Origin of the sequence: Shewanella indica (assembly GCF_033842865.1) — a bacterium.
GTDB classification, from domain to species: Bacteria; Pseudomonadota; Gammaproteobacteria; order Enterobacterales; family Shewanellaceae; genus Shewanella; species Shewanella indica.
Map to the genome: position 1 here is coordinate 3469614 of NZ_JAWXXR010000001.1, position 115343 is coordinate 3584956.

The 115343-nt window shown below is 51.1% G+C and carries 105 protein-coding genes, 5 tRNA genes and 5 pseudogenes (2 of these 115 cut by a window edge); 54 read left to right on the forward strand and 61 right to left on the reverse strand.

The window, feature by feature from the left end; genetic code table 11:
• Both SIL79_RS15485 and SIL79_RS15490 read left to right on the forward strand, forming a co-directional pair.
• Positions 1-319, forward strand: the 3' end of a protein-coding gene (locus SIL79_RS15485; RefSeq protein ID WP_039035905.1) for a response regulator. 341 nt of this gene lie to the left of the window's left edge; 319 of the gene's 660 nt are visible here — the last part of the coding sequence; its start codon lies off the left edge, out of view; it ends in the stop codon at positions 317-319.
• Positions 316-1707, forward strand: a complete 1392-nt coding sequence (locus SIL79_RS15490; protein WP_039035904.1) for an ATP-binding protein — start codon at positions 316-318, stop codon at positions 1705-1707. The genes SIL79_RS15485 and SIL79_RS15490 overlap by 4 nt, the downstream gene beginning before the upstream one ends.
• A gap of 87 nt (positions 1708-1794) precedes the next feature.
• On the opposite strand, the gene SIL79_RS15495 is transcribed toward SIL79_RS15490, so the two are convergent.
• Entirely contained in the window at positions 1795-3744 is a 1950-nt protein-coding gene (locus SIL79_RS15495; protein WP_319619451.1) for a TonB-dependent receptor plug domain-containing protein, read from the reverse strand.
• A gap of 383 nt (positions 3745-4127) precedes the next feature.
• On the opposite strand from SIL79_RS15495, the gene SIL79_RS15500 reads away from it, so the two are divergent.
• Positions 4128-4215 (forward strand) — tRNA-Ser (locus SIL79_RS15500).
• Between the two features lie 621 nt (positions 4216-4836).
• A tRNA-Ser gene (locus SIL79_RS15505) sits at positions 4837-4927 on the forward strand.
• Positions 4928-6305: 1378 nt separating this feature from the next.
• Here SIL79_RS15505 and SIL79_RS15510 read toward each other — a convergent pair.
• The 4 genes and pseudogenes from SIL79_RS15510 to SIL79_RS15525 form a co-directional block, all read right to left on the reverse strand.
• A complete protein-coding gene (locus tag SIL79_RS15510) occupies positions 6306-6809 on the reverse strand; it encodes an ankyrin repeat domain-containing protein (RefSeq protein WP_319619452.1) in 504 nt (167 codons plus the stop codon).
• 223 nt (positions 6810-7032) lie between these two features.
• The gene (locus tag SIL79_RS15515; protein WP_101095064.1) at positions 7033-7461 is read right to left on the reverse strand and encodes a hypothetical protein; all 429 of its coding nucleotides are present in this window, start codon (positions 7459-7461) and stop codon (positions 7033-7035) included.
• Between the two features lie 242 nt (positions 7462-7703).
• A complete protein-coding gene (locus SIL79_RS15520) occupies positions 7704-8024 on the reverse strand; it encodes a hypothetical protein (protein WP_319619453.1) in 321 nt (106 codons plus the stop codon).
• 126 nt (positions 8025-8150) lie between these two features.
• A pseudogene (locus SIL79_RS15525) lies at positions 8151-8393 on the reverse strand (transposase); the annotation flags it as partial.
• Between the two features lie 85 nt (positions 8394-8478).
• Here SIL79_RS15525 and SIL79_RS15530 point away from each other — a divergent pair.
• Positions 8479-8721, forward strand: a pseudogene (locus SIL79_RS15530) (IS5/IS1182 family transposase); the annotation flags it as partial.
• On the opposite strand, the gene SIL79_RS15535 reads toward SIL79_RS15530, so the two are convergent.
• A complete protein-coding gene (locus tag SIL79_RS15535; RefSeq protein ID WP_319619455.1) occupies positions 8671-8844 on the reverse strand; it encodes a hypothetical protein in 174 nt (57 codons plus the stop codon). The pseudogene SIL79_RS15530 and the gene SIL79_RS15535 overlap by 51 nt on opposite strands.
• 90 nt (positions 8845-8934) lie before the next feature.
• Between SIL79_RS15535 and SIL79_RS15540 the strand changes: the two genes are divergently transcribed.
• Positions 8935-9201, forward strand: a complete 267-nt coding sequence (locus SIL79_RS15540) for an AAA family ATPase (protein ID WP_319619456.1) — start codon at positions 8935-8937, stop codon at positions 9199-9201.
• Between the two features lie 40 nt (positions 9202-9241).
• Here the strand turns inward: SIL79_RS15540 and SIL79_RS15545 are convergent, their stop codons facing one another.
• The 5 genes and pseudogenes from SIL79_RS15545 to SIL79_RS15565 all read right to left on the reverse strand — a co-directional run bounded on the left by SIL79_RS15545 (position 9242) and on the right by SIL79_RS15565 (position 13141).
• The gene (locus SIL79_RS15545; protein ID WP_144168744.1) at positions 9242-9580 is read right to left on the reverse strand and encodes a hypothetical protein; all 339 of its coding nucleotides are present in this window, start codon (positions 9578-9580) and stop codon (positions 9242-9244) included.
• 413 nt (positions 9581-9993) lie between these two features.
• A pseudogene (locus SIL79_RS15550) lies at positions 9994-11043 on the reverse strand (transposase).
• A 91-nt stretch (positions 11044-11134) separates the two neighbouring features.
• Entirely contained in the window at positions 11135-11605 is a 471-nt protein-coding gene (locus tag SIL79_RS15555) for a hypothetical protein (protein WP_162206305.1), read from the reverse strand.
• A complete protein-coding gene (locus SIL79_RS15560) occupies positions 11605-12498 on the reverse strand; it encodes a hypothetical protein (RefSeq protein WP_202932783.1) in 894 nt (297 codons plus the stop codon). Before SIL79_RS15560 ends, SIL79_RS15555 begins: the two co-directional genes overlap by 1 nt.
• Positions 12499-12589: 91 nt before the next feature.
• Positions 12590-13141 carry a hypothetical protein gene (locus SIL79_RS15565; RefSeq protein ID WP_162206306.1) on the reverse strand — a complete coding sequence of 184 codons (552 nt, stop codon included), beginning with the start codon at positions 13139-13141 and terminating at the stop codon, positions 12590-12592.
• Between the two features lie 657 nt (positions 13142-13798).
• On the opposite strand from SIL79_RS15565, the gene SIL79_RS15570 reads away from it, so the two are divergent.
• The 6 genes from SIL79_RS15570 (at position 13799) to SIL79_RS15595 (ending at position 16353) form a co-directional block, all read left to right on the forward strand.
• Complete coding sequence (locus SIL79_RS15570) at positions 13799-14077, forward strand: hypothetical protein (RefSeq protein ID WP_319619458.1); 279 nt, start codon at positions 13799-13801, stop codon at positions 14075-14077.
• A gap of 3 nt (positions 14078-14080) precedes the next feature.
• A complete protein-coding gene (locus SIL79_RS15575; RefSeq protein WP_319619459.1) occupies positions 14081-14497 on the forward strand; it encodes a GNAT family N-acetyltransferase in 417 nt (138 codons plus the stop codon).
• Positions 14498-14624: 127 nt separating this feature from the next.
• Positions 14625-15293, forward strand: a complete 669-nt coding sequence (locus SIL79_RS15580; RefSeq protein ID WP_215774437.1) for a DUF445 domain-containing protein — start codon at positions 14625-14627, stop codon at positions 15291-15293.
• Between the two features lie 88 nt (positions 15294-15381).
• Positions 15382-15732 carry a VOC family protein gene (locus SIL79_RS15585; RefSeq protein WP_039035489.1) on the forward strand — a complete coding sequence of 117 codons (351 nt, stop codon included), beginning with the start codon at positions 15382-15384 and terminating at the stop codon, positions 15730-15732.
• 33 nt (positions 15733-15765) lie between these two features.
• Complete coding sequence (locus SIL79_RS15590; RefSeq protein WP_319619460.1) at positions 15766-16110, forward strand: 5-carboxymethyl-2-hydroxymuconate Delta-isomerase; 345 nt, start codon at positions 15766-15768, stop codon at positions 16108-16110.
• Between the two features lie 9 nt (positions 16111-16119).
• The gene (locus SIL79_RS15595; protein ID WP_039035487.1) at positions 16120-16353 is read left to right on the forward strand and encodes a DUF1289 domain-containing protein; all 234 of its coding nucleotides are present in this window, start codon (positions 16120-16122) and stop codon (positions 16351-16353) included.
• Positions 16354-16455: 102 nt separating this feature from the next.
• Here SIL79_RS15595 and asnB read toward each other — a convergent pair whose 3' ends face one another.
• From asnB to purM, 5 genes are all read right to left on the reverse strand, one after another.
• Positions 16456-18120 carry an asparagine synthase B gene (gene asnB, locus SIL79_RS15600; protein WP_319619463.1) on the reverse strand — a complete coding sequence of 555 codons (1665 nt, stop codon included), beginning with the start codon at positions 18118-18120 and terminating at the stop codon, positions 16456-16458.
• A 322-nt stretch (positions 18121-18442) separates the two neighbouring features.
• Positions 18443-20089 carry a M28 family metallopeptidase gene (locus SIL79_RS15605; RefSeq protein WP_319619465.1) on the reverse strand — a complete coding sequence of 549 codons (1647 nt, stop codon included), beginning with the start codon at positions 20087-20089 and terminating at the stop codon, positions 18443-18445.
• Between the two features lie 131 nt (positions 20090-20220).
• Positions 20221-20967 (reverse strand): HAD-IIA family hydrolase, encoded by a 747-nt coding sequence (locus SIL79_RS15610; RefSeq protein ID WP_039035484.1) that lies wholly within the window; start codon positions 20965-20967, stop codon positions 20221-20223.
• A 311-nt stretch (positions 20968-21278) separates the two neighbouring features.
• A complete protein-coding gene (purN, locus tag SIL79_RS15615; protein WP_039035483.1) occupies positions 21279-21923 on the reverse strand; it encodes a phosphoribosylglycinamide formyltransferase in 645 nt (214 codons plus the stop codon).
• The gene (gene purM / locus SIL79_RS15620) at positions 21923-22960 is read right to left on the reverse strand and encodes a phosphoribosylformylglycinamidine cyclo-ligase (RefSeq protein WP_039035482.1); all 1038 of its coding nucleotides are present in this window, start codon (positions 22958-22960) and stop codon (positions 21923-21925) included. The genes purN and purM overlap by 1 nt, the downstream gene beginning before the upstream one ends.
• Before the next feature lie 260 nt (positions 22961-23220).
• Here purM and upp point away from each other — a divergent pair, with 260 nt between their 5' ends.
• Entirely contained in the window at positions 23221-23847 is a 627-nt protein-coding gene (gene upp / locus SIL79_RS15625) for a uracil phosphoribosyltransferase (protein WP_039035481.1), read from the forward strand.
• A gap of 92 nt (positions 23848-23939) precedes the next feature.
• Here the strand turns inward: upp and SIL79_RS15630 are convergent, their stop codons facing one another.
• From SIL79_RS15630 to SIL79_RS15645, 4 genes are all read right to left on the reverse strand, one after another.
• Entirely contained in the window at positions 23940-24269 is a 330-nt protein-coding gene (locus tag SIL79_RS15630) for a multidrug/spermidine efflux SMR transporter subunit MdtI (RefSeq protein WP_039035480.1), read from the reverse strand.
• Between the two features lie 11 nt (positions 24270-24280).
• Positions 24281-24670 (reverse strand): SMR family transporter, encoded by a 390-nt coding sequence (locus tag SIL79_RS15635; RefSeq protein WP_039035479.1) that lies wholly within the window; start codon positions 24668-24670, stop codon positions 24281-24283.
• A gap of 199 nt (positions 24671-24869) precedes the next feature.
• Complete coding sequence (locus SIL79_RS15640) at positions 24870-25799, reverse strand: LysR family transcriptional regulator (protein ID WP_162206344.1); 930 nt, start codon at positions 25797-25799, stop codon at positions 24870-24872.
• 299 nt (positions 25800-26098) lie between these two features.
• Positions 26099-27448, reverse strand: a complete 1350-nt coding sequence (locus SIL79_RS15645) for a dihydroorotase (RefSeq protein WP_071476872.1) — start codon at positions 27446-27448, stop codon at positions 26099-26101.
• Between the two features lie 213 nt (positions 27449-27661).
• Between SIL79_RS15645 and SIL79_RS15650 the strand changes: the two genes are divergently transcribed.
• From SIL79_RS15650 to SIL79_RS15660, 3 genes are all read left to right on the forward strand, one after another.
• Positions 27662-28546 (forward strand): 6-carboxytetrahydropterin synthase, encoded by an 885-nt coding sequence (locus tag SIL79_RS15650; protein WP_025889416.1) that lies wholly within the window; start codon positions 27662-27664, stop codon positions 28544-28546.
• 140 nt (positions 28547-28686) lie between these two features.
• Positions 28687-29586, forward strand: a complete 900-nt coding sequence (locus SIL79_RS15655; protein ID WP_083399857.1) for a M23 family metallopeptidase — start codon at positions 28687-28689, stop codon at positions 29584-29586.
• 140 nt (positions 29587-29726) lie between these two features.
• Entirely contained in the window at positions 29727-31127 is a 1401-nt protein-coding gene (locus SIL79_RS15660; protein WP_083399852.1) for a GGDEF domain-containing protein, read from the forward strand.
• A gap of 17 nt (positions 31128-31144) precedes the next feature.
• Here the strand turns inward: SIL79_RS15660 and SIL79_RS15665 are convergent, their stop codons facing one another.
• Both SIL79_RS15665 and SIL79_RS15670 read right to left on the reverse strand, forming a co-directional pair.
• Positions 31145-31711 carry a VOC family protein gene (locus tag SIL79_RS15665; RefSeq protein ID WP_071476873.1) on the reverse strand — a complete coding sequence of 189 codons (567 nt, stop codon included), beginning with the start codon at positions 31709-31711 and terminating at the stop codon, positions 31145-31147.
• Between the two features lie 14 nt (positions 31712-31725).
• Positions 31726-32229 (reverse strand): L,D-transpeptidase family protein, encoded by a 504-nt coding sequence (locus SIL79_RS15670; RefSeq protein ID WP_071476874.1) that lies wholly within the window; start codon positions 32227-32229, stop codon positions 31726-31728.
• A gap of 252 nt (positions 32230-32481) precedes the next feature.
• Here SIL79_RS15670 and SIL79_RS15675 point away from each other — a divergent pair, with 252 nt between their 5' ends.
• A complete protein-coding gene (locus SIL79_RS15675) occupies positions 32482-33342 on the forward strand; it encodes an ion transporter (RefSeq protein WP_404830118.1) in 861 nt (286 codons plus the stop codon).
• Between the two features lie 94 nt (positions 33343-33436).
• Positions 33437-34873 (forward strand): MATE family efflux transporter, encoded by a 1437-nt coding sequence (locus SIL79_RS15680; protein ID WP_071476894.1) that lies wholly within the window; start codon positions 33437-33439, stop codon positions 34871-34873.
• A gap of 32 nt (positions 34874-34905) precedes the next feature.
• Here the strand turns inward: SIL79_RS15680 and SIL79_RS15685 are convergent, their stop codons facing one another.
• From SIL79_RS15685 to SIL79_RS15695, 3 genes are all read right to left on the reverse strand, one after another.
• Positions 34906-35139 carry a DUF2986 domain-containing protein gene (locus tag SIL79_RS15685; RefSeq protein ID WP_071476875.1) on the reverse strand — a complete coding sequence of 78 codons (234 nt, stop codon included), beginning with the start codon at positions 35137-35139 and terminating at the stop codon, positions 34906-34908.
• A gap of 126 nt (positions 35140-35265) precedes the next feature.
• The gene (locus SIL79_RS15690) at positions 35266-35622 is read right to left on the reverse strand and encodes a hypothetical protein (protein WP_071476876.1); all 357 of its coding nucleotides are present in this window, start codon (positions 35620-35622) and stop codon (positions 35266-35268) included.
• A gap of 66 nt (positions 35623-35688) precedes the next feature.
• Entirely contained in the window at positions 35689-36123 is a 435-nt protein-coding gene (locus SIL79_RS15695; RefSeq protein WP_071476877.1) for a hypothetical protein, read from the reverse strand.
• A gap of 147 nt (positions 36124-36270) precedes the next feature.
• On the opposite strand from SIL79_RS15695, the gene SIL79_RS15700 reads away from it, so the two are divergent.
• Positions 36271-36966, forward strand: a complete 696-nt coding sequence (locus SIL79_RS15700) for an energy-coupling factor ABC transporter permease (protein WP_039035470.1) — start codon at positions 36271-36273, stop codon at positions 36964-36966.
• 37 nt (positions 36967-37003) lie between these two features.
• Here SIL79_RS15700 and SIL79_RS15705 read toward each other — a convergent pair whose 3' ends face one another.
• The 4 genes from SIL79_RS15705 to sbcB form a co-directional block, all read right to left on the reverse strand.
• Positions 37004-37534: an RDD family protein gene (locus tag SIL79_RS15705; protein WP_083399854.1), complete on the reverse strand. Its 531-nt coding sequence runs from the start codon at positions 37532-37534 to the stop codon at positions 37004-37006.
• A 102-nt stretch (positions 37535-37636) separates the two neighbouring features.
• On the reverse strand, positions 37637-37993 hold the full coding sequence (locus tag SIL79_RS15710) for a glutaredoxin family protein (protein WP_039035469.1): 357 nt from the start codon (positions 37991-37993) through the stop codon (positions 37637-37639).
• 254 nt (positions 37994-38247) lie between these two features.
• Positions 38248-39144 (reverse strand): cytidine deaminase, encoded by an 897-nt coding sequence (gene cdd, locus SIL79_RS15715; RefSeq protein ID WP_071476878.1) that lies wholly within the window; start codon positions 39142-39144, stop codon positions 38248-38250.
• An 89-nt stretch (positions 39145-39233) separates the two neighbouring features.
• Positions 39234-40649: an exodeoxyribonuclease I gene (gene sbcB / locus SIL79_RS15720; protein ID WP_071476879.1), complete on the reverse strand. Its 1416-nt coding sequence runs from the start codon at positions 40647-40649 to the stop codon at positions 39234-39236.
• A 183-nt stretch (positions 40650-40832) separates the two neighbouring features.
• Here sbcB and SIL79_RS15725 point away from each other — a divergent pair, with 183 nt between their 5' ends.
• The 3 genes from SIL79_RS15725 to SIL79_RS15735 all read left to right on the forward strand — a co-directional run bounded on the left by SIL79_RS15725 (position 40833) and on the right by SIL79_RS15735 (position 42942).
• Complete coding sequence (locus SIL79_RS15725) at positions 40833-41633, forward strand: hypothetical protein (protein WP_071476880.1); 801 nt, start codon at positions 40833-40835, stop codon at positions 41631-41633.
• A gap of 42 nt (positions 41634-41675) precedes the next feature.
• Positions 41676-42479 carry a 23S rRNA (guanine(745)-N(1))-methyltransferase gene (gene rlmA, locus SIL79_RS15730; protein ID WP_071476881.1) on the forward strand — a complete coding sequence of 268 codons (804 nt, stop codon included), beginning with the start codon at positions 41676-41678 and terminating at the stop codon, positions 42477-42479.
• 253 nt (positions 42480-42732) lie between these two features.
• Entirely contained in the window at positions 42733-42942 is a 210-nt protein-coding gene (locus SIL79_RS15735; protein WP_025009607.1) for a cold-shock protein, read from the forward strand.
• Positions 42943-43328: 386 nt separating this feature from the next.
• Here the strand turns inward: SIL79_RS15735 and SIL79_RS15740 are convergent, their stop codons facing one another.
• Together SIL79_RS15740 and SIL79_RS15745 are read right to left on the reverse strand one after the other, a co-directional pair.
• Positions 43329-44006 carry a hypothetical protein gene (locus SIL79_RS15740; protein WP_143078431.1) on the reverse strand — a complete coding sequence of 226 codons (678 nt, stop codon included), beginning with the start codon at positions 44004-44006 and terminating at the stop codon, positions 43329-43331.
• A 129-nt stretch (positions 44007-44135) separates the two neighbouring features.
• Positions 44136-44738 carry a YybH family protein gene (locus tag SIL79_RS15745; RefSeq protein WP_071476883.1) on the reverse strand — a complete coding sequence of 201 codons (603 nt, stop codon included), beginning with the start codon at positions 44736-44738 and terminating at the stop codon, positions 44136-44138.
• A 115-nt stretch (positions 44739-44853) separates the two neighbouring features.
• Between SIL79_RS15745 and smrA the strand changes: the two genes are divergently transcribed.
• The 3 genes from smrA to SIL79_RS15760 all read left to right on the forward strand — a co-directional run bounded on the left by smrA (position 44854) and on the right by SIL79_RS15760 (position 48490).
• Positions 44854-45444 carry a DNA endonuclease SmrA gene (smrA, locus tag SIL79_RS15750; protein ID WP_039035462.1) on the forward strand — a complete coding sequence of 197 codons (591 nt, stop codon included), beginning with the start codon at positions 44854-44856 and terminating at the stop codon, positions 45442-45444.
• 111 nt (positions 45445-45555) lie between these two features.
• On the forward strand, positions 45556-46203 hold the full coding sequence (locus SIL79_RS15755) for a TetR/AcrR family transcriptional regulator (protein WP_039035461.1): 648 nt from the start codon (positions 45556-45558) through the stop codon (positions 46201-46203).
• Between the two features lie 10 nt (positions 46204-46213).
• Positions 46214-48490 carry an acyl-CoA dehydrogenase gene (locus tag SIL79_RS15760; protein ID WP_144362168.1) on the forward strand — a complete coding sequence of 759 codons (2277 nt, stop codon included), beginning with the start codon at positions 46214-46216 and terminating at the stop codon, positions 48488-48490.
• Between the two features lie 175 nt (positions 48491-48665).
• Here the strand turns inward: SIL79_RS15760 and pyk are convergent, their stop codons facing one another.
• Together pyk and SIL79_RS15770 are read right to left on the reverse strand one after the other, a co-directional pair.
• Entirely contained in the window at positions 48666-50105 is a 1440-nt protein-coding gene (pyk, locus tag SIL79_RS15765; RefSeq protein ID WP_039035459.1) for a pyruvate kinase, read from the reverse strand.
• 187 nt (positions 50106-50292) lie between these two features.
• Positions 50293-51147, reverse strand: coding sequence for a MurR/RpiR family transcriptional regulator (locus SIL79_RS15770; RefSeq protein WP_028781506.1), 855 nt, complete (start codon positions 51145-51147; stop codon positions 50293-50295).
• Between the two features lie 315 nt (positions 51148-51462).
• On the opposite strand from SIL79_RS15770, the gene zwf reads away from it, so the two are divergent.
• The 5 genes from zwf to SIL79_RS15795 all read left to right on the forward strand — a co-directional run bounded on the left by zwf (position 51463) and on the right by SIL79_RS15795 (position 57068).
• Entirely contained in the window at positions 51463-52935 is a 1473-nt protein-coding gene (gene zwf, locus SIL79_RS15775; RefSeq protein WP_071476884.1) for a glucose-6-phosphate dehydrogenase, read from the forward strand.
• Positions 52936-52944: 9 nt separating this feature from the next.
• Positions 52945-53649 carry a 6-phosphogluconolactonase gene (gene pgl / locus SIL79_RS15780; protein WP_162206351.1) on the forward strand — a complete coding sequence of 235 codons (705 nt, stop codon included), beginning with the start codon at positions 52945-52947 and terminating at the stop codon, positions 53647-53649.
• Between the two features lie 9 nt (positions 53650-53658).
• Entirely contained in the window at positions 53659-55485 is a 1827-nt protein-coding gene (gene edd, locus SIL79_RS15785) for a phosphogluconate dehydratase (protein WP_144362169.1), read from the forward strand.
• Positions 55486-55504: 19 nt separating this feature from the next.
• Positions 55505-56146, forward strand: coding sequence for a bifunctional 4-hydroxy-2-oxoglutarate aldolase/2-dehydro-3-deoxy-phosphogluconate aldolase (locus SIL79_RS15790; RefSeq protein ID WP_039035455.1), 642 nt, complete (start codon positions 55505-55507; stop codon positions 56144-56146).
• Between the two features lie 505 nt (positions 56147-56651).
• Positions 56652-57068, forward strand: coding sequence for a hypothetical protein (locus SIL79_RS15795; RefSeq protein ID WP_233962405.1), 417 nt, complete (start codon positions 56652-56654; stop codon positions 57066-57068).
• An 83-nt stretch (positions 57069-57151) separates the two neighbouring features.
• Here the strand turns inward: SIL79_RS15795 and SIL79_RS15800 are convergent, their stop codons facing one another.
• The 9 genes from SIL79_RS15800 to SIL79_RS15840 all read right to left on the reverse strand — a co-directional run bounded on the left by SIL79_RS15800 (position 57152) and on the right by SIL79_RS15840 (position 64516).
• A complete protein-coding gene (locus SIL79_RS15800) occupies positions 57152-57370 on the reverse strand; it encodes a DUF2897 family protein (protein ID WP_144362176.1) in 219 nt (72 codons plus the stop codon).
• Positions 57371-57391: 21 nt separating this feature from the next.
• Complete coding sequence (gene kdsB, locus SIL79_RS15805) at positions 57392-58129, reverse strand: 8-amino-3,8-dideoxy-manno-octulosonate cytidylyltransferase KdsB (protein ID WP_039035453.1); 738 nt, start codon at positions 58127-58129, stop codon at positions 57392-57394.
• Positions 58130-58197: 68 nt separating this feature from the next.
• Positions 58198-59268: a 3-deoxy-alpha-D-manno-octulosonate 8-oxidase KdnB gene (gene kdnB, locus SIL79_RS15810; RefSeq protein WP_039035452.1), complete on the reverse strand. Its 1071-nt coding sequence runs from the start codon at positions 59266-59268 to the stop codon at positions 58198-58200.
• Positions 59269-59288: 20 nt separating this feature from the next.
• Positions 59289-60476 carry an 8-amino-3,8-dideoxy-alpha-D-manno-octulosonate transaminase KdnA gene (gene kdnA, locus SIL79_RS15815; RefSeq protein WP_039035451.1) on the reverse strand — a complete coding sequence of 396 codons (1188 nt, stop codon included), beginning with the start codon at positions 60474-60476 and terminating at the stop codon, positions 59289-59291.
• 237 nt (positions 60477-60713) lie between these two features.
• Positions 60714-61325, reverse strand: coding sequence for a carbonate dehydratase (gene can / locus SIL79_RS15820; protein ID WP_039035450.1), 612 nt, complete (start codon positions 61323-61325; stop codon positions 60714-60716).
• Between the two features lie 101 nt (positions 61326-61426).
• Complete coding sequence (locus tag SIL79_RS15825) at positions 61427-62260, reverse strand: alpha/beta fold hydrolase (RefSeq protein WP_319619476.1); 834 nt, start codon at positions 62258-62260, stop codon at positions 61427-61429.
• Between the two features lie 127 nt (positions 62261-62387).
• Positions 62388-63113: a M15 family metallopeptidase gene (locus SIL79_RS15830; protein WP_319619478.1), complete on the reverse strand. Its 726-nt coding sequence runs from the start codon at positions 63111-63113 to the stop codon at positions 62388-62390.
• 3 nt (positions 63114-63116) lie between these two features.
• Entirely contained in the window at positions 63117-64250 is a 1134-nt protein-coding gene (dapE, locus tag SIL79_RS15835) for a succinyl-diaminopimelate desuccinylase (protein ID WP_319619479.1), read from the reverse strand.
• The gene (locus SIL79_RS15840) at positions 64247-64516 is read right to left on the reverse strand and encodes an ArsC/Spx/MgsR family protein (RefSeq protein WP_313906233.1); all 270 of its coding nucleotides are present in this window, start codon (positions 64514-64516) and stop codon (positions 64247-64249) included. The genes dapE and SIL79_RS15840 overlap by 4 nt, the downstream gene beginning before the upstream one ends.
• Positions 64517-64673: 157 nt before the next feature.
• On the opposite strand from SIL79_RS15840, the gene SIL79_RS15845 reads away from it, so the two are divergent.
• Complete coding sequence (locus SIL79_RS15845) at positions 64674-65705, forward strand: recombinase family protein (protein ID WP_162206355.1); 1032 nt, start codon at positions 64674-64676, stop codon at positions 65703-65705.
• On the opposite strand, the pseudogene SIL79_RS15850 reads toward SIL79_RS15845, so the two are convergent.
• Together SIL79_RS15850 and emrD are read right to left on the reverse strand one after the other, a co-directional pair.
• Positions 65655-66089 (reverse strand): annotated as a pseudogene (locus tag SIL79_RS15850) (IS5 family transposase); the annotation flags it as partial. The gene SIL79_RS15845 and the pseudogene SIL79_RS15850 overlap by 51 nt on opposite strands.
• 14 nt (positions 66090-66103) lie before the next feature.
• Positions 66104-67324, reverse strand: coding sequence for a multidrug efflux MFS transporter EmrD (emrD, locus tag SIL79_RS15855; protein WP_267959610.1), 1221 nt, complete (start codon positions 67322-67324; stop codon positions 66104-66106).
• 565 nt (positions 67325-67889) lie between these two features.
• Here emrD and SIL79_RS15860 point away from each other — a divergent pair.
• From SIL79_RS15860 to SIL79_RS15875, 4 genes are all read left to right on the forward strand, one after another.
• Positions 67890-68684 (forward strand): tRNA-uridine aminocarboxypropyltransferase, encoded by a 795-nt coding sequence (locus SIL79_RS15860; protein WP_319619487.1) that lies wholly within the window; start codon positions 67890-67892, stop codon positions 68682-68684.
• 117 nt (positions 68685-68801) lie between these two features.
• On the forward strand, positions 68802-70064 hold the full coding sequence (locus SIL79_RS15865; RefSeq protein WP_083399774.1) for an efflux RND transporter periplasmic adaptor subunit: 1263 nt from the start codon (positions 68802-68804) through the stop codon (positions 70062-70064).
• Positions 70065-73205 carry an efflux RND transporter permease subunit gene (locus tag SIL79_RS15870; protein ID WP_144361472.1) on the forward strand — a complete coding sequence of 1047 codons (3141 nt, stop codon included), beginning with the start codon at positions 70065-70067 and terminating at the stop codon, positions 73203-73205. It abuts the gene before it with no gap.
• Positions 73202-74656 carry an efflux transporter outer membrane subunit gene (locus SIL79_RS15875; RefSeq protein ID WP_319619490.1) on the forward strand — a complete coding sequence of 485 codons (1455 nt, stop codon included), beginning with the start codon at positions 73202-73204 and terminating at the stop codon, positions 74654-74656. Before SIL79_RS15870 ends, SIL79_RS15875 begins: the two co-directional genes overlap by 4 nt.
• Positions 74657-74675: 19 nt before the next feature.
• Here the strand turns inward: SIL79_RS15875 and SIL79_RS15880 are convergent, their stop codons facing one another.
• The 3 genes from SIL79_RS15880 to SIL79_RS15890 all read right to left on the reverse strand — a co-directional run bounded on the left by SIL79_RS15880 (position 74676) and on the right by SIL79_RS15890 (position 78392).
• Positions 74676-75371 carry a tRNA/rRNA methyltransferase gene (locus SIL79_RS15880; RefSeq protein WP_144361473.1) on the reverse strand — a complete coding sequence of 232 codons (696 nt, stop codon included), beginning with the start codon at positions 75369-75371 and terminating at the stop codon, positions 74676-74678.
• Positions 75372-75507: 136 nt separating this feature from the next.
• Positions 75508-76053, reverse strand: coding sequence for a serine protease inhibitor ecotin (gene eco / locus SIL79_RS15885; RefSeq protein ID WP_144361474.1), 546 nt, complete (start codon positions 76051-76053; stop codon positions 75508-75510).
• Between the two features lie 275 nt (positions 76054-76328).
• Positions 76329-78392, reverse strand: a complete 2064-nt coding sequence (locus tag SIL79_RS15890; RefSeq protein WP_144361475.1) for a PhoX family protein — start codon at positions 78390-78392, stop codon at positions 76329-76331.
• Positions 78393-78645: 253 nt separating this feature from the next.
• On the opposite strand from SIL79_RS15890, the gene dmeF reads away from it, so the two are divergent.
• From dmeF to SIL79_RS15905, 3 genes are all read left to right on the forward strand, one after another.
• Positions 78646-79740, forward strand: a complete 1095-nt coding sequence (gene dmeF, locus SIL79_RS15895; RefSeq protein WP_319619493.1) for a CDF family Co(II)/Ni(II) efflux transporter DmeF — start codon at positions 78646-78648, stop codon at positions 79738-79740.
• Positions 79741-79753: 13 nt separating this feature from the next.
• The gene (locus tag SIL79_RS15900) at positions 79754-80191 is read left to right on the forward strand and encodes a MarR family winged helix-turn-helix transcriptional regulator (RefSeq protein WP_039033021.1); all 438 of its coding nucleotides are present in this window, start codon (positions 79754-79756) and stop codon (positions 80189-80191) included.
• Between the two features lie 410 nt (positions 80192-80601).
• On the forward strand, positions 80602-82227 hold the full coding sequence (locus SIL79_RS15905; RefSeq protein WP_319619496.1) for a phosphoethanolamine transferase: 1626 nt from the start codon (positions 80602-80604) through the stop codon (positions 82225-82227).
• A 73-nt stretch (positions 82228-82300) separates the two neighbouring features.
• On the opposite strand, the gene SIL79_RS15910 is transcribed toward SIL79_RS15905, so the two are convergent.
• The 4 genes from SIL79_RS15910 to SIL79_RS15925 form a co-directional block, all read right to left on the reverse strand.
• Positions 82301-85003: a bifunctional acetate--CoA ligase family protein/GNAT family N-acetyltransferase gene (locus SIL79_RS15910; RefSeq protein WP_039033019.1), complete on the reverse strand. Its 2703-nt coding sequence runs from the start codon at positions 85001-85003 to the stop codon at positions 82301-82303.
• A 226-nt stretch (positions 85004-85229) separates the two neighbouring features.
• Positions 85230-85306: transfer RNA gene (locus tag SIL79_RS15915), tRNA-Val, on the reverse strand.
• A gap of 11 nt (positions 85307-85317) precedes the next feature.
• A tRNA-Val gene (locus SIL79_RS15920) sits at positions 85318-85394 on the reverse strand.
• Between the two features lie 138 nt (positions 85395-85532).
• The gene (locus tag SIL79_RS15925) at positions 85533-86909 is read right to left on the reverse strand and encodes an MATE family efflux transporter (protein WP_039033018.1); all 1377 of its coding nucleotides are present in this window, start codon (positions 86907-86909) and stop codon (positions 85533-85535) included.
• Between the two features lie 33 nt (positions 86910-86942).
• Here SIL79_RS15925 and SIL79_RS15930 point away from each other — a divergent pair, with 33 nt between their 5' ends.
• On the forward strand, positions 86943-87560 hold the full coding sequence (locus SIL79_RS15930; RefSeq protein ID WP_144361478.1) for a riboflavin synthase subunit alpha: 618 nt from the start codon (positions 86943-86945) through the stop codon (positions 87558-87560).
• Positions 87561-87642: 82 nt separating this feature from the next.
• On the opposite strand, the gene efp is transcribed toward SIL79_RS15930, so the two are convergent.
• The 6 genes from efp to SIL79_RS15960 all read right to left on the reverse strand — a co-directional run bounded on the left by efp (position 87643) and on the right by SIL79_RS15960 (position 91490).
• Positions 87643-88206: an elongation factor P gene (gene efp, locus SIL79_RS15935; RefSeq protein ID WP_039033016.1), complete on the reverse strand. Its 564-nt coding sequence runs from the start codon at positions 88204-88206 to the stop codon at positions 87643-87645.
• Positions 88207-88251: 45 nt separating this feature from the next.
• A complete protein-coding gene (earP, locus tag SIL79_RS15940) occupies positions 88252-89448 on the reverse strand; it encodes an elongation factor P maturation arginine rhamnosyltransferase EarP (RefSeq protein ID WP_071476051.1) in 1197 nt (398 codons plus the stop codon).
• 78 nt (positions 89449-89526) lie between these two features.
• Positions 89527-90054: a flavodoxin FldA gene (gene fldA / locus SIL79_RS15945; protein WP_039033015.1), complete on the reverse strand. Its 528-nt coding sequence runs from the start codon at positions 90052-90054 to the stop codon at positions 89527-89529.
• A 54-nt stretch (positions 90055-90108) separates the two neighbouring features.
• Positions 90109-90378: a LexA regulated protein gene (gene ybfE / locus SIL79_RS15950; protein WP_025010403.1), complete on the reverse strand. Its 270-nt coding sequence runs from the start codon at positions 90376-90378 to the stop codon at positions 90109-90111.
• 14 nt (positions 90379-90392) lie between these two features.
• Positions 90393-90614 (reverse strand): DUF2788 domain-containing protein, encoded by a 222-nt coding sequence (locus tag SIL79_RS15955; protein ID WP_039033014.1) that lies wholly within the window; start codon positions 90612-90614, stop codon positions 90393-90395.
• Positions 90615-90713: 99 nt separating this feature from the next.
• Positions 90714-91490 (reverse strand): alpha/beta fold hydrolase, encoded by a 777-nt coding sequence (locus SIL79_RS15960; protein ID WP_039033013.1) that lies wholly within the window; start codon positions 91488-91490, stop codon positions 90714-90716.
• A gap of 300 nt (positions 91491-91790) precedes the next feature.
• Between SIL79_RS15960 and seqA the strand changes: the two genes are divergently transcribed.
• On the forward strand, positions 91791-92345 hold the full coding sequence (seqA, locus tag SIL79_RS15965; RefSeq protein ID WP_039033012.1) for a replication initiation negative regulator SeqA: 555 nt from the start codon (positions 91791-91793) through the stop codon (positions 92343-92345).
• A gap of 37 nt (positions 92346-92382) precedes the next feature.
• Positions 92383-94032: a phosphoglucomutase (alpha-D-glucose-1,6-bisphosphate-dependent) gene (gene pgm, locus SIL79_RS15970; protein WP_162206362.1), complete on the forward strand. Its 1650-nt coding sequence runs from the start codon at positions 92383-92385 to the stop codon at positions 94030-94032.
• A gap of 70 nt (positions 94033-94102) precedes the next feature.
• Here the strand turns inward: pgm and msrA are convergent, their stop codons facing one another.
• Positions 94103-94582 carry a peptide-methionine (S)-S-oxide reductase MsrA gene (gene msrA / locus SIL79_RS15975; protein WP_039033010.1) on the reverse strand — a complete coding sequence of 160 codons (480 nt, stop codon included), beginning with the start codon at positions 94580-94582 and terminating at the stop codon, positions 94103-94105.
• 330 nt (positions 94583-94912) lie between these two features.
• Here msrA and astE point away from each other — a divergent pair, with 330 nt between their 5' ends.
• The 7 genes from astE to SIL79_RS16010 all read left to right on the forward strand — a co-directional run bounded on the left by astE (position 94913) and on the right by SIL79_RS16010 (position 103539).
• Positions 94913-95950, forward strand: coding sequence for a succinylglutamate desuccinylase (astE, locus tag SIL79_RS15980; RefSeq protein ID WP_071476040.1), 1038 nt, complete (start codon positions 94913-94915; stop codon positions 95948-95950).
• A 163-nt stretch (positions 95951-96113) separates the two neighbouring features.
• Positions 96114-97292, forward strand: a complete 1179-nt coding sequence (locus SIL79_RS15985; RefSeq protein ID WP_039033008.1) for a thiamine pyrophosphate-dependent dehydrogenase E1 component subunit alpha — start codon at positions 96114-96116, stop codon at positions 97290-97292.
• Between the two features lie 2 nt (positions 97293-97294).
• Positions 97295-98272 (forward strand): alpha-ketoacid dehydrogenase subunit beta, encoded by a 978-nt coding sequence (locus tag SIL79_RS15990; RefSeq protein WP_039033007.1) that lies wholly within the window; start codon positions 97295-97297, stop codon positions 98270-98272.
• Between the two features lie 10 nt (positions 98273-98282).
• Positions 98283-99887, forward strand: a complete 1605-nt coding sequence (locus SIL79_RS15995; protein ID WP_319619512.1) for a dihydrolipoyllysine-residue acetyltransferase — start codon at positions 98283-98285, stop codon at positions 99885-99887.
• A 167-nt stretch (positions 99888-100054) separates the two neighbouring features.
• On the forward strand, positions 100055-101122 hold the full coding sequence (gene nadA, locus SIL79_RS16000) for a quinolinate synthase NadA (RefSeq protein WP_039033005.1): 1068 nt from the start codon (positions 100055-100057) through the stop codon (positions 101120-101122).
• 162 nt (positions 101123-101284) lie between these two features.
• A complete protein-coding gene (locus SIL79_RS16005) occupies positions 101285-103285 on the forward strand; it encodes a methyl-accepting chemotaxis protein (protein WP_039033004.1) in 2001 nt (666 codons plus the stop codon).
• Between the two features lie 166 nt (positions 103286-103451).
• Positions 103452-103539 (forward strand) — tRNA-Ser (locus SIL79_RS16010).
• Positions 103540-103752: 213 nt separating this feature from the next.
• Here SIL79_RS16010 and SIL79_RS16015 read toward each other — a convergent pair.
• Positions 103753-104385, reverse strand: coding sequence for a YchE family NAAT transporter (locus SIL79_RS16015; protein WP_025010407.1), 633 nt, complete (start codon positions 104383-104385; stop codon positions 103753-103755).
• 342 nt (positions 104386-104727) lie between these two features.
• Between SIL79_RS16015 and adhE the strand changes: the two are divergent.
• The 6 genes and pseudogenes from adhE (at position 104728) to SIL79_RS16045 (ending at position 112364) form a co-directional block, all read left to right on the forward strand.
• Positions 104728-107330 (forward strand): annotated as a pseudogene (gene adhE, locus SIL79_RS16020) (bifunctional acetaldehyde-CoA/alcohol dehydrogenase).
• Positions 107331-107800: 470 nt separating this feature from the next.
• A complete protein-coding gene (locus SIL79_RS16025) occupies positions 107801-109588 on the forward strand; it encodes a DUF885 domain-containing protein (protein ID WP_162206364.1) in 1788 nt (595 codons plus the stop codon).
• 227 nt (positions 109589-109815) lie between these two features.
• On the forward strand, positions 109816-110496 hold the full coding sequence (locus SIL79_RS16030) for a response regulator transcription factor (protein ID WP_039033000.1): 681 nt from the start codon (positions 109816-109818) through the stop codon (positions 110494-110496).
• Positions 110497-110631: 135 nt separating this feature from the next.
• Complete coding sequence (locus SIL79_RS16035; RefSeq protein WP_039032999.1) at positions 110632-111759, forward strand: M14 family metallopeptidase; 1128 nt, start codon at positions 110632-110634, stop codon at positions 111757-111759.
• 9 nt (positions 111760-111768) lie between these two features.
• Positions 111769-112086 carry a hypothetical protein gene (locus SIL79_RS16040; protein ID WP_039032998.1) on the forward strand — a complete coding sequence of 106 codons (318 nt, stop codon included), beginning with the start codon at positions 111769-111771 and terminating at the stop codon, positions 112084-112086.
• Positions 112083-112364: a YeaC family protein gene (locus SIL79_RS16045; RefSeq protein WP_039032997.1), complete on the forward strand. Its 282-nt coding sequence runs from the start codon at positions 112083-112085 to the stop codon at positions 112362-112364. The genes SIL79_RS16040 and SIL79_RS16045 overlap by 4 nt, the downstream gene beginning before the upstream one ends.
• 66 nt (positions 112365-112430) lie before the next feature.
• Here SIL79_RS16045 and ansA read toward each other — a convergent pair whose 3' ends face one another.
• Positions 112431-113447 (reverse strand): asparaginase, encoded by a 1017-nt coding sequence (ansA, locus tag SIL79_RS16050; protein WP_039032996.1) that lies wholly within the window; start codon positions 113445-113447, stop codon positions 112431-112433.
• Positions 113448-113554: 107 nt separating this feature from the next.
• Positions 113555-115343, reverse strand: the 3' portion of a protein-coding gene (gene sppA / locus SIL79_RS16055) for a signal peptide peptidase SppA (protein WP_039032995.1). It continues 65 nt past the right edge of the window; only the last 1789 of its 1854 coding nucleotides appear in the window; its start codon lies off the right edge, out of view — the gene reads right to left on this strand; it ends in the stop codon at positions 113555-113557.

The window sequence follows — 115343 nt, forward strand, 5'->3', positions numbered from 1 at the left end:
GATCGTCAGGCGGCAACACGGTCTTAATCAAAACCGTTTGGAAGTGGGGGCTCTGGTTATTGATATGGATGCCCACCAGGTGCTGTTTCGCGGTCATCATATTCAGGTGTCGCGGCGCGAATATCAATTGCTGCTTGAACTGGCTCAGTCCAGTGGCCGGGTGCTCAGCCGTAATCAGCTTGAGCAGCTGACCTATGGCTGGGATGAGGTCGGTAGTAACTCCATCGAGGTGCATATTCACCATTTACGTAAAAAAACCGCCAATGAGCTTATCAAGACAGTACGTGGCATAGGCTATACCTTGGTGGCAGTAGAATGAGCCGGATATCTTTGCGGGTGGTGATGATGGCATTGATGCTGCTTGGCATCTGTTTGTCGGTTGGTGTCAGCAGTTACCTCAACACCCAGGACTCTCGCCGCCAGATAGAAGAGCTGTTCGATGCTCAGATGCTGCAAAGTGCCAAGATGCTGGAGATGTTCTATGGTGCTCAGGGGCAAGAGCATCGGCTGGATATGCTTGAAAAACCGCTGATTTTGAGCGTCAACCCGGGCAAGGCCAATACATTTACCGAGCAGGCCGATGCCACTGAGCTGAGTTATGAGTTAAAGCTTGCCTATCAGATGTGGACCCCGGCCAAACAGTTGATGGCGCGTTCTGATAACAGCGACTCTCAGCCCATGGCGCCGTTCGAGCGCGGTTATCACAGACACTATTATCAGGGCGAGTTGTGGCATCTGTTCAGTTATTTCTCCGATGATCTGGGCGTATGGATCATTACCGGCCAAAGGGACGATGTGCGTGGCGAGCTGGTGGAGCAGATCATGGGTAACAGCCTCATCGGTCCGGCGCTGGTGGTACCGGCAGTGGCGTTGCTGATGGTGTTTCTCTCCTATTGGTTGTTGCAACCTCTGGACAGTTTGGCCGTCAGGCTTAAGCACCGAAGCCCTGCGGATATGCGGCCGCTGGCGTTGCAACTACCCAAAGAGTTAGTGCCGGTGCAAGATGCGCTCAATACCTATATTACCCGCATTAGTGATAATTTAGCGCGAGAGCGGCGTTTCAGCGCCGATGCGGCGCATGAGCTAAAGACCCCGCTGGCGGTCATTAAACTGCACCGTCAGGGCTGGCAACAGGCCAAGACAGAGGCCGAGCAGCAGCTGCACCTTAATGCCATAGACACAGGTATTGGTCAGATGACCCATATGGTAGAGCAGCTGTTGTTACTGTCTCGGGTGGAATCCCTGTCCGAGCTGGAAGTGGCGCAAACGCCGGTGGCGGTAATGGTGCAGGAGGTGCTGGATCAATTGCTGCCGCTGATTGCCGATTACAGTTGGCAGCTGGAATTGCCGGAAGAGGTGTGTGTCAGGGTCGATCCCTTCTATATGAAACTGGTGCTGAAAAACCTGCTGGAAAATGCCTGCAAGTATTCGGGCAAAGATCAGCCAATCAAAGTCAGTTGCTGGCAAGAGGGTCGCCAAGACAGCAAACAAGTGGTTATTCAGGTATTGGATTCAGGGCCTGGGCTGCCATTGGAGCAGTGTCGGCAGTTGACTGAGCGCTTTTTCCGGTTCGCCGATGAGTCGGTATCCGGTGCAGGTCTGGGCTTGTCTATCAGTGCTCAAATCGTCGAGCTGCATAAAGGTAAGTTGAGTATTCAACCGGGCATTGAACGTGGCTTGGATGTAAGGATCATCTTGCCGGTTTGAGTTAGTCGGGCAAAGACAATTAAAAAGCCGAGCAGAAATAAAAGCCGCAGCCTCCAATGGGGTTGCGGCTTTTAAATAAGGCAACTCTCAGAACAGATAACGATAGATTACTTGCGCCGTTCGCGGAGCGCCCAGAGTGGCAATAGGGTACTCGGCCTTGTGGCCATGTTTGAAAATAGCGCTGGTGTTGTCCTCATCAAACAGATTATCTATCCGCAGCGTTAACTGCTGGTTTTGGCTGGCGGTCAACCACCAGTCGGCGCCTATGCCTGTCAGCAGATAGTCGCCGGCCTTGAGCCCATAATCGGTAAATTCACCCACATAACGTCCCTGAAGATAAACATTCAGTGAATCAGTGGCATCCCAACTGAGGCGGGCAAAGCCCATGTATTGCGGGATCCGCTCTATCTGCTGATCTTTGTCGCGCTCGCGGGCACGGTTATAACTGCCGGATAACTCAAGTTGCCAGCCCTGGGCGGGGTTCATGATGTATTGAATATCCAGCCCCTGAGCCCGAACCTTGCCATCCAGGTTGGCGTACTGCCAAACATTGGTAGCAATTTCCCGTTTGTCCACCAGGTTGTCGGTTTCACGCCAGTAGGCCTCGACACTGAAAGTAAAGTCGCCTTGATAAACCAGTGTCAAATTGGTGTTGATACTCTCTTCACTCTCAAGATCAGGGTTGCCCAGGGTGCCGACCTTGGCCCATAGCTCAGATGAAGTGGGTTGCCGAAAACCATTGCCCACGGCGGCTTTCAGTTGCCAGTTTTGCCCAAGCTCCTGCTCAAGTCCCAGTGACGCCACCCATTTGTCTTCATTGTTGGCCAGGCGGTTATACCTGAGCCCTAACGCCAGCACTGTGCCTGGCAGAGCGGAAAAATTCGGCTTGTATTGCAAAAAGGCGGCTTTGGTATCGTCGGTGGGCGCTTGCAGCTCCATCACTTCATCGGCGCCATAATAGCTTTGCCACTCTACGCCGCCGAGCCAGTTGTCACCCGAATCGGCCCGGTAACGACCGCTTACCTTGGCGCCCTTGTCGGTAAAGCCCCAGTAGGCATCCCGGTAAGGGATAGTCATGCTGCCATCCGGCTCCAGGGTGATTTCAGAGTAATAGGAGTCCCAGTTTTGATAGTGAAGCCGGGTTTCCAGGCTCAGCTTATCCGTTGCTTGATATTGCCAGCCGAGCCAGGCCAGAGTCTGTTTGCGCTCGTTTTCCGAGACGATGGCGCTGTAGGCCAAAGGCCTTTCCAGTACGCCATTATTGTATTGGCCGAACAGGGTGATTTTGTGCTCGGCAGCGGGTTGCCAATTGAGCTTACCGCCTATGTTCATCATGCGATAACCCCGGTCTTTATCTTCCGCGGCTACCGGCGAGTATTCGTCATCTTCCCAGAATGCGTAACCGTCAGATTGACTGGAGCTGCCGCTGAGGCTGTAGCTTAAGGTATCGCTGCCGCCACTGACATAAGCACCGAGATCATAACTGGTGAGAGTGTCGGCGCTTAAGTTAACTTCGCCGCCTTGCTCGCCATGACTGTCGCGGGTGATGATATTGACTACTCCGGCAATGGCATCCGAGCCGTAGATCAAACCTTGAGCGCCTTTGATCACCTCAATGCGCTCTATCATCATGGGGTTGATACTGTCGGTATAGGTGGAGCCATAGAGGCGGTTATTGAGGCGATTGCCGTCCAATAGCCAGAGTATATCCACAGGACGACTGCCCTGAAGCGAGTAGTCGGTATCCGTATGGCGGCCATTACGGCCGTTGGCAAATAGCCCGGGCACAAACTGGTTGAGGATTTCATTGATATCCACCGCACCAGCCGACACTATCATGTCGCGGCTGATAACCGTCAGACTCTGACCGGTATGGCTTAGAGCCAACACAGAATCATCCTGATAGCGGGTGCCGTTGACGGCGATGATCTCCATCGCTTCGTCGGCCTGGCCGGTAGGCACCAGCAGTATATAAGCGGCAATAGCGTAAAAGGGCAGCCAAGGCTGTGTCCGTTTTAAAGAGTAACTTCTACACATCTCAATCGTCCTTAAAAAGACTGTGTGATAATTCAGGCAACCGTTAATCGGGTTAACTTTGTGTTGCCGCGCATTCAAAAGGTGTGATTTGTATGAGTGCGCCGAGTTACATCGCTTATTAACACGGTGACGATTATAGAAACTCAACCAAGTGATTTGTTGATGGAGATCAAATTCCAGATAAAGAGTATGAAAAATATTATATTCGTAATACTGATGTGGACTTCGACGTATGCTGATGAGGAGGCTTTAAGGCGATGACACTGAAGCAACTTGTTGCGGCTAAAAACCAAGCGAACGAATGAGAATGCGCGATAAAAGATTGACCCGGTCTGCCTACTTCTCTATAGTAGCGCCCCGTTGAGACTCAAGAGTCCAACTATGGTGAGGTGTCCGAGTGGCTGAAGGAGCACGCCTGGAAAGTGTGTATACGGCAACGTATCGAGGGTTCGAATCCCTCCTTCACCGCCAGATTTAAAAAACCCGACCTTATGGTCGGGTTTTTGCTTTTCTAGGCACAATCTTTCGAATGATTGTGAGTGGTTCAGCCAGCACTGTCGGCTTTTGGCGCCTGGAGGGGATAAAGGCTGGTACAAACATAGGCGGTGTCTATGATTGAATCTAGGCCAGACGCCACGACAGACTTGTACAAGATTTGCACAAGGTCAGGCAGGTTATTCCCGTCGAACTCAGCCCCTTCCTTGAGGGTAAATTAGAGCCTCAAGATCAAGCCCCCCAGAAGTAAGACTCAAAGGTTCTCTAGCTATTAACGAGTTCGAGAATCTGATAGTTCAAGCGCTTAAGGCCATAGCCATGCCAATGATGTCGATGTAATGACTGGGTAAGTTTCGGATTAGCACAAGATACAGCCGAAACAGAAAGGTATTACGAGGCTTCGGAGGTAGGGGCATGAACTGAATTTCATCAGAGCGGCAAAACTGGGAACTCCATATCGTCAGTATATTTCCAAGGGCTTGCAAGGCTGGAATGTTCAACTAAAAGCCGCTTTGACTAACGAATAAGCAATTGGAACGAAATGATTTATTAAAGGTTTACACGCCTTTATGTTAGATATATTATTCGCCTCGTTCCGGAGGGGTGGCAGAGTGGTTGAATGCACCGGTCTTGAAAACCGGCATGGGTTTATAGCCCATCCAGGGTTCAAATCCCTGCTCCTCCGCCATATTCAGAGAGGCCCGCTTGTGCAAACAGGCGGGCTTTTTCGTATCTGAGTTTTGCTGATTGTTATTCGTTTGGTGTTGTTTGGGGGATTTCCGAGGGACTGCTGGGTTTATAGCGCTGTCATGCAGGGTTCAAACTTCTGCTCCTTTACCATATTCAGAGGGGCCCGCTTGTGCAAACAGGCGGGCTTTTTCGTGTCTGAGTTTTGATGATTGTTATTCGTTTGGTGTTGTTTGGGGGATTTCCGAGGGACTGCTGGGTTTATAGCGCTGTCATGCAGGGTTCAAACTTCTGCTCCTTTACCATATTCAGAGAGGCCCGCTTGTGCAAACAGGCGGGCTTTTTCGTATCTGAGTTTTGCTGATTGTTATTCGTTTGGTGTTGTTTGGGGGATTTCCGGGGGATTGCTGGGTTTATAGCGCCGTCATGCAGGGTTCAAACTTCTGCTCCTTTGCCATATTCAGAGAGGCCCGCTTGTGCAAACAGGCGGGCTTTTTCGTATCTGAGTTTTGCTGATTGTTATTTGTTTGGTGTTGTTTGGGGGATTTCCGGGGATTGCTGGGTTTATAGCGCCGTCATGCAGGGTTCAAACTTCTGCTCCTTTGCCATATTCAGAGAAGCCCGTTTGTGCAAACAGGCGGGCTTTTTCGTATCTGAGTTTTGCTGATTGTTATTCGTTTGGTGTTGTTTGGGGGATTTCCGAGGGACTGCTGGGTTTATAGCGCCGTCATGCAGGGTTCAAACTTCTGCTTCTTTGCCATATTCAGAGAGGCCCGCTTGTGCAAACAGGCGGGCTTTTTCGTATCTGAGTTTTGATGATTGTTATTCGTTTGGTGTTGTTTGGGGGATTTCCGAGGGACTGCTGGGTTTATAGCGCCGTCATGCAGGGTTCAAACTTCTGCTCCTTTACCATATTCAGAGAGGCCCGCTTGTGCAAACAGGCGGGCTTTTTCGTATCTGAGTTTTGATGATTGTTATTCGTTTGGTGTTGTTTGGGGGATTTCCGAGGATTGCTGGGTTTATAGCGCCGTCATGCAGGGTTCAAACTTCTGCTCCTTTACCATATTCAGAGAAGCCCGTTTGTGCAAACAGGCGGGCTTTTTCGTGTATGAGTTTTGCTGATTGTTATTCGTTTGGTGTTGTTTGGGGGATTTCCGGGGATTGCTGGGTTTATAGCGCCGTCATGCAGGGTTCAAACTTCTGCTCCTTTGCCATATTCAGAGAGGCCCGCTTGTGCAAACAGGCGGGCTTTTTCGTATCTGAGTTTTGATGATTTCCTTGGCTTGTGGCCTTGTTGAATTAACGCACTGATAAGGCCTGGAAAAATGACAGTTACTAATATGTAGTGCTTATTGACAATAAAATAGTGGGGGAGGGAGTTAGCTAATGGACTGGATATAGTCTGCAATATCAGTGCGCCCCCATTCATGGGCAAACTCAAGGGCTCCCATGTCCTTCATCGTCTGGCCGGTATATCGGACCCTTGTATCTATACCCGCCTCCACTAGCCGCTTCACAATATGGAGGTGACCATAATGTATTGCAGTAAAAAGGGGATTGCGGTCTGGCTCAGAAATATCGAGTCTTGCGCCAAGGCCGATGAAGTAGTTCACAATATCTTCGTTGCCATTCGAAGCAGCCCTATGGATTGGACTACTGCCACTGATACTATCTTTGCTATCGATATCGGCTCCCAGCTTGACCAAAGCCTGGCACAATGCCAAGTTGTTATTATCAGCCGCAATATGAAGCACGCTGCCCAGTGGCGTTTGTAATCGAACCAGCTCTGAATTCATCTGCAACAAGTCGATTGCATCAGCGGTTCTCTTCTCCCTGATGCATGTCATCAGAGCCCTTAATTTCAGTATTACTGCTTCGTTCACTTATTTATCCGTCCTGAGTTAGTGATTCCCTGTGGGTATCAAGCCTAGTGTTTTCTGGAGTATTAGATTAATTAACAGCCTCATGCTGGTTGAGTTTTACCGACAAAACATGGGCAAACATTCACCATTGGCCAGTAAACCTATGCTGTCGAATAAGGTTCATATGACGGCTTGTTTTATTAATACCTGTAGTGCCGCATTTGACAGAGGGTTACGGCATCCACTAGGTGCAGAAATTCTTACTATTAGGGTTATCTGGGTTCAGGACTTGTATCCTAAAGTCCGGCGCCAGATTGAACCGTTTTATAACGCTCGATATTCGGTCAGATGTTAATGCAGAACCGAAATCCGAGAAGAATGGGATTGGATCATTATTGATAGCCCACATGTCATTCATTGTCTTGGCTAATTCTCTGGCTTGCTCCCAATCACCTGCAAATATCTTGGAGTAATCAAAATGCGGCCATGCCGCAATATCATCCTCCTCTGCCGAATCTTCGCTGAAGAGAAAGGATACGCTGATCTCCGAGTGCCAAGGAAACACGCCTACATCAATGATCCTTAGCTCTTTTTCGCCAAAGTCAGCTAAAGCTTGCCGCAATTTCCCTTCTAGCAGTTGCTCAATGTTTTCTCTGCTGTACTCCATATCCATTCCCATTTCTTTTGATGTCTTAATTAAGCTGTATAGGTTTATATGAACTGTTAGACTTCGCGCCTACTGACCTTTCCCGAGATTAGTATCAAGGATGAAAAATGTCGCATGTAGTCTTGCAAGCCGATGTTCAGCCATTTAAATTAAAAATACAGTAAAAACTACTATGCCCATAACTCTTGTTGTAATTGTACGAATTTTCCAAGCGTTACCAAGTCCAGCAGTAATGTAACATGGTCTTGCTAGAATTTGATTGCACTTAAAAACTTAGAAATAGAGTTGTGTAACTTGAAAACACCAAACTCTATATCTACGTAGTACACATTGCCCGCATTTTTTGGACCACTACCGACAAAAATCATTTCATCGCCTAGGGTGACCGCAATGGGGTTTGCATCAATACCTTCAAGATAAGGGTTATACCTTTCACGGATAGCCGTTACCTCTTCTGGCTGGATTATTTCAACTATCTCCAACTTCTTGTCAGGTATAAAATCACTCAACTCCTTATACTGAGCTACATCTATGTATTTTCCGATAATTTCTTCTGTGATGCTTTCCATTACTTCCCCGAGAGGTATCACGCCTCAAGTAGCGCTTCAGTTAGTTGACTTGTTAATAAATGAAAACTGATGTAAAAAGAAAAAATCAAGCCATCCACTGTAAAACAATAACTTAATCTTCTTTCTGTCTATATCAATATGCAACACCAGATGCAGATGATTACTCATTATGGCGAATGCCGCCACATCAATGGCAAAAACGGCCTCCAGTTCAAACAGTAACGATTCCACCCAAACACGGCGGTGGTCATAATTTTTACCCGAGTAGGCATCATCACCACACAGAAAGGCACGCCGTACCACGCGGGTACAACAATGATAGTAAGGCGTATCTTCAAGGCTGATTTGAGTTCGGCGAGGGCGCGGAATAATAACCTCCTTGTTAAATGCTTAAACAAAGCATAGTCGGAGACTAATTAGTACGCCATTAACGCTGGGTGTCCATATTTTTCAAGGGCATCCTCGAAATGAAGCAGTGGATGCACTTAAGGCCGGAGAGTTGAAGCAATGGAAATTGATGAATCACTACCATCAGCGTTCCCTATCTGAGACCGCCATGTATCGCTACAAACAACTCATTAGCGCCAAATTAAGTTTGCGTGACTATAACGGGCAAGTGGGTGAGGCATTGGCTGGGGTTAAGGCATTAAACAAAGTCATAAGACTGGGTATGCCTGTTCGCCAGAAAATCTCGTAAAGCAGCTGAAAGCCTAGGGGCAGTTGCGTTCAAGCGAATGATTTGATCAACAACGCCGGTCAGGTCTTTACCTGCACGCAGAGCTTCAATGGCGGCTTCCATGTCGAATGTAGGTTTGGTCATTTGAATATCCTTTTGGGTGTATATTACTCAAATGACACAGATTTATGAACACTACCGAGTTTAGTGCTTAACAGGTTTTCAGGTAACAGCTTGTTTATTTTAGACGAACCTGAAGCTTCACTGTCACCAACTAGACAGATGACATTCATGGCAACCATTAATCAGCTGATTCAAAAAAAATCACAGTTTATCATAGCCACACATTCCCCAATTCTTCTCTCTTATCCCAATTCTACTATTTATCGAGTATCTGAAGATGGATTTAATCTCATAAACTATGAAGAAACAGATGCCTATCAAATAACACAAGCTTTTTTAAAGAATCCTAATCGTATGTTTAGAGAATTGTTTAAATAAAAAAATAAATTTATCGATGACTTAGCTAAATGTTATTGCATTACTTTGAACTAAGTCTTTCGATGTGTTGATGTAAATTTATGCCCTCATCTTTTTCACTTGGGAATGCGGTTTTGTATATTTCTCTAATCTTATTGTATTCAGATTCTCCGCCACTCATTATGTTAAAGCTCACATCTTTTTTACCTACATAATCATGAAGTTCTAAACTATTAAATAATAGAGATTTTGTAGCGTTCAAAAGCTCTTCTTTATACTTCTCTGAAATGCTGCCATCATTCTTTATTTCAGTAATTGCAATATGAAAAACTCTTTCTAATGGCACTGAAAGATTTGCTAATGATTCAAACAATGCACGAATATTAGTCGGATTATTCAAGATTACTACCTATTTGTTGTGTACTTGGGTGAGCTTAACCTAACATATATATTAAAAAGAATGAAGTAATAAAAGGCAAATATAAAAGATGGGACATTCAAATCTTTCATAAGCCCTGAAAAATCTATAAGTAGGTCTGTAAATTGTGGCCAGTTTTCTGCGGAACACTGGCCAATCTGTTTCGGAATCCAAAAAAATCAAGCCACCCACTGTAAAACAATAACTTAATCTTCTTTCAGTCTGCGTTCAAGCAGCGCTAGGTGATTTGAGTACGCTGAGGCCGAAAGATATCCATGAGTTGCAGAGGTTTGATGAAATCGAACCGATTTCACGCAAAAATGCGAGATTTGAGCCGTGCTAGCCCTACCCATGTTCAGGGGATTTTAATGACTGCGGTTGAGATAGAGTGGGGTTCAAGCCGTTTGAAAGTACTGGCAACTGGTTGCAAAATGCCGTCGTCGCTTCTCCAAGTGTTCGCAGTAACAGCTGAGCTCTTGCAAGGTGCCTACCGGCCCACGAAATAGTCTTCCAAATTCAGTGGTAAGCTTGAGCCAGTTCTCATGAGGGATATTCAACCGCATCAGTAGCTTGGCACTCTTTTCACCTATCGAACCACGTTTATCATCGCGAATACAGCGCCCGGTATCATCCACCAATTCAAGATAATCTTTGAGCTCAAACGCAATACCACTGGGCTGGTTATCGCATTCATTACCGATAAAGGGCAGTAGCTTGGCGGGTTGTTCGCATTTCAAAGCGGCCTGAATACGTAGCCGAATGCTGGTATGCTCTGACTGCTCAGGCGTATCGGCCATCTTGGCTCTGATGGGGTTGAGGTCAACGTAGGCCATGTAGGTTAACACCGCGGCTTCATCGAGTAAGGTTTGTGACTTAAATCTTCCCTCCCACAAATTTATCCGGAATAAATTTGAACAGCTTTAGCTGGCCCGCAGGGAGAGCGCCAGGGATGGCGGCGAATAGAATCGGCCGGTACAGTTATCCTCTTGATTGGCTTGACGCGCTATCGGTTCGTTGAGACAACGCATGAACCAACTGATGTCACATAACCTGCTGCGATAAATCGCAATAGTATGCTTCAGCCTGGGAACTTCATGCGCTTCAATCAGCTCACCCTGGGTGAATTTGCGGGTTAACTCATCACCTTTGAACAGCTTATGCCATTGCTCAAGCACTTCTCTGTCTGTCCATCGGTTTGCTGTCTCTATATCAATATGCAACACCAGATGCAAATGATTACTCATGATGGCGAATGCCGCCACATCAATGGCAAAAACAGCTTCCAGTTCAAACAATAACGATTCCACCCAACCACGGCGGTGGTCATAATTCTTACCCGAGTAGGCATCATCACCACACAGAAAGGCTCGCCGCACCACGCGGCTGCAACAATGATAGTAAGGCGTATCTTCAAGGCTGATTTGAGTTCGGCGAGGGCGCGGCATAATAACCTCCTTGTTAAATGCTTAAACAAAGCATAGTCGGAGGCTAACTAGTGCGCTATTAACGCTGGGTGTCCATATTTTTTTATATTTTTTATGTATATTGCTCTATGACTTGCCTGATTTTTTGAGCTGCTAAGATAATTTGGAACGTAGTTAATCCAGAGATGAGGATTGAACTCAATAATATTGAACCTAACATTAGTTCACTCAACTCTGACATGAAGAACCAAATTGTAAAACTAGCGGCGCAACATAGTATACAAATCAAATAAGACGCCATTATACGATCAGAAACCTTATTGAATGAGTTCCATTCGTAGAGTTGCTTGTTGGACGTATTCTCCAAAGGTGCATGAACTTTTTGAGCCACTTTAAAGGTCACGCCAGTGAAGATAACAGGCAATGAGGGGATAAACTTCCATAGTTCTGTATTGCCTTTAAGTTTTCCACCTATAAGTACAAATGCTTCCGGATAACTATATGTCATTGCAACCGTCAGAAGAATAACAACAAACTCCGGAGAAATAATAGTAAAGCGAAGAATATCTAGAATTCGATTCATCAGTGACCCAGGTGCCTTTTTTCTTTGATTTCGTCAAATATTCCAAGAGCTTTACGATAGAGAGCATCAGGCTCTGGATTTTTGTCGAAGGAAAAGTTCTTTACTGTCTCGGATGTTTTAATAGTTATAACTTCATTATCTCTTTTCCCTTTAACTGTTCCATGACCATAGCCATCTGCTGCCATAAGTATTGCAGCGTCCCCGATCGGAAGAGGTTCTTCTGACACATATTGCTCGTCTGCCGTCTGGTTTGCCGCTTTTTCTATGTGATATGGTAGATCTGTATTTAGCGGCTCACTTTCTGGAGCATCTTCGACGACGGTCATACGATCAGTGTTTCGTTTGATTAAGTAGTCCTTTAACTCTGCCCAAAGACAGCCGAACATTGGGTTAGGAGGAGATATTTTCGCGTTAACATGATAGATACCATCCAATGATGATATTTTCGCAGCAAAAGAGCGTAAGTCTGAGACTAACTCAATGTCGCAATCCACGAAAAAGCGTTGATAGGTTTCCTCGATAATAGAACAAAAGCGATTAACAAAAGCTTTTTGTTCGATGTGATTATACACATTAAGAAATGCAATACCCGAGTGGGACGGGATATATACAAAAGGGCTAGAGGCAACTTTCAAGTTAGGTTCAATTTGTGTTTCTTCTGTTCTCCGATGTGTATCTACGACAGTAACCTCACCTAACGGCTTGTATTTGCTTAGGCGACCGAAAATATAATGTTCCCCGTTGCCCTTAACTTCTTGGACGTCAATGAACGTCCAAGATGAACCTCTATAAGATAAGGAAACCGGCTCTTTGATTGCATTCATTAACTTTTCTTGATCGAGAGTACCAAGTTTCAATACTCGACCTAAATAATATGTTCCAGAGCTTGCCACTCATGACTCCTTTAAAAATTTATAACGCCCGCCATAAACGGCTGAGTGAAACGAGGTCCGGCGACCGAAGTGAGCGAATTTAATGGCTTTGTTATGCATTACAATTATCGCAAATTGAGTCAAATTTTCTGATCACTCCTGACCATGGTTTCCTGTGAAATCTCGATTTTTTCAATAGATCTGTAAATTCATTCAGCTCGTCATCGAGAGCATCTAAAAATTTTGTGGCATTCACAACCATATCAGTTTTTTTGAAAAGTGGGCCCTTCCTTCGGATCTTCCAACCGCCATAGGTTTCGCCCTGATGTAGTATCCCGCACCGGATGTTCTTATAGAAGGATTCACCATAACCGATGAAATCTTTTAGATGCGTAGATTTCTCAAAGAACTCCTCGAACACCTCAACACCAGCTTGACCAGTTTTCTTGCGTCCGCGCTGAAAGCAATATAATGACTCAATCATCAAGCACGAAGAAGCCATCATGCTAAACCCGTGTTTAAATTCGTGGTTTCTAAATGGCTCGATGTATCGCTCAGAGAATCGTTCGTAAAGCATGTCTGCGAGAGCATGGGTATCTCTCTGTTCCTTCAGCTGCCTATATTTTTTTACTGTTATGGTCGAAGTTAGCTTAGTTTTCTCCATTGGTGCTCCCCGCATAACAGCTGCATAGCACGCATGCGCGTTTTAGTCCTCGGAGGAGTGTAAACGCGCATCGCTATCTGTTTGTATTAGCTGGATATAAAAGAGTTTAGTCTTAATATCCCTTGCAGCTAAACGCGCATGCGCGGTTTCCAAACCTATTATCTACCCGCTGCACTTTTTAACTGTATGAATTTAATGCTATTTTTAAAATGTTACAGAAATAACGCGCAAGCTTAGCTACAAGTTGCCGGCATTTTGTCAGGAACGTCAATAATACTGTATAAAAAATCAGTTATTAGGCACTTACCATGAGCGCTTCAAGCCCTGCAACCAAGGGCCTTAAAACCAAGCACCTTAAACTCAAGCCCCTAAAACCCAGGCCCGACAAAAAGCGTTAAGTAAAGCCATAGCTACCGCACGGGTGCGACATGTTGTTCGTCCCTGAATACCGTTACAAACGGAAAAGTATCCTTGTTGCAGAGCGTTCGCTTAAGAAAAAGCTAAAGCTAACTGGTTGAATTGGCTATACAATACCCAGTACCTATTAGTAAAACAATTAGCTTAAGGTCAAGTTTTTTAACAAAGGCAATAAAACCCTGATTTTGTGGGGGTTGGCAACATAATTCGCCATGAAAACAACTGTGCCCGGCAAATCATATGAGCAATATTCCAATTGTTAAATCGCCTGTTTCAGTGCTTGATGGCTGGGGGCTATTTCAGTTGTTATCGCCGACCAATACGACTAAGTCCGCTTGGGTTTGTGTGCTCGTTGAAAACGGCTGCCAGGATGGGCATGAACGGGAACAGGCTTGGGGGGAGGGCAGCCTAAAGCTGCTGCCAGAGAAGCTTTTCTATGTTAGCCTTGCCTTGTTTATGAAGTTTATTGTCGTTTTGCCTCTGGCAAATAGTAAGATTTCAACTTGTATTCAGGGATGAAAAATGCAAATACGTTTGGCTACTGAAATGGATTTGGAGCAACTGATCCTGTTGTTTGATGAATATCGGCAGGAGATGGGGCAAGAGTCGGATCTCGGTCGTTGTCGCGAATTTTTACGCTGTCGCTTGCAGGAAAATGATTCGATGATCTTTATCGCCACCGAGGGTGATTATCCGGTGGCCTTCACTCAGCTCTTTCCTTCATTCTCTTCTTTGTTACTCCAGCCCTTGTGGTATCTCGATGATCTTTTTGTATTGCCCGATTACCGTGGTCAGGGAATTGCCAAAGAACTCACCCATAGAGCCCGTACTCTGGCACAGAATGCCAAGGTGTTGGCGGTGAAACGCAAATTCGGTGAGTCCTTCATGTCCGCAACCGGGGATGACACAGAGCAAGGTCTGTATCACGCACTACTTTAATCGACTGCCCCCTGTTTGCTACCATTAGCGGGTTTTAATTTCAGGGGATTTCAGATTGAAAACAGCAGTACAACAGACACCTGTGCTCGACAAGAGCGCGGTTACCAATCTCTTGGCGCTGGCCATTATGCTGACCGGCTATGGCATGCACTCAGATGTGTTATTTAACATAGGCCTATTTGCCGTATCCGGCGCCATTACCAACTGGCTGGCGGTGCATATGTTGTTTGAAAAGGTACCGGGTCTCTATGGTTCAGGGGTGATCCCGGCTCGTTTCGAGCAGTTCAAGCAAGCGATCAGCGAGTTGATGATGGAGCAGTTCTTCTCTGAGGCCAACATAGACCGTTTCCTGTCTACCCGCTCGGACAAGCAGAGCCTGGATCTCTCCGGTGTTATCACCAAGGTAGACTTGGCTCCGGCCTTTGATGCTCTGGTGGCCACGGTGGCCCAGTCATCATTGGGGGGGATGTTATCCATGTTTGGCGGCGAGGAAGCTCTCGCGCCGCTCAAGCAACCCTTTATTGAAAAGATGCAGCAGTCGCTGGCGGATATTGCCAAGAGTGATGATTTTTACGAGCTGCTCAAGGGCGAGCTGGAGCAGCCCGGAGTGATGGCCGATATGCGCAGCCAAATTCAGGATATTGTCGAGCAGCGGTTGGCCGAGTTAACGCCGCAGTTGGTCAAAGAGATGGTGCAGCAGATGATTAAAACTCACCTGGGCTGGCTGGTTGTCTGGGGCGGTGTCTTTGGCGGTTTGATAGGGCTGGTCAGCGTATACCTGCAACGCTTGCTATAACTATATACAGGTGAATTTTGGGCTGAACCTAGCCTGCAGCTCAGCTAAATAACCGCTATTAAGTCGCCCAAGCGGCGGGAGGAAAGCCATGGCGTTACATCATACGATTAACTATCTTGAACTTCCCGCCCGGGAACTGGAAGCCACCAAGGCGTTTTTTCAGGCGGTGTTTGGTTGGGGCTTTGTTGACTATGGCCCGGACTACAGTTGTTTTACCCAGGCCGGGATCGATGGCGGTTTTTTCCGTTCATCGGTGAACTTCGATACCCTCAATGGCTGCCCGCTGTTGGTGCTCTACTCAAACGATTTGAATGCCAGCCTGGAAGCCGTCAAGGCCCATGGCGGCGAGATCAGTAAAGATATTTTCAGTTTTCCCGGCGGTCGGCGCTTTCATTTTCGCTGCCCGAGCCAAAACGAGTATGCCGTCTGGTCTGAATAAACCCGGACGCTTCTCCCTTTACAAGGAAGGATTATGCCTCACTGTATTATTGAGTATTCGGCGCCCCTGGCGCAGCAGTTGCCGGTTGCCAAACTGGTTCAGGCGGTGCACCAAGGTGCCATAGACTCAGGCTTGTTCACACCATCTGCCATCAAGAGTAGGGCACATGCCTGTGAGCATTTCCTGGTAGGGGAGGACAGCGCGCAAACCTTTATCCATGTGCGTTTGGCCATTATGCCGGGGCGCACCGATGAGCAAAAGCAAGCCCTGACCCAAAGCGTGTTTGCCGCACTGGAGCCGATTGCGGCCAAAGCCGACAGTATATCGCTGGAGGTTACTGAGCTGCATCAGCCAAGCTACTTTAAGCGCGGTAGCTAAGAAGCTAATATGTCCAGGCAGCCAAAGCGCAGTAACAGGGTGGACTCTCCCTGTATTCGCCACTGCTGCCTGGACCTGCAAGATGTTTGCCTGGGGTGTTTCAGGACGCTGGAAGAAATTCTGGCCTGGCATCAGGCAACGGACAGCGAGCGGCAGGCTATTCTCGAGCGCTGCCGGCAGCGACAAGTTGAGCGTGACCAAGTAACGGCCGGGCTTAGAGTGCTGAGAACAAGGCGCAAGTGAACAAGCTCAAAGCAAATAAAGCGGCACAGAAGCGGATTTAAGTTTTGATGTCCGGTAATGAATAAAGGCGCCATTTGGCGCCTTTATGGTTTTTACTTAAGCTCAATAAGATGCGGTGTGCACAGAGCGTACTGCTCGGCCGGAAGGATCTATGATGCCGGACAGGCTCTCATCCCAGGCCAGCGCTTCCGGGGTAGAGCAGGCAACCGATTTACCACCCGGTACAGTCAGTGCTGCCGACTCCAGCGGGAAGTGCTCTTCAAAGAAACAGCGATAGAAGTAGGCCTCCTTGGTTTCCGGCGTGTTGTGCGGGAAGCGGAAACGGGCGTTGGCCAGCTCTTTATCTTCCACCTGGGCGGCGGCATGTTCTTTCAGGCCGTCAATCCAGGAGTAACCCACACCGTCACTGAACTGCTCTTTCTGGCGCCAGGCGACTTCGGCCGGGAGCTTATGCTCGAAGGCTTCACGCAGAATATGCTTTTCAATTCGGCCATCGCGCGACATCTTGGCTTCTGGATTCAGGCGCATGGCCACGTCCATAAACTCCTTGTCAAGGAAGGGTACCCGGGCTTCCAGGCCCCAGGCTGCCATGGCCTTGTTGGCCCGCAGGCAGTCGTACAGGTGCAGCTTGTCGAGTTTACGTACCAGTTCTTCGTGGAAGGCGCGGGCGTTGGGTGCCTTGTGAAAATAGAGGTAACCGCCGAACAGTTCATCGGCCCCTTCGCCTGAGAGCACCATCTTGATCCCCATTGCCTTGATCTTGCGCGCCATCAAATACATGGGGGTTGCAGCGCGTATGGTGGTGACATCATAGGTTTCCAGGTGATAAATCACCTCCTTGATGGCATCCAGGCCCTCCTGGAAGGTGAAGTGCAGCTCATGGTGTATGGTGCCTATGGCATCGGCGACCTTTTGCGCCGCTGCCAGATCCGGTGCCCCTTTCAGGCCCACGGCAAAGGAGTGCAGCTGTGGCCACCAGGCATCGGAGGCATCGTTGTCTTCAATACGGCGTTTGGCAAAAGTTTGGGTTATGGCGGAAATCACCGAGGAATCCAGCCCGCCAGACAGTAAAACGCCATAGGGCACATCTGACATCAGCTGGCGTTTTACCGCGGCTTCCAACGCTTCGCGCAACTCTTCGCTGGAGGCGCTGTTTTGGGCTACCGCTTCATAGTCGCGCCAGTCACGCTGATAGTATTGCACCGGCGCGTCATCTTCACTGAAGAGGTAATGCCCGGGGCTGAATACTTCCACAGTTTTACATACGGGGACCAGCGCTTTCATCTCGGAGGCGACATAGAAGTTGCCGCTGGTATCGCGGCCGGTGTAAAGCGGGATGATCCCCATGTGATCCCGGCCTACGAGGTAGCAGTCCTTGGCCTTGTCATAGAGTACGAAGGCAAAAATACCGTTGAGCTTATCGAGAAAGTCGCAGCCATATTCCTGATACAGCGCCAGGATCACTTCGCAATCCGAGTTGGTCTGGTAGCTGTACTTGTCGCCGAGCTCGGCCTTGAGTTCTTTGTGGTTGTAGATTTCACCGTTGACTGCTAGCACCAATTGGCCGTCTGCAGATAACAGCGGCTGGGCACCGTGTTCGATATCGACAATGGCCAGCCGCTCATGGGCGAGAATGGCTCTTGCAGTGGTATGAATACCCGACCAGTCAGGGCCGCGGTGACGCATCAGTTTGGACATCTCCAGCGCTGTGCTTCTCAGAGCGGCGGCATCAGACTGGATATCGAGAATGGCAAAAATTGAACACATGGTAAGACTCCAAACTTGGTGTTTCTTCAGCAATGGCTTCACTTTGCCTGTAGAATTCTCAAAAGCCAAGTGTTATTTTTAAATATAAATCATAAAAATGGCCTAATTTATAAGTTTTAACCTGTTTGTTTGGTGGCTTTTTTGCAGGTTGAATAATTTAATCGCTTAATTGGTGAAAGATCTGCATTTAAGCTCGCTGTAACAGCGTGCAAATTGGCGCTTTCCCAAAGCCGCTGTTTTTATCGGCGATCGATTTATCGGCCCGGAAAACAACGCAAAAAGGCGCCGGAGGCGCCTTGGGGGATGGGATAAATGTGTCTGGTTAAATCGTTGGAGTAACGCCGGTTTCCGGTCGCAAGCGATAAAACTCTGTGCCCTCGAAGTAACCCGGGCGATCGGCCGAATCCGCCAAGCGTTCGGCGGCCTTGTAGTACACGGCCAGATCTTCCAGCGCGCCGGAGAGATCCCAGTTGGCATGATACTCATCACAGAGGTTGTGATAGCAGCCTTTCATCTGCTGCTTCATTGCTGCTTTGTAGTTAGCGGTGGCCTGATCTACAGGTTCGCTGCCGCCACCGGCAAATACCGCAGGTACGCCATACTGGGCAAAACTGAAGTGATCCGAGCGGAAGAAACCACCGGACTCGGGGTGTTTCTCTGCCGTGGCATAGCGGCCCTGGGTCTTGAGCGCGGCTTCCAGATAACGCTCCAGCTCAGACTTGCCTTTGCCCACTATGGTAAAGTCTTTGGTGCGGCCATAGATATTGGTGCTGTCGAGATTAATCACTCCTATGGTGTTTTCCAGTGGGTAGGCGGGCTGGGCGGCATAGAAACGTGATCCCAGCAGACCTTGCTCTTCACCTGTGGTGGCGATAAAGGTCAGCGAACGCTTGAGGCGCTTGCCAGCCTTGGCGTCGGCGGCAAACTCACGGGCGATGGCCAGCATGCCGGCGATGCCGGAGGCGTTGTCCATTGCGCCATTGAACACCTTGTCGCCTTCGGCCGAGCTGCTTATGCCCAAATGATCCCAGTGGCCGGTAAACAGAATATGCTCATTGGCACGGCTGCTGCCCGGCAGAGTGGCAACCACATTGTAGCTGTCGCCATACTCGGCCTTGTTATCGAAACCTATGCTGGCGGTTTGCCCCAGCGTCAGTTGCAGTGGGCCGTGGGCAGCGCGGCTGATGGCGCTGTCCAGTTCAAGCCCGGCTTTGGCAAACACCTTTTGGGCGGCATCCTGGGTTATCCAGCCTTCCACTGCCACTCGCTCGTTGCCGGAGTCCGAGGCCAGATCCTGCTGTGGGCCGGTCCAGCTGTTCTCCACCACAGACCAGGGATAAGCGGCAGGAGCCGTGTCGTGAATGATGATGGCGCCCAATGCGCCCTGACGGCTGGCTTCTTCATACTTGTAGGTCCAGCGGCCGTAATAGGTCATCGCCTTGCCGTTGAATTTACCGAGATCCGGGCGGGCAAAGCCGGGGTCATTCACCAGAATAAGGGCGATTTTGCCCTTCATATCCAGGCCCTGGTAGTCGTTCCAGTCGTACTCGGGGGCGTTGATACCGTAACCGACAAACACCAGTGGTGCGTTGGTGATATCGACGCGTTTGACATCATGGCGACTGCCGAGCACCAGATCCTGGGGATATTGAAAATCGATACCGGCTAACTGTATTGCCTGGGTTTCACTGGCGGTATAGCTCACCATGGGCACTTTTTGCAAAAAGCTGCCGCTGGCGCCGGGCTCAAGCCCCATAGCGGCAAAGGCCTTGCTGAGATAGTCCAGGGTCAGCTGCTCGCCGCGGGTAGTCGGCGCCCGGCCTTCAAATTCATCCGAGGCCAAGGTTTGGATGTCCTGGCGAAACTCATGTTCATTGAAACTGACAACGCGGATGGGGTCGTCGGCAGTATTGTTTTGGCTGCAGGCACTCAAGAGTGCCAGGGTACACAGGGGGATCATCAAGCGCATAAGGGATCCTGTTGTTGCTTTTATTGTCAGGTATGAAGTGGCAACGGCTTTGCCTTTGCCTGTGCGCTATCATGGACGAAAAAACGCCCCCGGCACAAGCGGAGGCGGTAAAAGGAATGTTACCAATGGTTTCAGATCACGTCGATGTCGGCGGCGCAGGCAAACACATGGTTGGGACGGAAGGGCTCTTTCTCTATGTCTTCCAGCTTGCTGACTCCACTGGTGACCAGTATGGTTTCCAGCCCGGCCTGAAAACCGGCCAGAATATCGGTGCGCATGTTATCGCCGATAATCACGGTATTTTCGGAATGACCATCTATATGGTTCAGCGCCGAGCGGATGATCCAACTGCTGGGTTTACCCACGTAGAAGGGCCTGCGACCGCTTATTCTTTCTATAGGCGCACAGAGAGCGCCACAGGCGGGACTATAAGCCGGGCCATGGGTATCCGGGTTGGTGGCAATAAAACGGGCGCCATCGGCAACAAAACGGGCGGCCTTATGGATCATGTCCCAGTTGTAGGAGCGGGTTTCGCCGACGATAACAAAGTCGGGGTTGATATCGGTAATGGTAAAGCCGGCCTTGTAAAGTTCGTGGGTGAGGGCACCTTCACCTATGACAAAGGCCTTGCTGCCTTCCTGGTGCCTGAGAAAGTCGGCGGTCGCCATGGCCGAGGTATAGAAACACTCTTCGGGAATATGCAGCCCGGCGGCGCCGAGGCGGTTTTGCAGATCTTTACCCGTCTGTACCGGGTAGTTGGTCAAGATGACCAAGGGATTTCCCTGTTCCAGTACCCGGGCGATAAACTTGTCACTGCCGGGGATTAACTTGTTGTCGTGCATCAGCACGCCGTCTATATCGCAGATAATATTCTTCATGCGCGTCTCGTTCTGTCCTGATAACTGCCCCTATCTAACGCCATTGGTCATAAAATTACAATTGGCCGCGGTAAAAAGCCGGTAACGGAGCGTCATATCCAGGTAAATTAAGGGAAGAGGCAAGCTTGTGCCATAGCTGTAATAGCCATTGTTGTAATGAAAAAAGGAGCCGTATGGCTCCTTTTTGCTGAATTAATCAACCTAAGGAAGGTGCGAACAAGTCCCATGCGTGCTCTGCGTCGGCTTACGGGCATGGATGCAAGGCAAATGGCCTTAGTCCTTTGTAAGAATTCCCTAAGTTTACTCAGAGATCAGTCCGGGGCGTAGCCGTTGGGGCCGATGGCTTCATCGTCGAGCCAGGCCTTACCGTCAACCATCTTCAGTCGGCCCTGGCAGAACCAGCGCACCACTATCGGGTAGATGGCGTGTTCCTGCTCGTGCACCCTGGCCGCCAGAGTTGCCACTGTGTCATCGGCAAACACAGGTACTTTGGCCTGCAAAATCACCGGGCCACTGTCCAGTGCCGGGATAACGAAATGAACACTGGCGCCATGTTCGCTGTCACCGGCTTCGATGGCGCGCTTGTGGGTATCCAATCCAGGATACTTGGGCAGCAGTGACGGGTGGATATTGAGCATCTTGCCCTGGTAACGGCTGACCAGCTCATCACTGAGAATACGCATAAAGCCGGCCAATACGATGAGGTCGGGCTGATATCTGTCGATAGCCGCCTGCAGTCTGGCATCGTATTGGGCGCGGGACTCCTCTTTGCGGGCGATGACGCAACTGGTGTCTATTTCGGCATGATGGGCCCGGATCAGACCATAGGCATCGGCCTTGTTGCTGATCACTCCGACCACGCGCCCTGGCATCTTGCTATCACAGCTGTCGATAACAGCCTGCAAATTACTGCCATTGCCCGAAATCATTACCAATATGCGACAACTCTCCTGCATTAAAGGATCTCCACTTGCTCTTCTTGTTGAGTACGATTGGCGATAGTGCCTATCTGCCAGGCGTTTTCACCTTTGGCCTTGAGTAGCTCAATGGCGGCGGCGGCTTCAGCCTGAGGCAGGGCAACTATCATACCGACACCACAGTTAAAGGTGCGGTACATTTCATGTTCTGTGATATTACCGGCTTGCTTGAGCCAGTTGAATACGCTCGGCCACTGCCAGGACTCGCCCTGGATAACGGCCTTGGCGCCTTCGGGCAGTACCCTTGGAATGTTTTCCCAGAAACCGCCGCCTGTGATGTGTACCATGGCGTGAACCGGGTGTTTTTCCAGCAGTTCCAGCAAAGGTTTGACATAGATGCGGGTTGGTTCCAGCAGGTGATCGATAAGCGGCTTGCCGTCCAGATCTTGCTGTGGGTCGGCCTGGCTGACTTCCAGGACTTTACGGATCAGTGAGTAACCGTTGGAATGAGGACCACTGGAGCCCAGGGCTATCAGTGCATCACCGGCCTGTACCTTGCTGCCGTCGATGATGGCTTCTTTCTCCACCACACCGACACAAAAACCGGCCAGATCATAGTCAGCGCCTTCGTACATGCCGGGCATTTCGGCGGTTTCACCACCGATCAGGGCACAACCGGATTGGAAGCAGCCTTCGCCGATACCTGTAACCACGTCAGTCGCCACATTGACGTCCAGCTTGCCGGTAGCATAGTAGTCGAGGAAAAACAGCGGCTCGGCGCCTTGAACCAGCAGGTCGTTGACACACATGGCCACCAGGTCGATACCGACAGTGTCATGCTTTTTGAAGTCAATGGCCAGGCGCAGTTTGGTGCCCACACCATCGGTACCGGAAACCAGCACAGGGTGCTTGTATTTGGTTGGCAGTTCACACAGGGCGCCAAAACCACCCAGGTTGCCCATGACTTCAGGACGGTGAGTGCGTTTGACTACGGACTTGATGTTATTGACGAGTGCGTTGCCTGCATCGATATCGACACCGGCGTCTTTATAGCTCAGTGGGGTAGGGGTACTCACTTGATCCTCTCGGGTACATCGTTATGGATTTTATGCGGCGCTATTCTAGCAGTTTGCCGGGGGGCTCGAAAGCCAAGATTGCACTTTATTCATAGGGATATAAGTCACGATTTACCAGATTTATAAAACTTTCTGTTTTACCGCTGGAACAAATCAACTAAAATCTCACAAATTTGCCCAAATCCGGCTGGTTTGTGCTCTGCACGCCTGGAGCTGCCAGTCTGATTGCTCGTCCCGCCCGCAAGATCAGGAGAAAAAGAATGAAAGTTGTCGAGGTTAAACACCCGCTGGTACGCCACAAAATTGGTTTGATGCGTGAAGCTGAGATCAGCACCAAACGTTTTCGTGAGCTCGCCGCCGAGGTTGGCAGCCTGTTAACCTACGAGGCAACCGCAGGTTTGGAAACCGAAACAGTGACCATTGAGGGCTGGAACGGTCCGGTTGAAGTGGAACAGATCAAAGGCAAGAAGGTGACTGTAGTGCCTATCCTGCGTGCCGGTCTAGGCATGATGGATGGCGTGCTGGAGAACATTCCCAGTGCCCGTATTTCAGTCGTCGGTGTTTACCGTGACGAAGAAACCCTGGAGCCTGTGCCTTACTTCGAGAAGCTCGCCAGCGATATGGAAGAGCGTTTGGCACTGGTGGTTGACCCCATGCTGGCTACCGGCGGCTCCATGATTTGCACCATAGACTTGCTGAAAAAGCGCGGCTGTAAGCATATCAAGGCGCTGGTGTTGGTTGCGGCGCCTGAAGGCGTTAAAGCATTGGAAGAGGCGCATCCCGATATCGAACTTTACACGGCTTCTGTCGATGATTGCCTGAACGACAAGGGCTATATCCTGCCAGGTCTGGGTGATGCCGGTGACAAGATTTTCGGTACCAAATAAGTCTCTTTAGTGAGCATAAGAAAAGGCGCCCGAGGGCGCCTTTTTGCTTATTTCAGCTTTACTTGCTTAACCCTTACTTGTTGCTACTGACCTTAGGCGGTTTTCATCACGATAACAGCGGCGATAACCACGGCTATGCCGACCCAACCTATGGGCTTGAGTCTTTGTTTGAACAGCAAGGCGCCGCCGATAGCTGTGCCCAAAATGCCGATAGCGCCCCAGGAGGCATAGGCGATCGCCAGGTCTATCTCTTTCACTGCCTGTGCCAGCAGAGTAAAGGCGCTCAGCACCAGCAAGATTGCCAGCACGCCCCATAATTTACGTTTGAATCCGTTGGAGCGGGTGAGCGCCATATTGGCGGCAATATCAATCAAGGCGGCCAGCACCACATAGCCAAACGAGAGCGTCAGAAACTGGTTCATGTTAACCTCCGTTACAAGCTACTTGCGGCGCTGCTTGCTCTCAAACCAGTGTCCTGACCTTTGGGTTTATCACCTTGATGGCCCTCGCCCAGAGTCACCAGCACTATACCCAGGATGGCCAAGGCCAGTCCGGCAAGTTCCTGCGGGTTGAGCCTGGAGTCAAATAACAACATGGATACCAGAGTGATAAGGGCTATGCCCAAGCCTTCCCAAACCGCATAAGCCACGCCTATGGCAATTTTTTTCGCCGCCAGTGATAAAAAGAAGTAGGACACACCAATCAAGAGGTACATCAGCAGATAGCCCCAGATAGAACTTTCAGGTCCCAGTAGGTTCATGGTACTGGTACCTGCCACTTCGGCGGAAATTGCAAACAATAGAAATACCCGTGCAAGGATCATAATTCACCTTCTACATGAAATGAAAAATATGCATAACGGAGAATCGCACATTACACCCGAATCTATCTGGCCAGATAAGTCATAAAAAAGGAGTAACAATAACTTAAGCGGCAATTCCAAACTTACACCGCTAGGTTAACTGTTCGGGTTTTGACTTGATAGGTAATTGAGATATTCAAATATGAATATCTGTTACGCTCTAAACTGATGTTGGCGTTGGTTGAAATGTGTCTTGTACCACCTTGTGAAGATGCTGGTGCAGAGGGTGATTACGGTAGGTCTGTAAAAAGCCGCCGGAAACCACGAAGTGACTGAATTCGTGATTAACCTGGGGCATGGGGAAGGAGGCCAGTTCGGGCATCAACCTGGCAGTACCTTGACTGGCGTACATGATGGCGTCGGTTTCCAACAACATCTGACAGGCTACCCTCAGGTTGTATGATTTGAGTAATACATGAGGCTGATAGCCCATACGCTGATACTCAGATTCCACAGTGCATTGCGGATTGTAGGAGGCCGGTGCTGGCAGGGAGACTATCGGCAGCGTGGACACAGTCTGCCAATCATTTTCAGCGCCGAGCAGCGGATGATCTTTGCGTGCCAGGATCACCCGTTTTTCAGTGAATAGCGGCCGCATATAGATATCCTTCGACAGCTCGGTTTCCTGATCCAAAATACAATAATCGTGAATGCCTTCGAGCATCTCATCATGGCTGTAACCGTTCCAGCTGGAAAAGGTGAAGCTGGCATTGGGAAAGGCATGATGACAGCTTTGCAGCAATCTTTGTCCCTGTTCATCCATAAGGTAGGGATCTGTCACTATGGCTATTTGCCCAGTGTAGGTGTCGGCGCTGAAGTCTTCGAACTCCAGCAGAACTTTTTCGATAGGGGCCAGAATATTGTCAAACTCTTCTGCCAGGCGCAGCGCCATGGGTGAGGGTTCTACACCATGGGGTTTACGAACAAACAGGGGGTCCTGGAAGGTTTGCTTAAGGCGCATCACACCGCGGCTGGCACTGGGCTGAGAAATCCCAAGTTGCATGGCAGCCAGTTTGATACTGCGATTGTCGACAACCGCCTTAAGCAGGCGCATCAGATTAAGATCCAGGGTATCCAGTTCGTGAGCCATTTATCTACTAACCATTATGTTATCAGGTGCCGTCTTAATTTGAGCGAACGGCAGAAGATAAAGCATTCAACCTGCAGCGGCAATGACTACAGAGAGTTTCAGAATAACACAACCAGTTTTAAAAGCGTGAAGCTAGTATTGTTTCATGCCGGACTTTAAAAGAGCACTGACACTGTTGGCACGGGATTTAAATGGCTCCAGTTGAACCGCTTAATCTTGATTGTTTTTGTGAAGGGAAAGGGGCCATTCCAATAATAAGTTCAAGGGCTCCGCTAAAGGAGCCCTTGGTTTATCAGCGATTAAGTGCGATTAAATGTGAGGCGTTGGCCCAGGGTATTATCGATAAAGCGACTGCCGTCAAACAGTTGCTTACCATTGACCCAAGTACCACTGATAGAGGCGGCAAACTTATGGCCGGTGAAGGGTGACCAACCGCAGTGATAACGGGTGTTTTCCAGCGTGGCCTCGAAGGGCTTGTTGAGATCCACCAGTACCAGATCCGCCAGATAACCTTCGCGCAGATAGCCCCTGTCTTTGAGTTCAAAGCGCTCGGCCACCGCATGGCTGGTCTTTTGGACGATTTTTTCCAAACTGAAGTGCCCCTTGGCATGCAGATCCAGCAGGCTGAGCAGTGCATGTTGCACCAGCGGCAAACCGGACGGCGCCTTGAAGTAGCTGTCGGCTTGCTTCTCTTCCCAGGTGTGCGGCGCGTGATCTGTGGCGATAATGTCAATGATGTCGCGATTGACGGCATCTATCAGTGCCTGTTGGTCGGCAAGGGTCTTGATGGCCGGGTTACACTTTATCTGGCTGCCGAGGCGGGCGTAGTCACTGTCGTTGAACGAAAGATGGTGTACACAGACTTCGGCGGTAATGTTGGCACCCCTGAGCTGTGCCAGCTGCTTGGCCGGCTCAAACAGATAGAGTTCGTCGGCCGTGGTCAAATGCAGTACATGCAGACGCGCCTTGTGACGAATGGCCAGGTCGGTCGCCAGTTGAGATGACTTGAGGCAGGCTTCGCGGGAGCGGATTTCGCCGTGCAGCTCCATAGGTATGGCGTCACCGTATTTTTCACGCATGGCGGCTTCATTGGCGGCTATGGTGGGGCTGTCTTCACAGTGAGTGGCAATGACCACAGGAGAGTTGGCGAAGATGCCGTCCAGAGTGGCACTGTTATCCACCAACATATTACCGGTAGAGGCGCCCATAAAGATTTTCACCCCGCAGGCCTGGTTGGGATCGAGACGTTTAATCTCTTCCAGGTTATCGTTGGTGGCGCCGAGATAGAAAGCAAAGTTGGCCAATGAACTTTGAGACGCGCGGGTATACTTGTCTTCCAGCGCCTGCAGATTGGTGGTCTGCGGATTCACATTGGGCATTTCCATAAAGCTGGTGATACCCCCGGCCACGGCGGCGCGGGATTCACTGGCGATGGTGCCCTTATTGGGGAAACCCGGCTCGCGGAAATGCACCTGATCGTCGATCATCCCCGGCAGCAGGTGTTTACCCTGAGCATCTATGACTTGAGCCCCTGCCGGAGCCGTGATCTGGGAGGCAATCTGGCTGATGCGGCCGTTGTCGATCAGCAGATCCTGAGTACGGATTGTTCCTTCATTAACCAATTGGGCGTTGCAGATGAGGGTTTTCATAGGATACCTGATTAGCGTTATTAATATTGGCAGTGACTTGCGTATAATACCGGAAACTCAAGCAAAAAGCTGTGGAGCTTTTGGACAAGATCACAGACTTTTTGCGAAATATACGTCAAGTGTCGATACCCTGGCCGGTATTGACGTAATCGGCGGCCAATATCGGCCGGCCGATAACACATGGGTGGACTGTTTATCTGCCTGGGAGCGAGAATGCAATTATTTGTCAAAGATTTAACTGTGGTTGATTTTTCTTACCTGTGCCCGTTTCGCGGCATGGTAGGCGAAAGCTGGATAGTCGATGTGCTGCTCGACGGTGGCCTGGATGAGCAAAACATGTTGCTCGACTTTTCCAAGGTCAAGCGCACCATAAAGCAAACCATAGATGAGGTGGCCGATCACCGTTTATTGGTACCCACCGCCTGTAGCCAGGTGCGCTGGCAACAGCAGGGCGACAAGGTGTGGATGGACTTCCATAGTCTGCGCGGCAGCATTCACCTGGCTTGTCCGGCGCAGGCTTTCGCCCTTATCCCCAGCGAGATTATCGACTTTGACAGCGTGAACCAGTTTTTGCACAAGGCGCTGACAGATGCCTTGCCGGACAATGTTCAGGGCATCAGCCTGACACTTCGCAACGAGGTGCTGGAAACGCCCTATTACCATTACAGTCACGGCTTGCGTAAGCACGACGGTAACTGCCAGCGTATCGCTCACGGTCACCGCAGTCCTGTCAATGTGTTTGCCGATGGTATCGCCGCGCCCAAATGGGATGAATACTGGGCCAAACGTTGGAAAGATATCTACCTTGGCAGTGAAGAAGATGTGGTTGGTGTCAGTGAGCTTGAGTTGTCACCCCAAACCAAGATAGATGACAAGAGCCATATTGGCTTCAGATACCAAGCGCCGCAGGGTGATTTTCAGTTGGCGATGCCAAGAGACTGCTGTGATTTGATCCCCCACGACACCACGGTCGAACTGCTGGCCCATTTTATGGCCGACAGCATGGCGGGCTTTGAGCCGGGTAAACATTTTAAAGTGGTAGCCTTCGAGGGCATAGGCAAGGGCGCTATCGCATCGGCGCAGCATCAGGGCGACTGATAGATATTGCTTGGCCTGAGCCGGACCAAGAATAAGGTCAACCTAAAAGTAATCTAAAGGTATCCGCAAGTAGGCTGCACCTTGGCGTCTACGCGGCGCAAAGATAAAGAGGAACAAGAGTGAAGTTCAATAACAGCAAGATGCCAATCCCATCTTTTAAGGCGCTGCCGTTGATGCTGCTGGGCACTTTGGTTGTGAGTCCTATACTGCAGGCCGAATCCAAGTCTGAGCCCAACATCAAACCTGAGTCATCACGGGTGCAGTTTCAGGGCAAGTTTGAACAGGGAGCTCTGATTAGAGCCAGAACAGAGCCGGGTACTGAGGTAAGTCTCAATGGCGAGAGCATCACCTTGACGCCGGATGGCAGGTTTGCCTTTGGTTTTGAGCGTGAGGCCGCGCTCGAGCAGACGCTGACACTCAGTTACCCGGATGGCAGCAGTGAGAGCCGTAACCTCAAACTCGACAAGCGGGATTATCGCATTCAATACGTTGAGGGGATCAGCAAGAAAATCATGAAGCCGGATCCCAAGGCCCAGGAGCGCGCCGCCAAAGACAGCGCCCAGGTCAAGGCGGCCCGCAGCCATTTCAGTACCCAGCAGGCGTTTGCCGACGACTTTATCTGGCCGCTGACCGGGCGAATTTCAGGGGTTTATGGCAGCCAAAGGGTATACAACGGTAAGCCTGGCACACCGCACTATGGTGTGGATGTTGCCGCCAAAACCGGCACTGTGGTGGTGGCACCGGCCGATGGCGTTATCAGCCTGTCGGTACCTGACATGTTCTATTCCGGTGGCACCATGATTATCGACCACGGCTATGGTGTCAGTTCCAGCTTTTTGCACTTAAGCAAGCTGTATGTCAAAGAGGGCGATGAGGTGAAACAGGGCCAGGCGGTGGCCGAAGTGGGGGCGACCGGACGAGCCACAGGGCCACATCTGGATTGGCGGGTGAACTGGTATCAGATGCGTCTGGATCCTACCACTTTGGTGCCGCCAATGAGTCAGGTATTACAGCAAGCCAAGAGTGACGCGAAAAAGTAGCGCTTTACTTTTACTGACCGACACTCAATTTCATACGCCGCCGGACTTACCCCTCCGGTGGCGTTGTTTTTTCCTTTGGCAGCCACAGGGTTGGAACGGCTTGGCTATACTCATTTTTATGAATATTGCCGGAAAAATAAGTGACTGATTTGAGACGTTGGGGGCGAGCCGATTGGCTACTGCTTTTGCTTGGAGGTCTGCTCTGCTATATCAGCGGCCGACTGGGGATGGCCACTCTGGTATTGCAGCCGAGCAATATCACCCTTCTATGGTTGCCTTCGGGGATAGGAGTGATCTTGTGCTTGCGTTTTGGCACAGTGGCTATTATCCCTTTATTTATCGCCTCCTTCCTGGCCAATTTCCCCGGACTCAATAGCAGCAATCTGCAGCAGGCACAGCTACACACCTGGATATCTGCCGCAATTGATGCCCTGATGCCGCTATTGGCCGCCCGAATGTTACGTTGGGCCCTGCCCATGGGGCTGCAAAGAGCCAGGGAGTTATTGCTCTTTGGTTTCTATGTTTGTGTTATCCCTGTGGCGCTGTCCAGTATTTTGCTGGCGCTAAATCTTGTTTGGGGCGGTTATATCGACCAGAGTTCTTGGCCAACGATGGCTGTGATGCTGTTTTTGGCCGATTCTCTGGGGATTGTCTTGGTTTATCAGGTGTATCTGGGCTGGTCGGAGCGGTTTTTTATCAATCAACGGCAGATCCGGGCATCTCTTCTGTCGATTTTGGCTCTGGTTGTTATTTTTACTTTGGCATTTGGCAATCAACCCTGGGTCTTGTATTTGCTGCTGCCTGTGTTGGTGATGCAGGCATTTGAGGGCAGTTTCCTGCTCACCTGCAGTCTCAGCAGTGGGAGCTTTGCTGTGGTTATTTACGTAAGTGCCAAGGGGCTGGGGCCGTTCGATGCCGGATTGTATTCGGCAGAAACAGCGGAACTGGCCGCTTTTTGCTTTGCCAATGCTTTGGTTTTACTGGGGATCGCCCTGCAAAACCGCCAGTTACGCTTATCCGAGCAGCATAGAGATGCCTGGCAGCAGGTGGCCTTTCGCGATCCGCTGACAGGTTTACTCAATCGCCGTGGATTCGAGCCGCAATTGGAATTGGTGGACAAGCAGGCCAGGCTCAATCGTGAAGACTACAGCCTGGCGCTTTTGGATCTGGATCATTTCAAGTTAATCAACGACAGTTTTGGCCACGCTACCGGCGATAAAGTATTGAAGCAACTGGCGGGCTTAATGCAGGCACAGTGTCGCCAGTCGGATGCCATTGCCCGAATTGGTGGTGAGGAGTTTGCTATCTTGTTGCCAAACTGCGCGCCGGCTCAGGCTGTTAATCTGATGGAGCGGCTGCGGGCCCGAGTGGACGATGAAGACTTCCATGATGAGAGCGGCCAACCTATCCGTCTCAGTATCAGTGTCGGCCTGGTGTCCGGCCCCGCCGGTTGCCGCTCGGGCAAAGATCTGCAGGATAAAGCCGATCATTTTCTTTATGTTGCCAAGGCTGAGGGGCGCAACCGGGTCGTTCAAGGGTAAAGCGGCATCAGAGCCGCTTACTGCTCGCTGGCGATAATGGCCTGAATGCTGTGTGGGTGCACCTTGACGCACACGCCGCCGGCCTTGAACGCCAACGTCGGGTTGGCCAGGCGTTCGGCTTCGCCTTTGGGGCTGCTGGCCTTGAGTTTGATGTCTGTGTCGCCATCAAGTGTGGCTTGGGTTAGGGGGCAGAGAGTACGCAGTTGCTCAGCCAGTTCATCGCAGCTTTGGGCCCCACGGGGCAAAACCAGCTCCAGATGTTCCCATCCCTCTTCGGGATAGTGTTTATCGCCGGGGAAGGGCAGTTCGACACAGGGAATTTGCCATTGACCCAATAGCAGAGGCTGCTGCAGCCGTATGATCAGGATAGGGCGGCCGTTGATGATATTTTCCGAGATAATTTCACCACATTGAGCAAATTCGGCCTTGAGCTTTTCTGCCGCGGCGACAGAGTTGACCCGCAGCGCGGCGTGATCGCACTCGCTTAAGCGCTCGAGTCCGAGGCGCTCAATCAGGGGCATGATTTTGTCGGCAAAGGCTTGCCAGTCTGCCAGCAACTGCGACAGAGATTGCAGGTTTTGCATATTTTATTCCTGTTTCAGGGCCAGATTTCTATCGGCGTTCCCGGCTCAATTAACTGCCAGAGTTCATCCATCTCTTGATTGGTGAGGGCGATACAGCCGTTGGTCCAGTTAAACTGTTGTGCTTCTTCCGGAGTTAATCCAGAGCGGGGATTTTGGCCGTGGATCATGATTTGACCGCCAGGGCTGACTCCGAGCGCCTTGGCCCTGAGTCTGTCCTCGTCATTGGGATAGGAGATATGAATTGAGCGGTAAAAGGCGCTGTCGGCCTTTTTATAGTCCAGCAGATAGCGGCCCTCTGGGGTACGTTGGTCGCCTTCCTGATATTTGTGGCCCTTGGGCATATCCCCCAAGGCGATGCGATATTCCTTGATGACCTTACCGGCCTTAATCAGGCTCAGACGTGAATCTGACTTGTTGACCAGCACTAAATCCACCTGTGCCGAGGCAAAGGGGCTGTACAACTGGGTAACCGCCAGTAGAAATATTGCATAAACTATATAACGAAACGATGGGCCCATGACCGCTTGGCTCTGATTATGGTTATTTTGACGGGATAATAACTGAAAAAGGGGGCCCTCTTGAAGCCCTTGAACAAGATTGTTGCCGCTGGGCGCAGAGTGTCAGCCAGAGAATATTTGGCACACTTGCCAATGCGTGGCAGACTTACGCCCCTGCCTTTTGGGCATGGCGCCGCGAAAACTGACAGCGCGAGACATTAAAGAATCAAGAGTGGTCGCCGTTTGAGTTAGACAGTAAGGAAAGCTTAGCGCATGAATCAACATAAGATGACAGATACGCCTTCGGAGCCGGAGCTCAAGCGTAAGCTCAGGATAATCATCTTTGGTACGGAAACGCCAGCCGGCCGCTGGTTTGATATCAGTTTGATCATCTGCATTATTCTCAGTGTTGCCCTGGTTTTTCTCGATACCGTGGCCGATATCCATGCCCGTTTCGGACACATCATACTGGCACTGGAATGGGCCTTTACCTTGGTGTTCACTCTGGAATATCTGCTGCGGCTCTATTGTTCCAGCAATCGCTTGAGTTATGCCCGCAGTTTTTATGGCGTCGTGGATCTGCTCAGTATCCTGCCCAGTTATCTGGCGCTGTTCTTCCCCGGGGCCAATTTTACTCTGGTGATCCGTATTCTGCGGCTGTTCAGAATTTTTCGGGTACTCAAGCTGCTCAGATACTTGAGCGAAGGGAACCTGCTGCTCAAGGCGATGCTGCAGTCGAGTCGCAAGGTGTTTATCTTCTTTTTCTCTGTGAGTCTTATCATTATGGTGCTCAGCGCCATCATGTATGTGGTCGAAGGCCCGGACAACGGCTTCAGCTCGATCCCCAAGTCTGTCTATTGGACCATAGTGACCATTACCACAGTAGGCTACGGTGATATCACTCCCAAGACGGAACTCGGCCAGGCGATAGCAGCGTTTACCATGCTCTTGGGTTACTCGATAATCGCCATTCCCACCGGGATCCTCACCGCTGAAATTTCCCAGGAAATGGGCCGTAACCGCGATCTGCGTCGCTGCGCCAACTGTTTGAAAACCGGGCATGACTACCATGCTCTTTACTGTAACCGTTGTGGCAGTGAGCTGGAGCCACCTCCGGAAGAAAACAAGGATTAGGGTGTCAAACAACCAATCATCTGTTAAGACAGCCACTCAAGCCGTCACTCAGGCTAAGTTTGTTGAAGGCAATATACTACGCCACATTTTGGTGATGAGTTCTACTGCGGCCGTTGGGATCTCGGCACTGTTTGTGGTGGACCTGCTGGATATTTTCTTCCTCAGCATGCTGGGAGAGCTGGAGTTGGCAGCGGCCGTGGGCTATGCCGGTACCATCTCTTTCTTCACTACTTCCATAGGTATCGGCCTGTCGATTGCGTTGGGGGCCCTGGTGTCCCGCGCTGTAGGTGCAAGAGACACAGAAGGGGCCAAGCGTTTGCTGCTGAATGCCGCCATGGTAACTCTGCTGGTATCCAGTCTGATGGCGATAGTGGTGACGGCCTTAATCCCTGAACTGCTGGCGCTGGTGGGCGCCAAGGGACATACCGCTGAGCTTGCCGCCGATTATCTGTATATTCTGGTGCCTTCCTTGCCGATCATCTGTTTGGCGATGGCGCTTGGCAGCGCTTTGCGCGCCGTGGGTGATGCCAGACTCTCCATGCTATCGACCCTGGCGGGCGGCGCGGTCAATGCAGTATTTGACCCCATTTTTATTTTCCTGTTTGCCATGGGTATAGAAGGGGCGGCTACCGCCTCGGTATTGGCACGCCTCACTGTACTGCTGATCGCGGCAAGAGGCGTGTTCATCAAACACGGCCTTTGGAGCCGTTTCGAACTTGCGAGCTTTCGCGGCGATCTGCGCGCCATTTTTGCTATCGCCGGGCCGGCGATGATGACCAATGTGGCCACCCCCATAGGCAATGCGGTAGTGACCCGGGCGATTGCCGATTTTGGTGACAGCTTTGTCGCCGGATGGGCCGTCGTTGGGCGTTTGACCCCTGTGGCCTTTGGAATGATCTTTGCGCTTTCCGGCGCCATAGGACCCATCATAGGGCAGAATTATGGTGCCAGGGCTTATGACAGGCTCAGCGAATGCCTGACAAGGGCGCTGCAGTTCTGTATCGCCTATGTGCTTGGGATGTCGCTGCTGCTGTGGTTGCTGCGCGAGCCTTTGGTATTGGCATTCGACATGCGCGGGGATTCTGCCGAGCTGGTACGTTTCTTCTGCCAGTATATGGCGCTGTTTTTCCTGTTCAACGGCGCGCTGTTTGTGGCCAACGCCTCGTTCAACAATCTGGGTAAGGCCAAGTATTCGACCGCCTTCAATGTGGGTAAGGCCACTATCGGGACACTGCCATTTGTTTATCTGGGAGCCGAGCTCGGTGGGGTATATGGGGTCTTGATTGGTCAGGCACTGGGTTCAGTGCTCTTTGGTGTATTGGCGGTGATCACCGCTTATCGTTTGGTTGCCAGCGTAGCTGCCAATGGCCGCCAGCAAGGTCGCGAAGCTGACAGTCTTGATGATAAGGAGCTCTCCATGGCCTCCAGTAGTCCGCTGTCATCTTCCTGTGCCCAAATGGGGCAGATGACCGAAGAGTTGGAGCCGATAGCCAGTGCCCAGGTGACCTTGCCCCAGCGGCAGAAGCCTTAACGCGATGCATTAAAGAAGAGCTTGAAAACGCTTTATAGGCTGTCAGATTGGGGAGTCGCGGCGGTAGTGTTTGCAGCTGCGCCGTCATCTGGCTGCTCAGCGGTACAGTTTTTTGCCTGCTCGGCCTCGGCGGCAGCGATTTTGGCACGCTCAGCCTTGGAGATGTAACCTTGCTTGGCGGGGCCTGCATTGGGGATCTCTTTCTTGTTTTCCCGGGCTTTGGCACGCTTGGCCAGTTTTTTGGTCAGTTTTTGTCGCTTGTTCATGCAAAAATTTCCTGGTACTTCCCACTTGGGATGGGCAAAGGGCAGGCATTTTAGCCTGCCGGCGGCCGGGCAACAAGCTCAACCTGCCTCGGCGCAGGTTTTGATACTGTGGCGAAAGGGGTTTTCTTAGAGGAATAGAGTCATAAAGACACCGATATAGCTCATGGAAACCGCGACGCCTATACTGAGCAGCGCCATATCCAACATCAGTGGCCGCTCCGGCGTTTTGGCGGCTTTGATAAGCTCTATCACGCTGGTGGGGATCACTATTAACCCCGAGACTATCAATAACAAAAATCCAGGGCGAAACAGACTGAGTTGCAGTGTACTTTGATCCTGCCAAAGGTGAGCATATTGATCGCCAAACAGCAATAACGCCATAGCGACCAGTGCAGATAGGCTGGTGGCCAACAACAACTGACGATTTACCCTGCTGCGGCTAATCGGCTCTTCTATCTCCTGAATAATTCCTGTGGGTTCCATCTCAAATGCACCTAAAGCAGTAAACTGCGGCAAAACTAGCAAATTTGAAGCTCATATTCAAAAAAATTACTTGTTGTTGAAGCGGATCCTGTCCATCTCACTGGCGCCATCGTGGCATTCACCGCGGATTTCTCCCCAACTGGAATGAAGCACGCGGCTGAGTTCGTAGAAGCCTTCTTGGCAGTATTGATTCATCTTGAGGGTATTGTTGAGCCCAAGAACCAGCTGTTGTTCAAAGACGGCAAGCCGGGCTTCTCTTATAGCCAGTTGTTGGCGCATTTCCTTTGCCGTACGGGGCGCGGGGGCTCTGTCCCTGTCATTGTGGTCTATTTCTGGCGCAACCAAGCGTGCCTTATAGGTGAAGAGTTTCAAGCCATCTGTTTTGATATCTGTCTGGAAACTGTCTTTGATGGCACCGGCAAAATCGGCCGGATCTATGTTGGGTTTTGAGCTGCAGCTACAAAGCAGTAGGGGCAGTAATGACAGAAAAAGCGTGCGCATAAGTAGAGGCAGTTATCCTTATTATTTTTTTGAGATACAAACTATCGTTAACTTACTGCAGAATAAGCATAATTGCATTAACGGCGTGATAAGTTAGCATAGCTTCGTCGTTTACCGCCTTTGTTTGATAACCGGATGGTCAATTATATGTTCGAGTATCTTCAACATCTTTGGGAGCAAATCCAGTGGCAGCCGGATCTGGCTGATATCCTCTATTTGCTTGTGCTCATCGGTTGGTTTGCCTGGATTTGGCCTCAATGGGACTGGCAGCAACTGTTGGCTGACAAGAGCTTGCAGTGGCGAGCCTTGTTTTGCACCTTGGCTATTAATGGCCTTTGGCTGCTCAATGCCAGCGTAACCGAAGGTATTCACGTGCATTTTCTGGCCTTGGTAACCCTGATGCTGATGTTTGGTTGGCGTTTGGCGTCTATATTGATGCTGCTGCCGGTGAGTTTCTTTTGCCTGTTTGTCTATCATCAGCCCTGGGTGTTGGGGCCCATGATGTTGTTTGGCGTTTGTCTGCCACTGTTGCTGGCATTGACAGTACATAGCTTGAGCTATCATAAATTACCCAAGCATTTATTTGTCTTTATTTTCGTAGCAGGTTTTTTCAACGCAGGTCTTTCTGTGGTGAGTCATATCTTGGCATGGGCCGTTTATCTATGGTTTGATATGGATTACGGCGCAGCTTATCTGGTCGATAATTATCTGTTGCTTATTCCGCTGCTGGGGTTCCCTGAGGCCTTGCTTAACGGTATGGCAGTGACGCTGTTGGTGGTTTACCGGCCTGAGTGGCTCTACGATTACTCGGACCGGGTTTATCTCTGGCGCCAAAAAAGATAGCGGCAGTGGGTACTGCAATCCCCCTTATTGAGCGTTTCTAATCCTTGGGGGCGCGGATCACCAGGGTACCCGCCAGTTTGTCATGCCAGCTTTGTTTACGTGGATCGAAGGCCACCCAGATATAGCCCAGGCCGAATAATAGAGTTGAGGGAATATAACCCAGGTATCGTATTATCAAGCTGGCGGTTGATGGTTTTTGTAAAGTCTCGGCATCGACTATGACGGCTCTTAACGCCATTTTTCCAGGAGTCGCAGACTTATAACGCCAAAATAAGATGACCAGAACTATAGGCAATAGGTAATTGATCAGCAGATCAAGTGGTCCTTTTATAAAGGTATTGCCCGTCATTATAGGGTCGATGCCGTAGACATAGAGGGTCAGTGGCACTGTGATGCACATCAGCATGAGAGAGTCCAGTAGGGTTGCTGCAAGCCGCTCCCAAAAACCGACGTAAATGGGATAGCTGGATTCTGGAATTGATGTCTGTGCCGGAGCTGTGGCGTCAGGGGATAGTTGGTGATGAGCCAAATCTGGCTCGATACTCTGCGGTGTGTGTTCAGCTGTCATTCTCTCAGTCCCTGATTAGCAATTATCTAGTTGAAGACAATACACAGGAATAACAGCTGCAACAAGCATGGCCTACCTTTGGTGCTGGTAGGCCGAGGTCTGTTAGCCGAAACGCTGATCAAGATAAGCTATGATGTCGTTGGACTCATACATCCAAGTGACTTCACCGGCTTGCTCTATTTTCAAACAAGGAACTTTCATGGTTCCGCCTCGGTTTTGTAATTCACTTCTGTGTGGCTCTTGTTTGGCATCCAGAGTCGCAATATTCAAGCTCTGTCGCTTCATGGCGCGTCTTACCTTGACACAAAAAGGGCAGGCCGGATATTGGTACAGGCTAAGGTTACGACATTGCTCATCGATATCCGCCTGCTGTTCGGGTTGACGTTTAACACTCTTGGGGGAGAAAACAAAATTGAGCAGCAAAATGATCCGTCCCAGGATCCAACGAATAACAAACATAAGTATCCTCTATATAAGCTTGAAACGGCAGGCAGTTTAACTCAGTGGCAGCGAAACTCAAGCTCGGACTCAGCATGTCGGGATGAGGAAGATTTTAAGCTTATCATGGGGAAGATAAAAACGGAGGTTATAGGGCGTAGCGATGAAAAATAATTGTCAGTTTCTGATTCTGGGGCTGTTGAATCTCGGTTTCTTTTTCAGCCCAGCCGAAAGAACAGTCAACACTGTTCTTTCAGGGGATTGTGAGCCAAGTATCAGTTGGGCTCGGGGCTGACCACTATATGTTCCAGCTCTACAGGCGCCACTGCGTGCAGGGCGTCCATGCTGGCTCCCACCAGGGAGATCTTGCCATCGGCTGATTCCAGCAGCAGGGCCCGTTTGATTTCGCTGAAGCTGCGGTTATGGCGCAGCAGGGTCGACAGTGCCATCTGCATCGGCATCATGGATGGGTTAAAGGCGGCGTTTTCGGCGTAACGGCCACAAAAGGTGGCGCCATCAGCCGTTTCCAGTACTACGGCACAATGGCTCTTGCTGTATGGAGCATAACTGAGGCTGGCATGATCCAACGCTTCAATCACCATGGGGTCGGAGCTCTCAAGCGCCAGGTTTACCTGTTGCTTACTCAGCAAAGGCGTGGTGACATTGAGATCTTTGGGACCAAAGGCGTAGGGCAGGTAATGACTCAAAGGCGCAGCAGGCTGCTTGGGTAGGTGAATGCGGATCTCTTGCCCAGCCACCAACTCATTCATAAACTGACGGCAGTGACCGCAGGGACTCTCGTTGACTATGATATCGACTATCTGGCTTTCACCGCTCAGCCAGGCATGGCTGATGGCGCTTTGCTCAGCGTGAACCGAGTGGCACAGAGCCTCGCCCGGCAGCTCGATATTGGCGCCCATATAGATATCACCGCTTTTGCCTTTGGCGATGGCGCCGACATAGAATTCACTGATTGGCGGATTGGCCATTGCTGCAGCAATAGGCAAGAGTGCCAGTAGTAACTCATCATCACCAAGGCCGCTCACTTTGGCTAACTCACTCAGCTGCTGTGCATCCAGATGACCGGCGAACTCATCGTTGAGCAGTGGCACCAATTGTTCGGCAAGTGCCTTGGGCAATTGGTTCAGGCTGTTTACAAATCTGTCTTGCATTGGCCATTCCTTGTTAAATGTTAAGCTAATGGTTATCCAGTTTAGTCAGGAAGTTACAGTTGAAACGGGACTGGCTTCGCAAAATCCCGTTAAAGCGCCTGTAAGTATTGCACCAGAGCCTTGAGAAGTCGCTGGTGACTTTCATTTTCGGCAGTTTCTTCCAGTAGGTTTTCCAAGCGAATGACATAATCCGGATCGTTAAGCCTTTGCTGACAGAACTCATGCCAGCGCAGTGTTTCTTTGTCCGTAAGTGTCGAGGGATAGTTGCGGGCGCGGTAGCGAAACAACATCTCCTTGAGCCTGGAATCGTCAAAGCTGAGATCCAGCGCCGCCAGGTTATCGGGGGCGGTATGGCGGATCATCTCCATCTTGGCCTTATCCGCCGGAGAGAAGAATCCTCCGCTGTAGAGCATAAGATCCGGATCGGTAATCGGGTTGTCTCTCGGGGTATCAAACAGGCTTGCCAACTTGGTGCGGATCTGTGGATGCTGGCGCAGACGCTTGTACTGCTCGCGAGCAAACGCCTTGTCAAATCCAATCCGCGCGGCGGCTTCATCGGTCAGTGTCTTGGCGGTGGCAATAAAGGGGCACTTATTGATATGAACCTGTTTGACCGGTATGGGTAATTCATCTTCTGCCAATTCGCTTCTTGGCGTATAGAGGCGCTCGCGAATGCTGTCTACATCCAGTTCAATCAGCGGGCTGATATCCATATGCAGGTTAACGCAGACAATGGCATTCTTGTTCTCGGGATGATGGGCCACAGGGGCAATGAGAGTGGCACAGCCCTGAGTCGCCGGGATCTTGGAGCTGATATGCACCAAAGGTTGCATATTGAGTACATCGATTTGTTCGGAAACTGCCTGCTTGCGTCTGAGTTTGAAATAGTAGTCAAACAGCCTTGGTTGTTTCTCTTTTATCAGTTTGGCCAAGGCTATGGTGGCGTAAACATCTGACATGGCGTCATGCGCCTTTTCATGGCCGAGTCCGTTGGCCTGGGTCAGGTGTTCGAGCTTGAAGCTGGGAGAACCGTCCTCTTTGGTTGGCCAGTTGATCCCGTCCGGGCGCAGGGCATAGCAGGCCCGAACCAGATCAATAATATCCCAGCGGGAATTGCCTTGTTGCCACTCTCTGGCATAGGGATCGATAAAGTTACGATAAAAACCGTAGCGGCTGACCTCATCATCAAATCGTAGCGAGTTATAACCGGCGACGCAGGTATTGGCTTGGCTGAACAGGGCATTGATCCGCCCCATAAATTCGGTTTCCGGCAGCCCTTTGCCATTGGCCAGTTGCGGCGTGATCCCTGTGATGAGAATCGCCTCGGGTGAGGGCAGGTAATCGCTGGCTATCTGGCAGTAAAAGGTCTCGGGCTCGCCAATAATGTTCAGCTCCAGATCGGTACGTATCCCGGCAAACTGCGCCGGTCTGTCTTTCGCCGGATTGGCGCCGAATGTTTCATAATCATGCCAGAATATGGAAGGCTGAGGTTGGGCTTGACTCATACTGATGACTTTTGCTCTTCAGACAAAAGCTTATCTTAACATTTTTTTCCGCAAATGGGATTTTACCCCATATCACAGTTATTTCGGTTAAAAGCCGCCCTTGGTGAATCGACGGCCTCTGAGTACAATATATGCCTGCCGGCAGGGACGACAAAGAGGTTCGGATTACCCGAAGGGATGCAGATGCATAGTCAGTTTTTCAGTTCGCCCACTATAGTCAATCTTTCTATGCCGACCAGGTTGTGCCTCAGCTTACCTGATAGTGTCAGCGATTTTGTGTTGTCGGAGGCGCTGCGCTCGCCACTGCTCGAGTGGGTAATGCTTGAAGGAGAAGACAAAGCTTCGCAGGGACAGTTTGTTTTGAGGCTGCAGCCATTCCTGACCCAAGAGTTGCTACCTTTGAAAGCAGTCAGGAAGGATGGAGTGTCGCGCTCGGCAGGTCAGGGCTTTAGACTCTACTTTGAAGTTGGGACCAGTACTTCAAGTTGCATCGCTGCCCTGAGGCAAGGCGTGAATCTCGATTTATGGCCTGGGCAGACATTTCTCTGTTCGTTGCAAACCAGTAGATTCGAACTACTGCCTTTGGAACAAGATTTACGTTTGTCCCAGGAGCCAAGAGAGATCATTCTCGCCAAGGCAGCTTTGGCTGAACCTCAAGATTATCAGGCCAGCAGTGAAAAACTGGCGTTGCAGCTCAATGAAGTCACCCGGGCGAGGAAGCGGCTGGAATGTTACCAGCAAGCGCAGGGAACTGAGTTACCCGAAGGTCTGATCAATGAAGTGTGGCACCTGCTTACCGGCCTGGTGCAGAAGCGCCAATGGCTGCTGCGATGTTATAATCAGTCACTTGAACGCCCAAGTTACCGCCTGAGTGCCAACCAAGATATCGCAGAAGAAAAACTCAGGCGTATGCTGGAGTGTTATGAGCTGCTGTCATCACCTGAGCTCAATGCCATGGTCAGACAGTTGACCGACGAAGAGTAAAATCACTTGGGCTGCAAAGCCCGATTCTGATGGAAGTAATGCATGACTTATATTTGTCCCCTGTGCCGCAGCGAGTTGCTACAGGACGGAAAACAATGGCGTTGTAGCCAAAACCACAGCTTTGATCAAGCCAAAGAAGGTTATATCAACCTGTTGCCGGTGCAGAAGAAAAACTCCCGCGATCCCGGTGACAACAAGCAGATGATGCAGGCCAGGCGCAGTTTTTTAAATGCCGGCTATTATCAGGCTCTCAGCAGCAGGGTCAACGAACTGGCGCTGGAATATGGCAAGACACACCCCTCCATTTTGGATCTGGGTTGCGGTGAGGGCTACTACAGCCAACGTTTGCAACAGGCTGTTGGTGGCGAGCTCTATGGTTTGGATATTTCCAGAACGGCTATTCGCTACGCCGCCAAGGCACATCCACAGATGCACTTTTGTGTAGCCAGCGCCTACGACATGCCTTTTGCCGATGCAGCCTTTGATCTTATGTTGCGTATCTATGCACCATCCAAAGTGCAGGAATTGGCACGGGTGTGTAAGCCAGGCGGCATTTTCATCTGTGTATCCCCCGGCCCAAGACATCACTTTCAGTTAAAAGAGATCATCTATAGTGAGCCAAGAGAGCATGAGCTTACCAAGGCAGCGCTACCGGGTTTTAGTTTGTTGCATGATGAGAGACTGCAGTGGCCGCTGGTTCTGCCAGCCGGACAGCTTTGCAATGACTTTTTGGAAATGACTCCCTATGCCTGGAAGCTCAGCGCCGAACAGAAACAGCAGCTGCAGGCTGAGGGATTGCGTTGTGAGCTGGATTTTCACATTCAAATTTACCAACGTAATACATAAGAGCTAGAACTATAAGATAGGTTTCAACTTGTTACGGCAAATACTCGAAATTTAAGTAAAAAAAACTAAGAAGGGTTAATTAAGTTTGTTGACTTATCTCCAGAATGATTTATAGTCTTCATAGCTTGAAAGTTGGGCTTATTTTTATGTCTTCAATACGACCAGTTCGTCCTGTAAACATAAGTAATACCGGCATTTTCAGCTCCACCGCCGTTAAGGCTTAAAAGATAGTTTTATTTACAGGATTTATATCATGTCACAAGTAACTGGTGTAGTTAAGTGGTTCAACTCTGACAAAGGTTTCGGTTTCATCGAGCAAGAGTCTGGTCCAGACGTGTTTGTACACTTCCGCGCCATCAACTCTGACGGCTTCAAGACTCTGGACGAAGGTCAGAAAGTATCCTTCACTGTTACTCAGGGCCAAAAAGGTCCTCAAGCTGAAAACGTTTCTGTTATCGGCTAATCGCTTTTCGGGGTAACCCGAGCGATACAGTAATCAACCGCGCGAGCCTACACTCCTAAAGAAGTGTAAGGAAAGCGCGGTTTTTTTATATCTGCAGGCAATCGCTTCAACTTTACACTTTCCTTTGTATCTTTCACTGAATTGTTAACCGCATGGTTTTTGTGGGACGTCGTCGTTTTCGCTATTCTTATATTGCTGCAAGCCTTTGATACTCAGTTCTTAGGTGACTCTTGTGTCAAGAGTCACGCAGAGGCAGGATCCGTTGTCGACACAGACGATAACTTGTTACTGATGGTTTTGATAAAGCCAGGCATCAGATCTGCTTTGAGTAGTTTATGGGGCGTCATTACTTTAAAAAGGCGTTGGTTCACTGTGCCTGACTTCACTCAACTGATGACAAAAAGCATGACAACATTGAGTGTGAGTACACTGATTGCGAGTAAGGCGGCAAAATGGATAAGGCGTTCCGCTTGAGGGGAAACTTGGAGCAGTGTTACTGGGTAACCAAAGAAGATAGTAAGGTAAAGCAGGCTTCTTAAAGGATATGCCATACCCGAGAGACGGTACTCAAGGCCATTCTTCAGCTTAACTGTCATGGCGTGAGCTCGTTTTCGCTCAATCTGATGATTGTCATGATAGCCCACCCAGTGGAACACCATACTCGCGATATCTTCTTTGGCAACAGCGGTCGTTGCTCCCGTGAGATATTGAGGCAGAAAAATATGGGTTTGGTTTATCCTTATCTGCCGCTCGTCTTTGGCACTGCTTTTTACGCCTAACTGAGTCAGTATCCGGCCTTTACGTACCTGGATATATATCAAAAACCAGATGACGCTGCAGGCAGGAAGCAGCAACTGAACCTTTCCTATAAACGGCGCCACCAGAGTGGCTAGCGCAATAACGGGAACTAGGCTCAAAAGCAGCGGCAGCTCTTTTCTCCAGGGCAGGGTGAAAAAGCTTAAAGAGATGGGTAAAGTGATTTCGCTCCCTAAATCCAGATTAGCGTATTTGCCGGTAAAGGTGCTATCGAACCATTTGCAATCGTTCAGTTTGAATGGTGTCATCTGACTCATAATTCCTTTTACTTGTCGTGAACTTCAGCAAGATAAGTGAATAAGGTAACCCGTCATTGTTATTGCAGCAAAAACGATAGCGCCCTTCTATTTGCAGGGCGCACTCTCAAGTACCGCTAATTACTTGGCATGAACGATTTCAATTTCAACACTGGATGGGAGATCGCTGGCAGGGGGTACAGGGGCAAATTGCTCGCCATAATACAGGTTAGGTTGGGGTTTGGCGTTGAAATAATGCTCCGGCTCGGCGCGGTTGCTGGTATCAACATCCACTAACCAGTTACCTTTTTTATCTTTGTGGCTGACGATAACGATTTTACCGGCAAACTCGCTCATGGGTTCTTCTGTGTCTTTCGGCGGGTGAAAACGCACTAGATAATAGCCTATGTCGGTGGCGCTCTTGCCGTGCGCCTGACGCTGAACGACCCGAAAATCCACATCTATTCTGGCTTGTTTATGGCGGATGCGGTCAAAGAACTTTTGATACAGTTTGAGTACGTTTTCACGTCCCTGAACTATGGCAAGGCTTTGCTGTTCAGGAATATAAGTGGCATCCTCTGCGTATATGTTTTCCAAAGGGGCGGAGTTAAGTTCATTAAATGCCCGGTTGAACATGACATAGACACGATTAAGGGCTGCTTGGTCTTTATCCTGCAATTCGGCGGCCTTGAGGGGCTGAAGCACAGAAATCAGGCAAACGAGCAATAAGGTTAAGAATTTCATTAAAATCATCTAAGCAGGCTCATCTGACCTCACTATAATAGAAGCCCCTTGGTAACAGAAGATTGATTTCTTTACAAAGTGTGTAAACCTCGTCATAAGTTGGAGGCGTCGCATCATGAAAGCAGATGATCTGACACTTTTTATGCAAGAAATGGCCGATGTGGTGCCGCTCAAACAGCAACAGCAGGCCCTGACCAGAGCGAAACCTCTTTCCAGCGAGTCAAAACAGGCACGCAAAGCCGCCGCCGAGGCCCATGAGTATCTGCAGCGCCTGACCTTGGATTTAGCGCTGATCCCCAGAGTGAAACCCGATGATATGCTCAGCTACAAGCAGCAGGGGATCCAGGAGGCGGTATTCAAGAATTTACGTCTCGGTAAATACAAGATAGCCGCCGAGCTGGATGTTCACGCCATGTCGGTGCGCCAAGCCAGAGACTATTTGCTCGGTTTCATTCAATCTCAGGTGGTTTTAGGCCATCGCTGCGTGCTGGTGATCCACGGCAAAGGACAGAATCGCAAGCCGTTTCCTGGGCTTATTAAATCTTGCGTTAACTTCTGGTTGTCGCAGATGGATGAAGTACAGGCCTTTCACAGCGCCCAGCGCGAACATGGCGGCTATGGCGCCCTCTATGTGATGTTACCTAAATCAGATGCCAAGCGGATTGAATCCCGCGAGACCAACCATAAAGGAGCAGGCTTTCGCTGAGCGGTTTGGGACGGCAGATTATCTGCCTTGACCGTAGCCGAGATTTCGTTTGACATAAGTGTAACCAGTGTTTAATTTAAACGAGTGTTTTAAATTAACTAAGGTCACGGAATGGCAAGTCGATCTGATACCAAGACAAGAATTCTCGATGCCGCGGAGAAGCTGTTTGCCGAGCGGGGGTTTTCGGAAACCTCCCTCAGGCTTATCACCAGCAAAGCAGAAGTGAATCTTGCATCTGTAAACTACCATTTTGGTTCCAAAAAAGAGCTCATTCGGGCGGTTTTGGCACGTTATCTGGACGTGTTTATGCCATCGGCGTCAAACGCCATCAATGAGCTTATCAGCCAGGATAAACAGGCTTCTTTGGATGCCATTTTCTCCTCTCTGGTGGGGCCGCTGCTTGAACTTAACAAAGTTCGCAACGAAGGAACCAGTATCTTCCTGCAACTGCTTGGTCGTGGCTACATCGAAAGCCAGGGGCACTTGCGCTGGTTTATTACCACCCACTATGGCAAGCATCTGGATCAGTTTGTTCAGGCGGTCTCCGGCAGTGCACCGCACATTCCACCGGCAGAGATGTTCTGGCGCTTGCACTTTACCCTGGGAACTATAGTTTTCACTATGGCCTCGGCCGATGCGCTCAATGAAATCGCCGAAGCCGACTTCGGTGAACATAATGATATTGAGGCAGTGATCCGCAAGGTGATCCCTTACATGGCCGCCGGTGTGGCTGTGCCGCTGGTTTCTCAAGCAGAATAAAGGTCTGGTTATGAGTATTATCCTCTTAATAATAGTTGCCCTGATAGCACTGTTCTTTGTGCGCAATATACGCCTGCAGTTTGTGACCCGGCCGATATTGGCCTTCTTTCGCAAGGTGTTACCACCACTTTCGGATACAGAGCGTGAAGCGATGGAGGCCGGTGATGTCTGGTGGGAAGCCGAGCTGTTTCGTGGTAAACCCAACTGGGAAAGCCTGCACGCCTATGGTAAACCGGCGCTGAGCGCCGATGAGAAAGACTTTATCGACCATCAGGTGATGACGGCGCTAAAGATGATCGATGACTATGACATAGTCAACAACCGCAAGGACTTACCGCCTGAGCTGTGGGAGTACTTCAAGAAAGAAGGCTTCTTCGCGCTGATCATCCCGAAAAAATACGGTGGCCGTGAGTTTTCAGCCTATGCCAACTCCACCATAGTCAGTAAGTTGGCGAGCCGCAGTGTCAGCGCCGCCGTGACTGTGATGGTGCCCAACTCACTCGGTCCGGGTGAGTTGCTGACTCATTATGGTACCAAGGAGCAGAAAGAGCATTGGTTGCCGGCCTTGGCCAAAGGGGAAGAGATCCCTTGTTTTGCCCTGACCGGCCCCGAAGCCGGCTCAGATGCCGGTGCTATTCCCGATGAAGGGATAGTCTGCCGCGGTGAGTTCCAGGGCGAGGAAACTCTGGGGCTTAAGCTTAGCTGGAACAAGCGTTACATCACTCTGGCACCTGTGGCTACAGTACTGGGACTGGCATTTCAGATGCGCGACCCAGACGGGCTGTTGGGGGACAAGGTTAACCTGGGGATTACCTGCGCCCTGATCCCAACCGATCATCCCGGCGTGAAAATTGGTCGCCGTCACAATCCGCTTAATATGGCCTTTATGAATGGTACCACTCAAGGGGACGAGGTGTTTATTCCGCTGGATTGGATCATAGGTGGCCCGCAATACGCAGGTCGTGGCTGGCGTATGCTGGTGGAGTGCCTCTCTGCAGGACGTGGTATTTCACTGCCGGCGCTGGCGACGGCGTCCGGGCATATGGCGACCAAGACGACAACCGCTTACAGCTACGTGCGTAAACAGTTCGGCATGGCCATAGGTCAGTTTGAAGGGGTTCAGGAAGCGTTGGCAAGGATCATTGCCAACACCTATCAGCTGGAAGCGGCCCGTCGTCTGACAACCACAGGCATAGATCTCAAGGTTAAACCATCTGTGGTTACCGCGATTGCCAAATATCACATGACAGAGCTTGGCCGTCAGGTGATGAACGATGCCATGGATATTCAGTCCGGCAAGGGTATTCAGATGGGGCCAAAAAACTATCTTGCTCATGGTTATATGGCCAACCCCATCTCCATCACAGTGGAAGGGGCCAACATCCTGACCCGTAGTTTGATGATCTTCGGTCAGGGCGCGACCCGCTGTCATCCTTATGTGCTGGCCGAGATGGAAGCTGCCGGCATGGAAGACAACAGTGAAGCGCTGGAGCGTTTCGACTCTTTGTTAATGGGCCACATAGGTTATGCGCTGCGTAACGCCTTTGGCTCTTTGGGCAACGCCCTCAGCCGTAGCTATTTTGAGCGCTCACCCGTGAGTGGCGATACCCGCGACTATTACAAGCAGATGGCCCGTCTGTCCAAGGCACTGGCACTGGTGACCGACTTGTCGATGCTTATTTTGGGCGGCGATCTCAAGCGCAAGGAGATGATTTCGGCCAGACTCGGTGATGTGCTCAGTCAGCTGTATCTGGGCTCGGCCACATTGAAACTGTTTGAAGACAATGGCCGCCAGTTTGACGATCTGCCGATAGTCAAACATGTGATGGATACCCGATTGCAACTGGCTGCCAAGGCGCTTGAGCAGGCGATAGCCAACTTCCCCAATCGTCCGGTTGCCTGGGTCATGCGTGTGCTGGTATTCCCGCTGGGGAACCACTTCAACGGCCCGAAAGACAGCCAGTCCATTGAGCTGGTCAAGAGCATGCTAAAACCTGGTCCGGCCCGCGACAGGCTGACCTTCCTCTGTCCTGAATTTGACGGTGACACCAGTGGTATTGCCGAGGTAGAAGCGGCATTCAAGGCTCAATATCAGTGCCGTGAACTGCACGGCAAACTGAGAAAGGCGCAAAAGGATGGCCGTTTGCCTGCCAAACTGGCACCGCTATCTCTGTATCAGGCGGCATTGGATGCTGAGGTTATCAGTAAAGCCGAGTATGAGCAGTTGCTTGAGGCCGATAAGCTGCGCTTGGCGGCAATCAATGTCGATGATTTTGAAACTCTTTAATTGAGATTGATTGGTATGTGAATTTCAGTTTGGTAAGCCTGTCCCGGGTAGGCTTAGCTCTGATGTAAACAAAATCACCAAGCCTGAAACAGCAACGAAAGCAGCAGAAATTAAAAAGGTACGCCTCGGCGTACCTTTTCTGTTTTGTTATCAGCTTAGCGTCATTGGCAAGCCATTAGGCGACGATCAGCACCTTGCAGGTGTTGGTGCCGCCTACGGTTTCCATGGCATCACCCTTGGTCATGAGTACCATGTCACCACTCTCCAGGTATCCCTTGGCCTTGAGGCTTTCAAGGGCCTTTTTCGCCAGCTCATCGGCGGCATAAACGGTGGAGTCAAACTCTACAGGATAGACACCCCGATAGAGTGCCATCTTGGCCAAAGTGGGTTGATGACGGGCGAGGGCGAAGATAGGCAGCGCTGAGCTTATCCGTGACATCAACTTGGGCGTTGCGCCGGATTCGGTCAGGGCGATAATCGCCTTAACACCCTGCAAATGGTTGGCGGCATACATGGTAGACAGCGCTATGGTTTCTTCTATGGAGCTGAAGCTTTCATCCAGGCGGTGCTTGGATACCCGCACACTGGGATGCGCTTCGGCGCCAAGACAAACTCTGGCCATGGCCTGAACCGTTTCTTCCGGATAATCCCCGGCAGCGGTCTCGGCCGAGAGCATCACTGCGTCTGTACCGTCGAGTACGGCGTTAGCCACGTCCATGACTTCGGCGCGGGTCGGCATAGGGCTGCTGATCATAGACTCCATCATCTGGGTCGCGGTGATCACTACCTTATTGAGTTGACGCGAGCGGCTGATCAGCTTTTTCTGTACGGCAACCAGAGCCGGATCGCCGATTTCTACTCCCAGGTCACCGCGGGCTACCATGACGGCATCGGAGGCGAGGATTACATCGTCCATCGCTTCATCGGAAGCTACGGCTTCGGCGCGCTCTACCTTGGATACTATCAGGGCATTGCTGCCGGCCTTTTGCGCCAGTTCGCGGGCATAGTTAAGATCGGCGCCGCTGCGAGGGAAGGATACCGCCAGGTAGTCGACCTGAATTTGTGCCGCTGTGACAATGTCCTGCTTGTCTTTATCTGTCAGCGCAGCGGCAGACAGGCCTCCGCCTTTCTTGTTGATCCCCTTGTTGTTGGATAGGGGGCCGGCAACTGTCACGCTGGTATGTACCTTACGGCCTTCTACCTTTTCGACTTTCAGTTGTACCCGGCCATCGTCCAGCATCAGGATATCACCGACAACCACATCGTCCGGCAGTTCCTTGTAATCGATACCTACTTGAGTTTCGTCGCCTTCGCCTTTACCCAGCTCCGCATCCAGGATAAATGGTTGGCCGAGCTTGAGTTGGACTTTCTTATTGTCCTTGAAGGTGGAAACACGGATTTTCGGCCCCTGGAGATCGCCGAGGATGGCAACGTGTACACCAAGCTCTTTCGCAATGCTGCGGGCTTGGCTGGCGCGTTTTAGGTGATCTTCGGGGGAACCGTGGGAGAAGTTGAGGCGAACAACGTTGGCACCTGCTGCTATGATACGACGCAGGTTATCATCACGATCTGTGGCGGGGCCCAGCGTGGTAACGATCTTGGTTCTGCGGAACATAATATACTCCGTTTAAGTTTTAAAAAAATCTTACGCTATATTAACAGACAACGGCTCAATATGTAGGAAACTTACAGACAAAATGATCTAACTCAAAGTTTTATTTTTGTGAGTTACGGCTAATTTTAGGCGGGGCTTGGGCAGTTGCCAATTTTGGTAACTGCCCAGGTGCTTACGGGAAAGGGGATTAGAGTGGCTCGCTCTTATCGATGCGGGATTCTTTCAATACCTCTTTTACCCGCTTTAGACTTTCCCTGAAGCGTGGCCCCCGGCGCAAGGTAAATCCGGTCGCCAGCACATCAATAATCACCAACTGGGCCAAACGAGAGGCCATAGGCAGGTACATATCAGTGTCTTCAGGCACTTCCATGGTAACCGGCAGGGTACATTCCTGCGACAGCGGCGAGTGACGCGCTGTAATACCAATCACGGCCGCGCCGTTTTCTCTGGCAAGCCTTGCTATATCGATCAATGACTTAGTACGGCCTGTGTGGGAAATCAGTACCACGACATCGCCTTCATCACTATTGATACAGCTCATGCGTTGCATCAACACATCATCGAAACATAAAACCGGTACATTAAAACGGAAGAACTTGTTCTGGGCATCGTGTGCCACAGAGGCGGAGGCACCAAGACCGAAGAAAGAGATCTTTTTCGCTTGAGTCAGTATGTCTACCGCCTTGTTGATGGCCGTGGTATCTATGCTCTGGCGTGCTGTATCCAGAGAAGCCATGGAAGATTCGAAGATCTTGGTGGTGTAAGATTCGGGTGTATCATCTTCCTCAACGTGACGACTGACGTAAGGGGTACCATTCGCGAGACTTTGGGCCAGATGTAATTTAAAATCCGGGAAACCTTTGGTATCCAAACGACGACAGAAGCGGTTGACTGTAGGCTCGCTGACATCCGCCATCTTGGCCAGAGTTGCTATGCTTGAATGAATAGCTGTCTGGGGCGATGCCAGGATAACTTCGGCTACTTTGCGTTCTGACTTGCTGAAATGGGGGAGGTTTTTTTGAACCTTTTCTAGGGTATTCATACGCGTACGTCCGCTGGGTTGAAATTATGTAATTTTATTATTTCTTTGAGGCCTGAGCACTACAAAGTAGGGTGCAAACCAATCTTGACGTAAGTCCTGTATATACCGGAATGAAAACAGGCTAACTTCCGAGATAAGAAGGTTTTAAGCAGGAAAAGCATACCAGATTATTGCCAAACCTGCCTAGACTGGCCTCATGGCTTTATTTGCAAATTATAGATGCATTTAACAAATACTGTTGTTATATTACAACAAAAGTGTGGAATTCTTCATCGCATAGCGGAACCACCACCGACAAAAGGAGAGCATTAAGCAATGGGCAAAACAACATCAGAGGCCAAAGCTTGTGATTTTGTACTCTTTGGTACCAAGGGCGACTTGGCAAGGCGCAAATTGTTGCCTTCGCTTTACCAGCTGGATAAGGCCGGCCTGCTCAATCGGGACACCAAGGTCATAGGTGTTGCCAAAGATGAATTCTCTGCCGAAGATTTTCGCGAACTGGTTAAAACGGCTCTGAGCACCTTTGTTAAAGAACCCTTGTGCGACACCACGCTTTCCCGCTTCCTCGAACGTTGCCATTACGTCGGCACTAATTTTACCGAATCTGAAGGATACAAAGCCTTCCACCAACTGCTCGAACCTGCCAAGCGGGTGATGGTCAACTATTTTGCTACGCCTCCGGCCATCTTCGGTGATATCTGCCGGTGTCTGCATGAACAACAACTGATCCATCCCGATACCCGAGTAGTGCTGGAAAAGCCCATAGGCTCAGATCTGCAGTCATCCAGAGTCATTAATGACCAGGTTTCTGCCTACTTTAATGAAAGTCAGGTCTATCGTATCGATCACTATCTGGGTAAAGAAACAGTACAGAACCTGATTGCGTTGCGTTTTGCCAATTCACTGTTTGCCTCCAAGTGGGATAACCGCACCATAGATCATGTACAGATCACTGTGGCCGAAGAGGTGGGCATTGAAGGACGCTGGGGCTATTTCGACAAAGCCGGCCAGATGCGTGACATGATCCAGAACCACCTGTTGCAGGTACTAACCTTGATTGCCATGGACCCACCTGTGAACCTGGATGCCGACAGCATTCGTGATGAGAAGGTGAAGGTGCTCAAGTCACTGCGTCCCATCAATCAGGACAACGTATTTGAAAACACTGTGCGCGGCCAGTATTCGGCCGGGTTCCTCAAAGGGTCACCGGTTCCCGGTTATCTGGAGGAAGAGGGTGCCAACGTGGATTCCAACACAGAGACCTTTGTTGCCTTGCGTGTCGATATCGATAACTGGCGTTGGGCCGGGGTGCCTTTCTATCTGCGCAGCGGTAAGCGTATGCCGTTCAAGAGTTCTGAAATTGTCATCTATTTCAAGAATCCACCCCATAACCTGTATCGTTCAAGCCATCGCAATCTGCCGCCCAATAAGTTGACCATTCGTCTGCAACCGCATGAAGGGGTGGAGATCCAGATGATGAACAAGGTGCCCGGGCTTGAGCAGAAACAGCGACTGCAAACCACCAAGCTGGATTTGAGCTTCTCTGACACCTTCAAGAACGAACGTATCGCCGATGCCTATGAACGTTTGTTGCTCGAAGCCATGCTGGGGAATCAGGCATTGTTTGTACGCCGTGACGAAGTGGAGCAGGCCTGGACCTGGGTAGATGGCATTATTCAATCCTGGGAGATGAGCAACGAAAAGCCCAAGCCTTATCCTGCCGGAACCTGGGGGCCTGTGGCCTCAGTGGCCTTGATCACCAAAGACGGCCGCTCCTGGGATGAATAAGGAGATAGCATGATTAAAGAAACCGTATTTAAATCGTTTGACACCCCAACTGCGCTGGAAGCCCAGTTGGCCGAGCGTATTGCCGGCGCGCTGCAAAACGCGATAGATAACCGCGGCAAGGCCAGCCTGGTGGTTTCCGGTGGCTCGACGCCGCTGAAACTGTTTGCCGAGCTCAGCCACAAGATGATCGACTGGAGCGATGTTTATATCACGCTCGCCGACGAGCGCTGGGTGGATGCCGAAGACCAGGACTCCAACGAGCGCCTGGTACGCGAGCATCTACTGCAAAATCGCGCCGCCAGCGCCAAGTTCCGAGGCCTGAAGAATATGTTTGCCACCCCGGAAGCGGGCTTGAGTATGGCTTCAGAGCAGTTGGCCAATTTTCCGCGGCCTTTTGATGTGATCGTGTTGGGCATGGGCAATGATGGTCATACCTGCTCCTGGTTTCCCTGCGCCCCCGAAGAACAATTGACCGAGGCGCTGGAAACCGATGCATTGCTGTGCGCCGTACATCCAGGCAATGCGCCTCACGCCAGGATCAGCCTGAGCCGTAAGGCCGTGCTCGGCAGCCGCCAGATCTATCTGCATCTGGTCGGCGAAACCAAACTTTCCGTATATCACCAAGCTCTCGAGAGTGACGATCCCAGGGAAATGCCGATCCGTGCCGTGTTGGCGCAGCATAAGACCCCGGTCGATGTGTTCTGGAGCGCTTAAGGAGGCAAGATGCACCCAAGAGTTCAAGCCGTAACAGACAGGATTATTGCCCGCAGCCAAGACCACAGGGGCAAGTACCTGGCGGCATTGGCCGAAGCCAGGGCCAAGGGCGTGCACCGCAGCAGTTTGAGTTGCGGCAATCTGGCCCACGGGTTTGCTGCTTGTCAGCCTGCCGATAAAGACAGCTTGCGCCAGTTGAACAAGGCCAACATAGGCATAGTGACTGCATTCAATGACATGCTGTCGGCGCACCAACCCTATGAACACTATCCTGAATTGCTGAAACAGGCCTGCAATGAAGTGGGCAGCGTTGCCCAGGTGGCAGGCGGTGTGCCGGCCATGTGTGACGGCGTTACCCAGGGCCAATCCGGGATGGAGCTCAGTCTGCTGAGTCGTGAAGTGATAGCCATGGCTACCGCTGTTGGCCTGTCCCACAATATGTTTGATGGTGCCTTGTTGCTGGGTATTTGTGACAAGATAGTTCCTGGGCTACTGATTGGCGCCCTGAGCTTTGGTCATCTGCCTATGTTGTTTGTGCCTGCGGGACCGATGAAGTCCGGGATCCCCAACAAGGAAAAAGCCCGTATTCGCCAGCAGTTTGCCGAAGGTAAGGTCGATAGAACTGCCTTGCTCGAAGCAGAATCCAAGTCCTATCACAGCGCGGGTACCTGTACTTTCTACGGCACGGCCAACAGTAACCAGCTGATGCTGGAAGTCATGGGACTGCAGCTACCCGGCTCCTCATTTGTTAATCCGGACGACCCTTTGCGTGAGGCGCTCAATAAGGCGGCCGCCAAACAGGTGTGTCGTCTGACCGAACTTGGCAACCAATACAGCCCGATAGGTGAACTGGTTTGTGAAAAGTCGATAGTCAACGGCATAGTGGCTCTGTTGGCCACCGGTGGCTCGACCAATCTCACCATGCACATAGTGGCGGCGGCCCGTGCGGCCGGCATCATAGTCAACTGGGACGATTTCTCCGAACTGTCGGATGTGGTGCCGCTGCTAGCCAGGGTTTATCCCAACGGCCATGCCGACATCAACCATTTCCATGCTGCCGGTGGGATGGCTTATCTGGTGCGGCAGTTGTTGGATGCCGGTTTACTGCATCAAGACGTCAACACAGTGGCCGGCTTTGGTCTTGAGCGTTACACCAAGGAGCCCAAGTTGCTCAATGGCGAGCTCAGTTGGGTGGATGGCCCGGCCGAAAGTCTGGACAGCGAAGTACTGACCTCTGTGGCCAAACCATTTCAGAGCAACGGCGGCCTCAAACTGCTCAAGGGCAATCTGGGCCGGGCGGTTATTAAGGTTTCTGCGGTGCAGGAGCAACACAGAGTGGTGGAAGCTCCGGCTGTGGTTATCGACGATCAGAACCAGCTCAATGAGCTCTTTACCAGTGGCCAACTGGATAAGGACTGCGTGGTGGTGGTCAAGGGGCAAGGTCCCAAGGCCAACGGCATGCCTGAGCTGCATAAGCTGACCCCTATTCTCGGAACCTTGCAGGACAGGGGCTTTAAAGTTGCCCTGGTGACCGATGGCCGTATGTCAGGAGCCTCAGGTAAGGTGCCTGCAGCTATCCATCTGACGCCGGAAGCGCTAGATGGCGGTATGATAGCCAAGGTACACAGCGGCGATTTGCTGCGGGTCGATGCCGAAAAGGGCGAACTTAGTCTGCTGGTCGATGAGCAGCAACTGGCCGCAAGAAATGCCGAGAAAGTGGAATTGAGAAGTGTGCGTTACGGCATGGGTCGTGAGCTGTTCAGTGCGCTGCGGGCCAATCTCAGCAGTCCTGAAACCGGTGCTCGCAGTACCAGTGCCATAGATGACTATTACTAATCATTAAGGAATAAAGTAGATGCTTGAGAATAACTGGTCCTTGCAACCTCAGGACATATTTCAACTGAGCCCGATCATTCCGGTAATGGTTATCAACAAGATTGAACATGCGGTGCCCTTGGCCAAGGCCCTGGTTGCCGGTGGCATTCGGGTACTGGAAGTGACCCTGCGTACCGATTGTGCCCTCGAGGCCATAGGGCGGATTGCGGCCGAGGTGCCGGAAGCCTTGGTCGGCGCCGGAACTATTCTGAATGAAGCACAATTGGCGCAGGCGGCAGAGGCCGGTGCTCAATTTGCCATCACCCCGGGGGCAACTGTAGAACTGCTCAAGGCGGGTAAAGCCGGTAAGATCCCACTTATTCCTGGGGTGGCCAGTATCTCAGAAGTCATGGTGGGACTGGGGCTGGGCTATACCCACTTCAAGTTTTTCCCGGCAGAAGCTTCAGGCGGGGTCAATGCACTCAAAGCCTTCAGCGGCCCGCTGGCCGATGTCCGTTTCTGCCCAACCGGCGGGATCACTCCGAGCAGCTACAAAGACTACCTAGCGCTGGGGAATGTCGATTGTATTGGTGGCAGCTGGATTGCCCCGGTGGAAGCGATGGAGCAGGGCGACTGGGCGAGAATTACCAGATTGTGCCAGGAGGCTATCGCAGCGCTGTGAGCATTTGGCTGTGAGCTGTGAATGACTAAGGCTACCCAAGGTAGCCTTTTCTTTGCTCAAGTGGTTTTATCGGCAACAAAATCAACAATTTTAGTCCTTTAGGCTGGCTTGCACTGTTATTGGCTTTAGGGTAGCTTGGTCTGAAAAGGGGAAAGTTATTGGTATTTCTTGGGCAGCTCAGTTGCTGCCGTAACAGTTGCCGATAAATAAGCTTGTATGATTCAGGGAGGAGCCTTTGTGAGATTCGAGTGCATCATCAAGCATTACAACGCCTGTCAATGTCCGACATGTTCGTTTAAGGGCGCAAATGGTCGTATCTCTGAGGCCATGATCGATTTCGGTTTTATTGCCAACTGGTTAACAGTACCACTCGGGCTTGGCACCATGATTTTGCTTGGATTGCAGCCCCTGCCTATTAAAATGTCTTGCCCTGCCTGTGGAAATACCTTTTTCGCCAGCGGTTTTCGTCATTAATCTTTTCCGGATCTGATAAAGGAGTCTTGTCATGTATGGCTCAGCGGTAATTCCTTACTCTGTTAGTCTGTCAAAAGCCACTAATTTAAGAGAGTTATCTTCTAGACTCAGATATCTGCTGCTGTTGGCTTTTGCCTGGCTCCTAGGCGGCTGCGGCCAGCCCTTGCCGCTGGATAAGGCCGAATATGCCGGTGAGTGGCAGAGTGCTGACATGTATCTGCTTATACAACACGACGGCTCTGTAGAGTATCAGCGTTATGATGGCAACAGCAGCACCTCGATAAGTGGTGGGATCCAGAAGTTTGAAGGTCACGACTTCGAAGTGGGGATCGGTTTTCTCTCCAGTCGTTTTGAAGTATCAGAGCCGCCACACAGGGTCGGAAGCGACTGGCAGATGGTGGTTGATGGTGTGCGGTTGACCCGGGTTTCCGATGTGCAGTTTTATTGAGCTTATAATCCCTGCTCAAGTTTAGGCTCAGGTAGAAAGTAGAGAAGATATATGAAAAAGGCGCAAAGTGCGCCTTTTTTCTGTCAGTCTTTGTTTTTGTCCTGATCTTTTCCATCAGCTTGGGAGCCCGGGGTTTTATCCGTGTTTCCGGCGGCTTCACCCTTACGCTTTATCTGCTTGTCTTTACTTTGCTGGCCAAATTGCGGCATTTTAAACTTGGCACTGTACTTGAGTACAGCCAGGTTACTGGCAATAACGCCTATTACCAAAATGATGATCAACCAGACTTCCAAAGATGACATTTCCATCTCTTGCTACCTGCTTCAGTCTACGGCCAGACGCTGTTCACAGCGGCGGATATCTTCAGGTGTATCTACTTCAGGCGAGTCAAATGCGCTGATGGCGACCTTGATCTTGTGGCCGTATTCCAGGGCCCGTAGTTGCTCCAGTTTTTCCAGATCTTCCAGTCTTCCCAAAGGTAGTTTGGCAAAGGTTTCGACGAAACGGCGGGTGTAGGCATACACCCCTAAATGTTTATAGACAGGGTAGTCGTTGATATCACGACCAAATGGGATCCGGGCGCGGGAGAAATATAGAGCATAGAATTCGTTGTCGAACACCATCTTCACATGTTTGGGATCGTCCAATTCATCCTCTTCGGTGATTTGGTAGCCGAGGGTGGCCATTTCAAACTCACCGGGATGACGCTGGAACAGACTGATGATCTGCTCTATGGAGATGGGATCGATCAGCGGCTGATCCCCTTGCAGGTTGACTACCAGATCGTCATCCGCCAACCCCAATTGGGTGATGGCATCGTTAATCCTGTCGGTGCCGGAGGCCGCTTCGGCGCCGGTCATCACAACATTGCCGCCAAAGGCCTCTACAGCGTCCTTGATGCGTACATCATCGGTTGCCACATAGATATTATCCAACCCTTTGGCCAGTCCGGCGCGCTCATAAACGTGCTGGATCATAGGTTTACCGTTAATCGGTGCCAGAGGTTTGCCGGGAAAGCGGCTGGAACCATAGCGTGCAGGGATCAACAGGGTGACTTTCATTCAATTTTCCTAGTATTCAAGAAGAAAGGGCTCATAAAGAGCCCTAATCATAGCAGTCCTGTGCCGGCTTAGATACGGCGGAACAGCTTGGTCAGCATCTCATCGGTGACTTTTTCCTGCCAGCTGTCACCATAGACGTTGGCCCACAAAGGCCCCATGCTCTTGGTGACTTTAACCATCGCGGCAATGGTCTCGTCCGGCAGATCTTTACAGATGTTTTTAGGCAACTGGATGTTGTGCTTCTTCATCATGGCACGGAACTCTTCAACCCCTTCAGGGTAGAATTCTTCCAGTACGTCGAAGGCGATACAGTTACCAATACCGTGGTGATAACCCAGGATATAAGACAGACCGTAAGAAACCGCGTGACAGGCACCTACCTGGCTATAGGCGATACTCATACCGCCCATAAAGGAGGCCATCATCAGCTTGTCGTCTTTTTCAGGGTGATCTCCCAGGAAGACTTCACGGCACATGTCCATGGATTTCTCGGCGTAGGCGCGGGAGAACTCGTTCAGGAAGGTACCCTGTAGAGACTCAACACAGTGGATGTAGCAGTCCATACCTGTGTAGAACCATTGGTCAGTGGGTACGCCGGCAATCAGCTCGGAGTCCATGATGATCTGATCGAATACAGTGTAGTCAGAGTTCAGACCCAGTTTACGCTCAGGGCCGCACAGCACTGCAGTGCGTGAAGCTTCGGCACCTGTACCGGAAATGGTAGGGATACCGATATGGTGAATGGCAGGATTCTTGATCAGATCCCAGCCCTGGTACTTGGCAGAACCACCTGGGTTGGTCAGCATCAAAGATACGGCTTTGGCCAGATCCATAGTGGCGCCGCCACCAAGACCGACTACGCTCACAGGCAGTTTGCTGTTGAATGCCTGAACTTGCTCGGTAAGGCTGTCAACCTGCTTTGTGGTTGGTTCTTCGTCGACATTGACCCACAGTAAGAAATCTTGCTCCTTCAAAGGCAAACGGCCTTCCAGTGGCTTGCCTTTGTGAACGTCATCCACGACGAAAACCACGAAGTCGTTGGCTTCTTTGCGCTCGGCGGCCAGCACTTCATCCAGTTGGACAAAAGAACCGCGACCAAAGATCATTTTGGGGACGACTTTAAAATTCTTGAAACTCATAGCAACCAGCTCCCTTTAGGTTATTGGGCAAATGCTTTCTTGATGTTGGCAATGCGCTCGGCAATCTGTTCTTCAGTCCAGGACAGCTTGATCAGCATGGAAATGGTCCGGCTCATGATAGCGTCAGATTTGGGCACAGAAACTTTAGTATAATCCGGACGATCTTCGATTAATGTGATCGGCAGGGCAGCAGGGCTCTTGAGCTGCTGAATGTGATGCCAGTTCTTCAGGTAGTGCCAGTTGTTGACATACCAGTAGAAGCAACCATCGACACCGTTGGCAGCCAGCGCCTTGTTGACTTCCTGAGTGCGTTGCTCGGTTGGCAGCATAAAGCTGAGGAAACCGGCGCTGTCGCCTTCAGGATCGGGGATTTCGCGGAAAGTAACTTCTTCGATATCAGCCATGGCGTCTTTGATAAGCTTCTTGTTGCGACGCTGGATCTCCACTATGGTGTCCAGTTTGCGCAGCTGAGCCAGGCCCAGGGCGGCGTTCATTTCGCTGATACGGAAGTTGAGACCCATGATAGGGTGAGACTCGGCGCCGCGGTCATTACCTATATGATCATGGCCGTGGTCAGAGAACATGTGGGCGTGGTTGTAGATGGTTTCATCATTGGTGATCACAGCGCCACCTTCACCACAGGTGATGGTTTTAACCGAGTCGAAAGAGAAACAACCCACAGCGCCTATGGTACCCAGTGCCTGACCTTTGTAGCTGCCGCCAATAGCCTGACAGGCATCTTCCAGCAGTACCAGATTGTGTTTTTCACAGATGGCTTTGATTTCGTCCATCTTGGCCATGGAACCGCACATGTGTACCAGGTTTACCGCCTTGGTGCGTGGGGTAATGGCGGCTTCGATGCCCTCGGGTGACAGACACAGAGTCTCATCGATTTCGGCAAATACCGGAATAGCGCCGGCCATGAAAACTGCCTCAACAGAAGCGACAAAGGTGAAAGGAGGAACAATCACTTCATCCCCGGCGCCGATACCGGCGGCGGCCAGCGCGGTTTGCAGGGCGGCAGTACCGCTGGAGAGCAGGTGAGCATGCTTGACATTCATCTTGTCACATAAGAGCTGCTCCATATCGCGGGTTTTCCAGCGATCATTACGCATGGCATCAAAGTTGTAACGGAAGGTGAATCCGTTCTCCATGACGTCTGCTACTTCCTGTTTTTCTTCAGGACCAAACAATTCAAAACCGGGCATGGAAGATATCTCCTTAGATAGTGTTGTGCTCTGGGAGGGTCACGCCAGAAAAGGCCTTATGCCATAAGGCTGTTACGCGAAGTGCGCCGGGTGACCGGATGACTGAGCACCCGTGTTAACTGCAGAATTATAACGGGGTGGCCAACATACTGCGATGCTTTCTTTCGGAAAAAATCCAACTGGGTAAAATTTCATCGATAAAGCAAGGGACGCAGCTGCGCCCCTTATCCGTTTGGATCACTCCACCCTTTGATGTCCGCCATCCACTGTGACATCCAGATCGGTCAAAAGCCCATTGTCGATTCCGTAGATCCAGCCGTGTATCGACAGATTTTGCCCCTTGGCCCAGGCTTCCTGAACTATGTTGCTGCTGGTGACATTGGCGACCTGCTCAATCACATTGAGCTCACAAAGGCGATCAAACCGTTGTTTTTCATTGAGGGTTTCCAACTCTTGGTGATGCAGGCGATAGATATCCCTAAGATGCCCCAGCCAGTTGTCGATAAGCCCGAGTCTGTCGGTACCCATGGCGGCCTTGACGCCGCCGCAGCCGTAGTGGCCCACTACCATGATGTGCTTTACCTTGAGGACATCGACTGCGTATTGCAGAACAGATAAACAGTTGAGATCTGTGTGGATCACCATGTTGGCGATATTGCGATGTACAAATACTTCTCCCGGCATCAGATCTATGATCTGGTTGGAGGGAACCCGGCTGTCGGAACAACCTATCCAGAGATATTCGGGGTTTTGCTGTTTGGCCAACTGCTCAAAAAACGATGGGTTTTCAGTGCTTATTCTGGCTGCCCAGCGGCGGTTGTTTTCAAAAAGCGGTTTCAGTATTTTCATTCAGGCTCACAAAATGGCTTATGGGAACACAGTGGTCCGATTTATTTTCGGCAGTGTATCAGAAAATAAAGCCGCGCTGGTCTATCCATCGCGGCCGGATTTCAGTGATGTTTTTTAAGAAAAGTCAGCAGGGCTTGGTTGATAAAATCGGCCTGTTCCAACACAGAAATATGGCCGGCTGCCGGTATCTGCACCATCTCGGCGCCATCTATGGCATCGACCATCAAAAAGGATTCCAGCACAGTGCGCGCCGTGTCTTCCACACCTGACATGATTAAACAGGGCAGAGTCAAGTTATCGGCATCTTCCATGGCGTCGCGGCGATTGAAAATCAGTTTGCCCATGGCGACGGTATCAGGGATCCGTTCTGGTGAAATACTTTGCAGGGCGCTGGCGAATTTACTCAGCAGTTGTGGCCGCAAACTTGCTGTGGTTACGGCAAAAAACATCGGCGCTATCTGCTCGGCCATGGGCGCAGGAATTTGTCCCAATTGGTTGATACCATCCAACATGGCCATATATTTGTTGCGGGTAACTTCGGGCTCAAAGCCGAGGAAGCTGCCCATCATCACCAACGCCTTGACTCTTGAAGGCGCCTTCAGAACCAGCTCGGCCCCCCACATGGCACCGACCGACAAGCCGATAACAGTGAATTCATCGACACTGAGTTTATCCATCAAGGTCAACATATTGGCGGCGATATCCGCCAGACTCTCGGTAAGCGCAGGAATCGCGCCTGACTGCCCATGGCCCCAGAGATCCGGCACTATGCAGCGGTAGTGTTTCGCCAGTACAGGCAGTTGTTGTTGCCACATGGTGGCGTCCCAAAGGTAGCTGTGGCCGAGTAGCAGCACAGGGCCCTGGCCCAGATCCAGATAACTGAGGGTTTCGCCCCTGAGTTCGATTTGCTGCCGATATTGATTGAAGTCAGTCATTGTTGAAAGGTATCCCGGATTTATTGTTTGGGACACAGGATACCTCAAGTTTGCCGGCTTAGGATCCGGGGACGAAATTGCATGATGTTTATTTAAACTCGCTCATTCAAACCTACTTCAATGGCATTTATGTGAGGCTTTCCGGATAGGGGGCAATGCGCCTCACATAAGTCTCGACCAGTTCCGGCAAACGTCTAAGCAAACCTTGCTTGAGTGTTATATCACTGTGGACGAGTATTTGCCGCAGACGCTCGCTATCAAACTGCTCGAGAAACCCTTTGGCCTTTGGTAGGAAACTCAAGTGCCAGCGCTCCGGGCTGACGCCACTGAGGCCTGCCTGAAAAGGGCGGTAGAAGCCAAAATCCGGGGCGCGCTCGTCCAGCCACAGGTCCAATTTATAGCAAGGGCCCTGGGGTTGATACTCGGCGTTAACCAACTTGAGTTCATGCTTGCTGATTTGGGCGCTGTCGAAGAGATCCACGTCCGTCCCCCAGTGGTGGCGAGAGGCGCCAGGCAGCGCCGACCAAAGCAAAATAAGCGCCACTAACTCATCATCACTGAGCGCGCCGATGTCACTCACTGGACGTGAGTCTTTATCCAGTAGAGGGCGCTTCCCTGAGGCTTTGGCATTCCAAATTGTGAGTTGACGCTCAAAGCTGCGATAACCAGAGCAGATGGCCAGGGCGATGCCATCTTGCTCGGCGGCGGCCTGCATCTCAAGAAAGGCCTTGGCCGTCTCGGCTTCCAGCCAAACTTCAGCGCCTGAACCGCTTTCACTGCCGCTTAGACTAACCAGTGTCCTTAGCGGCGCTTTTTCAGTCTCCAGGCCATAGAGAAAATCGCCCTTTGCCATCACTTACTCCAACAACAGTTTTTCCAGGATACGCTGATAACACTGGGCCAACAGCTCGAGATCTGCGACTTTCACGCACTCATTGACCTTGTGAATGGTGGCATTCACCGGACCCAACTCTATTACCTGAGCACCGGTAGGGGCAATAAAGCGCCCATCTGAAGTGCCGCCTGAGGTTTGCGGATCGGTCTCTGAGCCTGTTACCTCTTTAATCGCTTGGCGGGTCGCTTCAAGCAGTGGGCCATCGCCGGTCAAAAATGGCAGGCCATTAAAGATCCAGCCAAGCTCATAATTCAGTCCATGGGCATCGAGGATATTCTCGACCCGCTTAATCAGCTCTTCGGCGGTGACTTCGGTGGAGTAACGGAAGTTGAACATCACCTTGAGCTCACCCGGGATCACGTTGGATGCCCCGGTGCCGCCATTGATATTGGCTATCTGAAAACTGGTCGGCGGGAAAAACTCATTGCCTTTGTCCCACTGCATGGCGGCAAGTTCGGCCAACGCCGGCGCAGCCTTGTGCACAGGGTTATCCGCCAGGTGAGGGTAGGCCACATGTCCTTGAATACCCTTGACGACGAGATTGCCGGTGAGGCTGCCGCGGCGGCCATTTTTGACCACATCGCCCAGTTTGAGGGTACTGGATGGCTCACCGACCAAGGCCCAGGTGATCTTTTCATTGCGCGCTTCCAGGGTGTCTATCACTCGGGTGGTGCCGTTAATAAAGGGGCCTTCTTCATCGCTGGTGATCAGAAAAGCGATAGAGCCTTGATGGTTCGGATGGGCGGTCAAAAAACGCTCGGTGGCCACCACCATGGCTGCCAGCGAGCCTTTCATATCTGCGGCGCCGCGGCCGTGAAGATAGTCATCGATGACCACTGGCTCGAAGGGCGGAGTATGCCAATTGGCCAAGTCCCCCGGCGGTACCACATCGGTATGGCCGGCAAAACAAAAAACCGGCCCCTGAGTACCGCGGCGAGACCAGAGATTGGTGGTATCTTCAAACACCATGGATTCGTTGGCAAAGCCCAGTTTGGCGAGTCGCTCGGCCATCAAAGCCTGACAGCCTTCATCCAGAGGGGTAACAGATGCCCGGGAGATCAACGCCTTGGCAAGCTCAAGCACCTGTTGACTCATAGGCCGAACCACGCTTGGTAGTCGGCTTCTTTAAAGCCGGTCATCACATCTTGGCCCCGGGTCAGTACAGGGCGTTTGATAAGGGTTGGATTGGCCAGCATCAGGGATATCGCCTTGGCACTATCAATATCCTGCTTATCGGCGTCATCCAGCGCACGGAAACTGGTGGAGCGTTTGTTCAGCACCGCCTCCCAGCCGATGCGCTCGACCCAGGCCTTGAGTGTGTCTTGTGAAAGTTCCTGCTCACGAAAATCCACAAATGTCACTTGCAGGCCCTTGGCCTCCAACCATTTTCGTGCTTTTTTTACCGTGTCGCACTTTTGGGGAGAAATACCGTACATTATTGTTTGAGAGTTCTGTTCGACTTCCATGCTGTTTTAATTGTTTGTTTGTGTTGGGGTAAACATACCACAGGAGAAAATGATGAGCACCACCAAGGCTTATTCTTATCTTAGGTTTAGTACAACAAGACAAGTACGGGGTGATAGTGCAAGACGTCAGCTTGAGTTGGCTCGTGATTATGCCAAGATAAAGGGGTTGGAACTGCAAGAGCTTGCTTTAGCAGATATGGGGGTAAGTGCATTTAAAGGTGCCAACAGAGACGCTGCACTAGGGGTCTTTCTCCGCTTGGTTCAGGACGGCAAAATCCCTAAAGGGGCATATCTGTTAGTAGAGTCTCATGACAGATTAAGCCGACAGAATGTGGAAGATGCACTCATGCAATTCATGGAGATTATACGAGCTGGCATTGTTGTCGTGACTTTAACCGATGAAATTGAATATCGGCAAGGGCAACTGGATATGTCAAAGCTGATGCTCAGTTTGGTTTATATGAGTCGTGCCAATGAAGAGTCTGAGATGAAAAGCCGAAGGGCTAAAGCTGTATGGGAACAAAGTAGAAAGGCTGCAGTAGAAAGCAAAACGCTTATTCGCAACGCCTATCTTCCTCAGTGGTTAAAATGGGAAGGGGATCGTGTTGCTATTATTCCTGAAAGGGCGGCCATAGTGCAGCGTATGTTCGCTCTGGCAATGCAAGGTTATGGATATACTCGAATTGCAGCGATTCTAAATAATGAGGGGCACACAGAGTTTCGTAAGAACAATCCTTGGCGGCCATCTGGTGTAGGCTCCCTTTTAAGGAACCGTAGGGTGATTGGTGAGTATCAAAACTGTACAAAAGTTGATGGTCAAAGACAGCCAATTGGTGAGCCGATCCCTGAATACTACCCTGCGATTGTATCAATCTCCGACTTCCAAGAAGTGCAGCAGCAAATCGCAACACGCAATAAGCATAGCGGTTCGGCTCGGAGGGGACGTTTCGATAATCTCTTCTCGGGTATTTTACGGGGCGTTGTTGATCAAATCATTCGCTTGAACGCAACTGCCCCTAGGCTTTCAGCTGCTTTACGAGATTTTCTGGCGAACAGGCATACCCAGTCTTATGACTTTGTTTAATGCCTTAACCCCAGCCAATGCCTCACCCACTTGCCCGTTATAGTCACGCAAACTTAATTTGGCGCTAATGAGTTGTTTGTAGCGATACATGGCGGTCTCAGATAGGGAACGCTGATGGTAGTGATTCATCAATTTCCATTGCTTCAACTCTCCGGCCTTAAGTGCATCCACAGCTTCATTTCGAGGATGCCCTGGTTCCCAGTATCCGGCATTTGAGCGGGGTGGAATCGTTGGCTTCGCCTGCTTTCGTCGCAATAATTTATGACAAGCTTTGGTATCGTAAGCCCCGTCAGCGGAGACTTGTCTAAGCTTGCGTCTTAGGGGAGCCAGTAACGCTGGAAGTACTTCATTATCTGCTACAGTTTCAAGGCTTGTTTGCGCACTTGTTGTGGCCAAGTTTAGAGTGGATCTCCAGCCGTATGCACATCAATATCTGGATGGGTTCTGGCATAGTTGAGTGCCAACACCACCAGCAGCACCATAGAAGAAGTCAAAAGCCCTATGCTGAGTTGTCCCATCATGGGCACCAGCGACATTAACATGGCCGCAAGACCGGCGGCAAAGTTCTGCAGGCCACCGAGCAGGGCACCGGCAACTCCGGCTTGGCGCGGGAAGGGTTCAAGCGCTGCCGATGTCAGTGCCGGAAACAGTATGCCTGCCCCGGTAAAGAAGAGCACAGAGCCAATCAGTAGACACCATCCAATCACCAAAGCAGATAGGCCGGGCAACAGTAAAAATAGCGCCCCTGCGCCCAGCAGGGCCACACCGCGGTGAAACAGCTTATGCAGTGATGCCTGTCTGCCGGCATACCAGGCGCCCAAAAGATAACCCGGAATAGGGGCTACGAAATAGCAACTGACCATCATGGGGCTCATGGCCAGCACCTGGCCATAGAGAATACCGGCAATAGCCTCAAAGGCGGCAATCCCGGCGAAGGTAGCCACCAAAGACAGCAGATAACCGCGAAAGGCTCTGTGTTTGAGCACCAAGGCATAAGACTTGAGCACAGATTGCGGCTGGCGTTTTTCTTTGGGCAGGGATTCCTTGAATTTCAGCGCCAGGGTGATTACCACAAAGATCCCGAAAAAAGCCAGGAACCAATACACGGCATGCCAGCCATAATGCATACTCAACACCCCGCCAATAAAAGGAGCCAGCAGCGGTGAGAACACCACGGCCATGGACACGTAACTGTTGAAGCGCACCAGTTTTTCACCGAAGAAGAAATCTCTTGGAATAGAACGGCAAAGGGCGCCGGCACTGGCGGTGCCGCAGCCTTGAATGGCACTGGCAAGCAACAAGGTGTTAAAGCTCCCGGCGCAGGCGGCAATGATAGCGCCTATGACGAACAGACTGAGACCGATAAGCAGCAGCGGCTTACGGCCGAATCTGTCCGATACCGGGCCATAAACAAATTGCAGCAGGCCATAGGCCAACAGATAAGTGCCCATAATCGCCTGTAACTGACCGGCGCTGACACTGAATTGCTCACCCATCATAGGCAGAGCGGGCACAAAAATGGTTTGGGCTATCTGGCCGCAGGCGACCATCATCACCAGCATGCTTAACAGGGGGCTCAAGGATACGCCGGAAACATTCTCATCAGGTACCACAGTCAATACTCCACAACCTTGATACAGAACTAAAAGATCGTTTGGGAAGATACGCAAAGACGAGTGCCGGATAAGGAGGCGCATCTTCCTGCTCGGGGTCTCCCCGAGACGGGCGCTATCATACTCGGCTATTTTGCAATTTCAATGACAGAAGTCGCTGTTAAACAAGAAAAAACTAGGGATGTTGATAACTTTTCATCCGGCACAATAGCGTGTAATTATTAGTTTACAGTTGTTAGCTTGATTCTTGGGCAAGGCCAACAGAAAGTCACCTCTGTAACCCGCGCACCTTCGCTTTTATTGGTTTTGAAGTCAGCAGTTGAATATTGGTGCGGAATAATATGTTTACAGTCTGCTTTGGTAAATTAATTTTTGGATCCCAAGCCTGTTACTCGTGTTATCGGCAAGCCGCCAGCATTCCCCCCGGGAAAGAGTGAGCTTAAAGCGCTTGCTGCAACCAGGATGCGGCAGTAAACTGCGCCGGCCATTAGGTTCGGCTGTCACTGCCTCAACACCGCACCTAATCCAATGGCACAAACTAGCTATTAAGTCATTGTCATTCGGGATATTCATGTCAATTCAACCTCACGCGGTTCACCGCCTGTATGAACACCGTCAGTCGCTGTCGACCAAACCTTATGCATCAAGGGGTAAGAATCTTATTCGCTGCGGTCGCTGTCTGTTGGAGCAGAGCTTTTGTACTTGTGAGCACAGGCGCCTGTTGCCTTCCAAGGCGGCATTTGCGCTGGTTATGTATGATGCCGAGGTATTGAAACCCAGCAACAGTGGGCGTTTGATAGCCGACCTCATTCCGGATACCCATGCCTTTCTCTGGTCGCGAACTCAGCCGGACCCTCAACTCTTGGCCTTGCTGGAAAACCCGGATTATCAACCCTACCTGGTGTTTCCTGGGGAATATGCCTTACCTGGGCAAGAGGTGGTGACTGAGGCTTTGAGTGAGGTGCTCGCTAATCAGGGAGAGCCCGAGCAAGCCAAGCTGCCGCTGTTTATTGTGCTCGATGGCAGTTGGCGTGAGGCGGTGAAGATGTTTCGCAAGAGTAGTTATCTGCATCAATTACCTATGCTGTCATTCAGCGCTGAAACCTTGGCTCGCTATCAGCTTAGAAAGGGCAGCCGCGACTTTCAGATGGGCACCGCCGAAGTGGCGATATTAACTCTGCAATCTTTAGGGGAACAAGGCTGCGCCGAAGCCTTGGATACCTGGTTTAAGCTCTTTATCAGCAGCAGCCTGGCAACCCGCAGTCGTTTGGTAAAAAATAAGCCAGAACAAATTCAAATACTTAAACAGCAGTTTGCCCGCCAGGTCGCCGATTTGTATTCCGAACAGATAACTTACCATCCCTAACCAGGGATGATAATTGACAAGTAGCTTCAAGCACTTACACTGGGAAATAAAACAACCTGGTGCTAAACGCCGGGTTGTTGAGCCATCAGGACCGCCCATTGAATGTTGGAAGCTGCCATGTCCTTAGTTGTTACTGCACTAAAACCCGTGTTTGCCCGTAAGGGTTATTTCAATCACTCGATTGCTCCACTATTGCCACTGCTCATTGTCAGTGGTTTTTTATTGCTCGGTTGTGAACCTGAACCCGTGACCATCACCCCCAAACTGGTGGTGGTGGAAGAGGTTGAGCAGGCGACTGTGCCTGTTTACGGTAATTATGTCGGTATCACCAAGGCTTCGTTGGATGTGGAGGTCAGGGCCCGAGTCGATGGCTTTGTCGAGGAGCGACTCTTTACCGAGGGCAGCGCTGTCAATGCCGGCGATATCTTATACAAGATAGATAACAAGCCGTATAACGCAGTGGTTAACCGACTCAAGGCCAATGTTGAGTCACAGCAGGCGATACTGGAAAAGGCGCAGCGGGATGTGAAGCGTCTGAAACCTCTCTATGAACAGGATGCCGCCAGTCAGTTGGATTATGACAATGCGCTGTCGGCGTTGGCTCAGGCCAAGTCGGCTCTGGCCGCCGGCCACGCCGAGTTGGAAGAAGCGCTGCTGGAGCTTAGTTACACCGAGATAAAGGCGCCGATCGCAGGTTTAGTCAGTCGCTCCGAGGTGGATATCGGCGCCTTGGTCGGTAGCCAGGGGCAATCCTTGCTGACACGGGTGAAGCAGGTGAACCCCATTTATGTCAATTTCAATATGTCGGCGCTGGATTACCTCAATGCCAGACGTCGCATGACCAGTTACAACCAGCAACAGGAAGCCGAGACTGAAGGCAAGGCGGTAGAGGGATTTGTACGTATCACCCTGCCGGACAACAGTGAATATCGCTATCTGGGTAACGTCAGTTTCACCGATCCTCAGGTTAACCCCAGTACAGGTACTTTTGAGGTGAGAGCGGTTTTGCCCAATCCGGACAAAGAGTTGCTGCCGGGTCAATACACCAATGTCAGGATCAAACTCAGTGAGATAGACAATGCCATAGTGATACCGCAGCGTTCGACCCAAGTGGATCAGGGCGGCGTTTATGTGATGGTGGTGATGCCGGACAATAAAGTTGAGCGGCGCTTTATCGTGATTGAGCATCAGGGGCCTGAGGGCGTGGTGGTCAAGAGTGGTCTCAACGCCGGTGAACGTGTGATAGTCGAAGGCATGCACCGTGTGCGTCATGGCCAACTGGCCGAGCCGCTTGATGCCAAAGAGTATCAGAAGCGTCTCGACGAGCAGGAAAAGCAGGAGGCACTGGAGCAGCAATCAAAAGAACAGGAGCGTAACTAGATGGCTCAGTTCTTTATTGGCCGACCCGTGTTCTCGGCCGTTATCAGTATTGTTATTGTGCTCTTGGGCTTGATAGCCATGTTCCAGCTGCCGGTGGATCAATATCCCTATATCACGCCGCCGCAGGTGAGTATCTCGGCTTCCTATCCGGGAGCCGCCTCCACAACCGCCGCAGAGTCAGTGGCAACACCGCTGGAGCAGGAGGTCAATGGTGTGCCCAATATGATCTATATGAGCTCCAAGAGCACCAATTCTGGCGGCACCAATGTCACCATCACTTTTGATGTAGGCACAAGCCCGGATCTGGCGGCAGTGGATGTGCAGAACGCGACTCAGCAGGCTCTGGGTAATTTGCCAATCAATGTGCAAACCGAAGGTGTTTCTGTCTCCAAGGATTCCTCGGTGGAGCTGCTCAAGCTGGCATTGACCTCCAAAGATCCTCGTTTCGATGAAATTTACCTCTCCAATTACGCCTCCATTAATATCGAATCGGCACTGAGACGGATCCCCGGCGTTGGTCGTACCCGGAATACCGGCTCCCGCAGTTATGCCATGCGGGTGTGGCTGCGCCCGGATGCCATGGCGGGTCATAGCCTGACCACGACAGATGTTACTGACGCCATCAAGGCACAAAACAAGGAAACCCCGGCCGGTACTGTGGGTACCCAACCCAATAGTGATGCCTTGAGCCAGACCTTGCCGATAACCGCCAGTGGGCGGCTGTCCAGTGTCAGGGAATTTGAAGAGATCATAGTTCGCGCCAATCCGGACGGATCCATCATTCGCCTGCGTGATATTGCCAGGGTGGAACTCGGCTCCTCGGCTTATACCTTGCAATCCCAACTCAATGGCCAGAATGCCACTATCTTGCAGGTGTATCTGTTGCCCGGTGCCAACGCCCTTGAGGTGACCCGTAAGGTCAAGGAAACCATGGCGGAGCTGGCGACCAAGTTTCCCAGCGGTATGGAATGGCAGGTGTTTTACGATGCTTCTGTGTTTATTGAAGAATCCATCGATGAGGTGGTGCAAACCCTGATCGAAGCCCTGGTGTTGGTGGTGCTGGTGGTATACCTGTTCTTGCAGAATTGGCGGGCGACCCTGATCCCGGCAATTGCGGTACCTGTCTCCCTGATTGGGACATTGGCCGCCATGCTGGCTTTCGGTTTTACCATTAATACCGTCAGCCTGCTGGCACTGGTTTTGGCCATTGGCATTGTGGTCGATGATGCGATTGTGGTGGTGGAAAACGTCGAGCGACTTATCAATGAAAAGGGCATGAGCCCGATGGCGGCCACCCGCAGCGCCATGAAAGAGTTATCCGGTGCCTTGATAGCAACCAGTTTGGTGCTGTGCGCCGTGTTTGTACCTGTGTCTTTTCTTGCCGGGATCACCGGCATTATGTACCGTGAATTTGCTGTCGCCATTGCCGTGGCGGTGCTGATCTCCACTGTGGTGGCATTGACCTTGAGCCCGGCACTTTGCGCCTTGCTGTTGCGGCCGGGCGATGCGGCCAACAGCGGTTTCTTCTTCTGGCTCAATAACCGTCTCTCCAAATTGACCGACAAATATGTGTCCCTGGTAGGCTTAGCCAACAAGCATGCGCGGCGCAGTTACCTGGTGTTTGGCGCCATGGTGGTGGCGGTTTGGTACATCATGAGCCATTTGCCATCGAGCTTTATGCCGGATGAGGATCAGGGCCGTTTCTTCATCGATATGACGCTGCCTGCCGGGGCGACGGTCAACCGCACCCAAGAGGTGCTCAAGATTGCCGAGCGCCATGTGCTGGCCCATCCGGCCGTCGCCTGGTCTTTTACCCTGGCCGGGGAAAACCGCCGCTCTGGGTCGAATCAAGCCAACGGCCAGTTTGAAGTGATCCTCAAACCCTGGGCCGAACGGGAACAAAATCAGGCCACAGTGCAGAAGGTAATGAAAGAGCTTAAATATCAGCTCAGCCAGGTATTGCAGGCTGAGTTCAACCTCTATCTGCCATCGGCCGTGCCCGGTCTGGGTAACGGCTCCGGGGTGGAGATGGTGCTGCAGGATACTTCGGGAACCAACTTCAAAGGATTGATGGAAACCAGCAACGAATTGGTGGAGCAGCTCAAGCAGCAACCTGAGGTTGCGGCAGCGGCCATGTCGCTGCAGGGATCCATTCCACAGCTGTACCTCTCGGTCAATGAAGCCAAGGCGATGGCTATCGGGGTAGATGTGGCCGATCTCTACAGTACCATCAAGACCTTTACCGATTCGGCCACGGTCAATGATTTCAATCTGTTTGGTCGGGTATACCGCGTCAGAGTACAGGCCGAAGACAGTTATCGTCAGTTTCCCCAGCAGATCAAAGATTATTATGTCCGGTCATCCAATGGTGCCATGGTGCCGATAGGGGTCTTGGCCGACTATGAATATACTGTGGGGCCCGCGGCTGTGACCCATTACAATCTGTTCTCCAGTGCGTCCATCAATGTCACTCCGGCGCCCGGGTATGCGACCGGTGATGTGATAAAAGCCATCGATAGGGTGGCTAAGCCCATGTTACCGCCCGAGTTCAAGTATGAATGGACAGGGCTCACCTTCCAGGAAGTGCGCTCGGCCAACCAGACCAGTATCGCCATTACGCTGGCCTTGGTGTTCGTGTTCCTGTTTTTGGCGGCGTTGTACGAGAGTTGGACCATTCCTGTCGCCGTGCTGCTTATTGCGCCCATTGCCATGCTGGGAGCCTCTTTGGCAACACTGCTCAGTGGTATGCAGAGTAATCTCTTCTTCCAGGTTGCCTTCATTGCCCTTATCGGGATGGCGGCCAAAAACTCGATTTTGATTGTCGAGTTCGCCAACCAACTGCACCGAGAGGGCCGTTCACGGCTGGAGGCGGCAATGGAAGCCGCCGCAATGCGCTTCAGGCCGATTTTGATGACCTCCATGGCCTTTATTCTCGGTGTCTTGCCGCTGGTTTTGTCCGCCGGACCCGGCTCTGTCAGTCGTCATTCTGTATCTATTCCCATCCTTGGCGGCATGGTGCTTGCTACCAGCATAGGGATTGTACTGGTGCCGCTGTTCTTTGTGACCACAGCCGCTTGGGTTCGCACCAAGGTTAAGGGTGACTCGGCAAGCCAAAAGTCGACCACGGAGGAAGGCGTATGAAGACAGGGGTATTAACCATGAGCCCGGTGAAACCGATTAAGCTACCGGTCCTTAGTAAACGCACTAGACCGGAACTGCTCGCCCTGACACTTTCCTTGGGCCTTTGGGGCTGCACTCTGGGACCGGATTATCAGCGCCCTGAGCTCAATATGCCGGCGCAGTTTGATAAGGCGCTGCCGCAAGTCGAGTCCGATGAAGCCGTTAAGGATGAGTGGCAGACGTTTTTCCTCAATCCCGAGTTGCAGGTACTTATTCGTCAGGCGCTGAATAACAATATCGACCTGGCGATGATGCAAAGCAGACTGCGAGCCGCCAGAGCCGAAGGGCGGGTGGTTGATGCGGCTCTGTGGCCCGAGCTTGGGCTTGAGTTTGAAGCCGAACGGGCACTAAGCAGCGCCATTACCAATAAAGATCCCAGTGCCGAGACAGATGTTAATCTCAAGGGGGTCGCTTCATGGGAGCTGGATGTTTGGGGCGCCAACCGCCGGGCCAGTGAGGCGGCACTGGCCAATACGCTGTCGCAGGCAGAGCTGCTTGAGGCATCCAAAATCAGCCTTATCAGTGATATCGCGACTGCCTTTTATCAGCTGACCGATATAGAGCAAAGACTTAAGATCTCTCGGGAAACGGCCGAGATCCGCGCCAAGGAACTGAAACTGGCTAAACTCAGGCGGGCCAACGGGATGATCTCGGGTCTTGATATACACCAGGCTGAAGTGGAATATCAAACCGCCATGGTGACCTTGCCTCAGCTCGAATATGACAGCAAGGCCAAGCGCAATCAGTTGCTTATCTTACTTGGAGCTTACGATCACCCCTTGCCAGAGCTTCCCAAACTGGTGAGTAGCGAGTTTCCCGAGTCTCTGGCGGTTGGGGTGCCTTCACAGTTACTGTCGCGCCGCCCGGATGTTCGCGCCAGCGAGTTGGCCCTGGTAGCGGCCACGGCGGAGGTCGGGGTCGCCAAGAGTGCCTTTTTCCCCGGGTTTACCATTACCGCCGAATATGGCCGCGGATCCGATAGCCTGGATAACCTTTTCAGTTCCAAGGGACTCACCTGGTCGCTGCTCGGTGGGATCACGGCGCCGATTTTCAATGCCGGCAAGATAAGTGCCGAATATGAGATAGCCAACGAGGCGCAGCTGCAGGCCATGCTTGCTTATCGCAGCACGGTATTGAACGCCTATATGGAAGTGCGCAATGCGATGAATGATTATCAGAGAACGCAGCAGGCTCTGATAGAGCAACAACGCTTGCTTGATGCAGCCTCTGAATACGTGCGCCTGGCGCGGCTCAGATACCAGAACGGCGTCGCAACTTCGCTTGACTTGATGGATGCCCAGCGCCAACGTTTCAGCGCCGAGCTGTCGTTGAGCGAGTCAAAACGCGATAAGTTGCTGGCTATGATAGCCCTCTACCGCGCCCTGCGTGGCGGCGCACCGGCGAAGAGTTAATCCAGGGAACACAGTAGGTTCAATTGAGTTTCTTGAGGATATCGCCCAGCAGTTGGTGGGTCATTTTGGCGTCTCTGTCACTTAAGCGAGAGAGGCTTTCATTCAACCACAGGCTTAACTTGGCATCATCGGCGGCACCGACCCTCTCCAGCAAAGTGGCGGCCTTTTGTTTGAGGGCACTGAGTTGCGGCAACGGCGATTGAGCATCTTTCAGCCCCAGGCGGCCATCGGCACAGGTCAAAGCCTGACCCAGAGCGTAGGAGTAGACCATCACGGCTTGCGCCAGATTGAGGGAAGGGTATTCGGTGGCCAGTGGTACGTAGCTGAGTAAGTCACAAATCGCCAAGTCGGCGTTACTCAGGCCACTGGCCTCACAGCCAAAGACGATGGCGGCGTGTTGCACCTGTTCCTGCTGGATACTCAGTTGCTCGCCGAGTTCTGCCGGGCTTAAATAGTGTCTTGGGCTGCCACGTTCTCTTGCTGTGGTGGCCACCATAAGCTCAAACTCTTCTCTGAGCTCCTCCAGGCTGGCCACTTCACGGATGTTGGTTAGTATGTCCTCGGCGCCGCAGGCGACCCAGGCCGCTTCCTCTTCCAGATGAGCTTGGGAATTCACCACGATGAGTTCACTGAACCCTTGGGTCTTGATGGCGCGGGCTGCGGCGCCAACATTGGCGGCGCGAGCAGGGGAGACGAGTACAAAGCTGAGTTTCATCCGAAAAAAGGCTCTAAAGGAAAACTGCAGCGATTATAAGGTTCTGCAATCGAGAATAAAGCAAAAAAGCTGCAACCGGCCGGGAAAAGGTCTATTGCAGCTTTATTGGTTCAGTCAGAGAGGGTAAGTCGCCGCGTTACTTGGAATAGTTGAACACAGTGTCGGCGCGCCACACCCGGTAGCGCAGCTCGGCATTTTCAGGCAGATAGATAACCATAGGCAACTTGCTGTTATATCTCAGTTTGTATTCACCCGGAATGCGAACAAACTCCTGATGCTTGGCCTTATCGAAACAGGCCATCATGGTCGAGCGCCCCGGGCCAATTTCATCCAGCTCCCAATAGGTGTAACCCCAACCTTTGAGATCCATCTGCTTCAGCTCGCCCATCAGGCCGTGCTTGTTGCAGTCAACCATCTGGGTTTGGCCCACCTGAATTTCAACCATGTAGTCATCTTCGTTTTCCAATTGGGGCAGAGTCAGTATGTGTTGCACCATGCCTTCTTTGGGGGCGGGGAACATCTTGCTGCTATCCTGTGGCTCATAGTTGTCGGCATCAAATTGGTTTGCGGTAATCATGTTCTGGTTGTACCCCTGTGGATGCGGCGGGCTGACTGCCAAAACCTGGGCAGATAACAAAGCGGAAGCGATAAGTGCCAGTTTCAGTTTGCCGGACTTAAGCATAGGTTTTCTCCTTATGGGCCCGCTATGGGCGAAAATCAATTATTGGATTGGCGCTGTGTATGATTGCGCTTCTGTAGTGTTAAACGGCCAGCTGCTGAGAAAGGGTTATTTATTTTCAAAAAAATCATAAATAATTTTGTATTGCCATACAAATCAAAATAGTACCCGTTATGTATCTGTTTTAGGTTCAGGTAATTGAGAGTTAAAACGCCCGCCAGGCTCAGCCTGGCGGGCGTTGTCAGTTTAGGGCGGTTCGTTTGAACGCTGCGGATTATTTAAATGCCGACTTCACCACCATCGACTTTGCGCAGCACCACGGTCGCTGCCCTTGGGCGAATGCTGGTGCCTATGGGTGTTTCCTCGGCGGCATTGGCAGAGACCGGCCAATTCCCCGGGTGCTGGATATTGGCAAATACCGAAGTGTAGTCCGGCGAGATGGCAAAGCCTGTGACTTCGCAACCGTTGGGGCCGACGAAGAAGCGCTTCAGCTCGGTTTGATTATCGGCGGTAACAGTCAAAGGCTTGCCGTCGCCATCGACCATCTTGGATGGCACTATTGCCAGCATCTGGTCGTTGGTGTGCTCAGTCACCTCTTTGGCGCCATTATCTGTCTGGATCCACAGAATACCGCGGGCATCGAACGCCAGGCCGTCCGGGCTGGCCAGTTGGTTAAGCTCAGTCAGGCCGGAGAGGTTGGTGGCGTCGTCACCGTCGGCCGGAGAACCGAACAGGAAGATATCCCAGCTAAACTCGGTATCACTGGCGCCTTCATCCCAACGGATGATATGGCCAAAGTTGTTTTTCAGCCTTGGGTTGGCGGCATTGGCTTCAGTCCGCTTGGAGTTGTTGGTCAGGGTCAGATAGACACTGCCGGTGAAAGGATCCACTACACACCACTCGGGTCTGTCCATTGGCGTCGCGCCAACCAAATCGGCGGCACCGGCGGTGTTGATGATGATATCGGCCTGGCTGGCAAATGTATCGGCCAGGGTCTTGCCGTCCTTTGTCATGGCATCCAGGGTCAGCGGCAACCATTCACCTACGCCACCTTCGGTAAACTTGGCCACATACAGGGTACCTTCATCCATGTACTTGGCACCTGTTGCCAGGCGGTTGCTGCTGTCGGCATCCTTGGGGTCCCAGAGCGCCGCTGAAACAAACTTGTACATATATTCAAAGCGCGAGTCATGGCCTGAGTAGAATACCAGTGGTTTACCTTCGGCCAGCTTGCCAAAAGCGCAGCCTTCATGACGGAAACGCCCCAGCGCGGTTCGTTTAACTGCGCGGGAATTAGGGTTGTAAGGGTCGACTTCGACGATATATCCATAGCCGTTGTCTTCATTGCGATAGTCGTATATGGCATCACTGGCCTTGGGAGTGACATCGAAACGGGCAAATTCATCCAGGCGCTCTTCGGCATGACCGGCCAGATCGGCCCAGCCATAACGGGTAGATTTTTTGCTGACACCGATACGGCGTTGTGCTGAGGTCATTTCTCCCTTGTTGACGAAGTAGCCGGGCCAGTTTTCCTCACAGGTGAGGTAAGTGCCCCAAGGGGTATAACCGTTACCACAGTTGTTCAAAGTGCCTCGGGTCTGGCTGCCATCGGGGGAGAAGGCGGTAACGACTTTGTCGGTATAGGCTACCGGGCCGCTGAGATCCATGGTGGAAGCACCGGTGAAGCGGCGATTATGCTTGTCATCTTTGACCACTTCCCAGTTGCTGCCGTCAAGTTTGATACGCACCACTGTCATGCCGTGAGCATTGATCTCTTTGCGGACTTCATCGACCAAGGTTCTCAAACCGGTATTGGCATCCACAGTTGGACCGTTGGGGTGCAGGGCATCTGGCTCAATATATTCATGGTTGATACACAAGAGGCCATCGGTTCCGGCTTCATTGAGTGGGAAGAAATGCATACCGTCGTGGTTTTGACCTACGGAGTTGGCCTGATCCTGGGCGGTATTACTGCCATCAGCCTGCCATTCGGCGGCTTTACTATTCAGCGGAGTCCCCCAGGGAGCCAGAACCTGAGCCTGGTAACCTTGTGGAATAACCACAGCATCAAGGCGAGAACCGGCAACTGACTCAAATCCCAGTGTCACGCTGGATTGACTGGGTGGAACCTGAGTAGGGGGCACAGGATCCGGTGTGCCAGAGGTGTTATTGTTATCTGAACCGCAACCGGCGAGGCCGAAGCCGCCAAATGCAGTCAAGGCACTGACGCCCAAGCCACTTTTTACAAAATTGCGCCGGGAAAGGTGCTTATCCAACACCTGGGCAAAAGGTTCGTTCTGACTTTTATTAAACTGCGTCGGATCGAAAGTCGCCTTGCTCATAAGATTTCACTCCGTGATCTTCTATCTCATTATAGGAATTGCAAATGCGACGCAAAGACTAATGACGCCATATGACAGCCAGATAACGCTAAAGTGACACAAATAAGACATAGCCCCCATTTTGAGAATTAAATTGTTAATTCTCTGGTGTTGTTTGTGACTTTTTCAATCTCAAGACTTGAAATTGTGAAAGGAAAGGGGGATGCTTTGCTCGTCAAATAGTTTGAATATCAAAATATAAGAGTGGCTTACTATGAGTTCAGAGTTTCACACCACCACGCGCTGGCAGCATAAGCATAATTTTACCCACCATAATGAGCAGGGAGAGAAGAGTACCAAATGGGTGCTCTTGCTGACTGTGGTCACCATGGTGGCCGAGATTGTTGCCGGTACCATATATGGTTCTATGGCGCTACTGGCTGATGGCTGGCATATGGGAACTCATGCTGCGGCATTTATGCTGACGCTGTTTGCTTACTCTTACGCCAGGAAACACGCCAACAACCCCAGGTTTGCCTTCGGTACTGGTAAAGTCAGTGTGCTCGGCGGTTTTACCAGTGCTATAGCTCTGGGGTTAGTGGCATTGTTAATGCTGATAGAATCCGGCTCCAGACTCCTGTATCCGGAAGATATTCATTTTGACCAGGCGATTTTGGTGGCCATCATAGGTTTAACTGTCAACATCGTCAGTGTGTTTTTGCTCAAGGATCACCACGGTCACGATCATGGCCACAGCCACAGTCATGGGCACAACCATGGACATAATCACGCCCATAACCACAACCATAACCACAACCACAACCACAACCACAACCATGACAGTGGGGATTCCCACGGACACAAAGATCATAATTTGCGTGCGGCCTATTTCCATGTATTGGCTGATGCCTTGACTTCCTTATTGGCAATTGGCGCGCTGTTGGCCGGTAAATATTTTGGTTTGAATTGGCTCGATCCCGTGATGGGAATTGTCGGAGCTGTTATCATCAGTCGCTGGGCTTGGGGACTTATCAGTCAGACCAGTCCCGTGTTGCTCGATGCAGGTGTTGAAGCCGAGTTCAGTCGCAAGCTGGTGGAACGGATAGAAGCCGAAAAAGATCACAAGGTAACCGATATCCATGTGTGGCCGGTCAGTGCCGATCATCACGCAGCCATGATCTCTTTGGTGAGCCATGCTCCCCACAGTACCGACTATTATCATGAGTTGCTGGCGGACTTTAACCGCATAGATCACCTGACCATTGAAGTTAATCAGTGTGCCGACTGCAAGAAGGCGGCAACGCCGAGAGCCAATGAGCGTGAGCAAGCGAGCCACACAGAGACAGGACATCATCACCATCATCATTAAGGTGCAAAAATAGATGAAACAGCAACAGCGGCAGGATTCGCTGCAACAGTCAATCAACCACGCCATCATAGAGTTTTATGAGCGTCTATCCTCTTGGGAGCAGAGCGTAGTCAGAGATCAAGGCGCTTCATTGGCGCAGATCCACACTGTGGAGATCCTGGGCGCTCACGGCCCTATGAAGATGAAGGAACTGGCGGAAAAGCTCGGTATTACCACAGGCACCCTGACCGTGCAGGTTGAGCGTTTGGTCAAGGCGGGCCTGGCCGAGCGTCAATCATTGGAAAATGACAGACGCGCCATCCAGGTATCTTTAACCGAAAAGGGCGAGCTGATGTTTAAGGAGCATGATGCCTTGCATCTGCAATTAACCCGTGAGATGACAGCGAAATTCAGTGACGCTGAGCTGGAGCAACTGCTTGGGTTCTTCAATCGGCTCAACAGTGAATTCTAATTGCGACTGTTTACCCTGATATAAAACCTCAAAGCGCCTTTAAAAGGCGCTTTCTTTTTCTCCAGAACATGGAAGAGCACAATAAAACTTGCCGTAATTTACTCTCAGAGACATTTTGACGATTTTCAGTTTGCCATGCTTAATGCGTCTCCAACTTACAATTGCGGGACATTTGCATGCAAAGCGGCTCTTGAGTTATCAAGCGACTCTTTTAACCTTTTATACCGCAGTTTTAGCGTATGGTGCATCGCGAACTTCCCCATTGGCATAGGGTCTGAAAGCTTAATTCGGCCCCATGAGCGATGTAGGAACCGATAAGGGAACCTTAAGATAAAATTGTTATATTAACATTTAGTTAACCATAAGTTGAAATTGCTGGGCCTTGCATCAATTTTAACCGTCATTTAGGAATGAGTGTGTTGAATTCCATCTCCGTCAATCGCCTGACCTTTGTACTGGCACTGTTTTTTGTGGCCGTGTTCAATGTGCCTTTTTTTACTATAGTCAAACAGGGGCTCGAGAGCCAAGCGCATGTGGACCCTTTGTTTGTGGCGACCATTCCCATCTTCTTGATCTCGGCTTTGGGGATACTGTTTTCCCTGTTCAGTTTTAAATATATTCTCAAACCTTTCTTTATTGTGTTGCTGCTGTGTTCATCTGGGGTATTTTTTGCCGCGTTCAAATATGGCGTAGTATTCGATACCGGCATGATTGAAAACACTTTTCAAACCAACAGCGCAGAAGCCATGACTTATGTGAACTGGGCATCAATATTAAACCTGCTGTTGACCGGGGCTCTGCCTGCGCTGCTTTTGTATCGTATTCAGGTTGACTATAAGCCCATAGGCAAGGAACTGGCGTACAAGGCGCTATACATAGTAGCGAATGTGCTCATCATAGTGGTGATTGGCTTTTTCTATATGCAGAACTATCTGGCTTTTGGCCGCAATCATGATGAAATTAAACGTTACATAGTGCCGACTTATTTTGTCGGTTCGGCGGCCAAATACATCAATCAGCACTACCTGGAAAAGCCGCTCGAATATCAAAAATTGGGTACAGATGCCAAGCAGGTAAAATCAGCCGGTGCAACCAAACCCAGACTGATGGTACTGGTGGTCGGTGAAACCGCCAGGGCGCAAAATTATCAATACTATGGTTATGACAGGCCAACCAATGTCTACACCAAGGCGATTTCACCGCTGATCTTCGGCGATGTCAGCTCCTGTGGCACCGCCACGGCGGTGTCTTTGCCCTGTATGTTTTCCCGAATGAGCCGGGAAGATTATCACTCCCGAGTTGCCAAGGCTCAGGATACCGTTGTGGATGTGCTCAACTACGCCGGTGTGAAAGTGCAGTGGTTTGATAATGACAGTGGCTGCAAAGGCGTGTGTGACAGGGTGGAAAACAAGCTGATAGCGCTGAATGCCGATCCCAAGTTATGCGACGGTCAGTTTTGTCAGGATCAGGTACTGCTTGATGAACTCAAACAAGCCTTGTTGCAGCCGAACAATGGTCAGGATCGCTTGATAGTGTTGCATATCATCGGCAGTCACGGACCTACCTATTATCTGCGCTACCCCGAGCAATTTCGTCGCTTTACCCCGGATTGCCAGCGCAGTGACATTCAAAACTGCAGCCGCGAGCAGCTCACCAATACCTATGACAACACGATTCTGTATACCGACTATATCGTCTCTCAGGTGGTCGAGCAGCTAAAGGGCCGCAGTGGCGACTATGATACCGCCATGATGTATCTGTCTGATCACGGTGAATCCTTGGGGGAGAAGGGCATGTATCTACACGGCTCTCCCTATGCCATAGCGCCGAGTGAACAAACACGGGTGCCTTGGATGGCTTGGTTTTCCAATCAGTTCAAGCAACAACTTGGGCTGAATGATGACTGCCTGGCAAGGGAAGCTGCGGTGAAGCGTGTTTCCCACGACAACCTGTTCGATACACTGTTAGGGCTATTCGATGTCAGCAGCAAGGTGTACCTGCCTGAATTGGATTTAATCGCCCTGTGTCGTCGCTGAGACTGTCTGCTCAAATGATCAATAACCCGGCGTTGGCCGGGTTATTGGTTTTTAGGTGTTAAATAAGGGGAGTCTATGGCTCCTTGCCCGGCAGCTCCATATGCATCTTGATCAGGTGTTCTTCCATATCAAAGGTGACAGTAAAGCCAAGACTCTTGGCGAGGCTGGCCATATTGCGGTTTTCAAACATGGTGAAGCCGGTTAACACCTGAGTGCCCGTGGTGCGGTAGTAGTTGATTAGCTTCTCCAGCAGCAACTTGCCTATGCCAATACCCTGATGAGAACTGCGAACTGCCATGGCAAATTCCGCCTCAGTGTTGTCCGGATCGATAGAGGCTCGCACTGCGCCCAAGGTTTCCTCTTCACCATTTTCATCTCTTATGGTGGCGATAAACGCCATTTCACGGGCGTAATCTATCTGGGTCAATACCGCCATCTCTTCGTGAGTCATACGCGAGCGTACTCCAAAATAGCGCTTGTATCTGTCTTCATCCGTAAGCGAGTTGTCAAAGTCCAGATGTTTGGGTTCATCTTCCGGTAGTATCGGCCGCAACATCACCTCAAGGCCATTACGCAGTTTGGCTTTTTCTTCCAGCTCTTTGGGGTAGGGTAAAATGGCCAGTCGGCCGGCATTATCCGTGACTTCCGGATTCAGACGCAGATTGACATCCAAGAGGGTAATTTTATCGCCCGCCGCCAATACAGGATTGAGATCCAAACTTTCGATTTCGGGGCAATCGATAATAAGCTGCGAGATTTGAGTCAACATCTGGCATAGGGCGCGCATATCCAAGCCTTGGGGCAAGTGGCGATCGCGGATCTTTTGGGTCTTGAGTGCCTGGATCACCATATAGCGCGCTAGCGCCATATTCAGTGGCGGCAAAGCGACTGCAGCATCCCGGGTGGGTTCCCATTCGGAGCCACCTTCACCGAGCATGATGGCTGGGCCAAATACAGGATCGCTTATTACCGCAACTCTGAGCTCTTGTGCGCCGGCGGTAAGCGCCATTTTTTGCACTATCATGCCCTCGACCGAAGCGGCAGGGTTAGCTGTGTGGACCCGCTCGACAATGGCTGCTGCGGCCTGATTGACCTCATTTGCCGATGTCAGATTCAGCATCACCCCGTGAACGTCTGATTTATGCAAAATATCCGGTGATTGCACTTTTAATGCCACAGGGTAGCCTGCCTTATCGGCAATAGCGACAGCCTCGGCGGCATCTTTGGCATACCAAGTATCTATAGTATCCAAGCCATAGGCGTTGAGTATGTTGCGGGCATCATGGGTTTCCAGTACTCGTTTGCCTTTGGCAATGGCTTGCTGCAGCAAACTTCTGGCGGTAGCGCTATCCGTGGGAATTGAATCCGGTATCGATTGTGGTACTTCCTGCAGCAGTTTTTGGTTGCGGCGATACTCAACCATATGCATAAAGGCGCGCACGGCGCCCTCGGGGGTACGGTAAGTTGGGATCCCCGCCTTGGAAAAGTGCTTTCGAGCCCGGTAAGCGGCATCTTCCCCGCTCCAGTTGGTTAAGATGCTTACCCGATTACGTTTCGGGTGCTGTTTGACAGTTTCAATCAAGGCATCGGCTATGGTGACGCTTTCGCCAAGGGCCGAAGGGGAGTGCAGTACCAAGATGGCGTCCAGCTCATCGCTGTCCATTAATACCGACAGTGCCTGGCTGTAACGCTCGGCGCCGGCATCGCCTATAATGTCCACCGGGTTTTGCCCGGACCAGGTAGAGGGCAACAACTGAGAGAGTTTCTCCAGGGTGGCTTCGGACAATTGTGCCAACTTGCCACCTTTGAGTACCAGTTCATCCACCGCCAGCACGGCCGGGCCGCCACCGTTGGAAAGAATACACAGACGCTCACCATTGAGTGGGTTGAGGTGAGCTAGGCTCTCGAGTGCGGCAAACAATTCAACCAAGTCGGTGACCCGCAGCATACCGGCACGGCGAAAGGCGGCCTCGTAGACGGCGTCATTACCAGCTATACCTCCGGTGTGCAGTTTGGCAGCGTTACCGCCCTCGGCGCTGCGACCTGATTTGATCACCAGTATAGGTTTATGGCGGGCTGCGGCTCTGGCTGCTGACAGGAAGTGACGCTTCTCATTGACCGAATCTATATAGAGCATGATGGCGCTGGTACGGGAATCGCGACCAAGAAAATCCAGCAATTCATCGAAGTCTATGTCGGTGGCATCGCCAAGCGAAATAAAGGAAGAGAAACCGATCCCTTTGTTGTTGGCCCAGTCGAGCACTGTAGTGCAGATGGCTGCTGATTGGGATACAAAAGCTATCTTGCCGGGCAGCGCGCCTGCATGGGCCAAACTGGCATTGAGGCCCAAAGGTGGCAACATCATTCCCAAACTGTTGGGACCGAGGAGCCGCATGCCGTAACGTCTGGCGTTACCTTGGGTTAGTTCAAGCAGGTTTTCGCCTTGGTCGTTTAATTCATCTGCCATGCCTGAAGCCATGATGATAGCCACTTTGCAGCCAAATTGGGCCAGAGTTTCCACTATTGCCGGCACGCTGGAGGCACGGGTACAGATGATGGCCAGATCAGGTTTGATCGGTAAAGATTCGATATTGGGGTAGGCCAGCACGCCCATCACTGCATGGTATTTGGGAGTGACCGGCATAATCGGCCCGGCAAAGCCGCCCGAGAGCAGGTTTTTCATTACTACATTGCCTGCTCGTTTGTCGCGATTGGATGCACCTATGACGGCGATGGAACCGGGTTTGAACAGCGTGTGCAGAGTACGTTGGCTCATGGATTTCCCTGTCGACAAAGGACTTTGGTCTATACCCCATGATTCCATGGCCTGAGCAAGTAAGCAATATGCAAAAAGTAGGGCTTGATTTACAAAAAATACCATTCAGTAGAGGTGCTTACTCTTTTTGCGTGAATGAAAAGACAAGAGCAAGAGGAAACGCAAATTTGAATGGCGGGAAAGGGGAATTTCAGGCACAAAAAAACCTGCTTTAAGCAGGTTGATTTGGTACACCCGAGTGGACTCGAACCACCGACCCCTACCATGTCAAGGTAGTGCTCTAACCAGCTGAGCTACGGGTGTATTGCAAATTTTGGTACACCCGAGTGGACTCGAACCACCGACCCCTACCATGTCAAGGTAGTGCTCTAACCAGCTGAGCTACGGGTGTACTGTGTTTTTCAGGCTGTCGCCCTCGAACGAGCGCTATATTAAGGGCGAGCAGCCGCTAGTTGCAAGTAAAAAAACAGATTTTTTTATCGAGTGGCGAATTGCTGCGCAACTTGCCGGGGCTTTGATCGTATTTGGTTTAATTCGTCGCCTCATCTGAGATGACGTCAAACTGCTTGCCGCTTTTCTGTATATATCTCAAGCGAATGGCAAAGAGTATAGCCGCTACGGTTAAACCGGCGATAAGCCCAATCCAAAATCCGTGTGCCCCCATAGCGGGCACCAGAAAATCGGTATACGCCAATACATAACCCAGGGTCATACCTACTGCCCAATAGGCAAACAAGGTGATGAAAAAGGCGCTGCGGGTATCCTTGTAGCCGCGCAGGGCTCCGGCGGCAACCACCTGAATTGAATCGGATAGTTGATACAGGGCAGCCATCAGCATCAGGCTGCCTGCCAGAGTAACCACTTCGGGGTTGTCGTTATAGAGCAGGGCTATCTCATACCTGAATACCACAGTTGCCACCGCAGTGAGCATGGCCAGAGAGAAGGCGATGGATAATCCCACCTTGGTCACCAGCGCCGATACCTCGCTCTGACCACGCCCAAGGTAATAACCGACCCGAATTGAAACGGCAATCCCAATGGAGAGTGGCAACATAAACACAATCGAGGAGAAGTTCAGTGCAATTTGGTGCCCGGCCACGACAGTGGCACCGAGAGGCGCCAATAAGAGGGCTATCACCGCAAAGAGGCTGACCTCAAAGAATAGCGCCATGGCAATAGGCATGCCCAGCTTGGTCATCTCAACAATGGTGTGTAAATGAGGCTTATGAAATGCCTTGAAAGGCGCCAGTTCGGCAAAGCGTTTATGCCACTGCATATAGATGGCCATGGCAAACAACATAGCCCAAAATACCAAAGCGGTAGCGACACCACAGCCGGCGCCGCCCATGGCGGGCATGCCGAAGTGACCATTGATAAAGATATAGTTGGCGGGGATATTCACCGCCAGACCGACAAAGCCGATGACCATGGTCGGCAGGGTATAGGAAATCCCTTCGCTGCAGCCCCTGAGTACTTGATAGAGCACAAAGGCCGGCGCGCCCCAGAGAATGCCGTCAAGATAACCTATGGTCAGGCGCTTGAGTTCGGGCTCCAGTTCCATCCAATCTAAAATATGTGGCGCAGATGCCAGAAACAGCATCACACCCAAGGCACCTGTTATGGCAATATAGGCAGCCTGAAAGGCAAGTGGCTGAATCGCCTTTTGGTTATTTGCACCATGATGATGGGCGAACATGGGAGTAAATGCCAGTAACAGGCCTTGAACGAACAGAATGGCCGGTAGCCAGAGACTGGTTCCGACAGCGACGGCTGCCATGTCGACAGCACTGACTCTGCCGGCCATCAGGGTATCAATAAACCCCATCATTGTCTGGGTAAGCTGTGCAATAAGCACAGGCAAAGCCAGTTGAACTAAGCGTTTGGCCTGAAAGCCGGTGTGATTCATGAAAGCAGCCCTAACAACTAAGCGAGTGAGAAAATGTTTACAGGTATTGTTCAAGCCAAGTGTGAAATCCTGGCGATCGAGAAAAAGCCGGGGTTAAATACCCTCGAAGTCGCTCTGCCTCCTGCCTTGCGTGAGGGATTGGAAATAGGAGCGAGTGTCGCCAATAACGGCGTTTGTCTGACGGTAACCCAGCTTGCTGATGATAGGGCGTTTTTCGACGTAATGGAAGAGACTCTGGCAGTGACTAATCTTGTCGGCCTTAAGGTGGGTGACAAGGTTAATATAGAGAGGTCACTCAAATTTGGCGCCGAGCTGGGGGGCCATATTCTCTCCGGCCACGTACATACCCAAGCGCAGTTGGTGCAACTGGACGTCAGTGACAGCCATTACAATATGCAATTGGAAGTGGCTGAAGCCTGGTTGAAATACATCTTCTACAAAGGTTTTATCGGTATCAATGGTTGCAGTCTCACTATCGGCAAGGTCAAAGGTAACCGCTTTATGCTGCATCTTATTCCTGAGACTCTCAGATTGACCAATCTAGAGGATTATCGGGAAGGGGACTGGCTGAATATTGAAATCGACAGTCAGACTCAAACCATAGTCGATACAGTTGAGCGCGTACTGGCTCAGCGTAACCCGGATAATTGAGCTACTCCAGGTGAAGCGAGAAATAACTCAAATACAAAAAAGCCAGCAATGATGCTGGCTTTTACAAAGGAGGGCGCTCTAATTAAACGCGCTTCTTGAATTCACCGGTGCGGGTATCGATTTCGATCTTGTCGCCTTCTTTAACGAAGTCGGCAACCATCAGCTTCAGATCTGTACCTACGATAGAGGCTGGCTTCATTACCTTACCAGAGGTATCACCACGGGCGGCAGGTTCGGTGTAACCTACTTCGCGAATGATAGTAGTAGGCAGTTCTACAGAGATAGCTTTGCCTTCGTAGAAAGTGACCTGACAGATCTCTTCCATTCCATCAACTATGTAGTTAATGGCGTCACCCATGTTTTCGGCTTCAACGTCATACTGGTTGAAGTCTGAGTCCATAAAGACATACATAGGATCAGCAAAGTAAGAGTAGGTGCATTCCAGACGCTCGAGCTGAATATCTTCCAGCTTGTCGTCAGCTTTGAATACAGTTTCAGTACCGGAACCTTGCAGCAGGTTCTTCAGCTTCATCTTTACCACAGCAGCGTTACGGCCGGATTTGTTGAACTCGGTCTTGAGTACAACCATAGGGTTGCCGTCAACCATGATAACGTTACCTGCGCGGACTTCCTGAGCAGTCTTCATTACGTATGTTCCTATATAAACGGTTTTTCAATTCAGCGCAGAATCTTAGCCGGTTTTGGCCATTAGCACTAGCCTGTTTGCCAGATCTGCTTCATTTATTGCTTCAGCCGGCCATTTTTTTGCGTGTTGTATCAATGTCGGCATGGCAGAATTCAGTGCCAGCCAGCTTTGGCTGGCTTGATCTCCCTGGCCGCAGTTGAACGCGGTATTCAGCGTTCGCCAGGTTTGGGCGGCAAGGGGAGGCAGATTATCGCAGTATCGTGCCATAAAAGCATCCAATTTTAGCAGATGAGCTTGCTCTTCCTGCTGATAGATGTGCCAGATAAAAGGTTTGCCGGCCCACTGTGCTCTTAAAAAAGAGTCTTCGCCGCGAACTATGTTGAAATCACAGCTCCACAACAGGCGATCATAGCCGTTTTGATCTGTCATCGGCAGGACTTGCACCTTGAGTGCGCCGCGGCTGAAACTCTGACCGGCTTGCCAACTGGCGGGAACTTGCCAGTCGACCTTGGGTCCGGAGTCTTGGTTAAATTGCTCAAGCAAAGGCGCGATACAGCCTAAGCTGCGCCCCTTGGGGACTAACAATTGTACCCGCCGCTCACTCTGTTGCCAAAGCTCAAGCAGCGCATGCAAGGCTTGGGTCTCGTAGCTGAACAGGCTGATGAGGTAATCATCAGTGCTAATATCACTCAGCCCCATTTTTGCAAAGTGGGCCAAAGCGTGCTCAGGCGTTGCTTGCCAGGCATCACGCTCGCTAAATAGGGATTGCTCGCAGATGAGTCCACCTGACTTTGGGGTAAAGCCCGGGAAGAAAAAGGTCTTTTTGACTCCTTTGAGTGCCGGTGAGCTGAGGCCGTGGCAATCATCTATCCAGCTCTCGGCGCTGAGATAATCCAGGTTTATCCATTTGGGCGCCTTGGCGAGCTCTGGCAGGCTTGTAAGCACCTCCGAGGGTAAGTCGCAGGCAAAGGCTTCTATCAAAACTTCGCCCGGTTGCCAGGTCAGGGGGAGGGGAGCGCGCCAGTGGATGACTTCAACACCACCAAAGTGTTGACTGACAAGGGCCGGGTTTAGCTCAGGTAAAATGTGCGCGAAGCTGTTGAGATCATCGACCCACAAGCGTACCTCAATACCGTATTCGCCGGCCAGCTGCCGCGCCAGGCGCCAGGTAACGCCTATGTCGCCATAGTTGTCCACCACAGTACAGAAGATATCCCAATGACGCAGATTGTCGGCTTGCATCTTGTTTCTATTTTCCTGAGTAATAGCCAATAAAAAGGCGGCCATATAGGCCGCCGGAGACATACCGGGGAGCGAATATCAGTCTTCCAGCTCGGCCAGGCACATCTCTTCGTAAATCTGTTTAACCCAGGCGTCGACACGCTCTTCGGTCAATTCAGGCTGGCGGTCTTCATCTATACCCAGACCAACAAAGTGCTTGTCGTCAACCAGCCCTTTAGAGGCTTCGAAGTTATAGCTGTCAGTCGGCCAGTGGCCAATGACTATTGCGCCGCGCTCTTCAACGATATCGCGGATCATGCCCATGGCATCAAGGAAGTACTCGGCATAGTCTTCCTGATCGCCGCAACCGAAAATGGCTACCAGCTTATCGGTAAAATCAATCTGCTCCAGCTCTGGGAAGAAGTCATCCCAGTCACATTGAGCTTCACCATAGTACCAGGTTGGGATCCCGAAGATCAGCAGGTCGTATTCGGCGATCTGCTCTTTGGTGCTCTTGGCGATATCTTTCACCTCAACCATCTTCTTGCCCAGTTTCTTCTGGATCATCTTGGCTACAGCTTCGGTGTTACCTGTATCGCTACCGAAAAAAAGACCTACAGTTGCCATTGTCTTTCCTTTAATGTCTAGTTCGCTATCTACTTCGATCTTTCCTGACAGGGGCTAACCTAGCTGCTCCTGAAGGATCAATTCTATTAACTGGCTGCGGCTGATGTTACTGGCCAAAGCCTTCTCATTCAAGGCGTCATATAAATCTTGTGACACTTTTAACTCTATTCGTTTCAGACCTTTCGCCCGATCCCGCATGATCTGGTTACGTTTATTCACCTTGAGCTGCTGCTCGCGGGGCAGAGGGTTGCTTCTAGGCCGTCCGCGGCGCTTTTCAGTGGCAAAAAGGTCTATGGTTGTTCTATCTGTTGCTTCTTTTGCCATTTGAAATCTGATGTTTAACCTATACCTGAGCCTTCCCAGGTCATTTGAATTATCCCCTTGACGACAAAGCCTGCACAACCAAGGAAGAGTACCAACCAAACAATAAAGCGACCAAACTTAGGCACGTTACCCTGATTGAGTACATCCCTGATGGCCATACCGATAAAAAAGAAAATTGCTGCGAAAAACAGATCCAGTCCAACGGCTTCTATCTGTTGCATATACTGGTTCAACACGCTGCAGCCTCCCGGTGTTCCCTAGCCAAAAAGAGGCGCGAATATAGCATATTGGTTCGGGGGCTGCTACCGCCTTTACCCACGCCCTGGCCTTGGATTTTAATCGTTACTGTCAATGAAGTCGGACACTATACGGTTGAATATCGCAGGTTTCTGGGCGTGCAACCAATGTCCACACCCCTCAAGGGTCTTGGCTTTGACCTGAGGAAACTGAGTCACAATCTCTTTTTTGTAAGCGGCGGTCACATAATTTGACTCACTGCCGCGGATCATCAAGGTGGGCCCTTGATAGCTCAGTTGGCCGTCGCAGCGCTCAGGGCCGTTATGCCAACCTATGATAGCCGGATAACTGTCAATCAGCCCCGGTAAATTCATCTTCCACTCAAAGCCGGATTCGGTGCGGCGTAAGCTCTTGAGCAGAAACTGCGCCGTCGCCTCGTCGATGCCATGGTTCAAAAGATGTGCCAGCGCCTGACGTCTGTCTTTAATATCCAGCGGCATACTGCTTAGGCCGGCAAACACCTTTTCATGTCTCGGCAAATAGGCCACAGGCGCAATATCGGCGGCGGTCAAAGACTGTACCCGCTGCGGATAAGCCAGCGCCGTTGCCATGGCAATCTTGCCGCCCATGGAATGGCCCACCAGGTGCACCTTGTCTATCGCCAGTTTATCAAGCAGGGACACAAGCGCGTTTGCAAGCCCTGGATAATCCATTTGCGGCCAATGTTCGCTCTGGCCGTGATTGGGGCAATCGACTCTTATCACTTGGTGATTTTGCTCAAGCAGGGTCCCGAGCGATTTAAGATTATCCAAATCACCGAATAAGCCGTGGATCAGCAATACCGGACTACCGCTTCCGGTCGAGATAAAGTGCATACAGCCCCCTTCACAGTGAGTTTGTTGCCGGTATTTCAGCAGGGGGCAAATTCTGCGACAAAGGCCGGTATTTGACAAGGATGGATGCGGATTAAACATCGCTTTGATTGCTTTTTCAACAAATTGCAGTGCAAGTCTTAGGTTTGTAAGCCAATTATCTCATTTTGGCGCGATTCAGCCTTCCCCCGCAGGCGAGTTATGGCATACTTTGAGCCAAATCTCGTAGCCGCGACCACGGGCGCTGTGACGGCAATGTCATGATGGCTACATAGAACAAGTTGAAACTAAAGGAATCGGGCCATGAAATATATTGAGGTGGATGAGGAACTGTATCGCTTTATTGCCGGGAAAACCGAAAGGATAGGTGAAAGTGCATCGGACATTCTTCGTCGACTGCTGGGCTTGGATGCGACGGCTGTTGAACCCAAGGCACCGGCTGACATCAGCCAGCCAAGCATGGAGCAGGGTTATCGTCCCAATACATTACCCGAGGCCGAGTCAACCCTGGACTTTGACAATCTATTCAGCAGTGCGGCTATCGAAGCTCAAAAGGGGGCTGTTGGCCGTTTTTTGTTTGCCCTCGAATGCCTCTATAACCAGGACCCAAAAGGGTTTGAGCAGGTGCTGCAGGTTCAAGGGCGCGACCGTCTTTACTTTGCCACCTCGAAGGAAGCGCTATTGAAGGCCAGTAAATCGGCCAACCCCAAAGAAGTCGGCAGCAGTGGCTTTTGGGTAACCACCAATAACAACACTGCCAAGAAGCACACCATATTGACCGAAGTACTGGAAAAGATGGGCTGCGACGGCGACAAGGCCAAAGTGATAGCCGATCTGGCGCTGCCGATTAAAGCGTAAATCTGTTTATCAACATCTGTCATCAAGGAGTACTATTTTGGCTATTCATGAGCGGGCCGGTAAAAGGGCCATACAGAAGGATCTGGTTAATATTCCGCGGCTGATGAGCCATTATTATCGAATTGTCCCCAACTGTGATGACCCTGCCCAGAAAGTGAGTTTTGGCACTTCTGGGCACAGGGGCTGCTCCTTCAATGGCAGTTTCAATCAAAATCATATCTGGGCCATTACCCAGGCAGTGGTAGATTACCGCCAATCTCAGGGGATTGAAGGTTCGCTTTATTTGGGCATGGACACTCATGCCTTGTCCGAGGCTGCTTATATATCAGCCATTGAAGTCTTGCTGGCCAACAATGTGAAGTTGGTGGTGCAAGAGAGGCAGGGCTTTACGCCAACGCCTGTTATCTCCCATGCCATAGTTAGCGCAAACCGAAATGCCGCCGAGCTCAGTGATGGCATTATTATTACCCCGTCCCACAATCCACCGCAAGATGGTGGAATTAAGTACAATCCGCCCCATGGTGGGCCGGCTGAAGGTGAGATTACCGCCTGGATTGAGCAGCGAGCCAATGATTATCTCAAGGCGCAGCTGGAAGGGGTCAGGAAACTCAACTATGGCGTAGCCGCCAGTATCGGACTCATCAAAGAGACCGATCTTATTGAGCCCTATGTTGCCGATCTCGCCTCTGTAATAAATATGCAAGCCATCAAAGATGCCGGCATTCGCATAGGTGTCGACCCCCTGGGCGGCTCAGGCATCCATTATTGGTCACATATTGCCGACCGTTATGGGCTGAATATCACAGTGGTCAACGATCGGGTCGATCCCAGTTTCGGCTTTATGCCACTGGATAAAGACGGCAAGATCCGTATGGACTGCTCGTCACCTTTTGCCATGGCAGGCTTGCTTAAGCACATGGATGAGTTTGATATCTGTCTTGGCAACGATCCTGACTACGACAGACACGGGATAGTCTGCCCAGAGACAGGGTTGATGGACCCCAACCACTTTTTGGCAGTGGCGATAGATTACCTGCTGGAACACAGACCCGATTGGCCACAGACGCTGCAAATAGGCAAGACCTTGGTTTCCAGTGGCATGATAGACAAGATTGTTGCCTCACACGGGCGCCAGCTTTGTGAAGTGCCGGTTGGTTTCAAGTGGTTTGTCAGTGGCTTGAGTGAAGCCAGCCTGGCCTTTGGCGGTGAAGAAAGCGCCGGCGCCGCCTTCCTTCGACGTGACGGTACAACTTGGTGCACGGACAAAGACGGTTTTATTCTCGGGCTGCTGGCCGCTGAAATCCTCGCCGTGACCGGCAAAAATCCAGCCGAGCGTTATGCAGAGCTGGCTGCCATACACGGTGATTGCTTCTACAAACGGATAGACAGCCCCATCAATGCCAAGCAAAAGGCGCGTTTTGCCACCCTCAATGCAGATACCTTGGGGGCAGAGACTTTGGCTGGAGACAAGATTGAGGCGGTACTGACCAAGGCTCCCGGCAATGATGGTGCCATTGGCGGTATTAAGGTGTTAACTGACAACGGCTGGTTTGCCGCCAGACCATCAGGCACTGAGGCACTTTATAAAATTTACGCCGAAAGCTTTGTCAGCGAGCAGCATCTGCAGCAGATATTGGAACAGGCGAGAGCGCTGATAACCAGCGCCCTAAAAGGCAAGCCGAACTGAGCTTAAGAGATTGCCAGTTCAGTAAAAAAGCGCAGCCGTGAACACAGCTGCGCTTTTTTATTCCCGGGGATCAATACTCCAGATGGCAACTGGGCAGGTTATTCTTCTGGATATAATCCTGATGATATTCTTCCGCGCGATGAAACTGTTTCACTGGCACAATTTCCGTCACTATGTGCCGCTGTCCCCACTTTCCACTACGAGCTAATGCCAGTTTTGAGGCCTCGGCCTGCTCCTTTTGCTCTTTGCTGTGAAAAAAAATCACGCTCCGATACTGAGTGCCGATATCGCCTCCTTGGCGATTTAGGCTGGTAGGGTTGTGATTACGCCAGAAAACTTGCAGCAACTCTGTAAATGAAACCTGGGCTTCATCGAACTCCACCTGAACCACTTCGGCATGGCCGCTGTTGCCCTGTTTTACCTCTTCATAGCGATTGATTCTATCATCACCGCCCATATAACCACTGCTGGCGTTTTTTACGCCGGGTACTTGGCGAAAGAAATACTCTACTCCCCAAAAACAACCGCCACCGAATGTTGCTACCGCCATTTAATTTACCTTCTAGATGTCCAGATGGCTAAAATTATGTGCAATAAGTTTTCCTGTCAAGTGTCGTGTTTGACTGATTTTGACTTGTGCATATAGCTAGCTCTCTTTTGAATAGGCCCTGGCCAGCTCGAGGTGGCTTTTGGCGACAGCCGTTTTGATAAAACTCCTGCGAAGCGAGGTATTTAGTCACATAGCCAACAGGTTAAGCTGTGATACTATGAAACCTTGCTCTCTGGCGCTGGTCTCAACAAGCAAACGCATTTTGACAAGTTCCCAGGAGGCAGCGTTAATGGAAACAACAGCCAAAGCGGCAATAAGAAGGAGTATTTCGTGTTACAAGCCTTGAAGGATAATCCTGACTTCCTGTCATTGACTCTGGATAACCCCAATTCTCTGGAAAGTGTTAGCGGCACGCTTGGCGACCACACCCGGATAGCGATTTGGGACACAGGAGTCTTGCTGTTCGAGCCTCTGGATAACCAAAGTGATAAAGATATTGTGCTGTCATCCGGGGTACACGGCAATGAAACTGCACCTATCGAGCTGTGCAATGGCATTATCAAGTCGCTGTTGAAGCAAGAGCTACGGGTAGGGCAGCGAGTACTTTTCATATTCGGTAACCCGGCGGCAATTAACCGTGGCACCCGTATTGTCGATGAAAACCTCAACCGACTGTTCAGTGGTGAGCATTCCAATCCCCCCGGGCTGGTGAACCCGGAGCGGATCCGCGCCAAGAAGCTGGAAACTTATGTCACACGTTTCTTCGAAGACGCACCACAAGGGGCAAGACAAAGGATCCATTACGATTTGCACACCGCCATTCGCGGCTCCAAACATGAAAAGTTTGCCATCTATCCCTATCGACCGGGTAAGGCTTACAGCCGTGAACAATTGATGTTCCTGGAGGCGGCCGGAGTCGATACCGTGTTGCTGCATCACGAACCCACAACCACTTTCAGCTATTTCTCGTCAAATCAGTTTGGCGCCGACGCCTTTACCATTGAGCTGGGCAAGGTTTACCCCATGGGACAAAACGATATGACACGTTTTATCGCTACCCGGGAGATGCTGAGTCGTTTGATCTGCAAACAATCGCTGGAACTCGAGGAGCAGGCGCTTGAGCGGGTCAATATCTATCAGGTCTGTAGGGTCATCAATAAGCAGGCCGACGACTTTGAATTTACCTTCGCCAGTGATGTGGAAAACTTCAGCGCTTTCCCCAAGGGTTATGTGCTGGCGCGGGAAGCGGGCAGGGATATTCGAGTAGAACAGGACTCGGAAGCCGTGGTGTTTCCCAACGCCAAGGTGCCCATTGGCCAACGTACAGTAATCTGCCTGGTTCAAGCCAAAGAGGTGCCATTGGCCTGAATTGTAAACCAATATATACGCGCCGATCCCATGCTAGTTGGCAAAGCACCCATGGTGGGAGTTGCTTGCTAGTTTACGTTAACGTAATGTTCGGGGCGCGTACTGAAAAAATCGGTAGGGCCGGTTTCGAGCCGGACAAACCCAGAGACAACAAGAGCACACTATGAGCAACGCAACAAATATGAACGAGACGGTGCATCGGGTGAGTTTTTTGAACAAGGACTCGCTGCATATCCCTGTACTCAAAATACTTCAGGCCGACGGCACCACCTATGAAGAGGCGGTATTGCCCGTCATAGATGAAGCCCTGTCACGCAAGATATTCGATACCTGTGTCTTTACCCGTGTCCTGGACGAACGTATGTTGGGCGCCCAGCGTCAGGGAAGGATCAGTTTTTACATGACCTGTATCGGTGAAGAAGCTGCCGTTATCGGCAGTGCCGCCGCGCTGGATGACAAGGATGTGATCCTTGCCCAGTACCGCGAACATGCCGCACTGCGTTATCGCGGCTTTAGCACAGAGCAGTTTATGAACCAGATGTTCAGCAATGAGAAAGATCTGGGCAAAGGCCGGCAGATGCCTATTCACTACGGCAGCCGTGAACTCAACTACCAAACCATCTCTTCACCGCTGGCGACTCAGATCCCGCAGGCATCCGGTGTAGGCTACTCGCTGAAGATGCAAGGCAAGCGTAATGTCGCCATCTGTTACTTCGGTGAAGGTGCTGCCTCTGAAGGCGATTTCCATGCCGGTCTCAATATGGCCGCAGTTCATAAAGCGCCGGTTATCTTCTTTTGCCGTAACAACGGCTACGCCATCTCAACCCCTACGGAAGAGCAGTACGCCGGTAACGGCATAGCCAGCCGCGGCGTTGGTTATGGCATGCACACCATCAGAGTCGACGGTAACGATATGTTGGCGGTTCTGGCCGCAACTCAGCAAGCCAGAGCTTACGCGCTTGAAAACAACGCGCCTGTGCTGATTGAAGCCATGACCTACCGCCTGGGTGCCCACTCATCTTCCGACGATCCATCCGGTTATCGCTCCAAAGAGGAAGAAGCCAAGTGGCAACAGCACGACCCTGTGAAACGCTTCAAGTTGTGGCTGATCAACAAAGGCTGGCTCAAGGAAAGCGACGAGACCGAGCTGTATGAGAAGTATCGTGAGGAAGTGCTGGCCGCGGTAAAAGTGGCCGAAAAGGTTCCGGCACCAGCCATAGAAGCCATCATAGAAGACGTTTTTGATCAGCCGACTGCGGCGCTCAAGCAGCAATTAACCGAGCTTAAGGCCCATGTTGCCAAGTATCCGAAAGCCTATCCTAAAACAGCAGGGAGATCATAAGCGTGGCACAGATGAATATGTTACAGGCCATCAATAATGCCCTGACCATAGCGATGGAAGCCGACGACAAGATGCTGGTTTTCGGTGAAGACGTAGGCCATTTCGGCGGTGTGTTCCGGGCAACTTCCGGTTTGCAGGAAAAGTTTGGCCGTGAGCGCTGCTTCAATACTCCACTTACCGAGCAGGGGATTGCCGGCTTTGCCAACGGCCTGGCTTCCAACGGCATGACGCCGGTAGCGGAAATCCAGTTTGCCGACTACATCTTCCCGGCGTTCGATCAAATCGTCAACGAAGCAGCCAAGTTCAGATACCGAAGCGGCAACGAGTTTGATGTCGGCGGCCTGACCTTCAGAACCCCCTATGGCGGCGGCATTGCCGGCGGTCATTACCACTCCCAGTCACCGGAAGCCTACTTTACCCAAACGCCCGGTCTCAAGGTGGTGGTTCCCCGTAACCCCTACCAAGCCAAGGGTTTGCTGCTGGCTGCCATTCGCGATAGCAACCCTGTGGTCTTCTTCGAGCCCAAGCGCTTGTACCGCGCCTCTGTCGGCGATGTGCCGGAAGGCGATTATCAACTGGAGCTGGGTAAAGCCGAAGTGGTTCGTGAAGGTAAAGATATCACTCTGCTGGCCTGGGGCGCGCAGATGGAAATCATAGAGAAAGCAGCCGATATGGCCAAAGAGGAAGGTATTGACTGCGAAGTCATCGACCTTCGTACTCTGGCCCCTTGGGATGTGGAAACCGTGGCCGAGTCGGTGAAAAAGACCGGCAGATTGCTTATCAACCACGAAGCGCCACTGACCGGTGGTTTTGCCGGTGAAATTGCCGCTACCATCCAACAGGAATGTTTCCTGTATCTGGAGTCGCCCATCAGCCGGGTTTGTGGTCTGGATACGCCATATCCCTTAATCCATGAAAAAGAATATATGCCGGATGCGCTTAAAACCTTTGAAGCCATCAAGGCCTCGGTGAATTTTTAGGAGAGCCAGGATGATTAAAGATTTTATTTTGCCCGACATAGGCGAAGGTGTTGTCGAGTGTGAACTGGTGGAATGGTTGGTGGCAGAGGGGGATACAGTCGCCGAAGATCAACCTGTTTGTGATGTGATGACAGACAAGGCACTGGTGCAAATTCCTGCGCCTTTCCCGGGTGTTATCAGTAAGCTTTATTACGCCAAGGGTGAAATTGCCAAGGTGCATGAGCCTTTGTATGCCGTGGAAGTGGATGCTGCAGACAGCGAAGCGCCTGTACCTGCAGCCAGCGCCGATACTGCTGCATCGTCTAGCACTAACACTACGGCTAGCGCCGGCAGCCAGGTGGAAGACTTTATGCTGCCGGATATCGGCGAGGGCATAGTCGAGTGCGAACTGGTGGAGTGGCTGGTCGCAGAAGGCGACACTGTGGTTGAAGATCAACCTATCTGCGATGTAATGACAGACAAAGCACTGGTGCAAATCCCGGCGATGAAGGCCGGTAAAATTGTCAAGCTGCACTACCGCAAGGGCCAGTTGGCCCAGGTGCATCAGCCACTGTTTGCCATTGAAGTTACCGCTGAATCCGGTAGTGCAGCCGTGGCTCAAACCGCTGAAACAAGTGCTCCATCAGGCTCAGCATCTGCCGTCTCTCAAGCACAGGCTCAAGCCCAGAGCAGCTCGCAAACTGCCGCCTGCAGTATGGTGCCCCAGGGCAAGGCACTTGCAAGCCCAGCGGTAAGACGTATGGCTCGCAGTCTGGATGTCGATATCGCCAAAGTGCCTGGCAGCGGTAAAAACGGCCGGGTCTATAAAGAGGATATTGAGCGTTTCCTCAAGGGGGCGACTCCTCAGGCACAAGCCCAAACCCAAACTTTGGCAGAGGGCCAAGTGCAAGCCAGCAAAGCGGCAACGGCAAGCGATAGGGTAGAGCCTATCAAGGGCGTTCGTGCCGTGATGGCGCGGATGATGACAGAGTCCGTCTCCAGCATTCCGCACTTTACTTATTGCGAAGAGCTGGACTTGACCGAGCTTATCGCCCTTCGTGAAGCGATGAAGGCCAAGTACTCCAATGACGAGCTCAAGCTGACCATGATGCCTTTCTTTATGAAGGCCATGTCGCTGGCGCTGACCGAGTTTCCGGTGATCAACAGCCGAGTGAACGCAGATTGTACCGAACTCACTTATCTTGGTCGTCACAACATAGGGATGGCCGTCGACTCCAAGGTCGGTTTGTTGGTGCCTAACGTCAAGGATGTACAGGATAAATCGATTCTGGATGTTGCTGCCGAAGTCACCCGTCTGACCCAGGCCGCGCGCTCAGGTAGAGTGGCGCCTGCCGATCTTAAAGATGGCAGCATCTCCATCTCCAACATAGGCGCGCTGGGCGGCACTGTGGCAACGCCCATTATCAATAAACCCGAGGTGGCGATTGTGGCCTTGGGTAAGGTGCAAACCCTGCCGCGCTTTAATGCCAAGGGTAAGGTGGAAGCTCGTAAACTGATGCAGGTCAGTTGGTCAGGCGATCACAGAGTGATAGATGGCGGCACCATTGCCCGCTTCTGTAATCTGTGGAAACAATATCTCGAGCAGCCGCAGGAAATGCTGTTGGCGATGAGATAAGATTGGAGGCCCCGCATTGCGGGGCCTTGTTTTAGGTGTGTTTCGGGAGCAAGATTACTCCTGCCAGCTTAAGGCAATGGCTTTATTTGATCCTGAGCACAAAGTGGTTACGATTTGATGGCAGATTTCGTATAATTGCCAACAGTATTAGTCGCATTGGGTCTGTTATGAGTCAGGTAGCACCAAGCATAGAAAATATTCAATATCCTTTCCCGCCAAAACCGGTTCCCTTGTCTGAACAGGAAAAAAGCGAATACAAAGCCAGGATCAAGCAACTGCTCAAAGAGCAGAATGCGGTGCTGGTTGCCCATTACTATACGGACCCTGAAATTCAGGCTCTGGCCGAGGAAACCGGTGGCTGCGTTTCCGACTCGCTCGAAATGGCGCGTTTTGGGCGTGATCATCCCGCCAAAACGCTCATCGTTGCCGGGGTTAAGTTTATGGGGGAAACCGCCAAGATCCTGAGCCCGGAAAAAACCATTCTGATGCCGACTCTGGAAGCCACCTGTTCTCTGGATGTTGGTTGTCCTATTGAGCAGTTTAGTGCTTTCTGCGACGCGCATCCGGATCACACGGTAGTGGTCTATGCCAATACTTCGGCTGCGGTCAAAGCCCGGGCCGATTGGGTAGTGACTTCCAGCATAGCGCTGGAGATCGTGGAACACCTGGACAGCGAAGGCAAGAAGATCATCTGGGGGCCGGATCGTCACTTGGGCAGTTATATTGCCAAGCAAACTGGTGCCGAGATGTTGATGTGGCAGGGCGAGTGTATTGTGCACGATGAATTCAAGGCCAACGCCTTGCGTCAATTAAAGGCGCTGCACCCGAACGCCGCCATTCTGGTTCACCCTGAATCTCCGGCGAGTGTTGTGGAAATGGCCGATGCCGTAGGTTCAACCAGTCAGTTGATCAAAGCTGCCCAGACCATGGACAATGATACCTTTATCGTGGCCACCGATAGAGGCATCTTCTATAAGATGCAACAGGCAGCGCCGGGCAAGACCCTGATTGAAGCCCCAACCGGCGGTGAAGGTGCCACTTGCCGCAGCTGTGCTCACTGCCCCTGGATGGCAATGAATGGTCTCAAGGCGATTGCCAGCGCGCTGGAAAACCAGGATAACAGTCAACATGAGATTTTCGTCGATGAAGCGCTGCGTCAAGGCGCTTTGGTGCCTCTGACTCGAATGTTGGATTTTGCCAAAACCCTCAACATGCAGGTCAAAGGCAACGCCTGAATAGCTTAAACTGTTTTTTATTCGACAAGCCAATAAAGAGCCTACATTTGTAGGCTCTTTTTCCATTGACATCCATTGGCATCGACTATACTTGCCAACGTATGCTGAAAAATAAATTTCATATTAATAAATGAATTAGTTAGCTGCTTAAAGGATGCATCAATGAAATGGCAATGGATTGAAAATCTTCCTCTGAAACACAAATTTCTCTTGGTTATCCTGCCGCCTTTTATCGCGGCAACCCTATTTGGTATTTTATTGTTCAGCGATCGACTGTCGCTCGCCAATGGTCTGGAAGAGGTGCTGGATCTCAGCGAGTTGGCGGTGGTCAACTCGGCGCTGGTACATGAACTGCAAAAAGAGCGCGGCATGAGCGCGGGTTATCTCGGTTCCAAGGGCAAGAGTTTTGCCGATAAACTACCGGGCCAGCGGCAACTCACAGATAAACAACTCCAGCAATTTAATGATTTCTTGAATAATCATCAGCTTCCCGCCGATTTTGCTACCGATTTAACGAAGGCAAGAAGTAGCATTGCCCGTTTGCAAGACATTCGCAATCTGGTAGATATACAAGGGATAAGCGTTGCCGAAGAAGTGGCATTTTACACTGAGCTGAATAAATTACTGCTGTCGATAGTCGATCTTAGTGTGCAGAAGGGCGGCGATCAACAGATTGCCATCAAGGCCGCCGCTTTTTCGGCGTTTTTGCAGATGAAGGAACGCGCAGGTATCGAGCGGGCGGTACTCAGTTCAACCTTCGGACAGAGTGAGTTCAAACCCGGTGTCTACCGTAAATTTATCACTTTGGTCTCTGAACAAAACGCTTACCAGGAAAGGTTTGTGGCCTTGGCTGATGAAACCGCTCGCAAGGATTTACAGGCATTGCAAACCCAAGCTGCTGTCGCCGAAGTCGCTCGCTTGAGGGAGTTGGCTTATGGCCAGAAAGCCGAGGATCTCAAGTCCCAATCTCCGGAGATTTGGTTTAATCAGTCGACAGCACGCATCAATCTGTTACATGAATTTGAGCAGAAGCTGTCGAATAAACTCCTGGCCGAGACCTTGAACAAACAGCAAAATGCTACTAACCAGACCTGGATAGTACTTGGGGTTATGGTGTTTGGTTTAATCATTGTCAGTCTGGTCTCCAGCATCATACTCAAATATCTGCATGGCAGCTTGCGGGAATTGCATCAGGGCGTTACCCGAGCCCGGGCTCACTATGACTTAAGTGTGCGTTTGCCCCATACGGGTAAAGATGAGTTTGGTGAGCTGGCCGAATCCTTCAATAGTATGATGGCCGACTTTGAGCTGGTGATACTGCGGGTTCGCTCCAGTAGCAAGACCTTGCTGGGAGTGGTACAACAGATGGAACAGCATTCTACTCAGATGCAGGCCGATGTAGCGGTTGGCTCCAGCGAGACAGAGCAAGTGGCATCTGCGATGACAGAGATGAGTTCAACCGTACAGGAAATTGCCTCCAACGCGGTACGGGCCTCTGAAGCATCCAATCAAGCCAGCACTGAGGCCAGGGAAGGGAGCCTGGAAGTGGGGCGCACGGCATCGGCCATCAATGAACTGGCTGAAGAAATTAGTTATGCCGCCGATGCAATATCCAAACTGGATAAAGATATTCACGGCATTGTCAGTGTGTTGGAGGTCATCAGTGGCATAGCCGAGCAGACCAATCTCCTGGCGCTTAATGCCGCCATCGAAGCCGCCCGGGCCGGCGAAATGGGCCGCGGCTTTGCCGTGGTGGCCGATGAGGTGCGTAATCTGGCGCAGCGGGCACAATCTTCCACTGAAGATATCCGTAATATGACAGAAAGGCTCAAACAGGGCGCCGAAGTAGCGGTAGCCGCTATCACCAAAGGCAAGGCTCAGGCCGGCATCAGTGTTGATGAGGCAAACCGCGCCGGTGAGGAGCTCAGGCGCATAGTTGAACACGTGGAAGTTATTGATAGCATGAATGAACAGATAGCTGCCGCAACCCATGAGCAGTCGGCCGTATCAGAAGAGGTGAATCGCAATGCGATGCAGATCAGTGATATCTACCGCAATACCCAAGATATAGCCAATGAGCTTGGCAAACTCAACGAACTGCTGATTAAAGACGCCAACAAAATGAGCGATGAGGTAAGTAAATTCCGCTTAAACGAACACTGATTGAAGTATTTTTCATCGCCTTTGCTCAGCAAACACGCAAACGGAGATTAAGGCGGATTTTTGCTTGACCGGCATTCGCCTTTTGCGTAAAGTACCGCTCCATCAAGGGGATAGAGATATTACTCCTGATAGATGTGTTGATACCCACAGTAAAAAGTATCAAAACGGTGAGGTGTCCGAGTGGCTGAAGGAGCACGCCTGGAAAGTGTGTATACGGCAACGTATCGAGGGTTCGAATCCCTCCTTCACCGCCAGATTAAAAAAACCCGACCATAAGGTCGGGTTTTTGCGTTTCTGAGCATAGTCCTTTGCATAGTCCTTTGCATAGTCCTTTGAATGATAGCGGCTGCGCGGTCAAGATTCCCAACCTTTCTGCAGCAAATTAGCTTTGTACGACTAATCCTGACGTATGCGGCACGGTTTGTGAGAGGGGTATCCATAATATCAACACATTAGCCGATTTGATTTTATCCCAGTAAGTTGGGAAACAGCCCCTTAAAACCTGCGGCTATTACCTCAATGCCAATGGATAGCATCAAGAGTCCCATCAGACGGGTGATCACGTTGATCCCTGTTTTACCGAGGAGCTTATTGATGACCGAAGCCATTCTGAACAATGCAAAGCTGAGCAGACCAAACAGCGCTACAGTCACCGACATGGCCAGCAGATTAGCCAGGCCTTTATGCTCGGCGGCAAAGACGATAACTGAGCTGATAGCCCCTGGGCCAGCCATTAGAGGCAAAGCCAGCGGTACCACAGCCACAGATTCCATCGCCGAGGCTTCTCTGTCTTCTTCCTGGTTGCGTTTCACCTCGCCAAGCTTTCCTTGCAACATGGACATGGCGATGATGGCAATCAGTGTACCGCCGGCAATTCGGAACGCCGACAGCGAAATACTGAACATATTCAATATATACTGACCCGCCACTGTGGTAACCAAGAGGATTACCACCACGGCAAAGTTGGATATTTTAGCGGTATGGTTACGCTCAGCCTCAGTCTGGTGACTGGTCAGGCTGACAAATACCGGCAACAGGCCCACCGGGTTGATGATAGCCACCAGTCCGAGGAAAAATTTAACGTACAGGGTCAAATCCAATTTCGTATCCTTCCAGTGTAGGGAACTCACCGGGAAACAGTAACTTGAGACGGTGCATACTCTACCCTAAGTTAACAAACCCCAGAAATGAGATTTTCTATACTTGGTCACAACTTCGAATAAATTTTCGTAATATCAGTGCAGTCAAAGCTGCAGTATAGTCGATTCTAATACAAAGATTTTTTCTATGCTTGAATCTGATTTAACGTTGTTGAATTACATAAAACGCCATGCCTGTGGCCAAGATCACAGATGTCCACCCGGTTTGGATGTAATTTTATTTCATGTGAGAGAGTTTAACCAAGATGAGCCTTTGTTAAATTTTTTTACGGGAAACTGATTATGAAAGTCACCAATACTCAGGAACTGGATCTGCTACTGGAAAGAGTCAGCCAGGCTCAGGCGAAATTCGCAGGTTTCAGTCAGCAGCAAGTCGATAAGATATTTCGCGCCGCCGCGCTGGCTGCCGCCGATGCCAGAATAGCGTTGGCAAAACAGGCCGCCGCCGAAACCTCCATGGGAGTGCTGGAGGATAAAGTGATTAAAAACCACTTTGCTTCCGAGTATATCTATAACAAGTACAAAGATGAAAAGACCTGCGGCATTCTGGAAGAAGACGACACCTTCGGCACCATCACAATTGCCGAACCCGTGGGGATCATCTGCGGCATAGTACCGACAACCAATCCTACTTCCACCGCTATCTTCAAGGCGCTTATCAGCCTGAAAACCCGTAATGCCATCGTCTTCTCCCCGCACCCCAGAGCCAAGGCATCCACAGTCGCAGCCGCCCGAATAGTACTGGATGCCGCCATTAAGGCCGGAGCTCCCGAGGACATTATAGGCTGGATAGATGAACCCAGCGTCGCACTTTCCAATCACCTGATGACCCACGAAAAGATAAATCTTATTCTGGCCACCGGTGGCCCGGGTATGGTGAAAGCCGCTTACTCTTCCGGGAAACCTGCCATAGGTGTCGGCGCAGGTAATACACCTGTGGTTATTGATGAAACCGCGGATATCAAACGCGCGGTGGCTTCCATATTGATGTCAAAAACCTTTGATAACGGTGTGGTATGCGCCTCTGAACAAGCGGTCGTGGTACTCGATAGCGTCTACCAAGCAGTACGGGAGCGTTTTGCTCATCATGGCGGTTACCTGCTCAATGACGAAGAATGCCTTGCGGTGAAACAGGTTATCCTCAAAGATGGCGCGCTCAATGCCGCCATAGTTGGCCAGAGTGCGGCGCGCATTGCCGAAATGGCCGGCTTCAGCGTACCGAGCTGGACCAAGGTACTGATCGGTGAGGTGGATGAAATCACCGAAGCCGAAGCCTTCGCCCATGAAAAGCTTTCGCCGCTGCTTGGTATGTACCGCGCCAACGACTTTGATGAGGCGCTGGATAAGGCCGATGCCTTGGTGAAACTCGGTGGTATCGGTCATACCTCTGGACTCTATACAGATCAAGATACCCAGGTGCAGCGGGTCAAGCGTTTCGGTGAGCGGATGAAAACAGCTCGAATTCTGATAAACACCCCGGCATCTCAAGGCGGGATTGGCGATCTCTATAACTTCAAGCTGGCACCTTCTCTCACTTTGGGCTGTGGCTCCTGGGGGGGAACTCGATTTCGGAGAACGTGGGCCCGAGTCACCTTATCAACAAGAAAACTGTCGCCAAGAGGGCCGAGAATATGTTGTGGCACAAACTTCCATCCTCCATTTATTTCCGCCGCGGTAGTCTACCTATTGCCCTGGAGGAGTTGGCCGACAAACGCCGCGCCTTGATAGTGACAGACAAGTTCTTGTTCAATAATGGCTACTGTGATGAAACCGTCAAGATCCTCAAGGGTTTGGGGCTGGATACCGAAGTGTTTTATGAAGTGGAGGCCGATCCTACCTTAGCAGTAGTTCGCGCCGGCACCAAGGTGGCCGAGAGTTTCCAACCGGATGTGATCATCGCACTGGGCGGTGGCTCCCCTATGGACGCTGCCAAGATCATCTGGGTGATGTATGAACATCCTCAGGTGGACTTTGCCGATCTGGCGCTGCGTTTCATGGATATTCGTAAACGTATTTACAAGTTCCCCAAACTTGGGCGCAAGGCCAAGATGGTCGCTATTCCCACCACGTCGGGCACAGGCTCTGAAGTCACACCATTTGCCGTGGTGACTGATGAGCAGACAGGTGCCAAGTATCCCATCGCAGATTATGAACTGACCCCCAACATGGCGATTGTGGATCCCAACCTGGTGATGAACATGCCCAAGTCCTTAACCGCCTTTGGCGGGATAGATGCCATTACCCATGCCTTGGAAGCCTATGTCAGCGTGATGGCCAATGAGTACAGTGACGGCCAGGCATTGCAGGCCTTGGATCTTCTGGTTACGCACCTGCCCAAGGCCTACGAAGAGGGCGCCGCGGCGCCGATTGCCCGCGAAAAAGTGCACAACGGCGCCACCATTGCCGGTATCGCCTTTGCCAACGCTTTCCTGGGCATATGTCACTCTATGGCTCACAAACTGGGCGCCGAGTTCCATCTGCCACACGGCTTGGCCAATGCACTGCTCATAAGCAATGTCATCCGTTTCAACGCCACCGACCTGCCGACCAAGCAAGCCGCCTTCAGCCAGTATGACAGGCCCAAGGCGCTCTGCCGCTATGCTGCCATTGCTGATCATCTCAAGCTGACAGACGCCGAGCTGAGTGACACCGAAAAAGTCGAGCGTTTGATAGCCAAAATTGAGCAGTTGAAGCTGGCTTTGGGGATCCCGGGGTCGATTCAGGAAGCCGGTGTCACAGAAGCCGATTTTCTGGATAAGCTCGATGAACTGGCTGAAGATGCTTTTGATGATCAGTGTACAGGTGCCAACCCCAGGTATCCTCTGATCAGTGAGTTAAAAGCCCTGTTGCTGGCAAGCTTCTACGGCGAGGTTTACCGCGACTAACAATAGCCTTGTCCTAGAAGCAAAATACCGCTCACTTACAATGAGCGGTATTTTTTAGCGTGACACAGAATTTTGAACACCTTCTGTTCAACCCATATGGAAGCACGGCGCCCTAGCACACAATCATCCTTTATATTCCGGTTGCCCAAAAAGTTAAAATTAAACAATATAAAAACTCGTTTAAGAAGCTTCTTTATGCCAGATACTCTTTGTTTTTCCGCGCGTGAAATGCTTCTTCTGTAATTAGTTACTTTTCCATAGCAGCTTGAAATGGCTTCACTATTGTCTTCACCGTTGTCTTCACTATGGTCACATGCAATTCATGCCAGCTCGCAAACTGTAACAAAGCATGTTTCTTTACTAACAATTGCTGAAAAGTTCCTGCTTCCATGATTTACTAGCAAACTATGCACCCGAAAAACCGATAAAAACTCAAATTTCCAACATACGGGTGCCGGGAAGGAAATCATATGAAAAAACTCACCCTGTGCCTGGCGGTGTCACTGGCGCTGACAGGTCTGTCCGCATGTCAAACCCAAAGCTCGCCAGAGGCGATGGCATCTAACGTTTCTGCTATCGTCAAACAAGATCAGAACCAAGCCTTTACTGTATTCAGTCAAAGTTTTATCGATTCTTTGTGGCAAGTTGCACCGACTTGGGCGCTCTATAATGGTTTTCATCAATATGATGCCAAACTCCTGGTACCGGATGCGGCCAGCCGCACCGTGACGCTGAACTTTATTCAGCAGCAGCGTGCCAAGATGGCGAGCTTTGATTTTGCGGCGCTTACCGCAGCCAACCTGATTGACTATCGCTTGATTGAAAACGTCCTCGGCAGCATGGAGTGGGAAATCAAACGCTTCAAGTCCTGGCAGTGGGACCCATCCAGTTACAACGTGGCCGGAGGTTTTGCGCAAATCATCAATGAAGACTTTGCACCTCTGGATCAAAGGTTGCGCTCTGCATTGGGCCGATTGGAAAATGTACCGGCCTATTACCGGGCGGCGCAGCAAAACATAGAGAATCCCACTCTGGAGCACACAGAGTTGGCCATCATGCAAAATCAGGGAGCCTTTACGGTATTGTCCGATGAACTGCTCGTCAAAGTGAACGCCTCCGGCCTGAACGCTGATGAAAAGGCGTTGTTCAAGCAAAGACTGGCTAATGCCGTGGCTGCCATCGAAGGGCATATCCAGTTTCTAAAACAGCTTGAGCAGCAACTTAAGCGCGAAGGCAGCCGTAGCTTTCGGATAGGAGAAGCACTTTATGAGGAGAAGTTTGCCTTCGATATTCAGGCCGGTATGAGCGCCAAGGCCCTTTATGAAAAGGCGCTGGCCGATAAGGCCAGGGTTCAGGGTGAAATGGCGAAAATTACCGATAAGCTCTGGAGCAAGTATTTTCAAGAGCCCAAGCCGCAAGACGAGAAGAAGGCTATCAAACAGTTGATCGACAAGCTTTCGGCCCGGCATGTAAAGCGGGAAGATTTTGTGGACGAGGTGAGGGCGCAGATCCCCGAGCTGGTGAATTTTGTCAATCAACACGATCTGGTGACTCTGGATCCGAAAAAGCCTTTGGTGGTCAGGGAAACACCTGAATATATGCGAGGTTTTGCCGGTGCTTCCATCAGTGCTCCCGGCCCTTATGAAAAGGGCGGCAACACTTATTATAACGTGACTCCCCTCGATGGCATGACTGACGAGCAGGCCGAAAGTTACTTGCGCGAGTACAACCACTGGATATTGCAGGTACTGAACATACATGAGGCTATCCCCGGCCATTACACCCAACTGGTGTACTCCAATGAATCACCGAGCCTGGTCAAGAGCCTGTTTGGTAACGGAGCCATGGTCGAAGGTTGGGCCGTTTATGCCGAGCGTATGATGTTGGAACAGGGCTATGGCAACTTTGAGCCGGAAATGTGGCTGATGTACTACAAGTGGAACCTCAGGGTGATTTGTAACACCATTCTGGACTACAGCATTCAGGTCAAGGGGATGACTGAAGAGCAGGCTATCAAATTGATGACTGAAGAAGCCTTCCAGCAGCAAGCCGAGGCGGAAGGTAAATGGCGCCGGGCAACGCTGAGCCAGGTACAGTTAACCAGCTATTACGCCGGATATCGTGAAATTTACGACCTCAGGGAAGAACTTAAACAGCAGCAAGGAAAGGCGTTTGAGCTCAAGGCATTTCACGAAAACTTCCTCAGTTATGGCAGTGCTCCGGTCAAATACATCAGCCAGTTGATGCAAGACAAGTAAGGTGGACAACAAAAGGCATGGATAAGGTTTGCTGCCCAGTGGCGGTAAACTTAACTTATCCAGTTGACTATAGGGACAGTTTGACCGGCTGTCCCTTTTTCATAACTCGTTATATGTGACTCTGTGCACCTTACATCATTATAACCAGTGAATTTTTCTGGCTCGGTCAGGATAATTATGTTAACGTTAATGGTAATGGTTCTTATTTGAGAATTGTATTAACGAAAATGACGAAAATTTTATTGGTGGACGATGACCTGGAGTTCAGGGACTTGCTCAAGGAAGCACTGGAGGGCGAGGGGCACGATGTTGTTTGTGCCGCTGATGGTTTGGATGCACTGATGAGACTCGACACTTTTACCCCGGATGTTATCTTGCTCGACTTAATGATGCCCAAACTCAATGGTTTTGAGATGTTACTTGCCCGTAAGGACAGTACACCTGTGATAGTGATTTCGGCTGTCGATAGCGAAGAGGAAAGGATTAAAGGTTATGAGCTGGGGGCTGATGATTTTCTGAGTAAGCCATTTAGCGTCAAAGAGTTGTTGGTCCGTATTCAGGCACTCATAAGAAGGATCAATATCAGCAAGGGGCAGGAACCTACCGATCTGGCGCTCAATAAGCATATTCAGTTTGATGAGACGGATTACACAGTAGCCATTGCCGATCAGCAATTGGCATTGACTCAGACAGAGTTTCGTTTGTTTAAATATCTGTTTGAGCGTAAGGGCCAGGTGGTTACCAAGCAGGAGCTACAGCGACGGGTGTTAAAAAAAGAGTTGGGGCGGTTTGACCGAAACCTGGATATGCATATCTCCAACACCCGGCGTAAACTGGAGCAGACCCGTTTGCCAAGAAGCCTTATTAATACTGTGCGCGGCCAAGGATACAGTTTCAGCCTTTGGTAAACTCCACTGATTTTTCCCCGAATATCAAGCCAGAGTCGGCCGCGTTTTCAAGCGCGGCCGATTTGGTTTATCCTATAGCCCACTTGCGCGAGCCTTTCGGCTCCACACCCTATAAAAGCAATGAAGGAAAACATCATGCGGATCAGCGCGAATTTTGATGGTGGCAATATTCAGGTCATCAGTCTTGATAATAAGGACGACATCAGACTGGCGATCCGCCCGGATCAGGGCGGAGAGTTCTACCAGTGGTTCAATTTCCGTTTTGAAGGCCAGGTAGGAAACAGTTACACCCTCAATATCATCAACGCCGGCAGCGCTTCTTATCCCAAAGGCTGGGAAAACTACCAGGCGGTTGCCAGCTATGATCGCCAGCACTGGTTCCGCCTGCCGACCAAGTATGATGACGGCAAATTGAGTATCAATGTGGAATTGGACGCCGATGCGATTCAGATAGCCTATTTTGCACCTTACAGTTACGAGCGCCACCTGGATCTGCTCAGCGCTGTGCAAGTGCATCCTGAAGTGAGCCTGGAGCACCTGGGTCTGACCTTGGATGGTCGCGATCTGACGCTGGTCAAGGTGGGGGATGGCGATAACAGCAAGCGCAATATCTGGATCACAGCCCGTCAGCACCCAGGGGAAACCATGGCCGAATGGCTGGTGGAAGGTTTGCTGTATCGTTTGCTGGACTCGGATGACCCTGTCTCCAAACAGTTGCTGGATAAGGCCAACTTCTATGTTGTACCCAACATGAATCCCGACGGCAGCGCCCGCGGCCATCTGCGTACCAATGCCGCCGGTGTTAACCTAAATCGTGAGTGGCAAACGCCAAGCCTGGAGAAGAGCCCCGAGGTGTACCATGTGGTACAAAAGATGAAAGAAACCGGTGTGGACCTTTTCTATGACGTCCACGGTGATGAAGGTCTGCCTTATGTGTTCCTGGCAGGCTGTGAAGGCATTCCTTGTTGGGATGAGCGTTTGACTCAGCTGCAGCAGGAATTTGCCTCGGCGCTCTTGCTGGTTAGCCCAGATTTCCAAACCGAACATGGCTATGAAAAGGACGAGCCCGGCAAGGCCAACCTGACCATAGGTTCCAACTGGGTCGGCGAAACCTTCAACTGCCTGTCAAACACCTTGGAAATGCCATTTAAAGACAATGATAATCTGGCCGATCCGCTGGTGGGCTGGTCCCCCGAGCGTTGCCTGTACCTGGGTGAAGCCTCTTTGACCGCCATGCTGGCCGTCGTGGACAAACTCAGGTAAGGAGCAGTTATGGCACTGGTTGAATGCCCTTTATGCCGCAAGCGGATCTCCAGTAAGGCACCCAGTTGCCCGCACTGCAGTTCGAAATTGGGACCCAACACCGAGTCGCTGTCGAGGATTAGTCATATTCAGCAGTCGACCAAACTGATGAATCAGAGCTTTCTGGCCTTGACCCTGTTTATCGCCGGGGTGGTTATCTGGTTCTGGGGTGGCGAAGTCGCCGAAGGCAATCGAGCCATCGCCGGTGCGGTCTGCTTTACGCTCGGTTTCGTAGGTTACCTGATAACCCGGGTACGTATTATTTTGCACAAGCGGAAAAGTGTATGACAGATATCAACAAAGTGATTGAAGAGATGCCGGTTGAGGTCTATGAGAGACTGCGCAGCGCCGCCGAGATAGGTAAGTGGGAAGATGGCACTGTGCTGACCGAGGAACAGCGGGAAAACACGCTGCAACTGGTGATGCTCTATCAGGCCAGACGTTTGGAGCAAACCGAACACTTTACTATAGGTGCCGGTGGCCAACTCAACGAGTTGTCCAAGGCGCAGCTGAAAAAGCAGTTTCGCGGTGAGAGCATTGCTGAGTTCAAAGAATCTGATCTTTAATTAAGTTTCTGGATTCGAATGATAAAAAAGCCCTGTATAAACAGGGCTTTTTACTATCAATTAAATTCAATCCGAAGTGAGTTCGCCACAGAGGTTTTGTTGCATCTGCCGTCTTATCTCTTCTGTACTCAGCCCTTGGGAGAGCAGGTAATGCAACTTGGTCAAGGCGGCTTCCGTGGTCATATCGGCGCCGCTGATAACGCCGGCTTTTGCCAGGGCGTTGCCTGTGGCATAACCGCCCATATTGACTTTTCCCTGCAGGCACTGGGTCAGATTAATAAGCACTGTGCCCTTGTCGTTGGCCCGCTTGAGAGTTTCCAGCAATCCTGGGTCCTGCGGCGCGTTGCCGACACCATAGGTCAGTAATATCAGTGCTTTTACCGGCTGCTGCAATATGTTGTTGAATACCTCGGTGGAGATCCCGGGATACAAGGTAACCACACCAATAGGATGAGGGGTAATGGGCGCCACTTTCAGGGGCTTATCGCTGGGCGGAGCAATTTTACCGGCGCGCAGGCGAATCTTGATCCCGGCTTCCAGCAACAAGGGGAAATTCGGCGAAGCAAAGGCATCGAAGCCGTCGGCATGAGCCTTGGTGGTACGGTTGCCGCGGAACAACTTATTGTTGAAGAACAGGCAAACCTCGGCAACTGGGTAATTTGCCGCTATATACAGCGCATTAAGTAAGTTGGTTTGACCGTCTGAACGCAGCTGCGCCAATGGAATTTGCGAGCCGGTGACGATAACCGGCTTACCGAGATCTTGCAGCATGAAAGACAGCGCCGAGGCGGTAAACGCCATGGTGTCTGTGCCGTGAAGAATAACAAAGCCATCATACTTGTCATAGTTGGCCTGAATGTCGTCGGCTATCATCTGCCAGTGGCTGGGAGCCATGTTGGAGGAGTCTATCAGCGGACTATATTCCTGGATCACGAACGTCGGCATCTCTTCATGGAAAAACTCCGGCATGGAGTTGACGCATTCCGTCAGGAAACCGGCGACCGGGGCAAAGCCATTACTGGTTTTTTGCATCCCTATGGTGCCGCCCGTGTATGCGACATAGATGGACTTTTTTTTGTTCATAATCTGGCTTTATTTATCATTGGAGCAAAAGAGAGGCCGGATTATAGCAAATCAACCCCGACAGCATAAGGCACAAAAAAGCCCGGCGAACCGGGCTTTCAGGATTATCAGTAACTGCAGTTATCGCAGTAGAGATAGACGCCGTTGGGGTCGTCAAAGGCGGCAAACTCTTCCAGTACCTGGCTCCATTGAGTCAGCAGCTTTTCCAGTACGCTGGACTGCTTGACGCTGTGAGGCAGATAAGCTGAGACACTGGCGAACATCTCCTGAATGAAGAGTTGCTCAGGTGTCAGTTCCTGTTCTATCACTCGGCTGTCGAACTTATCGAGCTCGGCCAATTCGGCCGCTTTGGCGATAGCGTTATCGAGATCGCCAAGCTCATCCACCAGACCCAGCTCCAGCGCTTTCTTGCCGGACCAAACGCGGCCTTGGGCAATCTTATCCACCTGCTCGAGTGTCATATTGCGCTCGTTGGCCACCAGTGAGATAAAGTCTTTGTAGCCACGTTCGATATGGCGCTGGATCACCGCCTTGACGCCATCGGAAAGTGGCCGGGTAACAGAAAGACCGGCCCAGTCAGAGGTGGCCACCCCATCGGTATTGACGCCGATGGAAGACAGGGAGTCCTCGAAGGTGGTTATCATGCCGAAAATACCGATGGATCCGGTCAGGGTAGTGGGGTTGGCATAGATATAGTCGGCGCTGGCCGAAATCCAGTACCCGCCTGATGCAGCCATGCTGCTCATGCTGACCACCACAGGCTTACCGGCTTTCTTCAATGCCAGCACTTCCTGACGAATTTGCTCGGAAGCAAAGGCGCTACCGCCGGGGCTGTCGACCCTGAGTACTACGGCCTTGATAGTGTCGTCGAAGCGCGCCTTACGCAGCAGGGCGGAGGTACTTTCGCCGCCGATATCACCGGCCGGTTGACTGCCGTTGAGAATATTGCCCTTGGCCACTATAACGCCAATCTCTTCTGAGGGGACCAACTCGGGCAGCGGTGCCATCAACTTGGCGTAGTCATAGTAGCTGATCTGCTTGAAGCTATCGCCTTCCTTGCTTTTGCCCACCAAGTCCAACATCGCCAGGCGGAAGTCCTCGGCGCTGGCAAGTTTATCGACCCACTTGAGGTTAACTGCCATGGTGCCTGAATCGCCGTCGGCTTGCTCCAGCTCTGCCAAATAAGCGCTAGCATTAAGGCCTAGGTTGGATTTGTCTATGCCACGATTGGCTGCCACTGTGTCTGTATAGCTGCCCCAGATGTCGTTGAGCAGAACAGAGTTGGCTTCCTTGGCGGCTTCTGACATGTCGTCACGGATAAAAGGTTCAACCGCTGACTTGAAAGTACCAACACGGAAAATGTGCGCCTTGATTTTTAACTTATCCAGTGCCGACTTATAGTACTGACGGTAGCGGCTCAAGCCATCTACCGCCACCATACCCTCTGGGTTGAGGTAGACAGTATCGGCAAAACTCGCCAGGAAATACTGGTTCTGATCATAATAGTTACCTATGGCGACCACAGGCTTGCCACTATCCTTGAATTCATTGAGTGCCTGGCCTATGGCGCTCAGCTTACTCAGGCCGCCATATTGCAACTCGGACAGATCCAATACCAGGGCCTTAATTCGCTTGTCATTGGTAGCGCTGTTAATGGTATAGAGCACATCACTCAATAAGATTTCGCCGTTGACATCGGGTCCTTTGCCTTGGTTTAACATCGCCTCGAACGGGTCAATCTGGCGTTTCTGATCCACTATGCCGCCGGCCAGGTTCAATACCAACGCCGAGCCATCCTCAACTTGGATTTCATCACTGCTGACCATGGCGATGACCACGGCTATCAAAGCGATAAAGAACAGCGGGAAGAACACTAGGTTCAACACCAGCTTGCGA

Coding starts and splice junctions, on each gene's coding strand:
- SIL79_RS15735 (WP_025009607.1), top strand. CDS start 42,733: ATGTCACAAGTAACTGGTGTAGTTAAGTGGTTCAACTCTGACAAAGGT.
- kdnA (WP_039035451.1), bottom strand. CDS start 60,476: ATGCCCGGTTTTGAATTGTTTGGTCCTGAAGAAAAACAGGAAGTAGCA.
- ybfE (WP_025010403.1), bottom strand. CDS start 90,378: ATGGCAAAAGAAGCAACAGATAGAACAACCATAGACCTTTTTGCCACT.
- SIL79_RS15865 (WP_083399774.1), top strand. CDS start 68,802: ATGTCCTTAGTTGTTACTGCACTAAAACCCGTGTTTGCCCGTAAGGGT.
- nadA (WP_039033005.1), top strand. CDS start 100,055: ATGAGTCAGGTAGCACCAAGCATAGAAAATATTCAATATCCTTTCCCG.
- pgl (WP_162206351.1), top strand. CDS start 52,945: ATGATTAAAGAAACCGTATTTAAATCGTTTGACACCCCAACTGCGCTG.
- SIL79_RS15565 (WP_162206306.1), bottom strand. CDS start 13,141: ATGGAGAAAACTAAGCTAACTTCGACCATAACAGTAAAAAAATATAGG.
- SIL79_RS15925 (WP_039033018.1), bottom strand. CDS start 86,909: ATGAATCACACCGGCTTTCAGGCCAAACGCTTAGTTCAACTGGCTTTG.
- SIL79_RS15690 (WP_071476876.1), bottom strand. CDS start 35,622: ATGGAACCCACAGGAATTATTCAGGAGATAGAAGAGCCGATTAGCCGC.
- SIL79_RS15610 (WP_039035484.1), bottom strand. CDS start 20,967: ATGAAGAATATTATCTGCGATATAGACGGCGTGCTGATGCACGACAAC.
- SIL79_RS15605 (WP_319619465.1), bottom strand. CDS start 20,089: ATGCGCTTGATGATCCCCCTGTGTACCCTGGCACTCTTGAGTGCCTGC.
- sbcB (WP_071476879.1), bottom strand. CDS start 40,649: ATGAGTCAAGCCCAACCTCAGCCTTCCATATTCTGGCATGATTATGAA.
- SIL79_RS15630 (WP_039035480.1), bottom strand. CDS start 24,269: ATGAACCAGTTTCTGACGCTCTCGTTTGGCTATGTGGTGCTGGCCGCC.
- SIL79_RS15495 (WP_319619451.1), bottom strand. CDS start 3,744: ATGTGTAGAAGTTACTCTTTAAAACGGACACAGCCTTGGCTGCCCTTT.
- efp (WP_039033016.1), bottom strand. CDS start 88,206: ATGAAGACTGCTCAGGAAGTCCGCGCAGGTAACGTTATCATGGTTGAC.
- purN (WP_039035483.1), bottom strand. CDS start 21,923: ATGCAGGAGAGTTGTCGCATATTGGTAATGATTTCGGGCAATGGCAGT.
- SIL79_RS16035 (WP_039032999.1), top strand. CDS start 110,632: ATGCGGATCAGCGCGAATTTTGATGGTGGCAATATTCAGGTCATCAGT.
- dmeF (WP_319619493.1), top strand. CDS start 78,646: ATGAGTTCAGAGTTTCACACCACCACGCGCTGGCAGCATAAGCATAAT.
- earP (WP_071476051.1), bottom strand. CDS start 89,448: ATGCAAGCCGACAATCTGCGTCATTGGGATATCTTCTGTACTGTGGTG.
- kdnB (WP_039035452.1), bottom strand. CDS start 59,268: ATGAGTTTCAAGAATTTTAAAGTCGTCCCCAAAATGATCTTTGGTCGC.
- SIL79_RS15705 (WP_083399854.1), bottom strand. CDS start 37,534: ATGACAGCTGAACACACACCGCAGAGTATCGAGCCAGATTTGGCTCAT.
- SIL79_RS15725 (WP_071476880.1), top strand. CDS start 40,833: ATGCATAGTCAGTTTTTCAGTTCGCCCACTATAGTCAATCTTTCTATG.
- cdd (WP_071476878.1), bottom strand. CDS start 39,144: ATGCAAGACAGATTTGTAAACAGCCTGAACCAATTGCCCAAGGCACTT.
- SIL79_RS15760 (WP_144362168.1), top strand. CDS start 46,214: ATGAGTATTATCCTCTTAATAATAGTTGCCCTGATAGCACTGTTCTTT.
- SIL79_RS15790 (WP_039035455.1), top strand. CDS start 55,505: ATGCTTGAGAATAACTGGTCCTTGCAACCTCAGGACATATTTCAACTG.
- SIL79_RS15520 (WP_319619453.1), bottom strand. CDS start 8,024: ATGGAAAGCATCACAGAAGAAATTATCGGAAAATACATAGATGTAGCT.
- SIL79_RS15745 (WP_071476883.1), bottom strand. CDS start 44,738: ATGAAATTCTTAACCTTATTGCTCGTTTGCCTGATTTCTGTGCTTCAG.
- SIL79_RS15910 (WP_039033019.1), bottom strand. CDS start 85,003: ATGAGCCAACGTACTCTGCACACGCTGTTCAAACCCGGTTCCATCGCC.
- SIL79_RS15665 (WP_071476873.1), bottom strand. CDS start 31,711: ATGCAAAACCTGCAATCTCTGTCGCAGTTGCTGGCAGACTGGCAAGCC.
- SIL79_RS15700 (WP_039035470.1), top strand. CDS start 36,271: ATGTTCGAGTATCTTCAACATCTTTGGGAGCAAATCCAGTGGCAGCCG.
- SIL79_RS15875 (WP_319619490.1), top strand. CDS start 73,202: ATGAAGACAGGGGTATTAACCATGAGCCCGGTGAAACCGATTAAGCTA.
- SIL79_RS15800 (WP_144362176.1), bottom strand. CDS start 57,370: ATGTCATCTTTGGAAGTCTGGTTGATCATCATTTTGGTAATAGGCGTT.
- SIL79_RS15585 (WP_039035489.1), top strand. CDS start 15,382: ATGGCGTTACATCATACGATTAACTATCTTGAACTTCCCGCCCGGGAA.
- dapE (WP_319619479.1), bottom strand. CDS start 64,250: ATGAGTCAACAGGTGCTTGAGCTTGCCAAGGCGTTGATCTCCCGGGCA.
- SIL79_RS15570 (WP_319619458.1), top strand. CDS start 13,799: ATGAGCAATATTCCAATTGTTAAATCGCCTGTTTCAGTGCTTGATGGC.
- SIL79_RS15710 (WP_039035469.1), bottom strand. CDS start 37,993: ATGTTTGTTATTCGTTGGATCCTGGGACGGATCATTTTGCTGCTCAAT.
- SIL79_RS16025 (WP_162206364.1), top strand. CDS start 107,801: ATGAAAAAACTCACCCTGTGCCTGGCGGTGTCACTGGCGCTGACAGGT.
- SIL79_RS15640 (WP_162206344.1), bottom strand. CDS start 25,799: ATGGCTCACGAACTGGATACCCTGGATCTTAATCTGATGCGCCTGCTT.
- SIL79_RS15860 (WP_319619487.1), top strand. CDS start 67,890: ATGTCAATTCAACCTCACGCGGTTCACCGCCTGTATGAACACCGTCAG.
- SIL79_RS15930 (WP_144361478.1), top strand. CDS start 86,943: ATGTTTACAGGTATTGTTCAAGCCAAGTGTGAAATCCTGGCGATCGAG.
- SIL79_RS15995 (WP_319619512.1), top strand. CDS start 98,283: ATGATTAAAGATTTTATTTTGCCCGACATAGGCGAAGGTGTTGTCGAG.
- SIL79_RS15635 (WP_039035479.1), bottom strand. CDS start 24,670: ATGATCCTTGCACGGGTATTTCTATTGTTTGCAATTTCCGCCGAAGTG.
- SIL79_RS15655 (WP_083399857.1), top strand. CDS start 28,687: ATGCCAATCCCATCTTTTAAGGCGCTGCCGTTGATGCTGCTGGGCACT.
- SIL79_RS16040 (WP_039032998.1), top strand. CDS start 111,769: ATGGCACTGGTTGAATGCCCTTTATGCCGCAAGCGGATCTCCAGTAAG.
- SIL79_RS15670 (WP_071476874.1), bottom strand. CDS start 32,229: ATGGGCCCATCGTTTCGTTATATAGTTTATGCAATATTTCTACTGGCG.
- SIL79_RS15555 (WP_162206305.1), bottom strand. CDS start 11,605: ATGAATCGAATTCTAGATATTCTTCGCTTTACTATTATTTCTCCGGAG.
- SIL79_RS15590 (WP_319619460.1), top strand. CDS start 15,766: ATGCCTCACTGTATTATTGAGTATTCGGCGCCCCTGGCGCAGCAGTTG.
- SIL79_RS16045 (WP_039032997.1), top strand. CDS start 112,083: ATGACAGATATCAACAAAGTGATTGAAGAGATGCCGGTTGAGGTCTAT.
- edd (WP_144362169.1), top strand. CDS start 53,659: ATGCACCCAAGAGTTCAAGCCGTAACAGACAGGATTATTGCCCGCAGC.
- SIL79_RS15845 (WP_162206355.1), top strand. CDS start 64,674: ATGAGCACCACCAAGGCTTATTCTTATCTTAGGTTTAGTACAACAAGA.
- smrA (WP_039035462.1), top strand. CDS start 44,854: ATGAAAGCAGATGATCTGACACTTTTTATGCAAGAAATGGCCGATGTG.
- SIL79_RS15985 (WP_039033008.1), top strand. CDS start 96,114: ATGAGCAACGCAACAAATATGAACGAGACGGTGCATCGGGTGAGTTTT.
- SIL79_RS15695 (WP_071476877.1), bottom strand. CDS start 36,123: ATGCGCACGCTTTTTCTGTCATTACTGCCCCTACTGCTTTGTAGCTGC.
- SIL79_RS15645 (WP_071476872.1), bottom strand. CDS start 27,448: ATGAAAACCCTCATCTGCAACGCCCAATTGGTTAATGAAGGAACAATC.
- can (WP_039035450.1), bottom strand. CDS start 61,325: ATGAAAATACTGAAACCGCTTTTTGAAAACAACCGCCGCTGGGCAGCC.
- kdsB (WP_039035453.1), bottom strand. CDS start 58,129: ATGAAAGTCACCCTGTTGATCCCTGCACGCTATGGTTCCAGCCGCTTT.
- SIL79_RS15960 (WP_039033013.1), bottom strand. CDS start 91,490: ATGCACTTTATCTCGACCGGAAGCGGTAGTCCGGTATTGCTGATCCAC.
- zwf (WP_071476884.1), top strand. CDS start 51,463: ATGGGCAAAACAACATCAGAGGCCAAAGCTTGTGATTTTGTACTCTTT.
- asnB (WP_319619463.1), bottom strand. CDS start 18,120: ATGTGTTCAATTTTTGCCATTCTCGATATCCAGTCTGATGCCGCCGCT.
- msrA (WP_039033010.1), bottom strand. CDS start 94,582: ATGGCGGTAGCAACATTCGGTGGCGGTTGTTTTTGGGGAGTAGAGTAT.
- SIL79_RS15575 (WP_319619459.1), top strand. CDS start 14,081: ATGCAAATACGTTTGGCTACTGAAATGGATTTGGAGCAACTGATCCTG.
- SIL79_RS15580 (WP_215774437.1), top strand. CDS start 14,625: ATGCTGACCGGCTATGGCATGCACTCAGATGTGTTATTTAACATAGGC.
- SIL79_RS15830 (WP_319619478.1), bottom strand. CDS start 63,113: ATGGCAAAGGGCGATTTTCTCTATGGCCTGGAGACTGAAAAAGCGCCG.
- SIL79_RS15880 (WP_144361473.1), bottom strand. CDS start 75,371: ATGAAACTCAGCTTTGTACTCGTCTCCCCTGCTCGCGCCGCCAATGTT.
- SIL79_RS15825 (WP_319619476.1), bottom strand. CDS start 62,260: ATGACTGACTTCAATCAATATCGGCAGCAAATCGAACTCAGGGGCGAA.
- SIL79_RS15675 (WP_404830118.1), top strand. CDS start 32,482: ATGAATCAACATAAGATGACAGATACGCCTTCGGAGCCGGAGCTCAAG.
- SIL79_RS16005 (WP_039033004.1), top strand. CDS start 101,285: ATGAAATGGCAATGGATTGAAAATCTTCCTCTGAAACACAAATTTCTC.
- SIL79_RS15680 (WP_071476894.1), top strand. CDS start 33,437: ATGAGTTCTACTGCGGCCGTTGGGATCTCGGCACTGTTTGTGGTGGAC.
- fldA (WP_039033015.1), bottom strand. CDS start 90,054: ATGGCAACTGTAGGTCTTTTTTTCGGTAGCGATACAGGTAACACCGAA.
- SIL79_RS15890 (WP_144361475.1), bottom strand. CDS start 78,392: ATGAGCAAGGCGACTTTCGATCCGACGCAGTTTAATAAAAGTCAGAAC.
- SIL79_RS15770 (WP_028781506.1), bottom strand. CDS start 51,147: ATGAATACCCTAGAAAAGGTTCAAAAAAACCTCCCCCATTTCAGCAAG.
- SIL79_RS15870 (WP_144361472.1), top strand. CDS start 70,065: ATGGCTCAGTTCTTTATTGGCCGACCCGTGTTCTCGGCCGTTATCAGT.
- pyk (WP_039035459.1), bottom strand. CDS start 50,105: ATGTTCCGCAGAACCAAGATCGTTACCACGCTGGGCCCCGCCACAGAT.
- rlmA (WP_071476881.1), top strand. CDS start 41,676: ATGACTTATATTTGTCCCCTGTGCCGCAGCGAGTTGCTACAGGACGGA.
- SIL79_RS15490 (WP_039035904.1), top strand. CDS start 316: ATGAGCCGGATATCTTTGCGGGTGGTGATGATGGCATTGATGCTGCTT.
- ansA (WP_039032996.1), bottom strand. CDS start 113,447: ATGAACAAAAAAAAGTCCATCTATGTCGCATACACGGGCGGCACCATA.
- seqA (WP_039033012.1), top strand. CDS start 91,791: ATGAAATATATTGAGGTGGATGAGGAACTGTATCGCTTTATTGCCGGG.
- SIL79_RS15595 (WP_039035487.1), top strand. CDS start 16,120: ATGTCCAGGCAGCCAAAGCGCAGTAACAGGGTGGACTCTCCCTGTATT.
- eco (WP_144361474.1), bottom strand. CDS start 76,053: ATGCTTAAGTCCGGCAAACTGAAACTGGCACTTATCGCTTCCGCTTTG.
- SIL79_RS15515 (WP_101095064.1), bottom strand. CDS start 7,461: ATGGATATGGAGTACAGCAGAGAAAACATTGAGCAACTGCTAGAAGGG.
- SIL79_RS15535 (WP_319619455.1), bottom strand. CDS start 8,844: ATGACCAAACCTACATTCGACATGGAAGCCGCCATTGAAGCTCTGCGT.
- SIL79_RS15795 (WP_233962405.1), top strand. CDS start 56,652: ATGTATGGCTCAGCGGTAATTCCTTACTCTGTTAGTCTGTCAAAAGCC.
- SIL79_RS16030 (WP_039033000.1), top strand. CDS start 109,816: ATGACGAAAATTTTATTGGTGGACGATGACCTGGAGTTCAGGGACTTG.
- upp (WP_039035481.1), top strand. CDS start 23,221: ATGAAAGTTGTCGAGGTTAAACACCCGCTGGTACGCCACAAAATTGGT.
- SIL79_RS15650 (WP_025889416.1), top strand. CDS start 27,662: ATGCAATTATTTGTCAAAGATTTAACTGTGGTTGATTTTTCTTACCTG.
- SIL79_RS15905 (WP_319619496.1), top strand. CDS start 80,602: ATGAGTGTGTTGAATTCCATCTCCGTCAATCGCCTGACCTTTGTACTG.
- SIL79_RS15900 (WP_039033021.1), top strand. CDS start 79,754: ATGAAACAGCAACAGCGGCAGGATTCGCTGCAACAGTCAATCAACCAC.
- SIL79_RS15755 (WP_039035461.1), top strand. CDS start 45,556: ATGGCAAGTCGATCTGATACCAAGACAAGAATTCTCGATGCCGCGGAG.
- SIL79_RS15685 (WP_071476875.1), bottom strand. CDS start 35,139: ATGAACAAGCGACAAAAACTGACCAAAAAACTGGCCAAGCGTGCCAAA.
- SIL79_RS15740 (WP_143078431.1), bottom strand. CDS start 44,006: ATGACACCATTCAAACTGAACGATTGCAAATGGTTCGATAGCACCTTT.